The following is a 112,694-nucleotide window of genomic DNA, read 5'->3' on the forward strand; positions in this document are numbered from 1 at the left end:
AAGGGTTGTGGGAGAGTAGGACACCGCCGGACTAACATTGATAAAGGGGCCGAGGGCCTGGTCGAGAACCGAGAGTTCTCCCAGGCCCTCGGCCCTTTTCTCATACCCACACATCGCGTTTAGTCCTCTGGATGCGTGTCGTGTACCCACACGCATCCAGAGGACTAAACGGCCCGCATGCATTCAGAGGACTAAACGCGGGGGTTGGTGAAGGCCGGGAGGGTCTCGCCGAGTGGGCCGCGGATGACGGCGGTCGCCATGGCGTCGTACGGCGTTTCGGAGCCATTGCAGATCACCACATCGGCCCCGGCTCGCGAGGCGACACTGACCAGTGAAGCGGCCGGCTGCACGCTCAGCGAGGATCCGGCGACCAGCAGGAGATCGCTGTCGGAGACGGCGGCCCGAGCGGCCCGGAGCAGGTTCTGGTCCAGGTGCTGACCGAAAGAGACGGTGGCCGACTTCAGGATGCCGCCGCACACCGCACAGGGTGGATCGGTCTCGCCGGCGCGGACGCGCTCCAGCGTCGACCGCATGTCCCGTTGGTCGTCACAGGACAGGCAGACGGACTCGAACATCGTCCCGTGCAGTTCCAGCACCCGCTCCGGCGCGGAGCCCGCCTTCTGGTGCAGCCGGTCGATGTTCTGGGTGATGATGTGCGTCAGCTTCCCGGACTCCTCCAGGCGCACGAGAGCGTGGTGCGCGGCATTCGGCTTCGCGTCCCAGCCGGGATGCACCAGCCGGGCCTGCCAAGTCCGCTCCCGGACCTCACGGCTGCCTCGATACGCCTGGAGGTTCGACATCTGCTCCGCGGCCGGATCGCGGGTCCACAGACCCTGCGGGCCGCGGAAATCGGGGATCCCCGAATCGGTGGAGATCCCGGCGCCGGTCAGTGCGACGATCCGGCCGGCGCCGGTCACGAGCGAACGGGCCTTGCCCAGTTCGACATCGGGGTCGGTGGTCACCGTCCCATGATGACCGCTACTTGACCGCGCTGCCCGCCTGCCAGTCCGCCCACGACTTCGACCAGTCGCCGTAGAGGTCCCAGACCGGCAGCTGCGGGCCACCGGAGTTGGTCACCTCGACGACGTCGCCGAGCCCCAGGTTCTGGTAGAACCACTGCGCGTTGGCGGCGTTGAGGTTGATGCAGCCGTGCGACACGTTCGCGCTGCCCTGGGAGCCCACGCTGTTCGGGTTCTCGTGGACGAACTCGCCGTCGTTGGAGATCCGGAGCGACCACTTCTCGTTCGACTTGTAGTACCCCGGCTGACCCTGGCAGACGCCGTAGGTGCACGAGTCCATCGTGTAATTCTCGTGTTTGTCCGAAATGACGTGCGCGCCCAAATGTGTCGGCGTGGCGTCCTTGCCCATGGAAATGGGCATCGATTTCACCATCTGGCCGTTGTGGAAGATCTGCATCTGCTCGGTGTTTCCGTCGGCCTTCGCGACCCAGGAATCGTGCACCTTGTACGTTTCGGTGCGGTCGGTCGCGCCGTAGACGCCATTGCCGAAATCGACGCCGTAGATCATCGCCGACACCTTGAGCGTCGTCCCCGCCTGCCAGTACGTCTTGGGTCGGTAATGGACGTTCTTGTCGTCGATCCAGTACCAGGAGCCCTCCTGCTTCGGCGTGGACTCCACCGACAGCTTCTTCTCCACCTCGGCCTTGTTCTTCACCGGCTGGCCGAAGGCGAACACGATCGGCTGCCCGACGCCGACACCGCCGGAAGCGACCGCCGAGGGCGCCGGGATCAGGTTCGGGTTCGCCTGCTGCTTCGGGCTCAGGGTGGAGACCCTGCTCTGCTGCTCGACAGGCTTTCCGTTGGTGCCCTGGGCATGCGCCACGATCTTGTAGGTGCTGCCGTAGCCGAGCGGCTCGGTGGTCTTCCAGCTGAGGCCGTCGCTCGCCAGCTCGCCCTTAACCTGGTTGCCCTTGTCGGCGTTGCTGACCGTGACATCGGTCAGCTTGCCGTGCTCGGCCTTGACCACGACCGGCGTCGCCGGGTTGACGTTCGTCCCACCCGCCGGGTCGATGGTCACCGAAACCGGGGTTTCGTCCGATCCGGCGCTCGGGCCGGATGAATTCGAAGTCCCGGTGTCGCCGGAGGACGAGCACGCCGAGATCATCAGTATCGCGGCGAGCATTCCGGCCGTCGAAAGTAATGTTTTCTTGGGGAACATATCGGTCTCTTTTTACGTCGCGCGATCAGCGGAAGGTTCTCTTTCAAAACTACGCGACGAAGAAGACGTGATCGATGCCGGTCGGTTGCTCGTCACGCCACGACAAGACCCGGTGCGCCGTAAAGTCCCGGGCCATTGACACTCAATTCGCCCAAATAGGTCTTCGCGGCATCGTAGGCTTCGGCGGTCAGCGTCGTGGTGTGGCTGAAGTCCAGCGGGCTGACCCGCACCGGCTTCGGGCCCGGCACATAGACCACGGGCACCTCCGCCGCGGCGATCGGCGCTTCCAGCACGGCCTGGTTCCGCATGCTGATCATCGCGGTGAACATCATCACCTCGGCGAAGGTCTGCGGCGTTCCGGGCATCTTGCCGGGGAAGGCGCAGTCGAGGACGACGAGCGACTTCGCGCCCATCGCGAGGGCCTGGCGCATCGGCACGTTGGCGACCAGGCCGCCGTCGTAGAGCATCCGCTCCCCGAACGGCACCGGCGGATAGATCCCCGGAATCGCACAGCTGGCCAGCAAAGGCGCCAGAACGGGCCCTGAGCGGATCAGCAGGGGCTCGGCGGTGTCGACGTCCGTCGCGACGACACCCAGCGGCAGCGCGAGATCCTCGAACCGCACGCCTTCGCCGATGTGCTCGTCGACGATGGCGGCCAGGCCGGTGTTGGGGAACAGGTTGGTCTTGCTGTGCCGCAGGGTCCGTACCTGGCTGAGCACGCCGCCGGGGAACGCCTCGTGCCGCGTCATCCGCGACCAGATCCGGTCCAGCCGGTCACCCGATTCACCCCCGAGGGCGAGGACGGCGGCGTTCAGTGAACCCACCGAGGTGCCGACGACGAGGTCGGGCCTGATCCCGGTTTCCGTGAGAGCACGCAGCATCCCGACCTGCATGGCGCCGAGGCTGCCGCCACCGCCGAGGACGAAACCGATCGGCTGGGGCAGGTTCAGGGCGGCCATGCCCGGAATCTAGTCGTCCGCGCCGATCTTCGCCGGAGTGCCTTCTTCGGCTGTGACGGCGAGCGCTTTCTTCTTCTTGTAGCGCAGCAGAAAGAACACGGCGACGCCGACGAGCACGCCGACGATGACCAGGCCGCCGGTGTTGAGCGCGCCTTCGACCTTCTTCGCGGCCTCACCGAGGGCGGCGCCGATGCCGATGTGGATGGCCGACCAGCAGGCCGCGCCCGCCGCGGCGGCGGGCAGGAACTTGCGGAACGGCAGACCCGAGGTCCCGGACGCGGCCGGGGTCAGCGTGCGGATCACCGGGAGGAACCGCGCGAAGAACACCGCCCACGCGCCGCGCCGTTCGAGCACCCCCGTCGCCTTGTCCCAGGCGTCGAGGCCGTACTTGCGGATCAGTTTCGTTTCGCGCAGGCGCGGGCCGAAGCGTTTGCCGATCGCGTAGCCGAGCGAGTCGCCCAGCGCGGCGCAGACCGTCACGACCGCCCACAGGGTGAGGAATCGGGAGACCGACGTCGCCGTCGTGGCCGCGACCAACAGCCCTGATTCGCCGGGCGCGATGAAACCGAGCCCGATGGTGCATTCGGCGAACACCAGTCCGCCGGTCGCCGCGACCAGTCCCGGTTCCGGGAGTCCCTGCAGCCAATTGAGAAGATCCGTTACCAACGCCACCAGGTCACTTTACTGATTCGTGACCTGGTGGGTGGCGATGTCGAGGACAGGGTGACCGGAGTCACCGGGCCAGCAGCGAGCTGGCCTCCTGCGCGGCGGTCCCTTCGGCGGCGAGGTGCGCAAGGTTCTCCGACAGCGGTTCGCCGCGGCGGGCCTTAGTCTGCGCGAAGAGCCGCCCGGCGCGGTAGGACGACCGGACCAGCGGCCCGGCCATGACGCCGGCGAAGCCCATGGCCTCGGCCGCGTTCGAGTGCTCGACGAACTCTTCGGGCTTGACCCAGCGGTCCACCGGATGGTGCCTCGGCGAGGGGCGCAGGTACTGGGTGATCGTGAGGATCTCGCAGCCCGCGTCGACGAGGTCCCGCATCGCGGGCGCGACCTCGTCGGGGGTTTCGCCCATGCCGAGGATGAGGTTCGACTTGGTCACCAGACCGGCTTCGCGGGCCTTCGTGATGACCTCCAGCGATCGCGCGTACCGGAAGCCGGGGCGGATCCGCTTGAAGATCCGCGGCACCGTCTCCACGTTGTGCGCGAGCACCTCGGGGCGGGAGCCGAAGACTTCGGCGAGCTGGTCGGGGTCGGCGTTGAAGTCCGGGATCAGCAGCTCGACACCGGTGCCCGGGTTCAGCGCGTGGATCTGGCGGACGGTCTCCGCGTACAACCACGCGCCACCGTCTTCGAGGTCGTCACGCGCGACGCCGGTGACCGTCGAGTAGCGCAGGCCCATCGCCTGGACGCTTTCGGCGACCTTGCGCGGCTCGGTGCGGTCCAGCTCGGCGGGTTTGCCGGTGTCGATCTGGCAGAAGTCGCAGCGCCGGGTGCACTGGTCGCCACCGATCAGGAAGGTGGCCTCACGGTCTTCCCAGCATTCGTAGATGTTGGGACAGCCGGCTTCTTCACAGACGGTGTGGAGGCCTTCGCGGCGCACCAGGCCTTTGAGTTCGGTGAACTCCGGTCCCATCCGGGCGCGCGTCTTGATCCACGACGGCTTCTTTTCGATGGGAGTCTGGGAATTCCGGACCTCGAGCCGCAACAGCTTGCGGCCATCTGGGGCAGCACTCACACCGTCACCCTACGCCCGCCGGAGTAGTGGTCGCCGCTCACGCGGGGTCGGGGGTGACGCCCGTCAACTTGGTGGTCACGTCCCACAACGCGGCGCCGAGCGATTCACTCTTCGCGGGGGTCAGCGGCCGTACCTTGACCGGGGTGCCGCGAAGCCCGCCGAGCCCGCGGGGACCGATGTAGTCGCCGCCCTCGACCTCGGGGGACGTCGCCGCGAACAGTTGCGGCAGCGTGCCCTGGCGGGCGTTCTGCGCGATGAAGATCTCGCCGATCCGGTTGCCCCCGGCGACGAGCGCGCGGACCACCGGATTGCGGTAGGAACGGGCCATCCCCGAACCGAGTCCGGTCCACGTGTAGCCGGGGTGCGCCGCCACGCTGACGACGTCCTCGCCCGCGGCGCGCAGCCTGCGGTCGAGTTCGAGCGCGAACACCTGATTGGCGAGTTTCGACTGGCCGTAGGCCGAACCCGGGTTGTACATCCGGCGCTCGAAGTTCGGGTCCGCGACGTCGATACGCGCGCCCGTCGCCGCGACGCTCGACAAGGTCACGACGCGCGCCTTCGAGCCGCCGCGTAGCGACGGCATCAGCAGCCAGGTCAGCACCGCGTGCCCGAGATGGTTCGTGCCGAACTGGGTCTCGAAGCCGTCCTTGGTGTGGCCGCGCGGCGTCGCCATCACACCCGCGTTGTTGACCAGGACGTCGAGCTTGCCGCCCGACAGCTCCTGGACCTTCTTCACGGCTTCGCGCACCGAGTCGAGGTCTGCGAGATCCAGCCGGACGAGCTCGGGTGCTTCCCCGGCTGCGGCCGCGCGCACCTGCTCCAGCGCCGTGGCCCCGCGCTCGGGTGACCGGCAGCCGAGCAGCACGCGGGCCCCCTTGCCCGCGAGCACCTCGGACATGCGCAGTCCCAGCCCCGAGTTCGCGCCGGTGACGAACACGGTCCGGCCGGTCTGATCCGGGATGTCGGCCTCGGTCCAGCGTGCGTGAGCAGCCATGCCGGTCACCTAACTACATCGTCGGCGGTGCCGCCACGGCAGGTCAGGCGCTCGGCGCGAGCAACCGGAGCAGGTGACCCATGGGGCTGCGGCGGCGGGCGGGCTTCGCGTGCCTTCCGTGCCGGAGCAGGGTGGCGAACGCGCTGCCGACCTGGGTGATCTCCTCGGCCGGTTCGCCGCCGTCGGCCAGTCCCGCCGTCAGCGCGAGGGTGCGCAGTTCGGCTTCGTGCGACGGGATCAGCGCCGGGCACCGTTCGAGGGCCGCGTCGAGCACGGCGCGGAGCGTCTCGTATTCGGCGGTGGCGCTGTTCCAGGCACGGGTGACGGCTTCGACGCGGTCGAGCGCGAGGTCCTGGTCGGCGTAGTCCGGATCGGTCATCTCGGCGCGGAGGCGACCGGCGAACACCTGGTTCCACTTGTACCGGAGCGCGAGCAGAAGCTCGTCTTCGGTCGCGAAGTACTTGGTGGCGCCAGGGATGTCTTCGAGTGAAATCGCGTCGGACGGGTGGTGACCCGCCTGGCGCAGTGCGGCTTCGAGGATGTCGCGCCGCTGGTAGAAGTCGTTCCAGCTCATGATGTGGGCTCCCCTCCGTGACCCGGTTCATACCGCAGGTTTGCGGCATACTCCCGGTACGGACCTGACAGCAGTCAACATACCATGGGTATGGAGCGGGACCGGCGGCGTAAAGTTGTGAAGGTGGCGACAATGAGGTCAAGGCGGCTGGACTATTCCGAGTCCACCCGGTCGGCACTCGTCGAGAGTGCCGTGGAGCTGTTCACCAAACGCGGATACGCCGGCACGTCTCTCGACGAGATCGCCAAGCGGGCCAGGGTGACGAAAGGCGCGCTGTACCACCACTTCAGTGGCAAGCAGGCGCTGTTCGAGGCTGCCTTCGACACGGTCGAGAGCCAGGTGTTCGACAGGCTCGAAAAGATCATGAACGGACCGGACTCGCCCTGGGAACGAGCGCTCGCCGGGCTGCGCGGTTTCCTGCAGAGCTGTCTCGACCCGGCGTACCAGCGCATCGCGATCCACGAGGCGCCGGTGGTGATGGGCTGGGAGCGCTGGCGCGAGGCCGAGGAGCGATGCAGTTTCGGCCTGGTCCGGACCGGGATCCAGTCGCTCATCGAGGTCGGCGAGGTCGACGACGTCCCGGTCGACGTCACCGCGCGGCTGCTGTTCGGCGCGCTGTCGAGCGCCGCCATCGAAATCGCGAGCTCGCCGGAACCGAAGAAGGTCAGCGCCCAGGTCGAAGAGGTCCTGGTGCGGCTGCTCGTCGGTTTCCGCCGTGTCCCGCCCGCCGAGCACGGGAAAGCGAGCTGAGCACTCCGTCTATAGGGTGACGGCGTGGACCTCAGGATCTTTACCGAGCCCCAGCAGGGGGCCAGCTACGAAGACCTGCTCCGGGTGGCCAAGGCCACCGAGGACGCGGGTTACGACGCCTTCTTCCGCAGCGATCACTACCTGAAGATGGGGTCGGCGACCGGGCTCCCGGGGCCGACCGACGCGTGGATCACCCTCGCGGGTCTCGCCCGTGAGACCCGCCGGGTGCGGCTGGGCACGCTCGTCACGGCCGCCACCTTCCGGCACCCGTCGGTGCTCGCGATCTCGGTCGCGCAGGTGGACCAGATGTCCGGCGGCCGCGTCGAACTCGGCCTCGGTTCGGGCTGGTACGACGACGAGCACACCGCCTACGGTCTCGACCTGCCGCCGCTCAAGGAGCGCTTCGACCGCTACGCCGAGCAGCTCGCGGTGGTCACCGGGCTGTGGGAGACGCCGGAAGGGGAGACGTTCTCCTTCGACGGCGAGCACTACAAGCTCGACGGCTCGCCCGGCCTGCCCAAGCCGGCGCAGCGGCCCCGGCCGCCGGTGATCATCGGCGGTGGCGGCAAGAAGCGCACCCCGGCGCTCGCCGCCCGCTACGCGGACGAGTTCAACCTGCCGTTCGCTTCCCCGGAGGCCGCCGCCGAGCAGTTCGGCCGCGTCGACGACGCCGCGCGCGAGATCGGGCGCGACCCCAAGGAGATCATCCGCTCGGCCGCGCTCGTCGTAGCCGTGGGCCGCGACGAGGCCGAGGTCGCGAAGCGCGCCGGTGTCCTCGGGCGCGAGGTGAGCGAGCTGCGGGAGAACGGCCTGGCGGGAACGCCGTCGGAGGTCGTCGAGAAGATCGGGCAGTGGCGGGAGAAGACCGGGATCACCCGCCTCTACCTGCAGCTGCTGGACCTCTCGGATCTGGACCAGATCGAACTGATCGCCTCCGAGATCGCGCCTCAGCTGGACTGAGGCTTTCGCGCGTGAAGGCCCCCTTCCCTCTGCTCAGCCGAGGGAAGGGGCCCTTCACGCGCTTCGGGTCACTGGATTTCGACGCCGATGTCCAGGATCTTCGCCGGCCAGGAGATGGTCAGGTGGGACTCCGCCCCGTTGGCGGCCCATTCGCCGACGGCGTTGCCGCAGACCGGGCTGCAGTTGTACGCGGTCACCCGGTACGGGTGGGTGCCGTACGCGGTGCAGCTCGCCCAGGCGTACTTCGCCCCGTCGTGGCCGCCGGTGCAGCCGGGCGGCGGCGTGGCCGACGCCGCCGCGGGCAGGCTCACCGAAGCGGCGACCGCGATACCGACCGCCGCGAGAACGCGCGAAAACTTGCGCATGACTTCCTCCCAGTACGACCACCGGCGTTTCCGGCGGCCGTACCGGTGATCTTCGCAGATCTCAGTTCTGCAGGGCGAAAGTCACGCCAGGAGCGGCAGGTGCCTCGGGACGCGGCAGCCAGCGCTCGCCGCTCACCGGAAGGTCGCCTTCCAGCGCCGCGAGCACGGCGTCACGCGCCATCGGCAGGACCGACGCCACGGTGACCTCGCGGTCGAGCTCGTAGGACAGCGACGTCACGCCCGCGTCCCGGATGCCGCACGGGACGATCTTGTCGAAGGCGCCGAGGTCGGGGTTGCAGTTCAGTTCGAAGCCGTGCATGGTCACGCCGCGCTGCACGCGGATGCCGATCGCGGCGATCTTCCGTTCCACGCCGCGGTCGTCGGCGGGGATCCAGACGCCGCTGCGGCCCTCGACCCGGCCGGTGTGCACGCCGAGCTGGTCGCAGACGGTGATCAGGGCCTCTTCGAGACGCCGCACGTAGTGCACGACGTCGATCGGGTCGGCGAGTTTGACGATCGGGTAACCGACCAGCTGGCCGGGACCGTGCCAGGTGATCTTCCCGCCGCGGTCGACGTCGAGCACCGGGGTGCCGTCGGTCGGCCTGTCCTCGGCTTCGGTGCGCTTGCCCGCGGTGTACACCGACGGGTGCTCCAGCAGGAGCATGGTGTCGGGGCCTTCGCCGTCGGCACAGGCTGTCACGTGGCGGCGCTGGAGTTCCCAGGCTTCGGTGTAGTCGATCGTCCCGATCTCACGGACGTCGACGGGCTCGGTGGCGGCACGGCATGACGTGGTCGAAGAGCTCACCTGAGCGACACTACGCCGGGTCTTCCGGCCGGGGCAGCAGCCCCAGCGCGGTCGCCGAAATCAGGCCCACACCACCCACCGCGAGTACGGATCCCGCGGTGTCGGTCAGCCAGTGCACACCCAGCACGATGCGGCAGAGCGCGCCCACGAGCGTCGCCGCGACGGCGATCGTGATCGTGAGACGCGTCAGGTGCGGACGTGTCCAAGCACACAGCAGTACCACGACGAAACCGGTGCAGGCGACTGCGACGACGTGCCCGCTCGGGTAGCTCGGATCGGGGAATACGCGGGGGCGGTCCCGGTAGAACAGCGGTTTGGCGATCAGGCTGGTCAGGCGGCACAGCACCAGGACGACGGCCAGTTTGACGCACAACGCGGTCAGCTCCCGGCGGCGCAGCGCGATCAGCACCAGCACCGCGCCCAGCGCGAACGGCAGGACCGGGCCGAGCACGTTCGTGACCAGGTCGGCCACCTGGCCGAGGGGCCGGGTGTACTGCCCGCGGAACGTGTCGGCGAGGGCGACGTCGACCGGGGGCGGCCGCCGGTCGACGGACAGCCCGAGGACGACGAAGCCGATCAGCAGAAGGGCTCCGGCGAGGACGTACAGACCGCGCCGCGCGGTCATGTCGCGGCGGCCAGCGCGTCTTCCAGGGTCGGGTGGCGGAACTCGTACCCCGCTTCCTCCAGCGCCTTGGGCATGGCGCGCTGCCCGAACAGCGCCATCTCCTCGGCCGCCTGTCCGAGCGCGATCTTCATGGCGAATCCGGGGACCTGCCAGAACGCCGGCCGGTGCACGGCGTGGCCCAAGGCCTTGGTGAAGGCCGCGTTCGTGGCCGGCTGCGGCCCGGAGAGGTTCACCGCGCCGGACAGCGACTCGTTCTCCAGCGCGAAGACGATCGCGCCGACCTCGTCGTCGAGCGAGATCCACGGCATGTACTGCTTGCCGTCGCCGAGTTTCCCGCCGAGTCCCAGGCGGAACAGCGGCCGCAGGACGTCGAGGAGGCCGCCCTTGCGCGCGAGCACCAGCCCGGTGCGGATGCGCACGACCCGGGCGCCCGCGGTCGCCGCGGTCTCGGTGGCGCCTTCCCAGGCGGTGCAGAGCCCGGCGAGGAAACCGCGCCCCACCGGGCTCGATTCGTCCACAACGGACGGTCCGGGGTCGCCGTAGTAGCCGACGGCGGAAGCGTTGACCAGCACGGGGATCCGGTGTTCGGCGACGGCTTCCGCGAGCACCTCCGTCGGTTCGACCCGGCTGTCGAGCAGAACCTGTTTGCGAGCCGCGCTCCAGCGTCCGGGCAGCAGCGGCGCGCCCGCGAGGTTCACCACGGCGTCGACGCCGTCGAGCGCGCCGTCCGCGATCTCCCCGGCGGGAGGATCCCAGCGGCGCTCGTCGCCGCTTCGCTCCTCCCGGCGTACCAGGCGGACCACTTCGTGTCCGGAGCCGCGCAACCGCTTCGTCAGGGAGGTGCCGATCAGTCCGCTCGCGCCCGCGATCAGAACTCGCATGAACCGATCGTGTCCTATCCGCGATCCGGCCGCACGCTCAGGTTCTTGAGTTGCCCGGCGACGTCGGACGCGGCGGTGAGCAGCACCAGCACCGGGATCGTCGCGGCAGGCCGGAGCCGGTAGCTGCCGCGCTTGTCCTGCTCGACGATCCCGGCGCCGGTCAGCGCCTTGAGGTGGTGGTACAGCTGGCCGGGCGACCCGAGGTCGGCGGCCTCCTGCAAGGCGGGCGCGGTCTGCGCACCCTTCTCGGCCAGTGTCCGCACGAGCGCCACCCGCGCTGTGCTGGACAGGGCCGCGAGCACCTCGACCCGAGGCCCGTCCGCGCACGCCAGAATCGGACCGGGCGTGACGTTGATCGCCCAGCTCAGTTCGAGCGGGTCGGTCAGCTCACCGTGGTAGCCGACCAGCCCGCCGGGGCTCGCCGCGGACTCGGGCTGCTGCTGACCGTGCTGACTTTCGAGCGCGGCGACCCGGGCTTCGAGGGCGGCGATCCGGTCGGCGAGCTCAGCGTCCATACCGGCTATCTATACCTTCGCCTCAGCAGAGCGCTCGTTCCAGGGCGGTGAACCGCGCCGGGTCGGAGAGCGCCGCGAGGACGACGTCGATCAGCGGTAGCTCGTTCTGGATGTCCTGATCGGTCACGCCGTGGAGCAGGACGGCCGCCGTGCCCGAACGGCCGCCCGGCCACCGCACGGAAAGCCCCATGGTGAGCGTGCGCGGCAGCGCCCCGTCCTTGATGAGCACTTCGCTCGCGCCGGGCGGGACGCGGCCGGAAAGCGGGCGCGCGAGGATCTCACGGGCCTGCGGGTAGAGACCCCTGGCGATGTTGCGGTGGAGCGAGAACAGCTCCGACGCGGTACCTCTGGCGTGGCCCTTGACCCACGGCCACTGCGCGTCCGGCGTCCCCGGCATCTCCGGGATGCGCTTGAACGCTTCGGCGCGGAACGCGGGATCGGCCACGAACCGCCGGGCCACCGTGTCGCCCATCGCCCGCCGGACCGCGGCCGGGCTGCCGGGCGGGGGCGCGTACTCCGGCAGCATCAGCATCAGGACCTCGCCGCCCAGCGAACGGGTGTCCGGCCTCGCCCAGCCGCCGCGTGCCGCCGCACGATGAAGGGCGTCATCGCCGAGGCGGGTGCGGAGGTAGTCCGTGGCCGCGTTGTCGCTGAAGAAGATCATCGCTTCGGGGAGCCTCGCCAGCGGGACGCGTTGCTCGGGATCCTTGGCGATGCCGTAGTCGTCGCAGGGGACACCCAGCCATTCGAGCGCGTGGAAATGCGCGCGGCCGTCGGAGACGAACGGGTGGTGGGCGTCCCAGTCGCCGACCCGGACCTCTTCCTGCGGATCGAGCCTGCCCTCGGCGACGGCCACGGCGTACGCGCTGAGGTGCACGACCTTGACCGAGGACGCCAGCAGGCGCCGGGTGCCGGCGTTGCGGGCGGCACGACGGCCCGCGCCGTCGTCGATCACGATGGAGACGTCGCCCCGATGTGCGGCGATCCAGTCGAGCCAGCCCTGTTGGGTCGATGTGTCCGTTGTCGCGGCGGTCGCGATTCCCGGCAGGAACAGCGCGGCCGATCCGGCGGCGGCGCCCGCCAGCAGATGGCGTCTGGTCGGCATGGTCGATACCCCTCCCTCTTGTTTTCCGTAATTCCGGAATACTAGATTTCGGGGAGGCTGTCAAACTCCGCGTTTAGTCCTCTGGATGCGGTAGTTCGTGGTGCCAACTACCGCATCAAGAGGACGAAACGCGGGGAGGGAGAAAGGCGAAGGCCCCCGCCCCGCCGAAGCGGGACGAGGGCCTTCACCGGACTACCGGAGGATCAGAGACCGAGCTCGTCCTCGAAGTTGCCCTCTTCCAGACGCTGCTTGATCGTCGTGACGAAGCGGCCCGCGTCGGCCCCGTCCACCAGGCGGTGGTCGTAGGTCAGCGGCAGGAACGCCATCGACCGGACGGCGATCGTGTCGTTGCCGTCGGCGTCCGCGATCACGACCGGACGCTTCACGACCGCGCCGGTGCCGAGCATGCCGGACTGCGGCTGCACGATGATCGGCGTGTCGAACAGGGCGCCGTTGGAGCCGATGTTCGTGATCGTGAAGGTGCCGCCCGAAAGCTCGTCCGGCTTGATCTGGCCCGAACGCGCGCGGCCCGCCAGGTCGGCGATGCGGTGCGCGAGACCGGCGAGGCTCAGCTCACCCGCGTCGTGGATGACCACCGACAGCAGACCCTTTTCGGTGTCCACCGCGATCCCCAGGTGCACCGCACCGTGGTAGGTGATCTCCTTCGTGTCCTCGTTGTAGGACGCGTTGACGTTCGGGTGCTGCTTGAGCGCCTCGACGGTGGCCTTCGCGAAGAACGGCAGGAACGTCAGGTTGACGCCCTCGCGCTCCTTGAAGGCCGCCTTCGCCCGCTGGCGGAGCTTGGCGATCTTCGTGACGTCCACCTCGTGGACCTGCGTGAGCTGCGCGGAAAGCTGCAGCGACTCGCGGGTCTTCGTGGCGGTGATCTGACGGATCCGGCTGGCCTTCTGCACGGTGCCGCGCAGGGCCGCGAGCTCCGGCGAAACCGCGGCCTTGCGCGGAGCCGACGGGGCGGCGGCCGGGGCGGCGGCAGCGGGCTGCGCGGCGGGAGCCGGGGCGGCCTTCTGCTTGGCCTCGGCGGCCGCGAGCACGTCCTGCTTGCGGATACGGCCACCGACACCGCTGCCGGTCAGCGACGACAGGTCGATGCCGTGCTCCGAAGCGAGCTTGCGGACCAGCGGCGTGACGTACGGCGCGTTGTCCGAGCCGTTGTCGGTGCTCGCCGCGGTGGGCTTCGGCGCTTCGGCCTTGGGAGCCGGGGCGGCCTGAGGAGCCGGGGCGGGCTTCGGCGCGGGAGCCGCTTCGACCTTGGGCTCGGGCTTCGGTTCCGGCTTGGGCTCCGGCTTCGGCTCGGGCTTGGGTTCCGGCTTCGGCTCGGCCTTGGGGGCCGGGGCGGAACCGGCGGCACCGATCACCGCGAGCACTCCGCCGACCTCGACGGTCTCGTCCTCACCGGCGCGGATCTCCAGCACGGTGCCGGCGACCGGGGACGGGACCTCGGTGTCGACCTTGTCCGTGGAGATCTCGAGCAGCGGCTCGTCGACCTCGACGCTCTCGCCGACCTGCTTGAGCCACCGGGTGACGGTGCCCTCGGTGACGCTCTCGCCCAGCTCGGGCAGCTTCACCTCGGTGCCTTCGCCACCCGAAGCCGGCGCGGTGTCCGGCTGGGACGGCGCGGCGGCCTCCTCCTGCGCGGGCTCGGGCTCGGGCTCCGGCTCGGGCTGCGCCTCTTCGGCGGCGGGCGCGGCGGAACCGGAGGACTCCGGCACGCCACCGGTCCCGTCGTCGATGACGGCGAGCTCGCCGCCGACCTCGACGGTCTCGTCTTCCTGGGCGCTGATCTTCACGACCTTGCCGGCGACCGGGGACGGGACCTCGGTGTCGACCTTGTCCGTGGAGATCTCGAGCAACGGCTCGTCGACCTCGACGGTGTCGCCCTCCTGCTTCAACCACCGGGTGACGGTGCCCTCGGTGACGCTCTCACCGAGCTCCGGCAACGTGACGGAGTAGGCCATCGTTCGCTGACTCCCTTGATATGTCTTGCTTGGTCTGGTTCTTCGACGGTGAGACGTCAGCTGTGGACGTGCAGCGGCTTGCCCGCCAGGGCGAGGAACGCTTCACCGAGGGCCTCGGTCTGGGTGGGGTGCGCGTGGATGAGCGGGGCCACGTCCTCGGGGAACGCCTCCCAGCTGTAGATCAGCTGCGCTTCGCCGATCAGCTCGCCGACGCGGTCGCCCACCATGTGCACGCCCACGACCGGCCCTTCCGGAGCCTTGATCAGCTTGACCCCACCGGAGGTCTTGAGGATCTGGCTCTTGCCGTTGCCGCCGAGGTCGTAGGTGAAGGTGGTGACGTCGGAGCCGTACTTCTCCTTCGCCTGCGACTCGGTCAGGCCGACCGAAGCGACCTCGGGGTGCGAGTAGGTGACGCGCGGGATGCCGCTCTCGTCGATCACGCGCGGCTCCTGGCCCGCGATCTCCTCCGCGACGAAGATGCCCTGCTGGAACCCGCGGTGCGCGAGCTGCAGACCCGGGACGATGTCGCCGACGGCGTAGACGTTCGGCAGGTTGGTGCGCAGGCGGTCGTCGGTGAGCACGAAGCCGCGCTCCATCTTGACGCCTGCCTCCTCGTACCCGTGCCCGGCCGAGTTCGGGCCGCGGCCCACGGCGACCAGCAGCAGGTCGGCTTCGAGCGTCTCGCCGGACTCCAGCGACACGCTGACGCCGTTGTCGTCCTGCTTGGCGCCGGTGAACCGGACGCCGGTCTTGAAGGCGATCTTGCGACGGCGGAAAGCGCGCTCGAGCTGCTTGGACGCGTACTCGTCCTCGTTCGGGACCAGGCGGGGCAGCGCCTCCACGATGGTGACGTCGACGCCGAAGGACGCCCAGACGGACGCGAATTCGACACCGATGACACCACCGCCGAGGACGATGGCCTTCTTGGGGATGTAGTCCAGCGAAAGCGCCTGCTCGCTCGCGATGATGCGGCCGCCCAGCTCCAGGCCGGGAAGCGTCTTCGAGTACGAGCCGGTGGCGAGGATGACGTTCTTGCCGGTGTAGCGGGTGCCGTCGACCTCGACGGTCGTACCGCCGACGAACGTCCCGGTGCCCTCGACGAGGTTCACCTTGTGCGCCTTGGCCAGGCCCTGGAGGCCCTTGTACAGGCGCGAGATGATCCCGTCCTTGTACTTGTTGACCCCGGCGATGTCGATGCCTTCCAGCACGGCCTTGACACCGAAGGTCTCGGCGTCGCGGGTCTCGTCGGCGACCTCCGCCGCGTGCAGGAGGGCCTTGGTCGGGATGCAGCCTCGGTGGAGGCACGTCCCGCCAAGCTTGTCCTTTTCGATCAGGGTGACGGAAAGGCCCAGCTCGGCCGCGCGGAACGCGGCGGCGTAGCCGCCCGATCCGCCACCCAGGATCACAAGGTCGGCGGAGGTGTCGGTCACTTCAATAACTCCTCGGCAAGCGGTAGGGGTGGAGCTCTGGCGCCGCCTCGCGCGGTATACGCGCGCGCGGACACTTGCCATCTTGTCACTACGCGTGGAGAGCCTGCGACCTAGGCCGCGTCGTGTGACCCACGGGACACGGTCCACCCGGGTCGCCACGCTGAGCACACGCCCGCGTCGGGATAATGGACATCGGACGCGAATGGGAAGTGAGGTGGTCGGAGTGGGTCTGTTCGACTCGCTGCGCCGGCGCTCTAAAGGCGGGCAGAAGCCCGGTACGCTGCGAAAAGCCTCTTCAAACGACTTCAAGCATCTCGAGGAGTGGGCCGCTTCACGGACCGGTGTCGAGGCCTACGTGGAGCCGAAGACCAACGTCACGGAGACCACGGTCGTCCTCATCGCCCATGACGGTGAGTGGACCCGGCGCCGGATCGAGAGCCTGGACGCGGCGCAGCAGTTCGGTCACAAACGGTCGATCCCCGTGTACGAGGTGGCGCGGGTCGGCTACCCGAAGCGGATGCGGGAGTACACCGAGCGGAAGAAGCGCGGCGAAGCCTGACGCTCAGTGCGGTACGCCCCGAGCGCCACGTTCGAGACGGTGAGCGTCTCAGGCGTGGCGCTCGGGACACGCTCACCGGCCCCGGCGGATTTCACGCGGATTGGGCCAAAAGGAGCAGGTGCCGCTCCAGCAGCGCGCGGAACGTCGGATGGACGGTCGTGCCGAGCGCGGGGTCGATCTCGACCGCCCGCCACTGCTCGTCGGCGGCCGTCAGCAGCACGACGGCCGGGTCCGAGATCACGACGACACCGCCTTCCGCGCGGAGTTCCGCCGTTCCGAGCAACCGGGGGAAGACGACGTCGGCGGGCAGGCCGTCGCAGGTCTGGAGGAACTCGCGGTAATCGCCGGGCAGCCGGAGCCCGAGCCGCGCCTCGGCCGCGCCGATGGTGCGGGGTGACGCCGCCGGGGGCGCGGTGCCGCCGGCGCGGAGCCGGAGGATGCCCTCGACCATCTCGCGCCAGGAGCCGGTGTCGGGCGGGTAGCGCTCGTACAGCGCCGCGACCAGCGCCCCGGCGCACGGTCCGGCCCAGTCGCCGAGCCCCAGCGGGTCCGCGCCGCCGGCGAGCCTCGGCGCGAGCCGCCTCGACGCGGCGAGCACGGCGACGTCCGGGCGGTTCTGTCGCGACGCGATCTCGGCCCAGGCGTCCAGATCGCCTCGCGCGACGGCCTCGCGCAGCCGATCCGGCCGCGACGGCCCGAACTGCGAGACGGCCTCGCCGATCGGGGAGCCGGCGAGCAGGCCGTCGAGGTCGGACACCCGGCGGGCGAGGTACTCGTCGTGGGCGCGTTCCTCGGCGTCGAGATCGAGCGGGATCATCGCCGCGGCCCACTCCGGGTGCGTCCCGCGCGCTTCGAAGAGCATCGCCCACGCGCGGGCCTGCACGGCGCCGGGGACCAGTGCCGTGACGGGACGTTCGGTGAGCGCGTGCCAATGCGTGACCAGCCTGTCGGCTTCCGCCAGGTCGCCGGACGCGGCGAACAGCAGCGCCGCGTGCCCGATCCGGTCGTCGAGCGTCGCCTCGTCGCCGCTGAGCACGTCCTTGATCGCGTCTTCGAGATACGCGTCCCTGTCCACGACACCGACCTTGCCATAAAGCACGTGAAGGCCCCCTTCCCGCGGCTCAGCCGAGGGAAGGGGGCCTTCACGCGCGATGAGGATCAGCCGTTGGCGGCGATGTCCGCGAGGACCGCGGCGATCGTGCGGACCGGCACGCCGGTGCCGCCCTTGCCGGTGTAGCCCCACGGCCCGGCGGTGTTGAACGACGGGCCCGCGATGTCGATGTGCGCCCAGGGCAGGCCCTCGGTGACGAACTCGCGCAGGAAGATGCCCGCGGCGAGCATGCCGCCCCAGCGGTGCCCGGTCACGTTCGCGAGGTCGGCCAGCCGCGAGTCGAGGTCGGCGCGCAGCTCCTCCGGCAGCGGCATGGCCCAGCCGCCCTCACCGGTCGCCTGCGCGATCGACGCGATGCGGTCGCGGAACTCGTCCGAGCCCATGACGCCAGCGGTGCGGTTGCCGAGCGCGACGACCTGCGCGCCGGTCAGGGTCGAGGTCTCGATCAGGTAGTCGGGGTTCTCCTCGCCCGCGCGCACGATCGCGTCGGCCAGCACGAGACGGCCTTCGGCGTCGGTGTTGAGGACCTCGACGGTCTTGCCGCCGTACATGCTGAGCACGTCGCCCGGCCGGTACGAGGTGGCCGAGGGCAGGTTCTCCGCCAGCGGGATGTGCGCGACGACCTCGAGCGGGTACTTCAGCTTCGCGGCCAGCACCACGGAGGCGAGCACGGCGGCCGCGCCCGACATGTCCGAGGTCATGTGGTCCATGTTCGCGGCGGGCTTGATCGAGATGCCGCCCGAGTCGAAGGTGATGCCCTTGCCGACCAGCGCGACCTTCTTCGACGCCTTCGCCGGCTTGTAGGCGACGCGCAGCAGGCGCGGCTGCCGCGACGAACCGCCGCCGACGCCGAGGATGCCGCCGAAGCCCTTGCGCTTCAGGGCCTTCTCGTCGAGGACCTCGAAGTCGAGGCCGCTCGCCTCGGCCAGCGTCTTCGCGCGGTCGGCGAAGGAGGCCGGGAACAGGTCGTTCGGCGGGGTGTTGATCAGGTCGCGGGCGATGATGACCGACTCCGCGATGAAGGTGGCGGCCTTCAGGGTCGCCTTGTGGTCCTTCGCGGTGCCCTCTTCGGGGCTCACGAAGTCGACCTTGGCGACCGGGCCGTCGCCCTTCTCCGAGCGGTACTCGGTGAAGGTGTAGGTGCCGAGCGCGGTGCCCTCGACGGCGGCCTGCAGGTCGATCGCCGACAGCGTGACGAACGCGCGGTCGATTCCGCTCAGCGCCCGGGCGGCGGCACCGGCGCCCCGGCGGACCTGTTCGGCGGTGACGCCGTCCGCGCCGGCCTTGCCGAGGCCGACGGCCAGCACGACCCCGGCGGACAGCTTGCCCAGCGTCGGTACCTTGACGACCTCGTCGGCCTTGCCGGAAGCGCCGAGGGTGCCGAGGACCTCGGCGAGCTTGCCGTCGAAGGCGGCGTCGGCGACGGAGGAGCCGGCGGCGAGCGCCAGGCCGTCCTCACCCTGCAGGGTTCCGATGACGACGACGTCGGCGCGCGTCTTGGCCAGCGCCGCTTCGGCGTTCTCGGTCAGGGCAAGCTTCGGCACGGTCACTTCTGGCTCCTCGCGCGTTCGCGGTGGTACCGGGCGGCCGCCCGGTTGGATCGTGAGCCATGCTAATGACAGCGGGACCTGGGGGAACAGCGGGGCCGACCGGGTCACTCGGTGTACAGGAAGGGAGACGGCGTGCGGCTGGCGGGCGGTCTGCTCATCGCACTGGCGGTGGGCACCTCCGGAGCGGACTACTGGGTACTTCTCGCCGCCGTGGTCGCGGTCTTGGCCGCCGTCGCGGCGGAGGCACTGCTGCCGCCGGTGGGGGACACCCGGCCCGAGCGGATCGCGGGCGCCGTTTCACGGCTGGGTCTCGTCCTGGTCTTCGCGACGACGTTCGGGCAGTACCTCTTCCCCGCCGCACCGGGAGCCGCCGCCGCGGTGTTCGCCGTGGTGGCGGCCGTCGCCGACCTGGCCGGTGTCCGGCTCGGCGACTACGCCGCCCGCTGGGTCACCGGTCTGCTGCTGGTCGCGGCCGCGTCCCTGATCGCGATCTGCGTCGGCATCCCGCCCTTGGCGCAGTTCATCGCGCCGGATCCGCCGTCCGTGCCGGGCCTCGGTCTCGCCGTGCTGGTGCTGCTGCCGTTCCTGCTGCCCCGGCGTCCCGGCGCGGGCCGCGCGGCCGCGGTGGGCGTGGTGGCCGTGGCGATCATCGCCGTCGCGCTCTACCAGCTGGGACCGATCCGGCTGGGGCTTTCGGCGACGTCGTTCCGCGAGCTGCTCGCCGCGGCCGACGCGGTCTCGCTGCTCCCGGTGCTGACCGTGGTGGTCGCCGTGGCGACCGTGCCCGTGGCGGTGGACGCCTTCACCGACGGCCGGGAACGGCTTTCCCCGGAACGTCCGAAGGCGACACTCGCTTGTGGACTGATCGTGGCCGTCGCCGCCGCCTTCGCTGGGCCGGTCGTGGCCCTCGGGCTCGCGGGAGTGGGAACGCTCGCCGAACTGGTTCTGCGGGTCCGCGCCCGTCGGTACCGTTCGAGGAGTGACCGTTCAAGGCGTGCATGATCCTCTCTGGGCCCCCGGCGACACGGTCGTCGAGCGGTTCCTGCGACCGGACGGCTCGATCGGCCAGCATCACCCGCTGCGGGTCATCGCCGACGACGGCACCGTGCTGCTCGGCTGGCTCCCCGCGGACACCCCGATCATCGGCAGCAGGCTCGCCGACGGGCGCCTCTTCCGCGAGGCGCCGCTTCAGGAGCGGTTCCGGGTGCCGCGGGTGCGCGTGGCCGATTTCTGGCGCGACACCTCGACACTGCGCCGGATCGCCGACGACGAATGGTCGTCGGTCTGGTGGTTCTTCGACGCCGATGGCCGCTTCCTGAACTGGTACGTCAACCTCGAGGTCCCGCTCGGGCGCACGCCGTCGGGGCCCGACCGGATCGACGGCATCCTCGACGTCGCCGTCGAGCCCGGCGGACGCTGGCAGTGGAAGGACGAGGACGAGGCCGAGGAGGCCGTCCTGGCGGGCCGCATCACCGCCGGTCAGCTGGAGCGGTTGCGCGCGGAGGGCGAGCGGATCGGGGCGCTCGCGGCGGCGGAACGGTTCCCCTTCGACGGCACGTGGACCGACTTCCGGCCGGACCCGGACTGGCCGGCGCCCGGTCTCCCCGGCGGGTTGCTCTAGCCCGCGACGAGGAACAGCAGCAGCGCGAGCGCGACGTTGATCACCGCGAGGATGACCACCGATTTGGTGGACAGCTCGCGCGGGAACACCTTGCCCTGGACGTGGCGCCACCAGAAGATGCCGAAGATGCCGCCGACCAGGCCGAGGAACGCGCCGAAGCCGCTGCTCAGCAGGGCCCAGCCGTCCATCATGAGCAGGCCGGTGCCGAAGGTCAGCAGCACCGCCGTCACGAAGGTCTTCACGTCGGCCCCCGCGCCGGGGGTGGCGGGCTGGGCCGGGCGGGCGGGCTGCATCTGGTTGTACGTCACGCCGCCATCCTAGGGGCGCGAGGCCTCGCGTGTTCGTCGCAACGGACAGTTCGACGGTGGTAAAGATATGCGGACGTCCGACTAACGTGGGTCCGACCAAGCGTTATCGTCTAAGCATGACGACCTCGACGCAGTTCAGCCACCTCCCGCACCCGAGCCCCGCGAGCCCGGAACGCGTCGCGGACGTATTGGCCGCACCCGGTTTCGGGCTGCACTTCACCGATCACATGGTGACCGTGAAGTGGAGCGCCGAGCAGGGCTGGCACGACGCGACCGTCGGGCCGTACGCGCCCTTGACGCTCGACCCGGCCACTTCCGTGCTGCACTACGGCCAGGCGATCTTCGAAGGCCTCAAAGCCTACCGCCAGCCCGACGGCACGATCGCGGCGTTCCGGCCCGACGCGAACGCGATCCGGTTCCGCAATTCGGCCGAGCGCCTCGCCATGCCGCAGCTGCCGGTCGAGGTCTTCCTCGACTCGATCCGCGAGCTCCTCGCGGTCGACAGCCGCTGGGTCCCGACGAAGCCGGGCGAGTCGCTGTACCTGCGGCCGTTCATGATCTCCACCGAAGCCGGGCTCGGCGTCAACCGGCCCGCGAACGAGTACCTCTACGCGCTGATCGGCTCGCCCGCCGGCTCGTACTTCGCCGGCGGCGTGAAGCCGGTGAGCGTGTGGCTCTCGACCGAGTACGTGCGCGCGGTCCCCGGTGGCACCGGCGAGGCGAAGTGCGCCGGCAACTACGCGGCGTCGTTCGTCGCGCAGGCGCAGGCCGTGGAGAAGGGCTGCGACCAGGTCGTGTGGCTCGACGCGGTCGAGCGGCGCTGGATCGAGGAGATGGGCGGGATGAACCTGTTCTTCGTCTTCGGTTCCGGTGACGAGGCCCGCGTCGTGACCCCGGAGCTGACCGGCTCGCTGCTGCCGGGCGTGACCCGCAAGTCACTGCTGGAGCTGGCGAAGTCGTTCGGGCACCAGGTCGAGGAGCGGCGCATCTCCACCGACGAGTGGGAGAAGGCGGCGGCTTCGGGTGAGCTGACCGAGGTGTTCGCCTGCGGGACCGCGGCGGTCATCACGCCGGTCGGGCACGTGAAGCACGCGGGCGGCGAGTTCTCCGTCGCCGGCGGGCAGCCGGGCGAGCTGACGATGAAGCTGCGCGGCGCGCTGACCGGGATCCAGGAGGGCACCCGGCCCGCTCCGGAAGGCTGGATGTACCCGCTGAGCTGAGGTTCGCGGGTGCAATGAAAGGCCCCTTCATCGCAAAATTTGCGATGAAGGGGCCTTTCATTGCACGCCGGAGCGCAGTGGGTCAGGAAGCGGGGGCCTCGATCAGCGGCCCGCTCACCCCGGCCTGCTCGTGCGTCGCCATCTCCGCGAGCACCCGCGTCGCCATGAACACCAGCGGCAGCGCGGCGACCGCGCCCGTACCCTCGCCGAGGCGCACGTCCAGGTCCAGGATCGGCTCCAGGTCGAGGTGCTCCAGCGCCAGCGCGTGCGCGGGTTCACCGCCGCGCTGACCCGCCGTCCACCACTTCCGCGCGCCCGGGACGAGTTCTTCGGCGACCAGCGCGGCCGCGGCGGCGACCAGGCCGTCGAGGATGACCGGCGTCTTCCGAAGCGAGGCCTGCGCGAGGAAACCCGCCATGGCGGCGATGTCGGCGCCGGCGGAGGTCCGCAGCAGCGCGACCGGGTCGGCCAGCACGGTCCTCGCCCGTCGCAGCGCGTCCCGGACCGCCGAGGCCTTGCGCATCCAGGCGTTGTCGTCGATCCCGGAACCACGGCCGACGACCGCCACCGGCTCGCTGCCGGTCAGCGCCGCGACCAGCACCGAGGCCGGGGTGCTGTTCCCGATCCCGAGGTCGCCCGCGATGAGCAGGTCGGCTCCGCCGTCGACCTCGGCGTCGGCGATCGTCCTGCCCGCGCGGACGGCGGCACGGGCCTCGTCGTCGGTCAGCGCGTCCTCGACGTCGATCGAGCCGGATCCGCGCCGCACCTTGAACTCGCCGATCGACCGCGTGGCGGGGGCGTCGCTGTCGACGGCCATGTCGACCACCCGGACGCTCGCGCCCGCCGAGGCCGCCAGCACGTTGATGGCCGCGCCTCCGGTCAGCATGCTGCCGACGAGTTGCGCGGTGACCTCGCCCGGATAGGCCGAGACGCCCTTCACGGCGACGCCGTGGTCTCCGGCGAACACCACGACCCGGGGCCGCGTGAACGGACGCGGCGGCGACTGGCCCTGGCACGCCGCGACCCAGACGCCCAGCTCCTCGAGCCTGCCCAGCGAGCCCGCCGGTTTGATCAGTTTCGAGTGCAGCGCGATCGCCGCCGAGCGCGCGTGTTCATCAGGCTGCTCGACTTCGGCGAACTCGAGGTTTTCGTCGTCCAACGCCCTGCCCCTTCGGATCGCTTCGGTGGCCGGGCCCAACCTACCCACCCGCCTGTGCCAGAGTTGCCTGTGGCTCAGACGAAGGCCGCCGGGGTGGTGCTCGCGAGCGGAGCGGGCACCCGGGTCGGCGCGAAGCTCAACAAGGTCTACCTGCCGGTGGCGGGCAAACGGGTCGTCTCGTGGTCGCTCGACGCCTTCGCCCGGGTGCCCGGAATCGACGTGCTCGTGCTGGTCATCCGGCCGCAGGACACCGAACTCGCGCGCGAGGTGCTCGCCGCGCATCCGGGCGAGGTCGAACTCGTCCACGGCGGCGCGACGCGGCAGGGTTCGGAGCTGAACGCCTTGCGCCACTTGACTTCCCGCATCGACAGCGGCGAGATCGACGCGGTGCTGCTGCACGACGCGGCCCGCCCGCTCGTCACCCCGGACCTGATCGCGGACGTCCTCGCCGACACACGGCGGTACGGGGGAGCGGTGCCCGGCGTCGCGGCCGACGACATCGTGCGCGTCGACGGCGACAGCGTTTCCGGCGCGCTGCCCGGCGCCATCCGGGTGCAGACCCCGCAGGGTTTCCGTGCCGCCCCGTTGCTGGCGGCCTACGAAACGGCGGAGCGCGAGGGTTTCGTCGGCACTGACACGTCTTCCTGCATGGAAAGGTTCTCCGCGCTGCCGGTGCGGTGGGTTCCAGGCAGCGCGGAGAACCTCAAGATCACCTACCCGCACGACCTCGTTGTCGCCGAGCAGGTGATCGGCCGAGGTTAGGGATCTCCCTGTCCGGCCTTGGCTCCGTCAGCGGGAAGGATCGTGACCGGCTGGCGTGCCTCCATGGGGATCACGCAGTCCGGATGTGGTTGCAGCAACTGGATCGGTGCGGCGGCGTCGCCGGGCGGCGGGATCGTGAGCACCGCGCGCAGGGTCCAGTCGGCCGTCGAGTGGTACTGCCACGAGACGAGCGCCGGGTGGAAGACGTCCGTGTCGGGGAGGGTGGTGACCCGGAAGGCGCTCGCCCGTTCCTCGCCGCGCAGGATGAGGACGTCGGCGCAGGTGTCCCATTGGAAGACCGCGGCGCAGACCTCCGGCTCCTCGCGGGGGCCGAAGATGTAGACGACCCACCGGCGTCTTCGAAGCTCTTCGAGCAGTTCGTCGATGCTCAGATGGTTCATCGAGCCCCCCAACGGGTTTCGGGAACTCTGCGGAGAGTAACAGGTGTACTAGAGCACCGTCCAGAATGTGTACTAGTACGTAATAATGGGGTGTGAGCAGGATCCTTGGTGCTCGCCCATTGGTGTGCTAGAACGCTTGTGCGCACCGCGCGACCTTGTGAGGAGTCACCTTGCCCGCCGTCGACCGACCCGAACCGCCGTATCTCCAGATCGCGGGAAACATTCGCGACGACATCGTTTCGGGCAGGCTGAAGGAAGGTGACGCGGTCCCGTCCGCGCGGGAGATCGCCAGGAACTGGAACGTCGCGATGGCGACGGCGATGAAGGTGCTCTCCACGCTCCGGGCGGAAGGTCTGGTCCGCGCGGTCCGCGGGATCGGGACAGTGGTGCAGACCAGGGCACTGCACCGCTCAGCGCACGATCGGACGATCTCGATCGCGCGAACAGGCAAGGTCTATCCGCCGGGCCACTACGCGAAAATCCGCCAGGCCGGGCTCGTCCCGGCCCCGGAGCGGGTGGCGGGCGCCCTCGGTATCGACCAGGGCGCTCCGGCGATCCGGCGGCGGCGGACCACGTACGCCGGTCAGGACGTGCCGGTGTCGACGTCCGTTTCGTGGTTCGACGGCGCTGTCGCGGCGAAGGCGCCGTTGCTGTTCGAGCCGGTGCGGATCGTCGAAGGCACGGTCAAATACGTTGCGGACCGGACAGGCCGGGTTCTGACGTCGACTCATTCTCAGCACGCCGCGGGGCTGGCGGGTGCTGAGGAGGCGAAGGAACTCGGTGTGGCCGAAGGTTCGGCGATTTTGTTGAGCCGTAACAGGTTCTTGTCCGCAGAGGGAGACGTACTCGAGTACGGCGAATCGGCGGCATTGCCGGACCACTGGATTTTCTACGAATACAACATCGAGGACGGGGCATGAAGCACATTCACGCGGGTAAGGTCCGGGACCTTTACGAAATCGACGGCGACATTCTGCTCGTCGCGTCGGATCGCGTTTCGGTCTACGACGTCTCGCTGCCGACCCCGATCCCGGACAAGGGTGCGCTGCTGAACCAGCTTTCCGCCTGGTGGTTCGAAAAGATGGCCGACGTGGTGCCGAACCACGTCATTTCCACGACCGACGTCCCGGCGGAATTCGCCGGCCGCGCCACGCGCTGCAAGCCGCTGAAGATGATCCAGGTCGAATGCATCGCGCGCGGCTACCTCACCGGTCTCGGCATGCGCGAATACCGGCGCGACGGCAAGGTCTCGGGCGTCGAACTGCCCGCCGGTCTCGTCGAGGCCGACAAGCTGCCCGAGCCGATCTTCACGCCCACCACGAAGATCTCCGACACCGGCCACGACGAGTTCATGACCTTCGCCGACGTCGTGAACGAGATCGGCCAGGAGACCGCGGACCGCATCCGCGATCTGACGCTGGAGGTCTACACCAAGGGCGCGGAGCACGCGGCGAAGAACGGCATCATCATCGCCGACACCAAGATCGAATTCGGTTTCGACGCCGACGGCGTGCTGACGCTGGGGGACGAGGTCCTCACGTCGGACTCGTCGCGGTTCTGGCCCGCCGACGAGTACGAGCCGGGCCGGACGCAGCACGCGTTCGACAAGCAGTTCGTCCGCGACTGGTCCACGACCACCGGCTGGGACAAGACGCCACCCGGCCCCGCCATCCCGGACGAGATCGTCGAAGCGACCCGCAAGCGCTACACCGAGGTCTACGAACGGATCACCGGGAAGACCTGGGTATCCGGCGGTGGCCATGCCTGAACAGCAGGTCTACGACCCGTACCGGCTGATAGACGACGTCGAGGGCCTGCTGATCCAGCGGGGCCACCGGCCGGAGCGGCTCGACGGCCGGACCGGTGACCGGGTCGCCGGTGCGAGCAGGTTGTTGCGGGGCCTGGGAATCGACCCGTTGCGGGCCCCCGGTGACGCCCTCGATCTCGACGGTCAGATCGCGTACCAGTCACGGGTACACGGGGACTGACGCAAGGCGAACGTCGCGTTTAGTCGACTAATTGCGGGAAAAGCGTCCGCAATTAGTCGGCTAAATGCGTTCAGGGGGATCAGGGCGAGCGGGTCAGCGTCGGGTCGGTCTCGGTGACGCCGTCGAGGGCCTCGTCGATGGCGGCGAGCAGATCCGCGTCCAGCTTCACGCCGGCCGCCTTCACGTTCTCGTGCACCTGCTCCGGCCGCGAAGCGCCGATGATCGCCGAGGCGACGTTCGGGTTCTGCAGCACCCACGCCACGGCGAGCTGGGCCATCGTCAGGCCGGCCTTGTCCGCGAGCGGCTGAAGCCGCTGGACACGCTCGAGGACGTCGTCGTTGAGGAAGCGGGCGACCATGTTGGCGCCGCCCTTCTCGTCCGTCGCGCGGGAGCCCTCGGGCAGCGGCTGACCGGGCTTGTACTTGCCGGTGAGTACGCCCTGCGCGATCGGCGACCAGACGATCTGGCTGAGCCCCTCACGTTCGGACGCCGGGACGACCTGCGCCTCGATGACCCGCCACAGCGCGTTGTACTGCGGCTGGTTCGAGATCAGGGGCACCTTCAGCTCGCGCGCGATCGCGGCACCCTGGGTGATCTGCTCGGCGGTCCACTCGGAGACGCCGACGTAGAGCACCTTGCCCTGCCGGACGAGATCGGCGAAGGCGAGGAACGTCTCTTCGAGCGGGACGGTCCGGTCGAAGCGGTGCGCCTGGTAGAGGTCGACGTAGTCGGTGCCGAGCCGCTTCAGCGAAGCGTGCGCCGACTCCATGATGTGCTTGCGGCCGAGCCCCTGGTCGTTGGGGCCCTTGGGGCCGGTCGGCCAGTAGACCTTGGTGAAGATCTCCAGGCTTTCGCGGCGCAGGCCCTTCAGGCCGCGGCCGAGCACCGATTCGGCGGCCGTGTTCGCGTAGACATCAGCGGTGTCGAACGTGGTGATGCCGACGTCGAGCGCCGCCTTGATGCAGGCCTGGGCCTGGTCCTCTTCCACCTGGGACCCGTGGGTGAGCCAGTTGCCGTACGAGATTTCACTGACATTGAGGCCGCTGCGGCCTAGGCGTCGAAACTCCATGAGCCGAACTCTACCCCAGGCCGTTAGCCACGCTAACGACCCGGGTTTCGCCTGCTCAGGCTATGTGGCCACTCAGATCTTGTCGCCGGGGCTGACCCGCGGCTTGGGGACGCGCAGCTTGCGGATCTGGCTTGCGCGGATGAAGGAATACCAGCCGACAGAGGTGCCCTTGATCGCCTCGTTCGGGAACTTCAGGCGGACCATCTTCGCGATCCGGCGCCCGCTGAGCACGCCCTCGACGATCATGCCGAGCAGCATCACGGTGCACAGCAGCGTCGCGTACCGCTGCACCTCCGGGTACGGCAGGATCAGCGCGACGAACACCAGGATCGCCAGCGGCATGAACAGACCGAGCAGGTTGCGCCGCGAGTCGACCAGGTCGCGGATGTAGGCCTTGACCGGGCCGCGGTCACGGGGGAGCAGGTACTTGTCCTCGCCCGCCATCATCCGCTCGCGGCGTTCCTTGGCGGCGTTGCGCTGCTTCGCCTTGTACTCCGGGTCCGACTTCGCGGACTTGCGCAGTTCCTTGTTGCGCTTCATCGCCTCGCGCATGGTGGTCGGCGGGGGCGCCACCGGGCCGCGGCGCTTGGCCTCGGCCTCACGCCGCTTGGGCGTGGCCTTGCCCTTGCCGGGCGTATACGCCTTGGCCTGGACCTCGACGGCCTCGCTGTCGGGCGTCTCGGTGTCCGTCGTGGCGGAGTCTGTGGTGCTACGGCGCAGGAACCTCACCTCACCAGGGTAGTTGCAGCCGTCACGGTGCCACGCACCAGGCCGAGCGATATGTCACCATGGAGGGGAACAGATCGGGACTCCGACGTGTTGGACCATGTGCAAGACGAGTACCCGCAGCGAGTTCGACCAGAGGGAGAACCATGACGACCGCTGAGCAGGCAGCCGCAGCTCAGGCCGAAACCGCCGAGGAGACGCACGGCGTCACCTTGACCGACGCCGCCGCCGTCAAGGCGAAGGCCCTGCTCGAGCAGGAGGGCCGTGACGACATGCACCTGCGCATCGCCGTCCAGCCCGGTGGGTGCGCGGGCCTGCGCTACCAGCTGTTCTTCGACGAGCGCACGCTCGACGGTGACCTGTTCCGTGACTTCGACGGGCTCCGTGTGGCCGTCGACCGGATGAGCGCGCCGTACGTGTCGAGCGCCGTTATCGACTTCGTCGACTCGATCGAGAAGCAGGGCTTCACGATCGACAACCCCAACGCGACCGGCAGCTGCGCCTGCGGCGACAGCTTCCACTGAACCGCGTCGAGGCAGGAAGAAGGGCCGCGAACCTCACCCAGGTCGCGGCCCTTCTTCATGCCTGTGGCTCTAGCACCCTGCGGATCAGACGTAGGCGTCCAGATCGGCGACCTGGGCGAGACACCGCTCGTCCACGGTCCAGGGCGGAGCGATCTGCCGGGGCAGCGGCAGGTTCTCGGCCTGGAGGGACGACGGGATGCCGGCACAGTCGGCGATGAGTTCGCCGATCGATTCCGGCTCTAGGTGATACGCGGAAGTGGTCACGAACGACAAGTTAATGACTCATGTTCGAGTAGGACACCACTACCAACCGGTAGTGTTGATGGCCGTGCCTGAAGCAACCCGTATGGGGCATGACCTGCGGGTAACTTAGCCGTCCTCGTCTCCGCGAGGCCGACCGATCAAGGAGAACCGGTGGCAGACAGCGCCAGGATCGCAGTATCCGGCAGTATCGCAACCGACCATCTCATGCATTTCCCGGGCAGGTTCGCCGAGCAGCTCATCGCCGAGCAGCTGCACCGCGTGTCCCTGAGCTTCCTGGCCGACGACCTGGTCGTCCGGCGGGGCGGGATCGGCGCGAACATCGCCTTCGGCCTCGGCGTACTCGGAAAGCGCCCGATCCTGATCGGCGCGGTGGGCGCCGACTTCGCCGACTATCGCTCGTGGCTCGAGCGGCACGGCGTCGACACCGCCGGCGTGCTGGTCTCGGAGATCGCGCACACCGCCCGCTTCGTCTGCACCACCGACGAGGACCTCTGCCAGATCGCCACCTTCTACGCCGGCGCGATGGCCGAATCCCGCAACATCGAACTCGAGCCGGTCGCCGCGCACGCCGGTGAGCTGTCGCTCGTGCTGATCAGCCCGGACGACCCCGAGGGCATGGTCCGGCACGCCGAGGAGTGCCGCCAGCGCGGCTACACCTTCGCCGTCGACCCCTCGCAGCAGCTGGCCCGGATGGACGGCGAGCAGGTGCGCGCCTTCGTCGACGGCGCGAAGTACCTGTTCAGCAACGACTACGAATGGGAACTGCTGCTCCAGAAGACCGGCTGGAGCGAGGCCGACGTCCTCGACCGCGTCGGCATGCGGATCACCACGCTCGGGGAGAAGGGCGTCGAGATCATCGGCAAGGACGGCCTCGCGCTGCAGATCGGCGCCGTCCCGGAACGCGGCAAGGTCGACCCGACCGGCGTCGGCGACGGCTTCCGCGCCGGGTTCATCGCCGGCCTCGACGGCGGGCTCAGCCTGGAGCGCTCGGCGCAGCTGGGCTCGCTGATCGCCGTGCTGGTGCTGGAGACCGTGGGCACGCAGGAGTGGGCTTTCGACCGCACGGACGTTCTGGGCCGCCTGAAGGAGGCCTTCGGGCCGGAGTCGGCCGAGGAGATCGCCTCGATCCTGCCGGTCTGAGGCTGATCCAAAGCGCGTGAAGGCCCCCTTCCCTCGGCTGAGCCGAGGGAAGGGGGCCTTCACGCGTGTCCGGTGAGGATCCCGGCGATCTCGGCGGGGCGCGACATGTGCGGGCAGTGCCCGGCGTCGATTTCGAGCGCGGTGACGCCGAGCCGGTCCCGGGCGGCCTGGCGCATCCACTCCGGTTTCAGCGTGCGGTCGCGCGTGGGGACGATCACCGTCGACGGGATCTCCGGCGCGGGCCCGGCGCGGTGTGCCGCGAGGACCGCGGGACTGAACAGCCGCAGGCTGTCCAGCGCCAGATGTTCGGTCTCGGGATCGCAGTCGTGGAAGAGGAACTCCGACGCCTTCGCGGGATCCGCGGTCGGGTCCACGCCGATCCACTCGGGGGCGAACAGCTCCACGACCTCGTCGCGCAGGCTCCGGCCACCGGAGAAGTCGGGAATGTAGGCGGCGACCCACGTCATCGCCCGCGCGTCGAGCGCCTCGGCGATCGCGGGGAGCAGGACCCCGGTCCCGGAATGGGCCACCACGACCGGCCGCTCGCCGTCGTACTGGTCCCGCGCGTGCTGCGCGTAGCCCTCGACAGGCAGGTCCGCCGGGGTCAGCAGGTCCACCGCGATCGCGCGGTGCCCGGCGGCCCTGAGCAACTTGGCCACGCGGTCCCAGCCTGCCGGGCTCTGCGTCGTGCCGTGCACGAGGACGAAGTCCATCGCTCCATGCTGGCCTCCACCGGGTGAACGGTGAAGGCCAGCGTGTCGAGTCGTGACTAGGCCGTGTCCGGCGAGTCAGTTCGCGGTCTCCGCGCCCAGGCGGCCCCTGACGGCACGGCCGGTCCGGTCGAGTACAACCCGCGGTACGAGTCCGAACCGGCCGCACCGTCAGGAACCACCTGGATCACGGAGCCCATCGAACCGACTCGCCGGACACGACCTAGAGCTTCACCGGGTAGACGGGTTCCGGGATCTCGGGCTTGATGCGGTTCTCGACGAAGATCCCGTGCCACAGCATGAACACCAGCAGCGCCCACAGCTGGCGGCTGCGGTCGAGCTGCCCGGCCTTGTGCTCGTCGAGCAGCGCCAGGACGGCCTTCTTGTCGAGCAGCGCGTCGGTCTGCGAGTCCGAGATGATGCCCTTTGCCCAGTCGTACATCTCGTTGCGCAGCCAGAGCCGGATCGGCACCGGGAAGCCGAGCTTGCGTCGGTTCAGCACGTGCCCCGGGATGATCTTCGCCAGTGCCTGGCGCAGCGCGTACTTCGTGGTGCCGTGCGCGAGCTTCTGGTCGAGCGGGATGGTCGAGGCGACCTTGAACACCTCGGCGTCGAGGAACGGCACGCGCAGTTCCAGCGAGTTCGCCATGGTCACCTTGTCGGCCTTGACCAGGATGTCGCCGCGCAGCCAGGTGTAGAGGTCGACGTGCTGCATCCGCGCGACCGGGTCCCAGTCCTCGGAGATCTTGTACCAGGGAGCGGTGACGTCCTTGAAGCCGATGCCTTCCTCGTACGTGCGCAGCACCTTGCGGAGCTGGTCGTCGCGGAAGTTGCGGGCGTTGCCGTAGTAGCGGTCCTCCAGCGGCAGCGCCCCGCGCCGCAGCAGGTCCTTGCCGCGGGTGCCTTCGGGGATCTTCGTGGAGACCTTGCCGATGATCTTCCGCATCCCGCCGGGGATCTTCTCGAACGGCGCGAGCGAGATCGGCTCGTTGTAGATCGTGTAGCCGCAGAAGAGCTCGTCGGCGCCTTCGCCGGACAGCACCGCCTTGACGTGCTTACGCGCTTCGCGGGCGATGAACCACAGCGGCACGAGCGCCGGGTCGGCCACCGGGTCGTCGAGGTACCAGACGATGAGCGGCAGCGCTTCCATCATCTCGTCCGCCGAAACCGTGCGGACCACGTGCTTCACGCCGATCGCGGCGGCCGATTCGGCGGCGACGTCGACCTCGGAGTAGCCCTCGCGCTCGAATCCGGTGGTGAACGCGATCAGGTTCGGGTTGTGCTCCTTGGCCAGCGTCGCGGTCGCGGTGGAGTCGATGCCGCCGGAGAGGAACGCGCCGACCGTGACGTCGGGGTCGGAGATCATGTGCTTGCCGACCGAGTCGCGCATCACATCGGCGATGCGCTCGTACAGCTCGTCGGCCTCGGCCTGGCTGTTGACCGGCTTCGCGGTGAACTGCGGGTGGAAGTAGCGGGTGAACTCGACGTCACCACCGGGGACCACGCGGAACGACGTGCCGGACTCGACGCGGCGGACGCCGGTGTGCATCGACTCGGGCTCCGGCACGTACTGGAGCACCAGGTAGTGCTGGAGAGCCGTCTTGTCCAGCTCGTCCTCGACCCCGAGCACGCCGGAGAGCTCCAGCAGGCTCTTCTTCTCGCTGGAGAAGGCGACCTTGCCGGGGCCGGCCGAGTAGAACAGCGGCTTGATGCCGAACGGGTCGCGCGCGCCGAAGACGACCTTCTCCTGGGAGTCCCAGATCATGAAGGCGAACATGCCGCGCAGCTTCTTCACCGCGTCGTCGCCGAGGTAGTGGTACGCCGCGACGATCGCCTCGCCGTCACCCTCTGTGGCGAATTTCGCACCGTGCTCGGCGGCCAGTTCGTCGCGCAGCTCTTTGTAGTTGTAGATCTCGCCGTTGAAGTTCAGCGTGTAGCGCTCCGGCGCCTCCGGCGGACCCCAGATCAGCGGCTGGTGGGCGTGGTCGACGTCGATGAAGGCCAGCCGGTTGAAGCCGTAGACCACCTCGGCGTCGGCCCAGGTGTCGTGCTCGTCGGGGCCGCGGTGCCGCTGGCAGCGCATGGCCGCGTCGACGGCGTCACGGGCGCTCGCCGCGTCGGCTTCGGTCGAACAGATCAGTCCAAGCAGGCCGCACACGTCTAGTTCACACACCTCTTGTTGGCCGAGCGGGGGAGAAGGGCCCAGTATGCCGGTGGGTGTGTACACCCGGATGTGGTGGGGGATACGCGTGTTGTGGTTACCCCTTAGTCAGCGCGGCGCCGTAACTCGGCTAGGCTCCGCCCTGTCACAAAGATCGGTCGAGGAGGCTCTGGGTGAAAGGGCAAGGCGCAGTGGGAAATCCAGAGCGCATCCCGGTTAAGCGGGCTGGTCGTATCGCAGCGCTCGCCGCGCTGGTGATGCTGACCGCGACGGGCTGTTCCGGGGACGAGATCCTCCGCTTCGGCTGGCCGGTCGGGGTGACCCCGCAGGCGCACGACATGCGCACCCTGTGGACGTGGACGGTCGTCGCCGCGCTGGTCGTCGGTGTCATCGTCTGGGCGCTGATCTTCTGGACCGCGATCTTCCACCGCAAGAAGAAGACCGCCGACGGCGCGGAAGAGGAACTGCCCCGTCAGTTCCAGTACAACATCCCGCTGGAGATCTTCACGGTCGTCGTCCCGACGATCATGGTCTGCGTGCTGTTCTTCTTCACCGCGACCACCGAGAACCGCGTGCTCGCCGAGACGGACAACCCGGACGTCACGGTCGACATCGTCGCGTTCCAGTGGAACTGGGAGTTCAAGTACAAGAGCGACTCCAAGAACCACGACGACCCCGAGATCACCACGGTCGGCAGCTCGACCGAGATCCCGCTGCTCGTCCTGCCGACGAACAAGACGATCCAGTACAACCTGCGGTCGGCGGACGTCATCCACTCGTTCTGGGTGCCGGAGTTCCACTTCAAGCGGGACGTCATGCCGGACCCGGAGAAGAACAACCAGGACTTCACCTTCCAGAACTCGATCGACAAGGAAGGTTCGTTCGTCGGCCGCTGCGCCGAACTGTGCGGCACCTACCACTCGGGGATGAACTTCGAGGTCAGGGCCCTGTCGCCGGACAAGTACGCGCAGTACATCCAGCTCCGCGGGACGGTGAACCCGAAGAGCGGCAAGCCCAACACGGCTTCCGAGGCGCTGACGGCGATGAACTGCGGCGAACTGTGCTCGCCCTACGCTGTCACCACCACCCCGTTCAACACCGACCGCACCGCGCGGGTCGCGTCCAACTGACCCGGCTGTTCGAGCCCGAAACAGGAGTGAGGCAACGTCCATGAAGGTCGAAGGACGGATTTTCTTCCTCGTCGCGGTCTTCTCCGTCGTCGTGGCGGGTATCTACGCGTACATGACCGGAACGATGACCCGGGACGGCGTCGAGCCGGTCGGTGTGGTGGCCCTGATCCTCACCGGTGGCCTGGCCTTCCTGGCCGGGAGCTACCTGCAGTTCGTGGCGCGGCGCATCGAGCCGCGGCCGGAGGACCGGGAAGACGCCGAGATCAGCGACGGTGCCGGCGAGCTGGGCTTCTTCAGCCCGGGCAGCTACTGGCCGATCGGTCTCGCGGCGGCCGCCGCGCTGACCGGAGTCGCGCTCGCGTTCTTCCACGTCTGGCTGCTGATCATCGCGCTGGGCCTGGTCATCGTCGCCATCGGCGGGCTGGTGTTCGAGTACCACACCGGTCCGAACCACGAGTGACGTCCTGACGTCGAAAGCGGCGCCTTGGTCTTCGGACCGGGGCGCCGCTTTTCGCATTCAGAGGACTAAACGCGGGCGGGGCGGGCTTCGGGACGGGGTGCGGGCGCGCGTTTCGGGGCGAGGGCGGCCGCCAGGACGGCCAGCATCCCCACACCCTCCGGCCAGGTCGGCCGGTGCCCGTAGGCGAGGACGTCGACCACCACCGCGACCACCGGATAGACGTACGACAGCAGCGCCACCGTCGTGGTCGGCAGCTTTCCGATGCTCGCGTACATCAGGACGTACATCAGCGCGGTGTGCACCGTGCCCAGCAGGACCAGCCACAGCAGCCCTGAGGTGTCCGTGGGCAGCGGCGTGACGAGCAGCGCGGGGGCGAGCACGATCGTGCCGGTCACCAGCTGGACGGCCGCCAGGACGTGCGGGCGCAGGTGTTTGAGCTGCTTCGCGACGAACGAGGCGCCGGCGTAGAGCGCGGCCGCGCCGAGGGCGAGCGCGATCCCTTCCAGGCGCACGGGTTTGCCGTCGGCACCGTGCGCGGACAGGGAGATGAGCGTCACCCCGCCGAACGCGATCAGCGCCCGGATCAGCTGGCTCTTCGCCATCTTCTCGCCGAGGAACGCCGCCGCCAGACCGACCAGCATCAGCGGCTGCGTGTGGTAGACGACGGTGCTGACCGAGATCGACGACAGCGCGTATGAGGCGAACAGCAGGACCCAGTTCCCGACCAGGAACAGCCCGCCGAGGACGGCGAGCAGCAGGTCTCGGCGGGTGAGCGTCCACGGGCGGAGCCAGCCGCGAGCGGCGCTCCACACCAGGAGCAGCAGGCCACCGACCAGGCTCCTCGCGAACGCCAAGGCGGGCGCGTCGGCACCGCTTTCCAGGACGACGGCACCGATCGTGCCGGACAGCGCCATCGCGGCCGTCCACTGGAGCAGGGGGTTGTTCTTGTTCATGAGCACCACTTTCGCCCTCGTGCCCGCGCTCAACCAGTGTCAGAGATGACATCGACCGCAAAACTTGTGACACACTGCCCGGATGGATGTGAAGAAGGTCGCGGTGGTGCTCGCCGACCAGGTCTCGCCGTTCGAACTCGGCGTCGCATGCGAGGTCTTCGGCACCGATCGCAGCGCCGACGGCATCGAAGGCTGGGATTTCGCGGTCTGCTCGCCCGGCGGCGAGAACGTCCTGAGCTGGTCCGGTTTCGGGCTCGACGGGCTGGCGAGCCTGGACTTCGCGGCGTCCGCGGATTTGCTGATCGTCCCGACCTGCGCGCCGCGCAGCGCGAGCCCGCCGGAGCCGGTCCTTGAGGTCCTTCGCGACGCGGCGAGCCGGGGCGCCTGGGTCGCGGGCTTCTGCGCGGGCGTCTTCTCGCTCGGTTACGCGGGGCTGCTCGACGGGCGCAACTGCACCGTCCACTGGATCTACGAGCAGGAGTTCCGGTCGCGCTTCCCGACGGCGAAGGTCGACCCGAAGGCGTTGTACGTCGACGACGGCGGCGTCCTCACCAGCGCGGGGACCGTCGCCGCCGTCGATCTGTGCCTGCATCTGGTGCGCGAACTCCGCGGTGTCGCCGCGGCCACCACGCTGGCCAGGCGGATGGTCGCGGCGCCGCACCGGGTGGGCGGGCAGGCGCAGTTCGTGCAGGCGCCGGTCCCGGAGACCGCCGCGCCGGACGACACCGTGCTCGCCGAGGCGCTCGAATGGATCGAGCGACGGCTGGATCAGCCGTTCACCGTCGCGGAACTCGCCCGCCGCAGCGGATTGGGGGAGCGCACGTTCCTGCGGCGGTTCTCGGCGGCCACCGGGACGACCCCGCACCGGTGGCTCACCGAACGCCGTCTCGATCGCGCGCAGTCGTTGCTCGAAGAGGGCCGTCTGTCCATTGAGGACATCGCGGTCGCGTGCGGCTACGCCTCCGCCGCGGCGCTGCGGCACCAGTTCGGCAAACTGCGGGGAACGAGCCCCAGTGCCTATCGCAAGACGTTCTCCGTTGGCTAGAAAGACATTTCCTGGCCGACGGTGACCTGGACGTGGTCGGGGACCTCGTCGTGCCGGTCGCCGACGGAAAGCGTCCCGGTCGGCTCGAACAGCAACAGCGAAGCACCGTCCACTGAGGACGGTTTATGGAAGGTGCCGCGCGGGACGACGAACACCGAACCGCGCGGCAGCGTGACGACCCGTTCGCCCGCCTCCTCGCGCAACGCGATGTCCAGGCTGCCGTCGAGGACGAGGAAGAACTCGTCGGTGTTCTCGTGGACGTGCCAGACGTGCTCACCCGCGACCTTGGCGAGGCGGACGTCGTAGTCGTTGACGTGGGCGACGATCCGCGGGCTCCAGATCTCGTCGAATCCGGCCAGCGCGGTCTGCAGATCGATCGGTTTCTCGCTCATGCCCCGATCCTGGCCACTGGACCGGCGCGGCGGTGAGTGCTAGGAATCGCATATGTCGCAAGATTCCTCGCACAAGGTCGCCGTCCTGGTCGACGAGGGGTCCAACCCCTTCGAAATGGGCGTCGCGACCGAGCTCTTCGGCCTGCGGCGGCCGGAACTAGACCGGCCCTGGTACGGCTTCACGCTGTGCTCCACCGAGCCGTCCGTGCGCATGCACCTGGGGATGTTCACCCTCACCGGCGTCGCCGGGCTCGAAGCCGTGGAGGCCGCCGACACGGTCATCGTGCCCAACCGGCCCGATCCGGAGACCCCTGCTCGCGAGCCGGTGCTGGCGGCCATCCGCGCCGCGGCCGCGCGAGGCGCCCGGCTGGTGAGCTTCTGCACCGGCGCCTTCACCCTCGCGCAGGCGGGCGTCCTGGACGGACGGCGCGCGACGACACACTGGAAATGGGCCGAGCGGTTCCGGACGCTGTTCCCCGAAGTGCTGCTGGAGCCCGACGTGCTGTTCGTCGACGATGGCGACGTCCTGACCGCCGCGGGCAGCGCGGCCGCGCTCGACCTGGGGCTGCACCTGATCAGCCGCGACCACGGCGCCGAGATCGCCAACGCGGTGAGCAGGCGGCTGGTGTTCGCCGGGCACCGCGACGGTGGCCAGCGGCAGTTCGTCGAACGGCCGCTGCCGCCGGTGCCGGACACCTCACTGGCGCCGGTGCTCGAATGGGCGCGCGAACGGCTGGACCGGCCGCTCACCGTCGCCGACCTCGCCGCGCGGGCGGCGGCCAGCCAGGCGACGCTGCACCGGCGGTTCCGTGCCGAACTGGGGACGACGCCGCTGGCGTGGCTCACGACGGAACGGATCGCGCTGGCGTGCCGGCTGATCGAGCGCGGGGAGCAGCGGCTGGACCTGGTGGCGCGGGCTTCGGGTTTCGGCACCGCCGCGAATCTGCGGGCCCAGTTGCGGAGAGCTACGGGGCTGACGCCTACGGCTTACCGGGCGCGGTTCAGCACCGCTTCGTGACAGACGCATTTCGTCCTCTGGATGCGGTCCTTGCACACGCAACTACCGCATTCAGAGGACGAAACGCGCCATGGGGCAGGGCGTGGGTCAGGCGAAGGCGATCCACCGGGTCAGCAGGTCGGCCGCCGCGCCCGAGTCGACGGCCGAGGCCGCTCGCGCGAGCCCGGCCGCGAGGTCGTCTTCCAGTGACCCCGAGAACCCGGCGAAAGCCGCCAGCGCGGCCGCCGAGTTGAGCAGCACCGCGTCCCGCACCGGCCCGGTCTTCCCGTTCATCACCTGGCGGAACACCTCGGCGTTGTGCGCGGCGTCGCCGCCGCGCAGGTCGTCCGCGGTCGCCCTGGCGATGCCCAGCGACGAAGGGTCGAAGGTCCGCTCGGTGATCTCGCCGCCGGAGACCACCCACACCGAAGTGGTGGTCGTGGTGGTGATCTCGTCGAGCCCGTCGTCGCCGCGGACGAGCAGCACGGTCATGCCGCGCCGCGCGAACACCTCGCCGAGCACGCGCGTCTTGTCCTCGTACGCGCAGCCGATCAGGGAACTGCGCGGCTGCGCGGGGTTGGTGAGCGGGCCCAGCAGGTTGAACGTCGTCGGCACGCCGAGTTCACCGCGCGTCGGGCCGGCGTGGCGCAGGGCGGGGTGGAACTTCGGCGCGAAGCAGAAGCCGATGCCCAGTTCGTTCACGCTGCGCTGGACCGTCTCGGGTGGCAGGTCGATGGTGACGCCCAGTTCCTCCAGCACGTCGGCCGCGCCGGACTTCGACGACGCGCTCCGGTTGCCGTGCTTGGCCACCGGGGCGCCCGCCGCGGCCGTCACCACCGTGGCCATGGTGGAGATGTTGACCGAATTGGACCGGTCGCCGCCGGTACCGACGATGTCGACCGACGGCCTGTCGATCGTCACCCGTTTGGCGTGCGCCAGCATGGCGTCGGCCATCCCGGAGATCTCCGCCGGTGTCTCACCCTTCGCGCGCAACGCGACGGCGAATCCGGCGATCTGGGAGGGCGTCGCCGCCCCGCTCATGATCTGGTCCATCGCCCACGCGGTGTCCTCCTCGGACAGATCCGCGCGCGCGATGAGCTGGTTGAGCAGGGACGGCCAGGTCTTGGTGGCCACCGGTTCAGCCGTGCACGACTGGCACCCGCCGGGCGCGCAGCACGTCGGCGACCGTCTCGGCGGCGGTCAGCGGGTCGAGCGGGTGGACCAGCACCGCGTCGGCCTGCGACCAGGTCGCGAGCCAGCGGTCGTCCTTGCGCCGCACCGCGACCACGATGGGCGGGCAGTCCTCGATCTCGTTCTTCAGCTGACGGGTCAGCCCGATGCCGCCGGTCGGCTGCGCCTCGCCGTCGAGGATGGCCAGGTCCACGTTGCCCGCGTCCATCTCGACGAGCACCTCGGAGATGCCGGACGCCTCGGTGTAGTCCACCCGGCCGAGGTCGGCGGCGGGCCTGCGGCCGACGGCGTTGATGATCGCCTCGCGCACCTCCGCCTTGTGGCTGAACACCAGGATCCGCATCGCCTGCTCGCCCATGAGCGCGCCTCCGCCTCGTCTAGTCATGTCGACCCCGCGATGTTATCCGCCATGACCGACATCACGTGGACGCACCCGGCGGCTGGAGCGCGTCCCAGCCCACCGAATCCCCGCCGAGCCGCTGCGCGAGCCCCGCCATCCGCGACCGTTCCTGCGCGCAGTGCAGCGCGTCGAGGGTCTGGACGCGCAGGGCGTGCGCCAGCGTCAGTTCGCCGTCCGGCCCCTGTTCCCGCAGCTCCCAGCCGTCCTGGGCGAGGATCGAGGCCGCCTCGGCCACCTTTTCGGGCGGAAGTTTCAAGTGGTGACGCAGGATCGCCGGCGCTTCGGCGACCCAAGCGGGTGATCTCGCGAGCACCGAAGAATCCGCCTCGGCCGGGTCGAACGCCTCCGCGACGATCTCCACGCCGGGCGTGTCGATCGTCAGACCAGGGATCTTCGGCTTCTTGACCAGGTCACGAAGCCGATCTAGTAAACCCATGAGTAGCCCTGTTCCCACTTTCGTTCAGATGTGACCCGACACGCACGCGACTTGCCGTGGACCCACCCGGCGGGCCCCGTGCGTGAGAGGACATAATGCGACGCGTGACAACGGCAGCTCCCACCATCAGCCAGCGGGTCCACTCGCTGAACCGGCCGAACATGGTCAGTGTCGGCACCATCGTGTGGCTGTCCAGCGAACTGATGTTCTTCGCCGGACTGTTCGCCATGTTCTTCACCGTGAAGGCGCAGAACGCGACCGGCCAGTGGCCGCCGCCGCTGCACGGTGAGCCCTTCGAGTTGAACGTCGCCCTGGCGATCCCGTTCACGGTGATCCTCGTGGCGTCCTCGTTCACTTGCCAGTTCGGCGTGTTCGCCGCCGAAAAGGGTGACGTCTTCGGCTTGCGCCGCTGGTACATCATCACGTTGATCATGGGCGCGATCTTCGTCGGCGGCCAGGGTTACGAGTACCTCCACCTGATCGAAGAGGGGATGACGATCCCGTCCGGCCCGTTCGGCACGGTCTTCTTCCTCGCGACCGGGTTCCACGGCCTGCACGTCATCGGCGGGCTCATCGCGTTCGTGTACCTGCTCATCCGCACCAAGCTGAGCAAGTTCACCCCGGCCCAGGCCACCTCGGCGATCGTCGTGTCGTACTACTGGCACTTCGTCGACATCGTGTGGGTGGGTCTGTTCGCGGTGATCTACATCCTTCCGTGAACGAAGCCGCCACCACGACCTATCGGCCTGAACTGACAGCAAGGGTTGCCGCAAGATGACCTCCAGCAAGAACGACACGGAGCGCCGCTTCCGCAAGCGGTCGAAAGCACGCAGGCGGTTCGCCGGCGTGCTGGCGCTCGGGATCGCGCTCCTGAGCGTGGGCGGGCTGTACGCCGTTTTCGCGCCGGAGCCGCAGACCGCGCAGGCGCAGGGCGAGTCCGCCCTCCTGCGTGAGGGCGAGAAGCTCTACAACAACACGTGTATCGAATGTCACGGGCCGAAGCTCGAAGGCGTCACCGACCGTGGCCCGAGCCTCATCGGCATCGGCGACGCGGCCGTGTACTTCCAGACCTCGACCGGCCGCATGCCCGCGGTCCGCCAGGAAGCCCAGGCGCAGCGGAAGCCGCCGAAGCTGTCCGAGGCCGAGATCAACGCCCTGGGCGCCTACATCCAGGCCAACGGCGGCGGCGCGCAGCGCCCCACCGAGAAGGGTGACGCGCTGCGCGGCGAAGACGTCGCGCGCGGCAGCGAGCTCTTCCGCCTCAACTGCGCCTCCTGCCACGGCTTCACCGGCCGCGGCGGCGCGCTCTCGTCGGGCAAGTTCGCCCCGAACCTGGACCCGGCCACGGAAGAGCAGATCTACACCGCGATGCTCACCGGGCCGCAGAACATGCCCAAGTTCTCCGACCGGCAGCTGTCGCCGGAGGAGAAGAAGGACATCATCGCGTTCGTGAAGTCCGTGAGCCACGGGAACAACGCACCCGGCGGTAGCTCGCTCGGCGGTCTTGGCCCGGCCTCGGAGGGTGCGATCGCGTGGATCGTCGGGATCGCCGCGCTGATCGGCGTGACGTTGTGGATTGGATCGAAGGCATGAGCGCCGAAGGGCCGAAGCCGCCGACAGAGGCGGAATTGGCGGACATGGATCGCGACCAGCTCGTCAAGCTGGGTACCGCGCTCGACGGGGTCGAGATCGTGGAGTACCCGAAGCCGTGGCCGGTCGAGGGGACCCGGGCGGAGAAGCGCGCCGAGCGCTCGGTCGCCCTCTGGTTCGTGCTGGCCGCGCTGTCCGGCCTCGCGTTCGTGGTCCTCGTCGCGTGGCCGCACTGGTTCGAGTACAAGGAGCCGGGTACGACCGGCTACACCAAGTACACGCTGTACACGCCGCTGCTCGGGATCACCCTCGGGCTCGCGGTGCTCAGCCTCGGTATCGGGGTGATCCTCTACACCAAGAAGTTCATCCCGGCCGAGGTCGCGGTGCAGGAGCGCGGGGACGGCGGTTCCAAGGAGGTCGACAAGGCCACCATCGTCGCCCAGTTGGCTCACTCGGGCAACGACAGCACCATCGCGCGCCGCTCGATGATCAAGCGGTCCGCGGGTGCCGGCGCCGGTGTGCTCGGCCTCGCCGTCGCGGCGCTGCCGATCGCGTCCTTCATCAAGGACCCGTGGAAGGACACCGAGAACCGCGACTCGCTGTGGCACTCGGGCTGGAAGAAGAACTTCCCGGACGAAGAGGTCTTCCTGCGCCGCAACACCGGACGCCCGCACGAGATCTCCCTGGTCAGGGTCGAGGACCTCGACGCGGGCGCGATGGAAACGGTGTTCCCGTTCCGTGAGTCCGAGCGGGAGGACGAGCACGCGCTGTCGGCCGCCTTCAAGCGGGTCGACAACCCGGTCATGTTGATCCGCCTTCGCCCGACCGACGCCGCCAAGGTCGTCAAGCGGGCGAACCAGGAGGACTACAACTTCGGCGACTACTACGCGTACACGAAGATCTGCAGCCACGTGGGCTGCCCGACCTCCCTGTACGAGCAGCGGACCAACCGCATCCTCTGCCCCTGTCACCAGTCGCAGTTCGACGCGCTCCACTACGCCAAGCCGATTTTCGGTCCGGCCACGCGGCCACTGGCCCAATTGCCGATTACAGTGAACAAGGACGGCTACCTGGTCGCGCGCGGAGACTTCAACGAGGCCGTCGGACCGGCCTTTTGGGAGCGTAAGTCATGAGTTCACTCACCACCCCGACCAAGGGGACGAACCCGGCCGAGAAGGCCGTGGGCGCTGGTGCGAAGTGGGCCGACGACCGGTATCACCTGGCCAAGGGCATGCGGCACCAGATCAACAAGGTGTTCCCGACGCACTGGTCGTTCCTGCTCGGCGAGATCGCGCTCTACAGCTTCATCATCCTGCTGCTGTCGGGTGTGTACCTCACGCTGTTCTTCGACCCCTCCATGGAGGAGGTCGTCTACAACGGCAGCTTCACCGGCCTGCAGGGCGTCGAGATGTCGCGGGCCTTCGCGACCACGCTGGACATCTCGTTCGACGTCCGCGGCGGTCTGTTCGTCCGCCAGCTGCACCACTGGGCCGCGCTGATCTTCGTGGCTTCGATGATGGTGCACATGTTCCGGATCTTCTTCACCGGTGCGTTCCGGCGCCCGCGTGAGGCGAACTGGGTCATCGGTGCGCTGCTGCTGGTCCTGGGCATGTTCGAAGGCTTCTTCGGCTACTCGCTCCCGGACGACCTGCTCTCCGGTACCGGTATCCGCGCGACCCTGTCGGGCATCGTGCTCTCGGTGCCGGTCATGGGCACCTGGATCCACTGGGCGCTGTTCGGCGGGGAGTTCCCCGGCAACGAGATCATCCCGCGCCTGTACACGATCCACATCCTGCTGCTGCCGGGCATCATGCTCGGCCTGGTCGCCGCGCACCTCGCGCTGGTCTGGTACCAGAAGCACACGCAGTTCCCGGGCGTGCGCCGCAAGGAGACCAACGTCGTCGGCGTCCGCATCATGCCGGTCTTCGCGCTCAAGGGCGGTGCGTTCTTCGCGCTGGTCACCGGCGTCATCGCGCTGATGTCGGGTCTCTTCCAGATCAACCCGATCTGGAACATCGGCCCGTACAACGCGGCGCAGGTCTCGGCCGGTTCACAGCCTGACTGGTACATGGCCTGGGCCGACGGCATGCTGCGGATCTGGCCCGCATGGGAGCTCTACCTCGGGAACTACACGGTCCCGGCGGTGTTCTTCCCCGGCGCGGTCGGGATGCCGCTGCTGATCGGGTTGCTGGTGATGTATCCCTGGATCGAGCGAAAGCTGTCCAAGGACACCGCGCACCACAACCTGCTGCAGCGTCCGCGCGACGTCCCGGTCCGGACCTCGCTCGGCATCATGGCCCTGACGTTCTTCGCGGTCATCATGCTGTCGGGCTTCAACGACATCATCGCGTTCGCCTTCGACATCTCGCTGAACGCGACGACGTGGGCTGGCCGGATCGGTGTGCTGCTGCTGCCGCCGATCGCGTACTACATCACCTACCGGATCTGCCTCGGTCTCCAGCGGGCCGACCGCGAGGTGCTGGAGCACGGTGTCGAAACCGGCATCATCAAGCGCCTGCCGCACGGTGAGTTCATCGAGATCCACCAGCCGCTCGGCCCGGTGGACGACCACGGTCACCCGCTCCCGCTCGAGTACCAGGGCGCGTCGGTGCCGAAGAAGATGAACAAGCTCGGTTCGGCCGGTCACGCCGTCGCGGGTTCGACCTGGTCGCCGGACCCGGTCGAGGAGACCATCGCGCTGGAGCGCGCCCGGGCCAATGGGCACGGCTCCAACGGGCACGGCAACGGCAAGGTCGACGACATCGGCGGTGAGCCTTCGCAGGAGCGCAAGGAGATCACCTCCGGGCACTAGCTCGACGGAAGTACATGAAGGCCCCCTTCCCTGCGCCTGGCGCAGGGAAGGGGGCCTTCACACGTTGAAGCGTCAGCCGGTGACCTTGAGCTCCAGGGGACGCATGTTGTCGTCGCTCGGGACGATGGTCAGGCCCGCGGCGGTGAGGACGGCGGTGAGCGCCGTCCTCATCGCCGCGTGGACCGCGATCTGCTGCCGTACCTGGGGACTCTCCTTTTCACCGGCCACCAGGAGCCGGAAGGCCTCATCACGCCAAGGCCTTGCCACCACCCAGTCGACCCAGACCCCGCAGGCGCCCTCGAAGACGTCCACCTCGATCACGGCACCTCCGGCGTCCCGGTGATCGTCCGGATCGGGCTCGACGATCACCGGGAACCCCGCCGCCCGCAACACGGCTTCGGTCCGGTCGCCCAGAGCGAACAGCCGTTCCTGTTCGGCGGGGTGGACGCGGCGGAGCGAAGTCATCCGCCTGCTCCGCTACCCACCAAGACGCGCTGTTCCGCTTCGGTGGCCGTCGCCGAACCGGCGAAGAGGCCGCGCCTCTTGTAGGACTTCTTGATCATGTCGATCAGGCTCCCCTTGTAGATCTTGTCGATCTCGGGATCACCGGTCCACGGTACCGAGAAGGACGTTTTGAGGTCGGGTGCCATCTTGCTGACCCAATCCCGTTTGCAGTCGGGGCACGGTTCGCGTTCGCTGTAGAGGCCCTTGATGTTCTTGGGATCGAAACCCTGCTCGATGACCTGCTCGACGATGTGCTGCTCGGAGTGGCGGCCGGCGTCGTTGCTGTTGCCCGCCACGTAGCCGTCGGGGAGCTTCCCGTTCGGGTCCTTGTATCCGGGGAGATAGGCGACGGCGACGTTCCGGCTCGTTCCGTAGCCGTTTCCGATCCGGTAATCGAGCGCGATGCTCGGCAACGTTCCCCCGTTGTCACCGTGATCCACGAGCCCGCAGGTGAAATCGGGGATGTCCGAGGTCTTCGCGGTGGCCGGTACCTGGCTGATCCGGTTGCACCATTTGCGGATGGCGTTGAAGAGCGGTTTGACCTTGTCCGCGACCTTGCGGAAGATCGCGGACTTGTTCAAGAACTTGGAAATGTTCTGGATGATCTTCACGACCGCCGAAGCCACCTTGGGCAGCTTCAGGAAGACGACGACGATCGACGCGACGTTGACGACGGTCCAGATGCAGGCCTCGATGTTGCCTTCGCCGAAACACCGCTCCGCGTCACGCCAGCCGATCACTTCGAGCAGGACTTCGGCCCCGATCTCCACCAGGAACGACGTCACACTGCCGCCGTTCTTGGACTGCTCGGCGGCCTGGCGGTACTCGTCCAGCAGCATCCGGCCGAATTCGGTCGCCGAGAGCATGGCGACTTCTTCTTGGGTCAGATCGGGCAGCCCGGCACCCGTCTCCTCCGCCGCGCGGCGTCTCGCCTCCTCTTCCTCCTTGCGTTGCTGCTCTTCCGCGCGGTCGGCGGCTTGCTGGGCTTCGGTCGCGCTTTGCCGTGCCCGTTCCGCGGCGGCGGCCGCGTTGCGCGCGTGTTCTTCGGCCCGGTCGGCCGCCCCCCTGGCTTCCGCCGCCGAGGCTTCGGCCGCGGTCGCCGCGTCCCTGGCGAGTTGAGCGTCCCGTTCGGCACGCGACGCCGAGTCCCGCGCCGCCTGTGCCTCGCGTTCCGCCGCCGCGGCGTTCCGGCCGGCGATGGCGGCGTCGGCGTTGGCCTCGTTGGCCGCGGCTCGCGCGGTCTGCGCGTCCGCACGGGCGGCCGCGTCCGACGCGTTCGCCCGTTCGCCCGCGGCACGAGCCAGCGCGCCTTCGGCCGCGGCCGCGGCTGCCGCTTCCTGCGCTTCGGCCGCCGAGTTCGCCGCCGCGGCGGCTGATGCCGCTGCCCGCGCCGCCGCTTCGAACGCGGGTTTCACCTCTTTCTGCGCCCGAGCAGCGGCTTCGGCGGCCCGATCCGCCGCCAGCGTCGCTTCGGTGGCCCGGTCGCGGGCCGCTTGCGCCTGCTCGGCTCCGACCGCCCTGGCCTGGTTGGCGACCAGGATGACGAAGTCGGCGTCGAGGTCCGAACCCGCGTACGGCGCGACGACGATGATCGCCCGGTTGGCCGGATCGGTGATCGCGCTCGACGACGCCCGCGCGGCGGTGGACGCCCGCAGGGCGATATCCGCTTGCGTGGCCGCGGAGACCGACTCATTGAAGGCCGCGTCGGCCTCGGCGCGGGTACGCTCCGCCGCCATCAGCGAACGCATCGCCTCGCCGGCCGCTTGTTCCGCGAGCTGGACCGCGTTCCGTGCCGCCTCGGCCGCCTTGGTCTCCTCGGCGGTCGCCTCGGCCGCCTTCACGTTGGCCTGGGTGGCGTGGTGATGGGTCTCCGCCGCCGAGGCCTCGGCCCGGTTGGCCGCGTGGTTGGCCGCGGAGGCCGCGGCACGGGCTTCCTGAGCCGCGGCGCGGGCCCGTGCCGCCGCTCGGGTCGCCTCGCCCGCCGCTTGCCTCGCGACCACGGCGGCGCCGGTCGCCCGGTTGGCGGCGTCGCGGGCCGCGGTGGCCGCGGCGGTCGCGTTGTTGGCCTCGTTCCGCGCCGCGGCGGCGGCGTTCTTCGCGTCGGTCTCCGCCGAGGTGCCCCGTGCGGCGGCTTCGGCCGCGTTCAGCGCTTCCGCCTTCGCCTGCGCGGTCTGCTTCAGCCGTTCCGCGGTGAAGGCGGCGTCGCGGGCGGTTTTCGCCTTCCCTTCTTCGCTCACCGCCCGCTGTTCGGCTTCCCCGGCGAGCCGTTCCTGTTCCTGCGCGCGGAGGTTGGAGTCGTTGGCGATGCCGGCTTGGCGCTGGGCTTCGCCGCGGTGACGACGTGCTTCCGCGGCCGCTTGGTCGGCACGCTGACGGGCGGCGGCCGCGTTGGCCCGCTCGGCTTCGGCGACCCTGCGGGCGCTCTTCGCCCTGTCCCGCTGCCGTTCCGCCTCCTCGCGATGTGCGCGGGTGCGTTCGGCCGAGGCCCTGGCGGCGTTGGCTGCGGCTTCGGCCGCTTCGCGAGCCTGCTTGGCCCGGACGGCCGCGTCCTTGGCCGCCACCGCCTGCACTCGTGCCGCTTCCGCCACCTGTGCGGCAGCGGTCGCGTGCTCTTCGGCGTGCAGACCCCATTGGCGAGCCTGCTCAGCGTGTTTCTCGGCGCGTTCCTGGGCGTTGCGTGCCTGGTCGGTGGCTTCGGTGGCGTCGATCGCGTGCTGTGCGGTCTCCGAGGCGTGGACCGCCGCCTGCCCGGCCGCGCTCATGCCCCTCGCCATGTCGGCCCACTGAGTGCCGTAGGGGAGTCCGACGGCGACCAGTTCGGCGGCCTGGACGCCGGCCTGCTCGGCAGCGCGCACGGCATCGGCCGCGGCGTCGCGGGCGTTGCCGACCTGACGGGCGGCCTCGGCCTTGACCAAGGTGAAGGAGTCGGGCGGGTGGTTGCCCGCCGCGTCGTTCGCGTCCAGGATCTGCTTGGCCTTGCGGGCTTCGTTCCCCGCGAGCACCATCGCGTTCGCGATCCGCTGGAGCGCGCGCAGCGCATCCCCGTGCGCCACCATCAGGTTCCGCCGCGCGGTCATCGCCCGCACGGCCCGTTTGGCGAGGTCGCTCAGCTGCTCGGCGGCCCGTGCCGCGGCTTCCTGATCACGGATCTGCTTTTCCCGCTCTTCGGCGTCACGTTTCGCCGCGGCGAGGTAGCCGGTGTTCAGGAACTCCGCGATCGCCGCGTCACCCGCGTCGAGCGCGGCCTGTGCCGCCGTCTTCACGTGGTGCCCGGCGACGCCGAGCAGTGCCGTGACCCTGGCGCGCAGCTGCTCGGCACGCGCCTGGCCGCCCGCCGCGACCTGTGCGTCGCGCTCCCTCGCGATCTCCTTGCCGTAGGCGAGGAACTGCTCGCGGTCGATGTCTCCGCCCGCGAGGACTCGTTGGACCTCGGCGTTGAAGATCGGCCCGCCGGTACCCGCCATCGCCTGGATGGTGACCCGGTTCTGGCGCGCGGTCTCGGCTTCCCGCGCCGCGGCCCTCGCCTTGGCGGCGTCGAGGCCGGTTTCGAGGAATTCGTGCAATGCGGCTTCGGTGCCCGCGTCGAGCGCCGCGCGCGCGGCCTCACGTACTTCGGGCTCCTCGGCCAGCTCGGCGTGATCGGCGATGATCTGCCGGACGACGGGACTGCCCACCAGGGCGGGTACGCCCGATCGGCCGTCCCAGTTGCGGTACGGGTCTTCCGGCATGGGACGGGCCGGGGACGTCGGCGGTGGTGTGGTCGGTGGTGGATCGTCGGCCGCGACCGCGGGCGCCGGGTGAATCAGCCCGGCGAGTACCGCGGTCGCCAAGAAGACAAGAAACGTTCTCAGCAGGTATCTCGTTCTCGACATCAGAACCCCCAGAAATCGGTGCCTGCCGGTCGACCCGGCAGGCACCACCGGCTTGTCAGTTGTAATATTCTTTCGCGCCTTCGGCGGCGGTGTGTTCGATCCTTCCGTACTGGAAGTAGCTCACGCGTTTACCGGGTACGCCGGGGAAATCCATTTCGTCGGAAGTGGGATAGCCGAGCCTGCTTCGTTCGTATTGCAGTGTCGCCCACCGATCGAAAATGGCTCCGTAGATCAGCTTCGGACCGATGTTCGGGTGGTACCAGATGCCTCTGGGGCCGGCGAAAAGGTTCCGCATGCCCTTCCCGTCGGGCAGGTATCCCGTGTCCCCGCTGGGGATGAATCCCGGAATGTTCCGGCCGCCGGATTCGAGGTACTTGTTGAGCAGCGGGTCCAATATCCGGACCACGCCGTGCTGGGCCGACCAGAAGGCGCCGCCTTTTTGGAAGCGCTTGTACCGGATGCCGTTCAAGATGTTTTCCGGCTGGGTCTGCGGACCGAGGCCGTTCCAGCCCCACCAGTCCTCGTTGAGCCAGCGCTCGTCGATCTTCGTGGTGATCGAGGGGTTGGGGCCCACGGGAATCCAGCTGATGTCGGCGGCGAAGTTGCCGTCGGTGTCGAAGTTGTTCTCCTTGCTCAGGCCGTTGGCCGCCCAGAGCTCGCCCCAGTACTGCCGCAGGTAGCGGCCCGGATGCGCCTTCGCCTCCAGTGTCACGTTGGTCGGATTGCCGTCCCTGCCCGCCTTGGCGCACCAGGTGGCGTTGAGTTTGTAGACGTCGGTGCCGTCGTTGCCCGCCAGCTGGACCCGCAGGTTCGGCGCGATGCGCAGGTAGCTGCCGACCCGGGTGGCCGATTCGAGCGAGAAGCAGTTCGCGTCGGCGAGCCCGGGGACGATCTTCCAGGTGGCGTCGCCCAAGGGCGCGGTGACGACATTCGACGGCTGGGTTCCCGGGGTGGCCCAGGCATCGCCGCCGGCACTGCGGACGTGCCAGCCCCGCCGTCCGGCGGTGACTCCGGCGAACGCCTGTTCCAGCACGGTGTACTGGCCCCTGGCGAGGAAGTCCTTGACCTGGTCCCAGGTCCCGTTCGCGGCGACGTCGCCAGCCGCCGCGGCGAGCCGGGGACGGAGCCTGCTCGCGTCGGCCTTGGCCTTGATGTCGCGGACCTTCTGCCGGTCGGCCTCCTCCCGTTCCCGCAAAATCCTGGCGTCGTCCCTGGCACGGGCCTCGGCGACCCCGGTCCTGATGTAGCGGTCCCAGTCGGCCGCCACCCCGGCGAGGGCGACGGTGGCCGCGTCCTTGATCTCGCGGTGCGCGGGGTCGGCGAGCTCCGGGGTCTTCAGCAGCTCGCGGATGAAGTCGTCGTCGGCGAGGTCGAGCCAGGTCGCGACGGCGATGACGGGAACCTTGTCGCAGGCGTCCTTCTTCGCCATCCTGGCGGCTTCCCTGCGGGCGGCCTCCTGGTTCTCCTGGTTCAACCGGTCGAGGTAGTCGAGCTGGTCCTGGTGATTCAGCGCCCGGATCTTGTTCTCGATGAAGTCCTTCCACACCGCCGCGTCACCGCCGAACGCGTCGAAGGCGCCCTGCTTGAGTTTCGGCTGTTCCGGCCTCGCCTTCTGGTACACCTTGTAGATGAACATCTGATCGTTGTCGTTGAGCATGACGTCGTCGAAGCCGACGATGTCGGCGTCGATCAGGATCTCCCGGCGCAGCTGGACGGTGCGGTCCCAGGCCTCCTGGCGACGCTGCCGTTCGACGCGGTCGCGGGCGGCGAAATCGAAGACGCCGGTGCGGATGAACGCCGTGGCGTCGGGGGCGGCGTTGTTGTCGAGCATGACCTTGTAGACGCGGTAGGCCTCGGCCTTGGTGACCGGGAAGTTCGTCGCGTTGATCTTGTCGTAGACCTTGAAGACGAAATTCATGTCGGTGGCTTCGCGCCATTCCTTGGTGGCCTCGCCGACTTCGATCTCGAAAACCGCCCGCACCTTTTCGGTTTCGGTCGCGCTCGGCAGTTCGGCCGCGGCGGCGTCCGGGCTTTCGCGGGGAACCGGTGCCTCGGGGGCGGACGGGGCGGGCGCCTCGACGGTCGGGCTCGACGGTGCCGGGGGAGCGGCGTACCCGGTGGCCGGGGTGAACAGGCCGCACAGCACGGTCACGGCGGTCAGGACGGCGATACTTCCGGCTGGTCGTCTGCCGACGATCAGTGATCTTCGCATTTCGCATACCTTTGTTCGGGCGAAAGAGGCCAGCCGGAGGCCTGGGAGCGTTTCCCGGGCCCCCGGCTGGAGCAGGACGAAATCGATCAGTTGACGGTCATGAACACGAGGATTTCGTAAGTGCTGGAGTTCCAGGTCATGTAGCCGTGCTCGAAATTGCTTTGCCGTCCGATGGGGATGGTGAACTCGTCACTGGTCGGGAAACCGAGCCTGCCGTTTTCGGCGCCGAGCGAATTCCACCGGTCGCGAATGGAGCCCATCACGAATTTGGCTCCGGTCGACGGCGTCCAGTAGATCGCCATGTTGTGGCCGTGGAAGTTGATCATCGACCGGTTGGTCCCGTTGACCTGGTTGGTACTCGGCAGCAGCCATTTGTGCCCGCCGAGGCTCAGGTACCGGGTGAGGATCTCGCCGGTGATGAACTTCGCGCCGGTCTCCGGGCCCCAGTACAGGCGGCCGTTGGTGAATTCGCGGAACCGGACACCGGCGTCGTAGGTTTCCGCCGCCTTCGGATTACCGGCGAGCCCGCGCAGGCCGTCGTTGTTGAACCAGTCCAGCATCAGCGGCGTCGACACCTCCGGATTCGGTGCGACCACCCGCCAGTGCGAGTCCTCGACGAAGAGCCGGTCCGTGTCGAACCAGTTCCCGCCACCCTGCTGGGCGATCCAGAGCTGCGCGTCGATATGCCGCATGATCCGGCCGGGGTGCGCCTTCGACTCCAGCTGGACCTCGCCGCCGTTGCGCCGCGGGCACCAGGTGGCGTCCTTCTTGAACTGGTCGGTGCCGTCGTTGCCGTGCAGTTTGACCCGCAGATCCTGCTGCCGCAGGTAGTTCCCGGCGCGGTCGGTGGACTCCAGGGAGTAGCACAGCGGATCGGCGAGCCCGCTCGCCACCTTCCAGGTCGCGTACGGCAACGGCTTGGTTCCGTCGGTGCCGGGGTTCCCGGTGGTGATCCACGCGTCGCCCCCGCCGGTGTGGACGTGCCAGCCCCGGACGCCGGGGGTGTAGGTCCCGAACGACTGGGTCAGCACCTCGTACTGGCCCGTGCGCAGGAACGTGATCACCGCGTCGCGGTTGCCCGCCAGCGCCACGTTGGCGGCCGCGACCAGCCGCGGCCGGAGCCCGCTGTTCTCCGCGCGGACCTTGAGCTGCCGGACGGCGTCCCGGTTGGCCTGGTCTTCCTGTGCTTCACGGCGGGCCTTGTCCCGTCCGGCAGCCGCCTTGAGCCCGGTGTCGATGAACGCCTTCCACACCGCCGGGTCCGTGCTGCGGGAGGCGCGCTCCGCCGCGTCCTTGACCTCGATGTTCGCCGGGTTGGCCAGTTCGGGCAGCCGCAGCAGCTCACGGACGAAGACGTCGTCCTCGGCGTCCAGCCAGACGTTCTGGAAGGGGGCCGGGATCTCGGCGACGGCGGTGCGCCGCTTGATGTCACGCTCTTCCCGGGCCGCCTTCTCGGCGTTCTCCTGCCGGAGGCGTTCCAGGTGTTCGATGATGTCCTGCTCGGCGAGGTCGAGGATGGTGACCTCGATGAAGGTCTTCCAAACGGCGGCGTCGCCCTTGTACGCGGTCATCGCACCGCTCTGGACCTTGGAGCCGCTCTTGGCCCGGCTGGCGACCTGGAAGACGAAGTTCCGGTCGGTGAGGTCGAGCAGCACGGGGTCCAGCGGGATGATGCGGGCGTTCTCCAGTGCTTTCATCCGCGCGCCGATCCGGTCCCGCCGTTCGATGTCGCGGAGGATCTTCTCGTCGTGATCGCGCTGGACGAATTCGTGGATACCGGTCCGGATGAACGCCGAAGCGTCGGCGACGGTGAGACCGTAGATCCGTGACGCTTCCGCCTTGGTGCGGGGGAAGGCATCGATGCTGATCTTCTCGTAGACCTTGAAGACGAAGTTCTTGTCGGACAGCCTCAGCCAATCGTCGGTCGCCTCACCGACCTCGATGGCCTCGACGGCCAGCACCTTGTCCCGCTGTGACGCCGGGGGAACCGTGGTCGACCCGATATCGGGTTCCGCGGTGGGCACGGCGGGCGGCACACCCTGGCCGGGTGGCGTTTCGGCCGCACCCGCCGGTGCGCCCACCAGCCCCGTGAACACGGCGGCGACGGCGGCCACCGCTATGCCACGGCTGAGCCATGGCCTTGACATGGACGTTCTTCGCATACCCCAGTCACCTATTCTCGAGAGGAAGCCGCCGCGGGAAACCGGACGGCGGAATGATCAGCTCGGGTTCTTGATCCGCTGCTCGCCTTCGAGGGCTTTCCGCAGCAACGACTCCCAGTACTCGACGTTCTCGCCGGAGAGGGACCGGTTGTCCGTCCAGTCGCCTTCCACCGTCCTCGCGGGGTCGATGATCGCTTTCCAGTTGGGGTTCTGGGCGGCCTGCTGCGCGGCGAGCAGGATGGCGTGCCAGGTCTCCGCCTGCTGCTGGGCGAAGTCCCTCGCTTCTTCCCATTTCGACCGCACCGGCGAAACCTCGGTGCCGACCTTGCGCCAGGCGGCCGCGGCCCGGTCGCGGGCCTCCTTGCCGGCTTCGCCTTCGATTTCCCGCGCGGCCTTTTCGGCGGCTTCGGCGTCGACTATCAGCTGGGCGATCGTCAGCTGCCACTGGCGGTTCTCGCGCAGCATCCCTTCACGGAAGGTCTCGATGTCCAGCCGCGCGCCCTGCGCCCAGCCCCAGGCGAAGAAATCGGTCAGGTCGTCGTCGGTCGATCCCTCGCGGACCGCATAGGCCGCGGCGAATCTCACCTGGGTACCCGGATCCCGCTCGGCGAGCATCCGCACGTATCGACGGTCCTCCTCGACGAGGGCGCGTTTCTGCTCGCCGAGGTCGGCGCGGAACTTCTGATCACGCGCCTTCGCGGCTTCGTAACCGCCACCGTGGCAGAACTGTTCCCGTTTGGACGCGGTCGCCGTCAAGTGGTGGTTCGCCGCGTCGTAGACCTCCGGCGAGTAGGCACGGAGGTGGGTCTCCAGCAGCCGCCGGAGGAATCGCTTGTTGCCTTCGTCGCGGTTGAGCGCCTGCTGTGTCGCGTATTCGAGCCCGCCGCCGGGATAGCGGAGGAACTCGATGGACGCCGCCTCCGGGTCTTCGCTGAGCAGAGCGATCCACGCGTCCGTCTTCACCGTGCTGTGGACGCTGTACTTGGCGTAGCTCAGGACTTCCCAGCGGGCGATCTCGCCGGGTGTCATCGCCGCGGCCGTGGCGTGTACTCCGGTTTCGGCGGCGAGCCCCGCCGGAACGGCGATCGTCCCGGAGAACAACGCCGCGGCGCAAAGCGCGCAGGACAAAATACGCTTGTACACTCCAAGCCCCCAGTCAGCTTCGGTGCAGGGTGAATTAACGGGGACCCTTCCCGGACGGTGCCGGAAAGGGCGTCGGTGGCAACGGCATCCGGAATCGAGACCGGAGCCGGCGATGAATTCGAAGTTCTTCGAATCCTTGTCGGGAAAACGCCAGCGCTTTCCCGGTGACTGTTTCAGTCACCGGGAAAGGGTTCGGGTTTCGTCAGTGGCCGCGTTTCCGGCGGCTTCGATGACGGATCGGCGAGCCGCTCCCGCCGACGGGCGGCGTGGCGGCTCGCGTGGAGTGAATGTCGCGGCGATCGCCGCGATCCCATGACGGATCGATCATAGGTACATACCCCGGAATCCCCAGTATCGGAATTCCCCCAGTGAAATTCCGATTCTGATCCCACCTAACCGCGACTGGCCGGTTCGCGCAAGATGCATCCCGCCGGTGAAAAAGTCACCGGCGGAGCGGGATTCGCGTTGCCGTCACGCGCCTTCGACGCCGATGTCGAACGCGGACTCGCTGTCGGCCTTCGAGTACGAGCGGAACGCGATGTGCGTGACCGTGCTCAGCACGCCGGGGACCTTGCCGATCTTCGCCGGGATCAGATCCGCGAGGTCTTCGTGGGCCGCGACGCGGACCGAAGCGATCAGATCGACGTCGCCCGCGCAGGAGTAGACCTCGCGGACACCCTCGATGTCCGCGATCGCCTGTGCCGCCTCGGGGATGGCATCGGCTTCGACCTGGATCAGCACGATCGCGGTGATCACTACAGCGCCTCCTGTGTTCGTTGTCGCGCGCTGACGGAAACGCGCCGAAGGAGCGCAGCCAGCGGTCCGGCTAACTTGACCAGGCAGGCGCCCCTGCATCGCGTTCCCGTGGGCCTTCGGCCCAAAAGAGGCGCGCGAGGTGAAGTCTCCGTCGGGCGCGGAGCGCCCTTGGGGAGACCGCGTATGGTCCCGCCAAGCGAAGATCCTATCCCGCCACCCTCTCCAGCGCCGTCGCGCTCGCCGCCAGGTCGAGCCATTCCTGCCAGCCGCCGGCGGCGGCCGGTTCCGCCCACGGGTGCGTGGTGCGCACGAGCCGGACCCCCGGCCGGGTGAGCCAGCGCAGCAGGATGCGGACCTCTTCGGAGATCGCGCCGAAGAGCGGGCCGGGCCCCGGGAGCACCGTCTCCGCCGAGGCCACCAGCATCTCGACCACCGGCATCGGCGGAACCCCGCGCCGCGCGACGCCCGCCGACGCGAGCCTGCCGTGCCGGATCACCGCCAGTTCCCAGCCGCCGTTGCCGTCCGGCCCGGCGGCGATCAGCTCCGGGATGCCCGCGAGCGCGGACAGCCGGTGCGCCCGGCCGACCGCGCGGATCAGCCCGGCCAGCTGGTCGCGGTGCTGGGCGGCCTGCTCGTAATGCTCGGCCGCGGAGAGCCGGGCCAGCTGATCGGCGGCGGCCCGCAACGGCCGCCCGTCCGTCCCGGCGATGAGACCGGACACCGCCAGCACGCCGGGCCGATACGCCTCGACCGTCTGCTGACCGGCGCACGGCGCTCCGCAACGGCCGAGCTCGGCGAGAACACAGGGCTTGCCGTTCGGCGAGGTGGCCGAGATGCGCTGGGTGCACGTCCGCAGGCCCGAGGCGCCGGCGAGGGTGTCCGCGGCCGACCGGGCGTCGGTCTGGCTGCGAAAAGGCCCCAGCATCCCGTCTCGCGGCATGCGGACCACCGACAGGCGTGGGAAGGCCTCCTCGGTCAGCGCGACCCACCAGGCGTGCCGCGGGTTCTTGGAACGGCGGTTGTACATCGGACGGTGGGCGGCGATCAGCCGCAGTTCCCTGATCGCCGCCTCCAGCGAGTGGGCGCATTCGACCGCGTCGACCCGTTCGGCGAGCGCGACCATCTCCCGGATCCGCCCGCGGCTCTCGGAGCCGGTGAAGTACTGCCGGACCCGGCGGCGCAGGTCGGACGACGTCCCGACGTAAAGGACCTCGTCGCTCGGGCCGCGGAAGAGGTAGACGCCGGGCCGCGAGGGCAGGTGTTCGGCCAGCGAACGTTTGCGGCGCTGGGCCGGGGTGACCTCGGGCAGGTAGTCCAGCAGCTCTTCGAGGGTGTGGACGCCGAGGTTGCCTACCCGTTCGAGCAGCGCGTGGAGGACGTCCACGGTGGCGCGCGCGTCCGCGAGCGCGCGGTGGTTGGGCGTCGTGCGCGCGCCGAACAACGCGGCCAGCGCGGACAGGCGATAGCTGGGCGTCTCGTCGCGGGAGATGACCCGGCGGGCGAGCCGGACCGTGCAGACCACGGCCGTCTTGGGCCAGTGGTAGCCGTGGCCCTCGCAGGCCGCGCGCATGAAACCGGTGTCGAAGGCGGCGTTGTGCGCCACGAGCACGGCACCGGAGATGAACTCGAGGAACGACGGCAGCACGCGCTCGATCCGGGGAGCGTCGTAGACCATCGCGCCGGTGATGCCGGTGAGCTCGACGATCTGCGGCGGGATCGGCATCCCCGGGTTGACGAAGGTGGCGAACTCCCCGACGATCTCGCCGGCGCGGATCTTGACCGCGCCGATCTCGGTGATCCCGTCCGGGCCGGGTTTCGTCCCGGTGGTCTCCAGGTCGAACACGACGAAAGTGATGTCCCGCAAAGGGGTTCCCAGCTCGTCGAAGGCGAGTTGCGCCGCGCCGGGCCGCCGTCCGGTGTCCATGATCGGGCACAGTAGGGGTGGGTACCGACAATCCCGGGATGCGCACACGCCGTCCCATTGAGCGCGGCCCGGGGCCATGGGGCCTACGCTGGAGCGATGCAACCGCAGCCCGCAGTGCCCGAATTGCCCGAGGACGCCACCGGCGGCCCCTCGGGTGTCGTGGCGTCGGCGGGTGAGGCGGAGACGTCCGAAGAGGTACCGGCCGAGGGCTGGACCGCCCTGCCGGAGACCGTGCGGGAGCGGATCGCCGAGCTCGCGGCCGCCGCCGTCGGCAAGCTGCCGGTTGCCGACGTGCCGAGGCAGTTGCGCCCGGTCGCGAAGTTCGCCCCGGCGAAACGCGCGAAACTCGGCGGGACGGCGTTGCTCACCGCGCTGGGGGAGTCGTCGCAGTTCCGGGTCGCCGTCACCGAATGGCTGCGCGACCACCGCAAAGACGCCCTGGACCCGAACGCCCCCGACTCCGTCGCCGCCGCGGCCGCCGCCGTGCTGCTGGGCGAGGCGGGCGCGGCCGGCCGGGTCCGGCTGGTGGCGAAGAACGCCGAGGAGACGGCGTTGCGTGCCGAACGCGACGCGGCCCTGGCCCGCAACCAGCGCCTCGAGACCGAACTGGCCCAGGTGCGCGAAGAACTGCGCGAGGCCAAGGAGATCGCCGGCGGCGCGCGAGGGGAACGCGACGCCGAAGTCGACAAATTGCTGAAGCGCCTGCGGGAGCAGGGTGTCCAGCTGCGTCAGGCCAAGGACGCGGTCGCGGAGGCGCACGCGCAGCTGGAAAGCGGAGGAGCCGAGCGCGCCGAGGAGATCAAGGCGCTGAAGGCCCAATTGGACCGTGAGAAGCAGCGTGTGGCGACAGAGCGGGTGCGGGCGGAGAAGGCCGTCACGGACGCCGAAATCGCCCGTCAGTCGGCGCGTGAGGCCCGTCAGGCGGACGAGGTCCGGCTCGGGCTGTTGCTGGACACCATCGAAGGCGCCGTCGGCGGGCTGCGCCGGGAGCTTTCGGTGAGCGCGCGCGGCCAGCGTCCGGCGGACATGGTCCGCGGCGCGACGTCGGGTCTGGGGGCGGGCGGCAAGATCCAGGACGTCACCGCGCTCGACAGGCATCTCGCGCTGCCCAATGTGCACCTGATCGTCGACGGCTACAACGTCACGAAGACCGGGTACCCGGAAATGGCGTTGTCCGATCAGCGCGACCGGCTGATCCACCAGCTTTCCGCGCTCGCCGCGCGGACCTCGGCCGAGGTGACCGTGGTGTTCGACGGCGCCGGCGTGCTGTCCGTGCCCGCGGCGGTACCGCGCGGGGTGCGGGTGCTGTTCTCCGAACGCGGCGTGCTCGCGGACGACGTCATCCGGTCCCTGGTCGCGGCGGAGCCGCCGGGGCGGCCGATGGTGGTCGCGAGCACGGACCGGGCGGTGGCGGATTCGGTGCGGCGCAAGGGCGCGCATCCGGTGCCTTCGGCGGTTCTGGTGTCGCGGCTCAGCCGCGTTTAGCGGTACGGAAGCTCAGGTGACCGGGGAGGGCCGGAATGCGTTGTGAAAGCCACTTTCGCAACCTTCAACGTTGCGAAAGTGGCTTTCACAACGTCACCGTCCCGTCAGAACGCACCTGACCGGTGCACTTGCTCGCCTGAGGTACATGAAGGCCCCCTTCCTTGCGCCAGGCGCAAGGAAGGGGGCCTTCATGTACTCGGGAACGAGCCCTGGCCACTCACGAGGCCGAAACTGTCGGTGGTCGCTCTTAATGTGCTCCTCACCACTGAAAGTGAGGAGCCCGAGATGGACGACAAGGCCATCGCCGATATAGCGGACATAGAGACGCTCGTCATCGACTGCGACCGGTGCGCTGTCCGCGGTGACGCATGTCATGACTGTGTCGTCAGTGTTCTCCTCGGCGCGCCACTCGCGCTCGAATGGGACTCCGACGAGCGGAAGGCGGTCGACGCGCTCGCCGAGGCCGGGATGGTCCCGCGCCTCCGGATGGTCGAGATCGTCGGTCAGGAGCGCCGGAGGTCGGCCTGAGACACGCCGCGACCGGGACATTCGACGAGTGGTCGATCCGATCAGGTGAACGGTAGGTAGTCGAGATCAGCCCCAGGATGTAACGCCCGTCACAACTTTCCGCTCATGCTGGTCCGAAGGTGTTTCGGCGCATCACTGAGAGTTTTTGCGGTGGGCATGGTGGACGCGGTGCCCATGGTTTCGTAACCTGTCCGAGATCTCGTGGCCGGAAGTCGTCGCCAGACGGCGACACGGGATCGCCACCGAAGCAGCTTTGTCGGGGAGCTGCACCGGAACCAGCCACGCGCCAAACCTGTTGCGATAGCACTCGGCCAGGCGCGAGGCGGGAACGCGGGGAACCGCGCGGGCCTCACGGTCGGCGACGCGGCTCCGCGGAAGAGGGCCCCCGACCTCTTCGTCCCGGGTTTCGAGTCGGTGGCCGACAGCAAAGGAGACACGCGCGGCCGTGCAGTCGCATCCAGTCAAGCGCGTGGTGTCAGGAGCTTTGGCCGCGGCCGCGGTGATCACCGCAGTAACGGTCGCCCAGCCTGCTGCCACTGCAGCCCCAGCCCCCGCCCCCCAGCAGCCCCCCGCCGGCTCGGACGCCCTCGCCAAGTACCGCGACCTCGCGGCGCAGGCGGAGAAGGCGAACGAAGACCTCCTCAAGGCGAAGGACGACCTCGCCGCGAAGCAGGGCGAGCTCGACAAGGCCACCGCTGACGCCGCCGCCGCCAAGGACCTCGGCGTCAAGGCGGCCGGTGACGAGAAGACGTTCCAGGCCGAGGTGAACAAGTTCGCCGGCGCCTCCTTCACCAGCGGTGTGCAGCTGAACAAGCTGTCCTCGCTGCTGTCGGGCGCGTCGACCCAGGACTTCCTGGAGCGCTCCTCGGCGCTCGAGGTCCTCGCCGCGAACAAGAACACCGCCCTGAACAACCTGAGCGGCGCCGTCGCCCAGTCCGCGGCCGCCGCCAAGCAGGCCGCGGACGCCCAGGGCGTGGCCACCGCCGCCCGTGACACCGCCGCCAAGCTGACGACGGACATCGAGGCGCGCAAGAAGACGCTGGACGACCAGCTCAAGGAGATCCAGCGGGCCAGCGGCAACCTGAGTGCCGCGGACCGGAACGCCCAGAAGGACAAGGGCGGCGCGTTCCCCAACCTGCCCGCCCCGGGTCCCGCGGCCGCCGCGGCCCTCTCGGCCGCGAAGAGCAAGCTCGGCAGCCCCTACGACTGGGGTGCGACCGGTCCGTCCAGCTTCGACTGCTCCGGTCTGATGCTGTGGGCGTACAAGCAGGCGGGGCTCACCCTGCCGCGGTCGAGCCGTCAGCAGTCGACCTTCGGCGCCCCGGTGCAGAGGTCGCAGCTCCAGCCGGGCGACCTGGTGTTCTACAACTCACCGGTCTCGCACGTGGGCATGTACGTCGGCAACGGCATGATGGTGCACGCGCCGACCACCGGTGACGTCGTCAAGGTGTCGCCGCTGCAGAACAACTACGTCGGCGCCCGTCGCCCGACGGCCTGACGAACAGACGAAAAGGGGCGGTGCCGCGCAAGCGGTGCCGCCCCTTTCGCGTCTCCGGGGCCAAGTAGCCTGCAGGGGTGCTGAGGACCCTGCTGGTGACCAACGACTTCCCGCCCCGGCCGGGCGGCATCCAGAACTACCTGAACTCGCTGGCCACCCGCCTGCCCGCGGACGACCTCGTCGTCTACGCCCCGTCCTGGGAGTCGAGCACCGGCTCGCACGGCGAGTTCGACGCCGCCGCCCCGTTCGAGGTCGTGCGCCATCCGACGTCCCTGATGCTGCCGACACCGGACGTGCTCAAGCGGGCGAAGGAGATCATGCGGGCCCGCGACTGCGAGGCCGTCTGGTTCGGTGCCGCCGCGCCGCTGGCGTTGCTGGGGCATCCGCTGCGGTCGGCGGGCGCCCGCCGGGTGCTGGCGTCGACGCACGGCCACGAGGTCGGCTGGTCGATGCTCCCGGGTTCCCGGCAGGCGTTGCGGCGGATCGGCGACACCGTCGACGTGATCACCTACGTCAGCAAGTACACGCGTTCCCGGTTTTCGGCGGCTTTCGGCCCGATGGCGGGGCTGGAGATGCTGCCGTGCGGCGTCGACACCGAGCTCTACCGGCCGGACGACGCCGCTGGCAAGGAGATCCGCGACCGGCACGGTCTCGGCGACCGGCCGACGATCGTCTGCGTTTCGCGGCTGGTGCCGCGCAAGGGCCAGGACATGCTCATCAAGATCCTGCCCGAACTCCGTGAGCGGATCCCGGACGTGGCGCTGCTGATCGTCGGCGGCGGCCCGTACCGCAAGACGCTCACCGGGCTCGTCGGGGCGCTGGGGGTCGAAGACAGCGTCGTCATCACCGGATCGGTGCCGTGGAAGGAGTTGCCCGCGCACTACAACGCGGGCGACGTCTTCGCGATGCCGGCGCGGACGCGCGGTAAGGGCCTCGACGTCGAGGGATTGGGCATCGTGTACCTGGAAGCCTCGGCGACCGGGCTGCCGGTCGTCGCCGGGAATTCCGGCGGGGCGCCGGAAACGGTGCTGGACGAGGTCACCGGGCACGTCGTCGACGGCCGTGACGAACAGCAGCTGAGGGACACCCTGGCCGCGTTGCTGGCCGATCCGGTACGGGCGCGGCGCATGGGGGCCGCCGGCCGCGAATGGGTCGGCGAGAACTGGCGCTGGGACACCATGGCGGGCAGGCTTTCCGGCCTGCTCGACGGCGACCCGGTCGCGGCCGTGCGCTGACGCGTCAGGGTTCGTAGCGCGCCGGGTGCTTCGGGTCGTCGACGCGGATGACCACGTCGGACAACGCCGAGGGGTCGACTTCCTGTTCGTAGCGCTCGTAAGCGGGGAGCGCCCAGGCGTCGGGCACCCGCCGTTCGAGCGCGGCGGGTGAGAGCCACAGGTGCACGCTCAGGTCGAAGGCGAGCCCCGCGCCGAACAGGAATTCGCCGTCCAGCAGGACGACGCCGCCTTCGGGCAGTTCGACGCGTTCGGCCCGGGTGGCGCGATCGCGCACCGGATCCCACAGCGACGGCAGGACCAGGCCGCTGCCGTCTTCGGCGAGCGGATCGAGCACTTCGCGGCGCAGGGCGCCGAGGTCGAGCCAGTCGGTGTAGCGCGAGTCCGGGTCCTCTTTGCCGCGTTCGAAGCGCAGTGAGGCGGGGCGGAGGAAGTCGTTCGCCGAGATCCGCAGCGTCGCGTGACCGGCGACCCGCAAGGGATCGACCAGGGCGTCGGCGAGTTCTGTGGTTTCGGTCGCACCGGCCGCGCCGTCGACCGCGACCGCGATCCGGCGGCGGCCCGTGATCGCCGTGATGCGGTCGGTCAGTTCGGAGACCAGCAGAGCGGGAGAAATCGGACGGTAGCGCACAGGAAGAGATCCTCCACCCGGACCGGTGACTGTCGCACGGTACACCCGGTGGGATGATGGCCCGCGTGACCAAAGCAACGGCCAAAACAGCCGGAAGTGGTTGGCAGGTAGGCGTTTCCCAGACGGTGCCGTACAGCGGCGCGCAGGTGTGGGACTTCCTGGTCGGACGCGAGGGCGTGGGGATCTGGCTCGGCCCGGGCGCCGAACTCGGCACCGAGCTGGGCGCGCCGTACGAGACGGCCAACGGGACGACCGGCGAGATCCGCGATCGTTCCGAAGGCGGCAAGCTCCGGCTGACCTGGCGGCCGAAGGACTGGGACCACGACTCGACCCTGCAGATCACGGTGAGCGGCACCGAGCAGAAGACCACGCTCCGGTTCCACCAGGAATGGCTCGCGGGCGCCGACGAGCGCGAGGAACAGCGGGCATACTGGACCGAAGTGACCGAGCGAGTGGTGGCCGCGCTGGCCGAACGCTGACCGGAGCGCTGGGGAGGCGTACCGATGGGGGCAGCAGAACAACTCACGGCCCTGGCCGAGGATCTCGTCCAGGAACCGCACCGGGTCTCCGCGCTGCTGCGGGAAAGCGGCCGGGTCCAGAAGGTGCGCATGCCGCGCGGCCTGGCGGTCTGGATCGTCACCGGCCACGCCGAGGCCCGTGCCCTGCTCTCGGATCCCCGCCTGGGCAAGGACACCGGCGAGGTCCGGCGTCTCTTCGAACGCGACGGCTTCGAATCCGCCGGTGACGGCGCCGTCCGCGCGCTGACCGGGCATATGCTCAACTCGGATCCGCCGGACCACACGCGGCTGCGCAAACTGGTCAACCAGGCCTTCACCTCGCGCACCGTTTCCCGGCTGCGGCCGAGGATCGAGCAGATCGCCGCGGAACTGCTGGACGGCATCGGCGACGCCGAGCGCGCCGACCTGCTTCCCGCTTTCGCCGTCCCGTTGCCGATCAGGGTCATCTGCGAACTGCTCGGCGTCCACGCGGGCGACCAGCCGTCGTTCGCGAAGTGGTCGAACACGATGCTCGCCTGGTCGACGCCGGAGGAACTCCGCGCCGCGGCGCGGAAGATGCACGCGTACCTCGTCGACCTCATCGAGGAAAAGCGCGCCGAGCCCGCCGACGACCTGCTTTCCGGGCTGATCCACGCCAGCGACGAGGGCGACTCGCTTTCCGGGGAAGAACTGCTGTCGATGGCGTTCCTGCTGCTCGTGGCGGGGTTCGAGACGACGGTCAACTTGATCGCGAACAGCGTCTTCGCGCTGCTGCGGGAGCCGGAACAGCGGGCCGCGCTCAGGGCCGATCCCGCCCTGCTGCCCGGAGCGGTCGAGGAGTTCCTGCGTTACGACGGCGCGATCCACCTGGCGACCATCCGGTTCACCAGGGAAGCCGTCCAGGTCGGCGACGTCGAGATCCCGGCGGACGAGTTCGTGCTCGTCTCCCTGGTCGGCGCGAACCGGGACGCCGAACGCTTCGAAGACCCGGACCGGCTGGACGTCACGCGACCGGCGACCGGGCATCTCGCGTTCGGGCACGGGATCCACTACTGCGTCGGCGCCCCGCTGGCCAGGCTGGAGGCCGAGATCGCGTTGCGCGCCTTGCTGGAGCGATTCCCCGGCCTGAGCCTGGACGCCGATCCGGAATCCTTGCGGTGGCGGGAAAGCACCCTCGTCCACGGCCTCGAAACTCTCCCTGTGCGCCTGCGCTGAGCGAGGCGTGTCGTAGGGTCGCCGGATGGACGCCGCCGAACTCCTCGCGCTCGACGCGGAACACGTCTGGCACCCGTACGGGCCGATGCCGAGTCCGATCGACTCCTTGCTGGTCCGCGAGGCGAGCGGGGTCCGGCTCACCCTCGACGACGGCCGGGAGCTGGTCGACGGCATGTCGTCCTGGTGGGCGGCGATCCACGGCTACCGGAACCCGGTGCTGGACGCGGCGCTGGCCGAGCAGGCGGGCCGGATGAGTCACGTGATGTTCGGCGGGCTCACCCACGAACCGGCCATCAGGCTGGCGAAGACGCTGGTCGACCTCGCCCCGGACGGCCTGCGGCACGTGTTCCTGTGCGACTCCGGATCGGTGTCGGTCGAGGTCGCCGTCAAGATGTGCCTGCAGTACTGGCAGTCGGTGGGGCGCAAGGAGAAGCGGCGCCTGATGACCTGGCGCGGCGGCTACCACGGTGACACGTTCACGCCGATGAGCGTCTGCGACCCCGAGGGCGGGATGCACTCGCTGTGGCGCGGGATCCTGCCGGACCAGCTGTTCCTGCCCAAGCCGCCCGGCGGGTTCGACGACGAGCCGGACCAGGACTACCTCGACCTGCTCGCGACCGAGATCGAGCGGCACGCGGGCGAACTCGCCGCGATCATCGTCGAGCCGGTCGTGCAAGGCGCGGGCGGTATGCGGTTCCACCCGCCCGCGTACCTGCGCGTGCTGCGCGAGATCACCGAGGCCAACGGCGTCCTGCTCATCTTCGACGAGATCGCCACCGGGTTCGGCCGCACCGGCCGGATGTTCGCCGCCGAGCACGCCGGGGTCACCCCGGACGTCCTGTGCCTTGGCAAGGCCTTGACCGGCGGTTACCTGACGATGGCGGCGGCGTTGTGCACCCCGGAGATCGCCGACGGGATCTCGCGCGGCGAACTGCCGGTGCTGGCGCACGGCCCGACGTTCATGGCCAACCCGCTGTCTTCGGCCGTCGCCAACGCCTCGCTGGGGATCCTGGCCGAAGGCGGCTGGAAGTCCGACGTCCCGCGGATCGAAGCCGCGCTGAAGGCCGGTCTGGAACCGGCTCGCGAGCTGCCTTCGGTCGCCGACGTGCGGGTGCTCGGTGCCATCGGCGTGGTGGAACTGGACCACCCGGTGGACATGGCCGTCGCGACCGAGGTGCTCACCGCGAACGGTGTCTGGCTGCGCCCGTTCCGGAACCTGATCTACACGATGCCGCCCTACATCTCCGGCGCGGAAGACCTCGCGACGATCACCTCGGCCGTGGTCGCGGCCGCGCAAAAAGCTTGAAAAGGGCCGAATTCAACCGAAAGAGTGTGACGGCGGCCACAGCAATCCGCAAAGGCCACGCTGGGTACAGAGCGTGGTCGCAGGGTGATCGTGGTCAAGCGAACGGGCGAGTCCGATCGGGACCATTCTCGGGTATTTTGTCGCGAAAAGGCGTTATGCCCTAGTTCTTCGCCGCACAAGCAAACCTGAGAAACCTTTGCGTAGCGGACTTTTGCGCGCCGATCGGGTTTCCTGCCCCCATGATCGACATCGTTGGTGACGAGCACGACACCGGGCCCCCGGGCCGCCGCAACCCCGCATCGACCCTCCTGAAGAACCTTCGCCACGACGTCCCGGCTTCGGTCGTCGTCTTCCTCGTGGCGGTCCCGCTCTCGCTCGGCGTCGCACACGCCGCCGGAGCCCCTTTGCTCGCCGGACTCATCTCCGCCGTGGTCGGCGGACTCGTAGCGAGCTTCTTCGGCGCTTCCGCCCTCCAGGTCAGTGGCCCTTCCGCCGCCCTGACCATCGTCATCGCCGAGACCATCGCGAACTTCGGCTGGGCCGCCACCTGCGCGATCACCGCCGCGGCGGGCGTGGTCCAGATCCTCTTCGGGCTCAGCCGCGTCGCACGGGCCACGCTGGCGATCTCGCCTGCCATCGTGCACGGCCTGCTCGCCGGGATCGGCCTGATCCTCGTCCTCGGCCAGCTGCACGTCGTGCTCGGCGGGGTGGCGCAGAGCTCCACGATCGCGAACATTCTCGCGCTGCCGGGCCGGATCGTCGGTCACCACGACCAGGCCGCGCTCATCGGCGTGGTCACCGTAGGTGTCCTCCTGGCGTGGACCCGGATGCCGCGTTCGGTGCGCCGCGTCCCCGGTCCGCTCGCCGCCGTCGCGCTGGCGACCGGTCTTTCCGTCGCGGCCGGCATGGACCTGCCGCGCGTCGACCTCCCGAACGGCTTGCCGGGACTGGGTTTCGTCCCCGAGGCGCCGTCCGGCTCCTGGGTGGCGATCATCGCCGCCGTCCTCTCCATCGCGCTCATCGCCAGCCTGGAGAGCCTGCTTTCCGCCGTCGCCATCGACAAACTGCGCGACGGGCCGCGCACCGACCTCAACCGCGAACTGATCGGCCAGGGCCTGGCGAACGTCGCCGCCGGATCACTCGGCGGGTTCCCGGTCACCGGCGTCGTCGTGCGCACCATGACCAACTTCGAAGCGGGCGCCCGCACCCGGATGTCGGCGATCCTGCACAGCGTCTGGATCCTCGGCTGCTGCCTGTTCCTGGCGGGCGCGCTGCGGCAGATCCCGCTCGCCGCGCTCGCCGGTCTCCTCGTCTACGTCGGCGCCAAACTCGTCAACGTCGCCAATCTGCGCGAAGTCCGCCGCCACGGCGACCTGCCGGTCTACCTCGCGACCCTGCTCGGCGCGGTCGCCGTCAACCTGCTCACCGGTGTCGCCGCGGGGATCGCGGTGGCGCTCGCGCTGATGCTGCGCCGGATGTTGTTCTCCGGGATCCATATCGAACAGGACGGTTCGCGGACCCGTGTCGTCATCGAAGGCGCGCTCACTTTCCTTTCCGTACCAAGGCTCACGACCGTCCTGGCCGAAGTCCCCGCGCGTTCGGAAGTGACGCTGGAGCTCTTCGTCGACTACCTCGACCACGCCGCTTTCGACTGCCTGCGCGGCTGGCAGCGCGCGTACGAACGCACTGGGGGAGTCGTGATCGTCGACGAGGTCGGGCACCCGTGGTTCGAACGTGGCAAAGCCGGTGTGCCGACCGTGCGCCGCGGCGTCGCGTCGCGCGTGGTGCCGCGCTGGCTCGCGCCGTGGTCGGAATGGCAGGCCGAACACCTCGAACTGCCGGGCCAGCGTGGCGGCAGCGTCCCGTTGTGCCGTGGCGCCTCGGAATTCCAGCGCCGGACCGCGCCGCTGCTGCGGACCACCTGGGACGGGTTGGCGAACGGCCAGCAGCCGCACACCTTGTTCGTCACCTGTGGCGACGCGCGGATCGTGCCGAACCTGATCACCACCAGCGGGCCGGGGGACCTGTTCACCGTGCGGAACATCGGAAACCTCGTCCCGCACGCCGGTGCCGCCGCGGATTTCTCGGTGGGGGCGGCGATCGAGTACGCAGTCGGTCTGCTGCGCGTGCGGGAAGTGGTGGTGTGCGGGCATTCCGGCTGCGGGGCGATGAAGGCCTTGCTCGGCGACGCGCCCGCCGGGCTCGCGCACCTCGGCGGCTGGCTGCGTCACGGTGAGGAGACCTTGCGGCGCAGGGAAAGCGAAGCGCCGTTGCTGCTCGACGGTGCCCGTCCCGACCACGAGGCCGATCGGCTCGCCCTGCACAACGTGGTGCGGCAACTGGAAAACCTGCGTTCGTACCCGGTGGTCGAGGCCGCGCTGGCCCGGGGCGAACTCCGGCTGACGGGGATGTACTTCGACGTCGGGAAGGCGAACGTGTACCTGCTCGACGCGGCGCGCCGGTCGTTCACTTCGGCCGCTTCACCGGTGAAGTCCTGAGTCTTTGCGGGGTCTCACCAGTTGGGACCCCGCAAAGCCTTTCGCAACACCGACGACATCTCCAGGCAACAAAACGGCCCGAAAGTGGCCTACGCCACCCTTCTGAAGGACGATATTCACTCGATCAGGTGGTGCATAGCGGACAAATCACCAGTTTCCTGGTGATCATGAAGTCCCAACGACTCGCCGTGCTCCGTCACGACCTGCCCGCATCCTTGGTGGTGTTCCTCGTCGCCGTCCCGCTTTCACTCGGGATCGCGCTCGCGTCAGGGGCGCCGATCGTCGCGGGGCTGATCGCGGCCGTCGTGGGAGGTGTGGTCGCCGGTGCCCTCGGCGGCTCCGCGCTTCAGGTCAGTGGCCCGGCCGCCGGCCTGACGGTGATCATGGCGGAAACGATCGCCACCTTCGGCTGGAAGACGACCTGCGCGATCACCGTCGCCGCGGGCGCGCTCCAGATCCTGCTCGGGCTGAGCCGCATCGCCCGCGCGGCGCTCGCGATCTCTCCCGCCATCGTCCACGGCATGCTCGCCGGTATCGGCGTCACGATCGTCCTCGGCCAGCTCCACGTCGTGCTGGGCGGAACGGCGCAGAGCTCCGCGCTCAAGAACATCGCCGAACTGCCCGCGCAGATCGTCGGCCACCACGACACCGCCGCGCTGATCGGCGTGCTCACCATCGGCATCCTGCTGCTGTGGCCGCGGCTGCCGAAGTCCGTCCGCAAGGTACCCGGCCCGCTGGCCGCGATCGCCCTGGTCACCGTGCTGTCCGTCGTGGCCGGGATGACCCTGCCGCGCGTCAACCTGCCCGGCGACCTGCTCAACATCCGCTTCGCCCCCGAATTCCCGGACACCGGCTGGGGCGCGTTCGCCCTCGCGGTCATCACCATCGCCCTGATCGCCAGCGTGGAAAGCCTGCTGTCGGCCGTCGCGGTCGACAAGATGCACACCGGGCCGCGGTCGAACCTCGACCGCGAGCTGATCGGGCAGGGCGCCGCGAACATGACCTCCGGCGCGCTGGGCGGCCTCCCGGTCACCGGCGTGATCGTCCGCAGCTCGACCAACGTCGCCGCCGGCGCCCGCACCCGCGCTTCGGCGATCCTGCACGGGGTCTGGATCCTGGTGTTCGTCGCCGCGTTCGCCGGGCTGATCCAGAACATCCCGCTCGCCGCGCTGGCCGGTCTGCTCGTCCATGTCGGCGCGAAACTGGTGAACCCCGGCCACATCAAGCAGGTCCTCAAACACGGTGACCTGGGGCTGTACCTGGTGACGCTCGCCGGTGTCGTCGTCTTCGACCTGCTCACCGGCGTCCTGCTCGGCATCGGGCTTTCGGTGCTGCTGATGCTGCGGCGCACCGTGTGGTCCGGGATCCACGCCGAACGCGACGGCGACGAATGGCGCGTCGTCGTCGAAGGTGTCCTGACGTTCCTTTCGGTGCCGAGGCTCAGCAGAGTGCTCGCGACCGTGCCCAGCGGCGCGAAGGTGACCTTGGAGCTGGTCGTCGACTACCTCGACCACGCCGCCTTCGAGAGCCTTTCGAACTGGCAGCAGGGACACGAACGCGCCGGCGGCGAGGTGATCGTCGACGAGGTCGGGCATCCGTGGTTCGCCAACGGCAAGTCCGGCGATCCCACCCTGTCCAGGACGGCCGCCGCGCGTTCGGTGCCGCGGTTCCTCGCGCCGTGGTCCGACTGGCAGGCCAAGGACGTCGAACTGCCCGGTCAGCGCGGCGGGCCGACGCTGCGCGGGGCGACCGAGTTCCAGCGGCGCACGGCCGCGCTCATGCAGCCCGCGCTCAGCAAGCTGGCCGGCGGACAGTCGCCGCACACCCTGTTCATCACCTGCGGTGACGCGCGGATCGTGCCGAACATGATCACCACGAGCGGTCCCGGCGACCTGTTCACCGTCCGCAACATCGGGAACCTGGTGCCCGCCCGCCGGGCCGACCCGTCGATGGGCGCCACCGTCGAGTTCGCCGTCGGCGTGCTGAAGGTGCGCGAGATCGTGGTCTGCGGGCATTCCGGCTGCGGCGCGATGCAGGCGCTGGCGACCGGCGCTCCCGACGGCGCGCCGATGCTGTCCTCCTGGCTGAAGCACGCCGAGCCGAGCGCCAAGCGCAAGGCCTCGGTGACCCTCGACGGCGAACGCCCGGACACGGAGACCGACCGGCTGGCGCTGCAGAACGTGCTGCAGCAGCTGGAGCACCTGCGGCACTACCCGCTGATCGCCGAGGCGGAGGCACGCGGCGAGCTCCACCTGACCGGGATGTACTTCGACGTCGGGGCGGCGCAGGTCTACCTGTCGGACGAGGGGAGCCCGTCGTTCACGCCGGTCGGCGCCGTCACCACTTCCGGGGGCTAACGGACGCCGTTCAGCGGGACTCGATCCGGACCGACTACGGTACTTGTACGTGAGCATGCTGGTCATGACCGGCACCGGTACGGGTGTCGGCAAGACGATCACCACCGCCGCCATCGCCGCGCTGGCCGCCGGGCAGGGCCAACGCGTCGCCGTGCTGAAACCGGCGCAGACCGGGGTCGGGCCGGACGAGCCGGGTGATCTCGCCGACGTCCTCCGCCTCGCGGGCCCGGTCACCACTCGTGAGCTGCGGCGATACCCGGATCCGCTGTCGCCGGAGGCGGCGGCCAGGCTTTCGGGCCTGCCGACGCTGCCGCCGAGCGAGATCGCCGCGGCCGCGAGCGACCTGGACGGCGAGCACGACCTCACGCTGATCGAGGGCGCGGGCGGCCTGCTGGTCCGGTTCGACGCCGACGGCGCCTCGCTCGCCGACGTCGCCTGGTCGCTCGGCGCGCTGGTGATCATCGTGGCCGAGGCCGGGCTGGGCACGCTCAACGCGACCGCCCTGACCGCCGAGGTCGCGACGAAACGCGGGCTCACCGTGGCCGGGGTCATCATCGGCTCGTGGCCGGAGGACCCGGACCTGGCGTCGGTGTCGAACCTGCAGGACCTGCCGGTCGCCGCCGGTGCGCCGCTGCTGGGCGTGCTGCCCGCCGGTCTCGGGGACGCCGAGCCTGAGGAGTTCGCCGCCAAGGCCAGGGCGGGTCTCTCGCCGTGGTTCGGCGGCGAGTTCGACCCGGAGTGCTTCGTCGGCCGGGCGTCGGCCCAGAAGTGATCTGCGTCGCTGTGGCCGAGGCGCCCGGTCGTGCACGATGATGTGCCTTCGCTCTACCGCCCCACCCCGAACAGGAGCCGCCTCGTGACCACAGCCCCGGAGACCGTCGACATCCTCGCCGTGGCGCGTGACCAGGTCCTCGAGCGTGGTGTCGGGCTCAGCGAAGAGCAGCTCGTCGAGGTCCTGCGGCTCGACGACGACCGCCTGACCGATCTGCTGGCGCTGGCCCACGAGGTCCGGATGCGCTGGTGCGGGCCCGAGGTCGAGGTCGAGGGCATCATCAGCCTCAAGACCGGCGGCTGCCCCGAGGACTGCCATTTCTGCTCGCAGTCCGGCCGGTTCCCGACGCCGGTGCGGTCGGCGTGGCTGGACATCCCCGGCCTGGTCAAGGCCGCTCGACAGACCGCCGAGACCGGCGCGACCGAGTTCTGCATCGTCGCCGCCGTCCGCGGCCCCGACAAGCGGCTGCTCTCGCAGGTCCGCGAGGGGATCAAGGCCATCCGCGAGGACGGCAACGACATCCAGATCGCCTGCTCGCTCGGCATGCTCACCCAGGAGCAGGTCGACGAACTCGTCGAGATGGGCGTGCACCGCTACAACCACAACTTGGAGACCGCGCGTTCGCACTTCGCGAACGTCGTCACCACGCACACGTGGGAAGAGCGCTGGGAGACCCTGCGGATGATCCGCGAGGCGGGCATGGAGGTCTGCTGCGGCGGCATCATCGGCATGGGGGAGAGCGTCGAACAGCGCGCCGAGTTCGCCGCGCAGCTGGCCGAGCTGAACCCGGACGAGTGCACGATGAACTTCCTCATCCCGCAGCCGGGGACGCCGTACGAGGGCTACGAGATCGTCGAGGGCAAGGACGCGCTGCGCACCGTGGCCGCGTTCCGGCTGGCGATGCCCCGTCCGCTGCTCCGCTTCTCCGGCGGCCGTGAGCTGACCTTCGGTGACCTGGGCACCAAGCAGGGCATGCTCGGCGGCATCAACGCGATCATCGTCGGCAACTACCTGACCAACCTCGGCCGCCCGGCCACCGCGGACCTGGAGATGCTCGACGAGCTGAAGATGCCGGTGAAGGCGATCAGTGACGTCCTCTGACCGACCGGCGTTCTGCGTCCACTGTGGACAGACGTCCGACGGTGGCGCGGAGCATCCCGCCTGCCACAACCCGAGAACGGCACTCGAACCGCCGCGCTACTGCACCTTCTGCGCGCGGCGGATGGTCGTCCAGATCACCCCGGTCGGCTGGACGGCCCGGTGCAGCCGTCACGGTGAACTCGCTGGCTGACTCCCGCATTTCGTCCTCTGGATGCGGTACATGCGTGTGCAAGTACCGCATCCAGAGGACGAAACGCGAGAGATGCGTGCCGGGTTGCGTGCGCTGGGGGCGTCATTGGTTACGCTCTGCACAAGCAGCGTGAGGGAGGAGTCCGGGTTTGGGCGAGACGACGGGCAGACCGGCACACCTGTCTTCGAGCGTGCCCGACCCCTGGTCGGTGCCCGTGCTGCCGAAGCCGCGCCGCCCGCACCCCAAGGTCGTCGTCAAGGCCGATCTGCTTCCGGCGGTGAGCGTCCTGTCCACGGCGGGGCTGCTCGGCTTCCCGCTGGCCTGGCTGTGGTCGCGGCTCGCGCCGCCGCAGCGCATGCGGGTGATCAACGACCGCGGCGGCCTCGCACCGCTGGAACTCGAGAGCTGGCACCGCTTCGACGACCTCGCCATCTACGGCTTCCTCGCGCTCGGCGCCGGATTACTGATCGGCATCGTGACGTGGCTGCTGCGGGAACGCCGCGGCCCGGTCGTGCTGATCGCCGCGACCGGCGGCGCGGCCCTCGCGGGCTGGCTGGGCACGACGATGGGCGTCTCGTTCGCCAACGGCCGCTACGAGATCGCCTCGGCGCCCGCTGTCGGAGACATCATCGCGAAGGCTCCGCAGATCGAATCGCCTTGGATCTTCCTGGCCGCTCCGCTGATGACCACGCTGGCCTACACGCTGCTGACCGCGTGGAGCGGACGAGAAGACCTGGGGCGCCGCCTCGGCTGACGAATTTCCTCTAGGGTGGGCGGCAACTTCTCTAGGGGGCTTTCTTGACCGACGACATCGAGGTTTCCCGGCACAACGCCGTCCGCTTCCCGGGCATCAGCCCGCGCGCCTACGAGCACCCCGTGGACCGCGGCGCGCTCGCCACGCTGCGCGCGGTTCCCGGATTCGCGCAGGTCGTGAAGGCGGTTTCAGGCTTCTACGCCGAACGTGGCGAGCGGCTCATGGCGCTCGCGTCCGCGATCCGGGTCGGCCCGAAGCAGTATCCCGAGCTGGACAAGCTGCGCCACGAATGCGCCGAGACGCTCGACCTCGACCGCGTGCCGAACCTGTTCGTCGCCCGCAGCCCTGAGGTCAACGCGCAGACGATCGGGATGGACGAGCCGTTCATCGTGCTCAACACCGCGGCCGTCGAGGCGATGGACCTCGCGTCGCTGCGGTTCGTGATCGGGCACGAGATGGGGCACGTGCTGTCCGGGCACGCGGTGTACCGCACGATCATGATCCGGCTGATCGGCCTGCAGATGTCGATGTCGTGGACGCCGGTGAGCGCGATCGGCATCCGCGTCGTCATCGCCGCGCTGCGCGAGTGGTACCGCAAGGCCGAGCTGTCCTGCGACCGCGCCGGGCTGCTGTGCTCGCAGGACCCGACGGCTGCGCTGCGGTCGCAGATCCTGGTCGCGGGCGGGATCGACCCGTCGAAGATCGACATCCCGGCGTTCCTGCAGCAGGCGTCGGAATACGAGTCGGTCGAGGACATCCGCGACAGCTATCTGAAACTGCGCTACGTCGAGACGATGTCGCATCCGCTGGCCGTCGTGCGCGCCGCGCAGCTGCAGAAGTGGGCCGCTTCGGAGGAGTACCGGACCATCCTGGCCGGCGAGTACCCGCGCCGCGACGCGGACGCGCCGTCGTCCACCTGGAGCGACGACCTGAAGTCGGCCGCGAAGTCGTACAAGGACTCCTGGAACAGCTCGACCGACCCGCTGACGAAGGTGTTCAGCGACGTCGGCGAGGCGGTGTCCGGGGCGGCGGGCAAGGTGTGGAGCAAGTTCGGCGGGGGCAACGGTTCGGACGGCGAGAGCGGTCCGGAGTCCGGTAAGTAGGTCTCACGCGCGCTATGAAAGGCCCCTTCATTGCAAAATTTGCAATGAAGGGGCCTTTCATAGCGCTTGAGGGGGGTCAGTTCAGGTTCGAGGGGCGGGTGAACTCGCCGAGTTCCCCCGGCGGCATCGGCACGGCGCCGAGGGTGCTGAGGAACCCGGCCTCCCGCGTCAGCAGCCGGCACGCGATCCGCAGCCGCCGCAGCGGGTTGGTCTCCTCCAGCAGGCGCTGCCGGTCCTCCAGCGGCAGCAGGCAGTCCGCGGTGAGCCGGTACGCGAGCGCCGCGATGTCGCCGTCTTCGGGCGGGGTGGTCCAGTCCTCGGCGTTCCAGGCGGACTCGCAGTAGCGCCGGTGCGCGGCCTTCGCGACTTCGGCGAGCCTGGCCACGGTGTCGCCGTGCACCGAGGCGACCCGGTCGTCGGGCACCCACTCGACCGAGCCGATCAGGTACGGCGCGGAAACGCGGTCGATCTCGAGCAGCCGGAAGCGGCGCCGCGCGGTGGTGACGACGTCGAATCTGCCGTCCGGCAGTCTTTTCGCCTCACGCAGCACCGTGCTGCAGCCGACCTCGTGGACGTGCTCGGGCCCGCGCACCTCCCTGACCATCGCCGAACGCAGTGCGACGACGCCGAACTCGCGGTCCGGGACGACGTCGCCGACGAGGTCGGCCATCAGCTGCCGGTACCGCGGCTCGAAGATGTGCAACGGGAGATGTGTTCCGGGCAGAAGCACGGTCTGTAGCGGGAACAACGGCAAGATCGCCTTCCCGGAGGACTCATCGCTCGGCTCGGTCACCCGTTCAAGGTACGGGGACCGCGAGGACTTCGCAGGACGGTCACTTCCCGGCGGGCGGGCGGAACACCGCGAACGGGTCGGTGATCTGCATCCCCTTGCCCGCGAAGGAGAAGAGCGCCGCCGGGCGTCCGCCGCTGCGCCCGGGAGGGGCGGTGTGGCCGGTGGGGAGGAGCAGCCCGCGCCGGGACAGCACACGCTGCAGGTTCGTCGCGGACACCCGGTAACCGAGCGCAGCCGAGTACAGCCCCCGTAACGCCGAAACGGTGAACTCTTCCGGGGCGAGCGCGAACCCGAGATTCGAGTAGCAGAGCTTCGAACGGAGCCTGTCCCGCGCGCGCAGCACGATGGACTCGTGATCGAACGCCGTCCTCGGCAGCTCGGAAACGTCATGCCACTCGGTGTCTTCCGGGATCTCGGGGTCCACATCGGACGGTACGAGACCGAGGAACGCCGTCGCGACCACGCGCGGGCCCGGCACCCGGTCCGGCGCGCTGAACACCGCCAGCTGCTCCACATGCTTCAGCTGGCGTACGTCGACCTTCTCCGCGAGCTGCCGCCGAATGGACGCCTCGACGTCTTCGTCCGGGCGAAGCCTGCCGCCCGGAAGGGACCAGCGGCCCAGATGGGGATCGAGCGCGCGCCGCCACAGCAGGACCCGGAGTGTGTCCGAGCGCACTTGCAGGACCGCTCCCAAAACCTCGTGGGCGAGGGGGGTCTGGGTGTTAAGATGACTTCGCACGGTTTTCGATTGTAAGGCGAAAACCGACAGTGGACAAATCGGTCCGGAGGGCCAGAACGATGACGATCACGTTTGAGAACGAACTGACTCCCTACGGTGGCGTCGTCGCCGACGCGGCTTGGGCGGAGGAGGTGCGGAGCCTCGCTCGCAAGCGTGACGCCGTCCTGCTCGCGCACAACTACCAGGTTCCCGAGATCCAGGACATCGCCGATTTCACCGGCGACTCCCTCGCGCTGAGCCGGATCGCGGCGAGCAGTGACGCGTCGACCATCGTCTTCTGTGGCGTGCACTTCATGGCCGAGACGGCGAAGATCCTGGCGCCGGAGAAGACGGTCCTGATCCCGGACGCGCGGGCCGGTTGTTCGCTCGCGGACTCGATCACCGGCGCCGAACTGCGCGCCTGGAAGGCCGAGCACCCCGGCGCCGTCGTCGTGTCGTACGTGAACACCACGGCCGAGGTCAAGGCGGAGACCGACATCTGCTGCACCTCGTCGAACGCCGTCGACGTGGTCGCCTCCATCCCCGCTGACCAGGAGGTTCTGTTCCTGCCGGACCAGTTCCTCGGCGCGCACGTCAAGCGCGTGACCGGCCGGGAGAACATGCACATCTGGGCGGGCGAGTGCCACGTGCACGCCGGGATCAACGGTGCCGAACTGGCCGAGCGGGCCTCGGAGAACCCGGACGCGGATCTGTTCATCCACCCGGAATGCGGCTGCGCGACGTCGGCCCTGTACCTCGCCGGAGAGGGTGCCGTCGCCCCCGAGCGGGTCAAGATCCTCTCGACCGGCGACATGGTCCACGCCGCCCGCGACACCAAGGCGAAGTCGGTGCTCGTGGCCACCGAGATCGGGATGATCCACCAGTTGCGCAAGGCCGCGCCGGAGATCGACTTCCGCGCGGTGAACGACCGGGCGTCCTGCCGGTACATGAAGATGATCACGCCGGCCGCCCTGCTGCGGTCGCTGCGTGAGGGTGCGGACGAGGTCCACGTCGACGTCGAGACCGCCGCCCGGGCCCGCGCTTCGGTGCAGCGCATGATCGAGATCGGACAGCCTGGCGGCGGGGAATGACCGGCCCGGTTACCGCCCTCCAGTCGAAAACCCTTCCCGTTTGGGAGGCCGCCGCCGATCTCGTGGTGATCGGCAGCGGGGTGGCCGGGCTCACCGCGGCGCTGCGCGCCCGCGAACTCGGTCTGCACGTCCTGGTGGTCACCAAGGCGGCGGTCTCCGACGGGAACACCCGGTGGGCCCAGGGCGGGATCGCGGTCGTGCTGGAGGGTGAGCACGAGCCGGGCGATTCGGTCGGCAAGCACGCCGAGGACACCCTCACCGCCGGTGCCGGACTCTGTGACGAGGACGCCGTCCGCGCGATCATCGCGGGCGGCCCGGCCGCGGTGGCCAGGCTGCGGGCCGAGGGTGCCCGCTTCGACCCGGCGGCCGGGGGACGGCCCGAGCTCGCCCGCACGCGGGAAGGCGGGCACAGCGCGTTCCGCGTCATCCACGCCGGCGGGGACGCGACCGGCGCGGAGGTCGAGCGGGCGCTGGTCGCGAAGGCGGGCGGCCGCCGGATCCCGGTGCTGGAGCACCACATCGCCGTCGACGCGATCCGCACGCCCTCGGGCGAGGTCGTCGGCGTGACCGTCCTGGACCACAACGGGGTTCCCGGCGCCGTCCGGGCGCCCGCGGTGCTGCTGGCCAGCGGCGGACTGGGACAGCTCTACCACGCGACGTCGAATCCGGAGATCGCCACCGGGGACGGGCTCGCGCTCGCGTTGCGCGCGGGGGCGCAGGTCGCGGACGTCGAATTCGTCCAGTTCCACCCGACGGTTCTGTTCACGCCCGGCGCGCGCGGCCGTCTCCCGCTGGTCACCGAGGCGGTGCGCGGCGAGGGCGCGACCCTGCACGACGCGACGGGCGCTTCGGTCATGCGCGGGGTGCACCCGCTCGGTGACCTCGCGCCCCGTGACGTCGTTTCGGCGGCCATCACGCGCCGGATGGCGCAGGCGCCCGGCGGCGTCGACGATCACGTTCTCCTCGACGCCACAGGGATCTCCGGATTCTCGAAGCGGTTCCCGACCGTGCACGCGGCGTGCGCCGCGATCGGGCTCGACCCGGCGAAGGAGCCGATCCCGGTCACGCCCGCGGCGCATTTCTCCTGCGGCGGCGTGGTGACCACTGTGGACGGACGATCCAGCGTCCGCGGGCTCTACGCGGCGGGCGAGGTCGCGAGGACCGGTCTGCACGGCGCGAATCGCTTGGCCTCCAACAGTTTGCTCGAAGGCCTGGTCGTCGGGCAGCGGGTGGCCGAGGCGGTCGCCGCGGACCTCGCCACCGGGCGGCTCGGCGACCCGCGCCGGGGCGTGCTCGCGCACCGGGCGACCGTCCCGGTGGCCGACCGTGACGCGATGCAGCGGGCGATGAGCCGGTACGCCGCGATCGGCCGGGACGCGGAAGGTCTGTCGGTCGTCGGCTCCGTACTGGATCTTTCGATGGTCGAGAGTCCTTTGCGGACACCTCGGATCGTCGAGGACGCGGCGCTCACGCTCGTGGCGGAGGCGCTGGTCGCGGCGGCCGCGCGCCGGACGGAATCCCGCGGCTGCCACGTGCGGACCGATTTCCCCGAACGTGACGACAACGCCTGGCAACGCGGCCAGCTCATCCGGCTCAGCCCGTCGGGGCAGCCGGTGCTGGCCGATCCGATCGCTTTGGAGGGTGTGGCATGAGCGAATTCTCCCCGTGGGTCACCAAGGCGCTGGCCGGGCACGGTCTCGACGTCGCCGACGTGCGGCGCGTCGTCACCACCGCCTTGGCCGAGGACCTGCGCTACGGGCCCGACGCGACGACGAACGCCACCGTGCCCGAGGCCGCCGAGGCGCTGGCCGAGCTCACGCCGAGGACGGCCGGTGTGGTCGCCGGGATCCCGGTGGCGCTCGCGGTGTTCGACGTCGTGCTCGGTTCGGGCCTGGAGGTCCTGGCTACCCGTGACGACGGTGACCGGCTGACCGCCGGCGAGCCCGCGCTGGTCGTCCGCGGCCCGGTGCGCGGCCTGCTCACCGCCGAACGCACCGCGCTGAACCTGCTGTGCCACCTGTCCGGCATCGCCACCGCGACCGCCGCGTGGGTGGCCGCCGTGGAGGGAACCGGTTGCCGGGTCAGGGATTCCCGCAAGACCCTGCCCGGATTGCGGTTGCTGGAGAAGTACGCCGTCCGCGCGGGCGGCGGGGTGAACCACCGGCTCGGGCTCGGTGACGCGGTGCTGATCAAGGACAACCACGTGATCGCCGCGGGTTCTGTGACCGCCGCGCTCGCCGCCGCGCGCGAGCACGCGCCCGAACTGCACTGCGAGGTCGAGGTCGACGACCTGGCGCAGCTGGAGGAGGCGCTCGCCGCCGGTGCCGACGAGGTGCTGCTGGACAACTTCACGCCCGACGAGTGCGCGAAGGCCGTCGACAGGCGCGACGAGGTTTCGCCGAAGACCCGCCTGGAATCCTCGGGCGGATTGCGGCTGGACGCCGCGCGGGCGTACGCGGAGTCCGGTGTGGACTTCCTGGCCGTCGGGGCACTCACCCATTCCTCACCCGCACTCGACCTCGGGATGGACCTGCGCTAGCTTCCGGCACTAGAATTTCCTTGTGTGACAAGGGAATTCTGGAGGAATGGTGGGTTTTGCCGGTAAAAGTGCCGTCGCGGGAGGCGCTGCCTTCGTAGCACTGCTCGGCACCCCCGTCCCGTCGGCGGCGGTCGCCGAGCAGTGCGCGAACCCGACCGGCACCTACACCGCGGCCGTCCCGTGGGGGCAGCGGCTGATCGATCCCGTCCGGATCTGGCCGCTGTCTCGCGGCACCGGCCAGGTGGTCGCGGTGATCGGCACCGGGGTTGACGGGAGCAACGGCCAATTCGCGCGCGGCCAGCTCGTCGGCGGCCAGGGCACCGAGTCCGACGACTGCGACGGCAGGGGCACGATCGCCGCCGGGATCGTCGGCGCGCAACCGGATGCGTCCACGACGTTCGTCGGGATCGCGCCCGGCGCCAAGATCCTGCCGATCCGCTACACGCAGACGAACGGTGGCGGCGATCCCGGGCAGCTCGCGTCCGCCATCGAGACCGCGCTGAACCGCGGCGCGGGGATCGTCCTGATCGCCGTCCCGGCCGCATCCGACAGTCCCGCGCTCGGCGGCGCCGTCTCGCGCGCCAGGGAGAAAGGCGCGCTGATCGTCTCTCCCGCCGCGGGGACGCAGCAGGGCCAGACGTCGTACCCGACCGCGACCCCAGGCGTGCTCGCGGTGGGTTCGACCAACCAGGCGGGCGAAGCGGTGCAGACGGAAGCCGGTTCCTACGTGGGGATTTCCGCGCCCGGCGCCGAACTGGTCAGCACCTCCGCGGGGGCGGGCGGGACCGTGGCGCACCGCTGGCCGGTGAGCGACCCGAGCCTGGCCGCCGCGCACGTGGCGGGTGTCGCCGCGCTCGTGCGCGCCTATCACCCCGAGCTGACCCCGGAACAGGTCGTCGCCAGGCTGACGCTGACCGCGCACCGCGGTCCGAGCGGCGGGCACGATCCCCGGCGGGGCTGGGGCGCGCTCGACGCCTACGCCGCCGTTTCCGCCGCGATCCCGGCCGGCACACCCGGCCCGGGAGGACCGCCGAGCGTCGGCCCGGACACCTACGTCGTCCCCGCCGCGGCACCCGCCCGCGCGGGAACCGACAAGGTCTCCGGTGTGCTCGCGATCGTCGGGGTGGCCACCGCGATCGCGGCGGGAGTGGTGGTGGCCGCGGTCCGGCGGGGCAAGCGCCGGGGCTGGCGGCCTTCGCGATTTCGCGCCTCGTGAGCGGCAGCGGCGTACTGGGGGACACCACTGCCGCTCACGAGGTCTTTTTGCGACCCCCTGGGTTCTTGAGGTTCCTAGGGGACGGATACGCAGGCCGTCGAGCCCACGATGGCCACGCCGTCGCCGGCGCGGGAGACATGCACGTTGAAGTCGGCGCCGTCACGGCTGAACTGCGCGATCAGCTCACGCGGGTTGCTGCGGTCGCGCGCTCGCCAGCCCTGACCTTCCAGCATCGGCAGGACGACGTCGACGAGTTTGCGGACCGCGTCGGACGCGTCGTCCACGCGGAGGCCGTACTGCCAGCAGAGCAGCCGGCCCGGCTGGGTCGGGTCGCAGTCCAGTTCGCCCTCGACAGTGCGTTCCGCGGTGGTGCCGAAGGTGCCCGCGACACCGTCGATGACCGCCGTCAGGTCTTCGGCCAGCGGGTCGAGTTCGGTGTTTCTCGTGATCATGACCAACCCTCGATGTCTGTCGGTGAACCCGCGACCGCGATCGACGTCGCCACGGCGCTAGTTGGCTTGGTAAGTCGCGGCCGGCGTTCAAGGGCGCCGTGGCACCGCGATAGCGGGGCCTTCGGCCAGGGCGGGTTCACGCGTTCGGTCACCGCTCGCAGCCCTCCTCTGCTCCGCCACCCGTCCATCACAAGCCTCGTCCCACGCCTTCGACGACCATCTCGCCCACGGAGCCGCTCGTGAAGCCCTCGTTCGTGAGCGGTCCGCCCGTGGTCACACCGTAGATGTTGTTCCACGAATCCGAACCGGGTTTGAGCACGCCGCTGTGGGAATCGAAGCCCCACTGCAGGTCGCCGTTCGCGTCACGGCCGGTTTCCAGTTCGACGACGCCGGGGAAGCGGTCGGGGTCCGCTCCGTGCCCGGCGCCGAGCCATTCGAAGAGGCCCGCGTTGCCCTGCGCGACCACGATCGGGTCGAAGGGGGCCGTCATGGAGTAGCGCTGCACACCGGCCTGGCTCGCCGGGAGATCGCTCGGGCTCCAGATCCCGTGTCCCATGCCCGCGGACTCGACGTGCAGCACCCGGTCGGCCTTCAGCCCGAGCTGCTCCGCGAGCCCCACGGTCGCGCCGCCGTAACTGTGCCCGACGGCGGTGACCACGGTGTCCGGCCCGGCGTGACTGTCGATCTGCCCGCGCAGTTCGTCGCCGAAGGCCTTGAGATCGGGCGCCATCGTCTGCGCGTAATGCGCGGCCGGTCCCTCGGTGACGACGTTCTGGGGGAAGACCCCGTCGGCCCAGACCACCATCGCGGTCCGCCCGGTGGCGTCCGCGGCGACCAGGCTCTTGCCGAGGTCGGCGTAGCTCTGGAAGTTCTGGAACGAGGTGTTGACGCCGGGGACGAAGAGGCCGACGTTGCGGGTGCCCGGCTCGATCCGGCCGACCAGCTCGGCGATGCGCCCGTTTCCGGACGGATCGAACCGCAGGATCTGCCGGTCGTTGGCGAGGATGTCCTCGTACAGCGCGATCCTGGTGCGCGCGTTCGCGATGTCGTCGGCTTTCCCGCCGTTCGCCAGGAGGTTCGCGAGCCGCTCGCGTTCGGAGGTCAGCGCGTCGGAGACCTTCGTGCGGTTCTCGGCGATCGCGGTGGCCCACTGCCCGGTGTCGGCCGCACCGCCGACGCCCGCCGGATTCCCGGCCTTGGGCAACGGGTTCTCCGGCATCAGCGCCCGGTACGACGCGGCGACCTGGACGTCGGCGCGCCGGTAGCCACCCGCCGCCGACGTCAGACCCTGGTGGATCACCGTCGCCTTGGTGATCTGGCCGTCGAGTTTGCCCGCGACGTCCTTGATCGTCTTGGTATAGGTGGCCGAAGCCGCGCTGGACGCCGAAACCTGGCCGAACGCGGTGGCGGGGACGTTCTCACCCGCCAGCGCGGTCTGCGCCGTCTTGAGCACGCCGGCACGCTGTTCGAGTTCCGCCGCCGCCGCTTCGAGCCTGGCGGGGGCGACTCGGTAACCGCCCGCACTGGATGCCATCACCGAGCCGCCTCTCCGAATTCAGGGGAATCAGTACTGTTCGGGTTCTTCGCCGAGCACGGCCGGAGCGACCGGGGAGGACTGACCCCAGACGTTCTCGGTCTCCACGAGCCACGGCGGGATCCGTCGTCCGGAACCCATGTCGCCGCCCGCGCCCATACCCATCGGCATCATGGGCATCATCGGCATCGCGCCCTTGGCCGCCGCCGCGCCCGCGGCACCGGCGGCCCCGCCCGCGAGCCCGCTCATGGCGCTGCCCGAGCCGCCGTCGCCCGCCAGACCGGAGAACGCGGCGGGCGCGTCGCCAGGCCCGGAGACCCCGCCACCGCCGATGGCGCCGCCGTCCAGCGAGGGCGCGCCGCCCCCGCCGATCGGGATGCCGCCACCCGCACCACCCGCGGTCGCGCCTGCCGCACCGGCGCCTCCGCCGACGGGCTCACCGTTCTTGTCCTTGCCCTCGTTCGGGTTCTTGCCGTTGGCCCACCCGGGAACGCGCGGCATGATCGAACCGAACCGGCCGAACGCGGCGGCCGAGGCCGCGGCGAGACCGGCGGTGAACATGTCGCCGAACAACGGGTTCGATTTCGGGACCTGGCCCGGCTGCCCGGTGGTGGGCGGGGTCGAGCCGTCCGACGGCAGCGGATGCGTGTTGTCCCCCGGCAGCACGCCGACACCGGGCGTTCCGCCGATGTTGTTGCCGACGGAGCCGCCGCCCGGGGCCGAGCCGCCCCCGGTGACCGGCGGCGGGGCGACGGCGTTCGGCGAGGCCGGAATGGACTCCTCCGCCGAGGTGTAGTCACCCGCGAGCTGGGTCATCACCACGATCGCCTTGCTGTGCGCCGCGTTGGCCGCGCCCGCGGCCTGCTGCTGCGCCTCGACGTTCGCGATGGCCTGCTGCCGTTGCTGGGCGGCGTTCATGATCGTCGCCGGGGACGAGTCCGGGGGCAGCAGAGGCGGGTTGACCGCCAGCGCGACGTCGGCCGGGGAGACGTCCGGCACCGCGACCGGCGGCGGCATCTCCTTCTTGGCCTTCACCAGCGCGTCCGCCGCGTCCTCGAGGAGATGGTTCATCGCGTGCGCGGTCTGGGCGACCTTGCGGATTCCGCCGACCAGGTCGGTGATCATCGTGTGGTACTTGTCGGCGGCACCGCCGGTCCAGCTGCCGGAGAAGTCCTTCAGCTCCCCGGTCAGGTTCTCGGCCTGTTCGAACAGCCCCGAGCCGGTGGACTGCCACTTGTGGGCCGCGTGCCGGGCCGTGTTGGGGTCGCCCGCCTGCAGCATCGCGTAAAGCTGCTGGTGCGAGTAGGCGGCGAAGTTCGTGTGCGCGGTGTCGGTCATCCCTTGTTCCCCCCGCCGTTCGAGCCGCTGTTACCACCCAGCACGCCGCCGAGGACGTTGAGCAGCGGATCGAGCAGCCCGGTCTGCTGGCTGGAGTGGTTCATGTCGCCGGCGACCGAGTCATCGGCCGCGGCGTAGCCGTCCGCGACGGTCGTGGTGACGTCCTGCGCGAAGGTGATCGCGCCCTTGACCTGGTCCAGCAGCCCCTGCATCTCGGCGACGGCCGCCTGGTGCGCCTTGTTGAGGGAACCCGCCTCCCCGAACTCGCCGAACAGCAACGGTTGCTCGCTCAGGGTCAGCAGGAAGTCGTTCGGCTTGGACATCGCATGGATCTGGGTCTCCAGTTCCCGCACGAAGTCCTTCAGTGATTCCAGATGGACGTAGTACGACTGGTCTTGCATTGATCCCGGCTCTCTCGTGATCGGCCATGCCAACAAAGGACGACGACGCGCAAAGCCGGCCGGCCGGTGCCGAGGGGGGTGAAAGCACCGGCCGGCCGACGGATGGGGATCAGCCGGCGAACAGGCCCTGGTTACGGTTCTCCAGGCTGTGCTGGAGATCGTGGGCGTCGCCGACCTTGCCACCGAACTGCGCGATGATCGCCACGATGTCCGCGGTGGCCTGGCGCAGGCGGGTTTCAGACGCACGGGCGGCCTCACCGGCGGAGCTGCCGGAGGCGTACCAGGTCTGAGTGATCGGCTGCAGGTTCGTGTGCAGCTGTTCGAGCTGAGAAGTGAGCGCCTTGGCCTTGGCGGCCAGCGAGGCCGAGCTGTGCTGCAGCGCGGCGAAGTTGATTTCGACGACGTCAGCCATGATTGGTGGTCCTCTCGCGGATCAGGGGTTCAGCCGGTGGATCACGGTCTGGTCGACGGTGCCGCTGACCCCGGTCAGGCTTTCCCGGACCTGCTCGTCACCCGAGTTGTAGTTCCGGTTGCTTTCGTGCACGAGACGCGACATGGTGTTGAGCTCGTTCACGGCGATGGTCATCTTCTCCTGCAGACGGCGCTGCAGGTCCCAGAACGCGACCGCCTGGTCACCCTTGTAGTTGTGCAGGGTCTGGGTCAGCTCGCTCTCCAAGCTGGCCATCGTGGTCTTGGCGTTCGACGCGGTTTCCTCGAACCCCTGGACGGCGCGCGCCATCGCAGCTGCGTCTGCCTGATATCCCGTACCGGTCATTGATGGGCCACCTCCTCTCATCTCGCTGGAAATCCCGGTGAGCACCAGGGGACGCCCTGTCTGCTCTTGTGAAGGACACGCTAGAAAACAGGGGAGTGTGGTCAAACGGCACAACTGCCGGTTGCGGTGACGGCACTATTACCCACAGGTCGGCGGTAGGGCCTTCCCCACCTTCGATCCGGGGGAGAACTCCAGTGTTCGATGTGGAGCTCCCCGGCACCCTCGATTCCATGGTGGACAAGGGATCCAGGACAGTACTGCATCGCCCGCTGATGATCTTGGCGGCGGCGATGGCGGTGCTCGGGGTGATCGCGCTCGGCGGCCTCGTTCTCGACGATCGCAGCCTCGTCAACGCGCCCATTTGGCTCAAACCGCTCAAGTTCACGATTTCCGTGGGTCTCTACGCGGTGACACTGGCCTGGCTGATCGGGCAGCTGACCCGGGGCAAGCGGCTCGGGTGGTGGCTCGGGACGGTGTTCGCGGTCGGCCTCGGCATGGACATGGCGCTGCTGTTCTGGCAGATCGCCGTCCGCGGCCGGACACTCCACTTCAACCAGGAGACCCCGGCCGACCAGTGGATCAACAACATGGTCGCGAACGGTGCCTTCCTCGGCTGGGGAGCGACGGCGGCCATCGCGGTTCTCCTGTTGTTCCAGCGTCTTCCCGACCGGGCGATGAACTCCGCGTTACGTGCGGGTGCCGCGTTGTCGGTCGCCGGCATCGGGATCGCGCTGCTGATGTTCGGGCCGAACGAACAGCAGATGGCCCAGTTCCGCTCCGGCGAACGGCCGTCGATCGTCGGGGCGCACGCCGTCGGTGTACCCGACGGTGGCCCGGGGCTGCCGGTGCTGGGCTGGAGCACCGTGGGCGGGGACATGCGGATCCCGCACTTCTTCGGGATCCACGCGATCCAGGTGCTGCCACTGGTCGCTTTCGGGCTGCTGAAGCTCGCCCGACGGTATCCGGTGCTCGAATCGGACTTCGTGCGGCGGAACCTGGTCCGGACCGCATCGGCCGGTTTCGCGGGGTTGCTGGCGCTGCTCACCTGGCAGGCTCAGCGGGGACAGTCCATCGTGCATCCCGACTTCTGGACGCTGGTCGCGGGTGCCGGGATCATCGTCGTGGTGGCCGCCGGTTCGATGCTTTCCCTCCGGGCGCCGAGGCCGATGCACCAGCTGACGTGATCTTCACCGTATCTCCACGAGATCCACTCGGGACTTTCTGCCGCATCGGATAACTTTCGGTCCGATGAAGGGGGTAAGCGTGAATGGAACGCGGACTTATCGGCGGTTTTCGGGCAGACGCGCGGGTGTGGTGCTCACCGCCGCGGCGGTGCTGATCGGTGGGGTGGCGTGTTCGTCGTCGCCTGACGCGCCTGGCTCGTCCGGTGCGTCCGGCGACGACAAGGCGGCCGCACCCGAGAAGTTCGGCCCGGCGGGATACCGCGGGCTGACCCTGGGGATGGCCAAGGACGCCGCGCTGGCGGGCGGCAAGCTGGCTCCGGCGCCGACGTCCAATTTGGATGGTTGTGCTGACTTCTCCTACGTCGGCGGTCCGGCTCCCGACCCGGCGCGGATGAAGGCGGAAGCCGATGCCGAGGCCAAGGCGAAGGACCTGAACAAGAAGGCCGACGAACTCGAGGCGGACCCGGAGCCGAAGCCGGGCGCGTCCGCGGAGGAAAGCGCGAGGTCGGCGGAGAAGTCCGCCAAGGACACGCGACTGTTCGCCGACGCCGCTCTCGCGTCCGCCGAGCTGGCGGGCAAGCGGGAAGAGCGTGACAAGGCTTTCGTGGCCGCTGGTGGGGCCTCGTTCGGTAAGGAGGGACTGCGTGAACTCGCCGCTCCTTCGGACGCGAAGACCGCCGAGGGGATCGGCGCCGGTTCATCACTCGCGGAACTGAAGGCGGCCTACGACGCCAAGGGGATGAAGGCCGGCGACAACGGCCGGTTTCAGGTGCCTGTAGACGGGAAACCGGACTGGATCTACGAGTTCACCGTCAACGGGGAGAAGGTCGGTTCGGTGTCGATGATCAACCCGAAGTCGAAGTGTTCTTGAGCCAGAAGCGTTTCTGATTCAAGAGTTCGGGGGAAGGTGGGAAAGGGGCCGTTCGGTTTCGAACGGCCCCTTTCCCTTCGCGGTCGGACTCCGCGGTCAGACTCCCGCGGTGGTGCGGATCCAGCTGCGGCTCGCCGCGACGCTGGCGTAGTTCTGGGTGCCCTGCGGGTTCGTGCCGGAGTTGCTGCCGGTCGAGCAGACGCCGACCTGGACGCCGCCCGAGAGCTGCGGGCCGCCCGAGTCGCCGTGCCATGCCGAACCGTTGACGCCGACGCTGGCGATGGCCTGGCCGCCGTAGGCGTCGCTGCTGGTCCCGGTGATGCGGACGTTGGCCGTCTTCAGGACGCTCGACGGCGGGTTGCTGCCCTGCGTGCGACCCCAGCCGTAGATCTGGTTGGTGGTGCCGTTGGCCGGGTTCGCGGTGCCGAGCTTCATGTACGTGGTGCTGACCGCTGTCTTGAGATGCAGCAGCGCGATGTCCCCGCTGGGAGCCGCCTTCTGCTGGTCGACCTCGGCATTCGTGCCCTGCTGGAGGTTGACGTTCCCGACCTTCACGTGCATGCCGGGGGCGTTGAGGCAGTGCTTCGCGGTGAGGACCCACTGCGGCGCGATGATGGTGCCGGAGCAGTTGAAGCCGCCGTACGCGGTCGCGTCGTTCCAGTAGATCTGGGCGCCCCACGGCGCGGAACTCACGGTGCCGCCGCCGATGATGTCCTGGCCCGCGTTCGCGGCAGGGGTAGCGGCAACGGTCAGCGCCGCGGCGGCGCCGGCCACCGCTGCGACGATCTTGGACATACGCATGAATACGCCCTTCGGCCTGCGTCGGGGAGTTCGTTTCGACTTGAAACGGTTTCACCAAGTTATGCGGCGGTAAGGGTTTTTGTAACCTACCGAAGTCGGTAAGCGGTGCGAGGAAAGTATTGGGCCGTCCGGGTGGGATAGTCGGGTGTGGACATCGATGACCGATTGGCTGACGTCAGGTCCCGGCCCTCCATGTACGGGATCGCGACGCTTCGGGACGCTTGTGTGTTTTTGTGCGGGTTCGACGCTGCTTCGGAGAACCGTGTTCTGCGCGGCTTTCAGGAATGGGTGGATCCGGGTCCTTTGGTGTGGACTTCCGTTGTATCCGGTTTGCTGGAAAGGCGTGATTCATCGTTCCCCGGTCTCGGTGACGGGGAACAGGTGGCCGCGCTTTTCGATCTGGTGGCGGAGTTCCGGGCGGAGCGAGGTGATCCTCTGCCTGGACCACCGGGGCCTCGGCGTGCTCGTGTGGCGACTCAGGTGATCGTCTTGAACGGTGGGTCCAGTTCGGGCAAGTCCGGGATCGCCCGGTGTCTGCAAACGGTGTTGCCGGAACCTTGGCTCACCTTCGGCGTCGACACCTTGATCGACGCCATGCCCGCCGCGGTGGACGAGGGGATCGACTTCGCGGCGGATGGTGAGGTCAGCGTCGGATCCGGTTTCCAGCGGCTCGAAAACGCGTGGATGACCGGTGTCGCGACGATGGTGCGGGCGGGTGCCCGGGTCATCATCGACGACGCGTTCCTCGGTGGCGCCGCGTCACAACAGCGCTGGCGCGCCGCGTTGGACGGCGCTGGGCTGGACAGGAACGCGGTGCTGTGGGTCGGGGTTTGGTGCGACGGCGCCGTTGCCGCGGGGCGGGAGATGGCGCGTGGGGATCGGGTCGTCGGGATGGCTGAGGCGCAGGCCGAGATCGTTCATCGGGGTGTGGTTTACGACTTCGAGGTGGACACGGGGGTGAACGAGGCTCTGGCCTGTGCCCGGGAGATCGCCGCACGGATCGAGTGACGTTCCACTGTGTTCAGGGTCGGCGGGTTCAGGCCGCCCGCTCGTCTTCATCCGGTGCGGTCCGGGGTTCGTGGAGCGGTTCGGGTGCCGTCTTGTAGGTGTGCCCGCTCGGAGTGGTGATGATCATTCCGCCGTTGCCGGTGGGCTCGGCCGACCAGCCGGGTTCTTCCTTGAGCAGGTTGTGGATCTTGCAGTATCCGTGCCCGTTGTGGTGATCGGTCTTACCGTCGCGGGCCCTGGCGGTGATGTGGTCGATCTCGGAGAACTCGGCGGGACGGTGGCAGCCGGGATGGGTGCATTCCCGGTCCCGGGCTTTGATCAGCCGGGCGAGTGAGGCGGGGAAGCGATAGGTCTCCGGACCCGCTTCGAGCAGCTGCCCGGTGGCGGGGTCGGTGATCAATCGCGACCACGTCGAGGTGGGCTCGGCCGCGATCTCGCGGACGAGCCAGTCCGGGATGGGCCCGTAGCCGGCGAGGAACGCGGGGTCCTTGCGGGCGCCGGTCAGAGTCAACAGGTCCACGTAGACGTGGATGTGCGGACGTGGCTTGCCGCGGCCGCTCTCGGCGAGCAGACGTTCGGCGAACACGTCGGCGCGGTGCTGCTCGAGCGTGCGGGACTTGTCCGCTTTCCGTCGTGTCTGTGCCGCGCGGCTCATCGAGGCGTAGATCGAGCCCGCGACCTCGGCGGGAAGATGGCCGGAGAGCGTGGACATGGTCTCGTCCTCGTGCTTCAGCGATACACGCCGCAGGGCGCGTTTCTTCGCCGCTCGCTCCCGGTAACCGTCGGGATCGAATTTCTGCACCGCGTAGTTCACCGACCCGCGGATCGCCGCGGGGTCGCGTTCGGCCAGACGTTTGGCCATGAACTCGTCCACCTGCGCGGCGACCTCGTCCGACACGTCCCTGGTCAGCTGCGTGACCTTCGACGCCTTGAACAAGTCGATCTCGCCTTTGTCCAGTGCTGCCAACGTGTTCGGCAACCGGGACACCAAGGCGCAGGAGATCTCCAGCAGCAGGCACGCGCGATTGCGAGAGACCGAGAAGCGCAAGGCGACTTCCTCGGTCATCGATCTTCGCGAACCGCCCACCGCGGCGAACTCGGCCAACGCTCGTACCTGGCGACCCTGCGAGCCTCGAAGTGAAACTTCTTCGGCGAACGCGGAGTCCAGAAAACGAGCGGCTTTCAGATTAGGAGCAAGAGTTTGGGTCATGTCCATGATGGTAGTCGAACGTGAGTTCGATCACCACAGAATTCGTGATCGGATTTACGCGGAGAGTGAACGGGCATCTGAGAACAGTGGCCGCGGGCGATCTCGGCGAGCCGGCAGAAGGAGGGAACCAGGCTCGAAGTCGCATCTTTCGCGGGAAAACCCTGGCCCGTCAGGTGTTTTCGAGGCATGGTGGCTGAATTTCCTTTCGGTGGGACATTTTGCGTGGACTCCTACGCTCGGCTCAGGCGAATCCGGTGCGCTTTCGGGGAAACAGAGGGAATTCCCTGAACTCATGGAGGCGGTCCGGACGGCTCGCCCGAACCCGTGGGTGAAGATCTGACCGCAGTGATCGGCTGATCACCCGGGACGTGCCGCCGTCACTCGGGTGGGCGAGCCGCTCGCCCGTAGACCTGGATGGCCCTGTTACGGGCGCCGGAATCCTTGTAGCGTCGTGGCGGCATCGTGAGGTCGCGTGACGACCTGGCCCCAGTTGGAGCGGGACCTCAGACAGGTCAACGAGATTCGAGGAGAGCGCTCCTGTCAGCGGGCACGAAATGACCTCCCCCGAGGTCACTCGGTTTCCCGCGTTCTGACGAGTGCGGACGACCTGACGACGTCGGGCGTGGGCTATCCCTGATTGGCGACTTCCAGTGTCAGCCACAGAAAGAGAAGCACGCATCGCAGAGGCCACCGCCGATCTGGCGAACCGTGCCGCTGATTTCGATGCCCTGGACCTGCTTCACGATCTGACTCACCACGCGAACGGTCTCTTGCGGGTGCAAGGCGCCGGTACCACCGTGATCGACGATCGGGGCCAGGTGCGCTATGCCACCGCGTCCGACGAACGGTGCCGGGGACTGGAGGAAGCCCAGGTCGAGCTCGGCGAAGGGCCCTGCCTGGAGATCACCCGCACCAACGCGGTCCTGCCGCCGACCGGGTTCGGGGACGGCAGCCCGGGCGCCGAACGCTGGCCTCGGTTCGCCGATTACGCCCGCGAGGCGGGTGTGGTCGCCATCGCGGCCGTGCCGTTGCGCACGGTCGAGACCACTGTGGGCGCGCTGAACCTGGTGAACACCGGGCAGCCGGTGATACCCGTGACGGATCTGCGCATCGCCCAGGCCTTCACGGAGGCGGCCATGGGATGTTTCGCCTACCACCACCGTGTGAACGGCCTCGAACAGGTCGTCAGCCAGCTCGAAGGGGCGCTGCACAGCCGGGTCGCGATCGAACAGGCCAAGGGGGTGCTGTCCGAACGTTTCCACATCCCGCTGGACGAGGCGTTCGCGCGCCTGCGCGGGCACGCCCGCAGCCGGAGCCTGAAACTCAGGGCCCTGGCGACCGACGTCGCCCACGGACGCGGTCCCTCCGAGCTGAACCGTCAACGCTGACGGGACGCCCCTCAATCCTCCACTGGCTTGGTCCAAGCGACCTGGACCAGTCCGGTCCCGTGCCGCCGTGACACCAGTACACCCCGCCCAGCGGGCTGGGGCCCCGGCTTGACGTCTCCGAGCAGCGCACCCTCGTCCCGCGACCCGGACATCACGAGACCGGGTGAACCCAGCTCGCGAATCCGTTGCAGCACGGGTTCGAACAGCGAACGGCCCGCGCCGCCACTCCCGCGCGCGACAATGAGGTGAAGTCCGATGTCCCGGGCCTGTGGCAAGAATTCCAACAGCGGCAGCAGCGGATTCCGGCCGACGGTCGCGACCATTTCGTAGTCGTCGACGAGCACGAACAGATCCGGCCCCCGCCACCACGACCGGTTCCGCAATTGCTCGGGCGTGACGTCCGAGCCGGGAAGCCGGTTCCGCATCGCCTGCTGGCATTGCTCGATCAGTCCGGTCAACGCGGTTTCGGAACCCGCGTAGCCGAGCAGATGCGACTCCGGCACCGCGCCCAGCATTCCGCGCCGGTAGTCGGCGACCACGATCGCCGCTTCCTCCGGCGAGTACTTCGCGGTGATGCCTTGCGCGATCGCGCGCAGGAGCGAACTCTTGCCGGATTCCACGTCGCCGAAGGCCACGAAATGCGGTTCGGTGGCGAAATCGAGGTACACCGGCCGCAGATTCGACTCCGCGATGCCGAGCGTGACCTGCTTGCGCGGCCCGGCTTCCAGCGAGTCCAGCGGCACCTCCGCAGGGAGCAGCCGCACGGCGGGCGCGGGACTTCCCTTCCAGGCGGCGGAGATCCGCCTGTTCAGGTCGAGGCCGCCGGCGCCGACCGTGTCCGGCCGCTGGTCCGAATCGATGCGCGGGAGCGCCGCGAGGAAGTGCAGCTTGTCCGCGGTCAGCCCGCGTCCCGGCCGGTCCGCCGGGACGTTCTGCGCGATCTTGCGGTCGATCAGCGAGTCCGCCGGCTCACCGAGCCGCAGTTCGAACTTGGTGCCGATGGCGTCGCGCAGCGGCGCCCGCATGCCCATCCACTGGTTGATCGAGACGACGACGTGGATGCCGAAACCGAGCCCGCGCGAGGCCAGGCTGGTGATCTGTTCCTCCAGCTGTTCGTATTCCTGGCGGATCGTGGTCCAGTTGTCCACGAACAGGAAGACGTCGCCGAATTCACGGCCTTCCGTGCTCTCGCGGAACTCCGAACGCCGCTGGCGGAACGTCGTGATCGACTCGATCCCGTTGGCGGAGAAGAACTCCTCACGCTGTTCGAGCAGGGTGGTCAGTTCCGCCACCACGCGGCGGCAACGCTGGGCGTCGCGCCGGGTCGCGTAGCCGGACACGTGGGGCAGCCCGGCGATCGGCGCCAGCGCGCCACCGCCCATGTCCAGTACGAACAGCTGGACCTCTGCCGGGGTGTGGGTGAGCGCGAGCATCGCGGCGATGTCGCGCATCAGTGTGCTCTTGCCGCTCTGCGGCGCGCCGACGATCAGCGCGTGCCCGGCGGCACCGGAGAAATCGGCCCACAGCATGTCGCGCCGCTGTTCGAAGGGCTTGTCGACCAGGGCGACGGGGATCATCAGCTTGCCGTTGCCGCCCCAGCCCAGCGGGCACAGCCCGCGTTCGGGATCTTCGCCGAGCGGCGGCAGCAGCTGGTCCAGGGTGGGCGGTTCGGCCAGCGGCGGCAGCCAGATCTGGTGCGCTTCCGGGCCTTTGCCTTCGATCCGCGAGATCATCGCGCCGATGATCGTCTCGCCGGTGCCCTTTTCGACCGGTTCCTCCGCCTCGACGGTCACCGGGATCTCCACCGGTGCCAGCGTGAAGGGCATCAGCCCGAGACTCTGCCCGTCCTTGCGCACGATCTTGCTTCGCGGCGGCAGTTCCCCCGAGACGTACGCGGCCTTGAGCCGGATCAGGGTGTCGTTGTCGGACTTCAGGTACGCCGAGCCCGGCACGGGCGGAAGCTGGTAGGCGTCCGCGACGCCGAGCACCGCGCGGCTCTCCGACGCGGAGAACGTCCGCAGGCCGATCCGGTACGACAGGTGCGAGTCCAGCCCGCGCAGCCGTCCCTCCTCCAGTCGCTGCGACGCCAGCAGCAGGTGGATCCCGAGACTCCGCCCCAGCCGTCCGATCGCGACGAACAGGTCGATGAACTCCGGTCGCGAGGACAGCAGCTCGCTGAATTCGTCGATGATCACCAGCAACGACGGCAACGGCCGCAGGTTGACGCCGGATTCCCTGGCCTTTTCGTAGTCCCGCACCGACGCGTAGTTCCCGGCCGCGTGCAGAAGCTCCTGACGCCGCAACAGTTCGCCGTTCAGCGCGTCCGCCATGCGGTCGACCAGCGCGAGATCGTCGGACAGGTTGGTGATGACGGCGCAGGTGTGCGGCAGTCCGGTCATGCCCGCGAACGTCGCGCCACCCTTGAAGTCGATCAGCGCGAGATTGAGCTTCTCCGAGGAATGCGTGACAGCGAGCGCGGTGACCAGCGTCCGCAGCAGTTCGCTCTTGCCGGACCCGGTCGCGCCGATGACCAGGCCGTGCGGGCCCATCCCGCCTTCCGCCGACTCCTTGAGGTCGAGATCGACCGGCCTGCCCTCGGGGTTGATGCCCAGCGGGATCCGCAGCCGGTCCCGCGCCGAACGCGGCGCCCAGGTGACCGCCGTGTCGGTGTCGCGCGGATCGCCGATGCCGAGCAGCCCGGCCAGCCCGAACGTCGCCGACATCGGCGCCTCGGTGACCACGGCCGCTCCTTGGAACAGCGGCGTCAGCATCCGGGCCAGCGCCTCGGCGGCCCCGCGGTCGAGGGTGTCCGGCATGCCGAGGAACCCGAGCCGCTGCTCGGTCCCGTCGCCGACGACCATCCCGAGCTGCTCCGGGCTCATGTGCAGGCTCAGCAGCCGTTCGGACGACACCGACCGAGGCTGCTCGGTGCCGATCTCCACCACCGTGACGCCGAGCCTGCCCTCTTCGGCGACGAGCCGCGTGTCGGCGAGGGTGTGCCCGCCGTCCACGATCACGACGACATGCGGCAGGTCCAGCCGGGAGTCCGGCCGCCGGGTGAACGCGGGCCGGTCGCCGAGATCGGGACCGAGGAGGTCGGCGAGCTTCCCGGCGTCGGCGTCGACGAGCCGTCGCGGACCGGCGGCGTCCGCGGCGGTGGAGGCGACGTGCGGCAGCCACTTCGCCCATTCCCAGTCGTGCAGCCGGTCGTCCTTGACGCAGAGCGCGATCCGCAGGTCGCCGGGTGAATGGAAGGTCGCGAGCTGGGTCAGCAGCGCCCGCGCGGTCCCGAGCGTGTCCGGACGGCGGCCGGACAGGCTGACCTGCGCGAACGACCGCAGCGAGACCGCGACCGGGAGCCCGTCGACCGTCGAGTAGGTCCGGATGAAGTGCTTCAGGTTCGTCGAGCACACCGGGTCGAGGTCTTCCAGCGGCACGGTTTGCGGTGCCTTCAACGGTGTCGCGAGCCGCTGCGGCCCCGTCCCGACGCGGACCTGCGCGAACTGCGAGTCGGACCGGCGGCGGTCCCACAGCTTCCCTGTCTCGATGTACGCCCACAGATCCGCCGGATCGGGCTGCAACGCCGACATGGCCGCGCGCTGGTTGTCCGCGATTTCGCGGACCTGGCCGCGCAAACCGGTGAGATACCGCTGGTAGTCCCGGCGTTCCTCGTTGATCTGCGCCTTCTTCGCCGCGCCACCGCGACCGAGCGACATCACGACCATGCCCGCCATCGCGGTGAGGAACAACGCGCCGAAGATGTACGTCATCACCCCGCCGTCGCGTCCGATGTAGACGAACGACATGGCGCCCATGCCCAGCATCATCGGCATGAACATCAGCAGCTGCATGGCTCCACCGGAGGAGCCCTTCGGCAGCATCGGCGGGGACTGCAGGACGATTTCACCGGGCTGCTCGCCCAGGGCCGGCAGGCGGTCGCGAGTGGCGCTCATCAGGGTCTTTCTGGCCGCTTGTGGGTAATCCTGCCGATCATTCTGGCCACTCGTGCCGCCCTTGCGGTGGGTACTTTTGCCGTCCGCTCACGTCTGGTGGCGAACTTACGCTGCTGGTCAACGCAGACGTGGGGGAACGAGAAAAGGAGAGCCATGGTCGGCACGGGCGAGTACCGGGCGGAGCCCGAGGCCATGCGCTCGGCGGTCGGGAACCTGGGCGGCATCATCATGCAGGGCATCAACGTCGTCGGCGACCTCGAACGCACCGTCCTCCAGCCGATGTCGTTCGCCACCTTCGGCAGCGCGGTGGCGGCGGCCAACACGGCCATGCAGAGCCAGCAGGTGGTCGCGGTCCGCACGCTCCTTCAGCTGCTGCAGCAGATCAACGGCTTCATCAAGAGCAGCGCCGACGCCTACCAGGCCGCCGACGAGGCGGTCGCGGGCGGGTACGGCGGCCGCCCGGGTGGCGGCGGCGCCGGGTCGACGTCGTCGATCTGGGGGAACTCGCACGCCTCCGAACTGGCGACGCTGGCCATCAACGACAGCGCCGGCGGCAACGGCGAACCGTCGTCGGTCGGCAACGTGCTGCGCTATCTGGGGGACGCGCGGCTGGGGCAGCTCGGCGACCACCCGATCACCGACACCCGGTTCCACGGCGTCTCGGACTTCAACGACTGGCTGGCCGGTGACGCCGACAACCAGGCGCGAGTCGGGGTCATCGAGGTCTACGCCGGTACGGCGCGCAATTTCGGCGACGTGCCCGGCGGGGTGCACAGCGGTGACGTCGTCGTGGTCGAACCGCTCCTGTTCTCCGACAGCAAGCCGATCATCGCCATCGCCGGAGAGGGCGGGCTGCTCTACAACCACGGAATCGTCGAAGCGGACATCAACGGCCTGGCGAAGGTCAGCGTCTACCGCCCGGCTTCCGTCTGACTTCCGGCCTGAGGAGCGACATGCTGACTTACCCCAATTCCAGCGCGATGGACGCGACCGCGGGCTCGGGCGGGCCGATCACCATCCTGCCGCAGATCCTCACCGGTCAGCCGGAGCAGATCGCGAAGCACGTGCTCGAGGTGCTCAAGAAGGCCAACGAGTTCCTCACCATGTACAACGAGGTGACGAAGGCCGCCGAGCAGCTGAAGAAGATCTGGTCCGGTGGGGCGTCGGACTCGGCGCTGAAGAAGATCACCGACTCCCTGAACTCGCTCACCAAGATCATCCAGGTCGTGCAGAAGGGCGCCGAGCTGCTCGGCATCGCCGGGACGCTGATCAAGACCGCGCAGACCGCGTACAAATCGGTGGTCGCGGCGGTGAACCCGACGGTCGCGGGCCTGATGTCGAATCCGTGGACCTACGGTGCCGCCGTCGCGCTTTCCACCGCCACCAGCGCTTCGCTGCGCGCGTTCATCACCGCGATCGGCGCGCTGCTGAAGGCGCTCGGCGTGGTCGACCTCGCCAACCAGATCACCCAGATCGCCACCATCATCGGCGAGGTCCAGAAACTGTTCGGGCACAACGACGCCGGCGACAACGGCGCGGCGGGCAACTCGGCGGTCTCGGGCACCCCGGTCACCAATCCGCAGGCGCCGGGTTCGGTCGCCAGCGGCTCCGGCCAGGCCGCGATCGGCGGTTCCGGCGGGGGCGCGGGTGGTGGTGCGGGAGGCGCTTCCGGTGGCGGGACGACGCCGGGCGAGACTCCGCCGTTCACCCAGTACCGCCCGCCCGCGCTGGGCGGCAACGGATCCCAGGGGAACTGGCCGGGTGGCGCCGACGCCTGGATCCCGGTGGACAGACCCTCCGGCGGGGGCTCGGGTTCCGGCGGCTCGCTCCCGGGCGCGGGTGCGGGCAACGGGAACACGGTCACCATCACCACCGACCTGAGCACCGGCAAGTCCACCGTGCAGGCGCCGGGCGGGCAGGACATCGATATCGACATCGACATGAACTACGGCGGCAAGCACTTCGAGCAGCACATTGACATCGACGCAGGCGCGGATTCACCGGCGAAGGGCAGGTAAACCGTGTCGGGGAGCGGTGTGGTCGACGCGTCGGGCGTCGTCAGCTCGATCCTGTCGAACTATCGGCGGCTCGTGGTCGAGTACCAGCGGCGCGTCACCGGTGATCCTTCGGCGCTGAACGCGGCCGGTCAGCGGTGCGGCGACCGGGCGTCGACGGTCTCGGGCCGGGCGGACGAGATCGGCAAGGCGGCGAAGGCGCTCAACGCCTCCTGGGAGGGCGACGCCTACACCGCGTTCGCCACGTCCGCGGCGAAACTGAGCCAGGAACTCACCGAGCTCGGCACGAAGCTGAGCGATCAGTCGAACCGGCTGCGCGCGGGCGCGCAAGCCTTGCAGGGCGCGAAGTCCTGTGTGGACTCGATCCTCGCCCAGTTCGACCAGTACGCCGCTCAGCTCACCAGCCAGGCGCGGACGGCGAACGCGAACGCGGTCAACGCCTTCATCTCCGCCGCCCGCCAGCTCGGTGAGCGGGCCGCGCAGGCGGCGCAGGAGATCGCCGACGAGCTGAGCGAGGAACTCGCGCGGCTGTTCCCGCCGGAGGGCACGGGCCGGATCGAGCACGAACTCGGCAAATGGGGCCGCGGCCCGTTGTACTGGCTCAACGGCGAGGCGCTCGACGGCCGCAAACGCCCGCGCTCGCATCCTTCCTGGTTCGGCAATTCCGGCTGGAAGAAGCTCACCTGGGACGGTCTCGAAGGCACGCGTGCCCCGCGCGCCGGCGACACGCCGTTCGGCAGGCCGAAGCCGGAAGGCCTGCGCGACAAGGCCTGGAACAGCACCGAGATCACGTATGCCAAGTGGAAGCAGGAGCAGGACGGCTTCACCCCGGGGTGGGACGCCAAGGTCTCCTCGCAGGGCTGGGATCTCAAGGCGTCCGGTCACGCCGAATTGGCCGCCTTCAAGGAAGAACTCGAAGGCAAGAAGGAATGGGGCGTCGCTTCGGGCAGCGCCAAGGGGACCGCGTTCGTCGGCGGCGAGGTGAACGGCTCGTTCCAGGCGGGCGCGCACGGTGTCGGCGTGCACGCCAACGCCTTCGTCGGAGGTAAGGTCGAAGGCGAGCTCGCGGCGGACGTGGCCGGGGTGGGCGTCGGCGCGAGCGGCACCCTCCAATACGGACTCGGCGCGCAGCTCGACGGCCAGGCGGTTTACGACGCCGGGCACATCAAGGTCAACTTCAAGGCGGGCGTCGCCCTCGGTCTCGGTGCCGGGATCGGCGCGAAGATCGACATCGACCTGCCGAAGATCGCGGACACCGTCGGCGAGTACGGCGGCGCGGCCGTCGACGCGGTGAGCGGCGCGGCCGGCCAGGCGGCGGACGCCGTCGGCGAGGCGTGGGACGACGCGGTCTCCTACGTGGGCACGTGGTGACGGGAATGAGTGCTATGGCGACGCAGGACCGGGTTTCCCTCCCGCTCGGATTCGACATCCCCGACGGCTGGGTCCCGGTCGAGCCGTCGTCCGTCGGCGCCGAGGGCGCCGTCTTCGTGGCCGTTCACCCCGGAACGGACTCGGAGTTCACCCCGAACATCACCCTGAGCGTCGGGCAGCGGCCCGATAAAGCAGAGATCACCGACATCGCCGACGAGGCGGTCGAACGCCTCGGCCGGTCGATGGCCGCGCTCGAAGTGGTGCGGCGCAAGGTGATCGGCACCGGGATCGCGCCGGGGGTGACGCAGGTGCTGCGCATCCGCACCGGCGAGGGGCAGGACCTCGTCCAGACGCAGGTGCAGCTGACCGTGCCGGGGGCGAGCCCGGCCGAGCGGCTGATCCTCGAGATCGCCTGCACCGCAACGCCCGAGGCGGCCCGCGGCCTCGGCGACGACTTCCGGCGGTTCGTGGGCAGTGTCCACGTCCGGCGGGATTTCACCGCAGATGAAGGAGAAGATTCGTGACCACCGACCCCTACGCCATGCCGGACATGGACGAGTTGCTGGACCAGGTCCGCAGGCAGACCGAAGAGGTGCAGCGCATCCAGCGTTCGGTCGAGGCGATGGAGGTCAAGGCGCACTCGCGGCAGAACGAGGTCACCGTCGTGCTGCGCGGTGACGGCCGGTTCACCTCGATCGACATCGACCCGCGCGCGTTGCGCCAGTACGACGCGCGCAACATCTCGGAGATCGTGCTGGAGGCGGTCAACAACGGGCTGCAGAAACTGGCCGAGGCCAGCAGCGCGAAGTTCGCCCCGGTCATCGAGTCCGCCAAGTCGATCGAAGCATGACGGCCGCGATCGCGGGCTCCACCCGGCGCGTCACGGTGGTGACACCGAGGGCGCGCGTCGACGTGGCGCTGCCGCAGCAGAGCACGTTCGCCGAACTCGTCCCGCAGCTCGTGCGGCTCGCGGGCGCTTCGGGGCAGGCGTCGGCCGAGCATCCCGGATGGGTGCTGTCCCGGCTCGGCGGCGCACCGCTCGCGCTCGGGCTCACGGTCGCCGCGGCACAGGTACGCGACGGCGAAGTCCTCCATCTGACCCCGCGGGAACGCCCGCGGGGTCCCTTGCTGTTCGACGACGTCGTCGACTCGATCGCCAGCGTCGCCGAGACGGGCACCGGCCGATGGGGCCCGTCGGTGGCGCGCAAGGCGGGCATCGTCGCGTCCGTGGTGCTGCTGCTCGCCGGTGGCCTGCTGGTGCAGGCGGCGGCGTCCGGCAGTGTGCTGGCGCCGATCGGGACCGGGCTGCTCGCGCTGGTCCTGGTGCTGGGCGGCGGCGCGCTGAGCCGTGCTTACGGTGACGCGGAGGCCGGTGCCGCCGGCGCGCTCGCCGGTGTTGGCGCGGCGCTGCTGGCCGGGATGTCGATCCTGTCGCCGCATCCGTTGTTCTCTCTGTCGGCCGGGCCGCTGGCCGCCGGGCTCGCCGTGGTGACCGTGTACGGCGTGATCGCGGCCGTTTCGGTGGCGGACCGGCTGCCGTGGTTCGTCGCGGTGACGGTGTCGGCCGGACTCGGCGCGATCACCACCGCCATCGTCCTGCTGGCCGACGTCCGCGCCGGCTCGGCGGCCGCCGTGGTCGCGGTGGTGGCGACGGGGCTGGCCGCGGTGGCGCCGATGATGGCGCTGCGGCTCGGCAGGCTGCCGCTGCCGCGGGTGCCCGACGACATGGACGCGTTCCGCGCCGACGAGAATCCTTCGCTCGGCGAGGACATGGTCGGCGGCACGACCTACGCGCAGGCGTTGCTGACCGGGCTGCTCGTCGCGCTCGGACTCACCGTCGTTTCGGCTTCGGTGGTCCTGGCGTCTTCCGGCGGGGCTTGGGAAGCGGGTTTGTGCGCGCTGCTGGGGCTGGCGCTGATGTTGCGTTCGCGCGCGTTCGCCGGCCGCTCGCAGCGGCTCGTGCTCATCGGTTTCGGTGCGGCCGCCTTGGCATCGGCCGGTTTCTGGCTCGCCGCGGGTGGTCCGCGTTCATTCGTCTTCGCCGCGGGCTGCGCGGTCGTCGTCGCCGCCGGTGTCTGTCTCACTTACGCGACCCGGGTCGCGAAGGGACGTCGTTCCCCTTACTGGGCAAGGACTCTCGACATCGTCGAGTTCCTGGTGCTGCTCTCGCTGATCCCGTTCGTCGGCATGATCGCCGGTGTCTACGAGGCCGTCCGGGGCTGACCCCCTTCACGCGTTTCGTCCTCTGAATGCGGTAGTTGCCCTACGCAACGACCGCATTCAGAGGACGAAACGCGTTTTACGTCCGTGGAGGATTCCTGCCCTACCCTCAGCGAGGAAAGGAATCCTCCACGGACCGTCCCCTCAGTTCTCCAGCGCCAGCGGCAGGGTCCGGCGGACCGCCGACGCGTGCCGTCCGTGCAGCGGGGTGACCGCGATCCCGGCGGGCCGTGCCGTCTCCGCCCCCGGCCGTCCGCCGACCCGGATGGTCACCTCGGACTTTTCCCGTCCGCCAGGCGATCGGTGAAGCGTGTACGAAGTCGCGGTGAACGCCGAGCCGGGGACGTGAAGATCCAGTGTCCGCGCGAGATCCCGCTCCGACCGGGGCCGGTAGCAGACCTGCGACGCGCCGCCCCAGTCCCAGGAACGCCAGCCCTCCACCGGCGCGTCCTGGCCGCTGCCGAGCGCGACGCGTAGTTCTTCGGCCACTTCACCGGCTTCGAGCACGGTGCTCTCGAACCCGGCCTCGGCCAGGGCGCCCATCAGGGACAGTGCCGCGCAGGCGGTGCTCCGCAACGCGCCGAGTTCACCTCCGCCGCGGGCGAGCGCCGCGATCGGCGCGTCCTCGGGCCGGTACCGGACGGTGAGCCACCGGACCCGGAGCAGCGACTGTCCATTCGGGACCGTCCAGGTCAGCAGTTGCGCGCTGGACAAAGGGATCCCGGTGCTCGCGTACGCCTGGCGCAGGATCCCGGCCAGAGTGTCCGGTCCGGGCTGCATGGCACCCGGGGTGAGCCGCACGATGGCGCTCCAGCCGTCGCCGACCTCGGCGACGCCGAAGCGGTTGCCCGCGCGGTCGACGTGCTGGCGCACCCGGACGGGACCGGCGAGCCGGTGCAGCGGATCGGGGACTTCGTTCTTGTCGCGGCGCTTCAGCCGGTAACCGGCCCAGGTGAGCAGCCAGCCCGCGGGATGCCGTCCGGCGAACCGGACCGACGTCGTCAGCACAAGGACACCGCCCGCGGCGGCGATGCTGATCTGAGCGGCCTGGGGGATCCCGTCGACGGTGAAGGCCAGCAGGATCGCGATCCCGGCGATCTCCCAGAGCGCCGCCTGCAACGGGCGGATCGGCAGCAGCCAGGGCAAGGGCGCCGCGCCCGCGACGCCGTGGGCGGGCGCCTGTTCCGGGGCCGGGCGGGGTGTCCCCACCGCCGGGGCTTCAACCGACAAGGAATTCCCCTCCTCCGTGCACGCGCCCGACGGTAGCCGCGCCCCACGCGGGGGAGGGGCGTAAAAATTACCCTCACCGTCGGCCGGGGCCGGAATCTAACGTGAGCACCCTCGAATCGGGGTGGGCACGAACGGCGGGGGACGGGAGCGTGTGGACGCAGCGGGACCAGATCCAGGCCTACCAATTCCTCCGCAGGAGACTGGTTTCGGCACTCGTCTCGGCTGACGCCAACCATCCGGTGGCCCCGAGCCGCAGGCTGGTCATCGGAACCCTGTGCGGCCTCGGCGTCGCGCTGCTGATCACCGCGGTGTTCGGCGTGATCGGCCTGCTGAACCCCTCCGGCGGCAAGGACTGGCTGGCGGGCGGCAAGGTGATCGTCGAGGAAGGCACCGGCGCGCGCTACATCCTCGGCCAGGACGGTGCGCTGCATCCCGTGCTCAACTACGCCTCCGCGCGGCTGATGGCGGGCGGCAACGGCGAGGCCACTGTGACCGTCCCTTCGGACAAGCTCGCGAAGGCCCCGCGCGGTTCGCAGATCGGCATCCCCGGCGCCCCCGACTCGCTGCCCGCGGCGGCCGCGCTGGTGAACACCCCGTGGACGAGTTGCTCGCGGACGACCCAGGACGCGCCCGCGTCGGCCGAACCGGAGACGACGGTGCTCCTCGGCGCGCCCGCCGCCGGGATCGACCTGCCGAGGGATCAGGCCGTCGTGGTCCGCGTTCCCGAGGGCGAGCGGTATCTCGTGACGGCGGGACGCCGCTACAAGCTCACCTCGGAAGCCGCGACCGCGCTGCAGTTCGACACCTACCCGGCGATCGCGGTGTCCTCGCGGTGGATCGGCACCGTCGCCGCCGGACGTGATCTGGCCTACCGCGCGGTCGAAGACGCCGGACGGCCGGGCCCGAAGGTCGGCGGCGTCGCGACGAAGGTCGGTTCGGTGCTCGGCGTCGTGGACGCGATGGCGTCGCCCAACGACGCGACGTCGTACTACCTCGTCCACGCCGAGGGGCTCGAACCGATCGGCCAGACCGAGGCGAGCCTGCTGATCAACACACCGCAGAACGCGGACGCCTACACCGGTGTCCCGGCCCCCGTCGCGGTGCGCGCGGCCGGCGTCGCGGCGGTGGCGAAGGTCGGCACGGCGAGGGCAGGCGGGGCCGATCCCGCCGAGTATCCGGACCGGATCCCGCGAAAAGCGCCCGTTACCGGACAGTCCGTGACGCTATGCGCGCAGGGTTCTCGAATCGTTATCTCCGCACAGGTCCCGTTGCCGCAAGGTGCGAAGGCGATCCCTGTGACGGCACGCACGGACGCGCTGGTCGCCGATGCTGTCTTCGTGCCTCCGTCGGGAGGCGCGGTGGTGGCGGAATCCGGTTCCGGCACGGTCTACATCGTGACCGACACGGGCCAGAAGTACCCGGTGGCGAGCAACGAGGCACTCGCCTCCCTCGGATACGGCCAAGCCGAACGGCAACCGGTTCCGAATGGATTGCTGGCACTGGTGCCGCGCGGAGCCGCGCTGGATCCGGGGCAGGCGGGCCGGGCGGTGTCCGCGGCAGGTGGGACGGGGTGAGCGGGAACGTGCAGATGACTGAAGACAGGCCGGAGACCGACCGGGTCGACGTCGCGGTGATCGAAGACCATCCGTTGTACCGGCACGCCGTGGTCCGGGTCCTCACCGAGGCCGAAGGGATCGAACTCGGCGCGGTGGTCGATTCGGTCGCCCGGTTCCACGTCCATCCGCAGCCGCCCGGCAGCGTGGTGCTGCTCGACCTCGGCCTGCCCGGGACCGCCGGGGCGGCGGCCGTGCTGCAGGTGTGCGAACTGGGGCATCACGTGCTCGTGGTGTCCGCGCAGGCGGAGTCCGAGCAGGTGCTCGGCGCGATCGCCGCCGGTGCCAAGGGATTCCTGTCCAAGGACGTCGACGTCGACGAGCTGCTGACCGCGATCAGGACGGTCGCGCAGGGCCGGGCCTACGTTTCCGCGGTGGTGGCCGGAATGATCATCAAGGACAACGCCGACCGCCCCGCGCCCGCTCCGGACGTCGCGCTCTCCGCGCGGGAGAAGCAGGTCCTCCGGCTGGTCGCGGCGGGCGAACGCGACGTCGACATCGCCCGCATCCTGGGCATCGGGGTCCGGACGGTCCGCGGTTATCTGGACCGGATCCGTGACAAACTCGGAGAGAGAAGGCGGGCCGGTCTGGTCCGCAAGGCCATCCAGCTCGGGCTCGCGTCTCCGCCGGAGGTGCCCGGCCCGTCTCGGCCGGTCGCGCCCCGCGACGACGCGGGCGGATTCGAAGGACGCCGGTGAACGCAGACGAGCAGCAGCCGAAACGCACCACACCGATCAACGTCGGGGTGATCGAAGATCATCCGCTGTACCGGGACGCCGTCGCGCGTGTCCTCACCGAAGCGCCCGACATCGAGCTGGGCGCCGTCGCCGATTCCGTCGCGCGGTTCGCCGTCCAGGAGCAGCCGCCGGGCAGTGTCGTCGTCCTCGACCTCAAGCTGCGCGGCGTCCAGGACGCCGCCGCGGTGCTCGAAGTCGGGCAGATGGGGCACAAGGTGCTCGTGGTGTCCGCGCACGCCGAACAGCCCGAAGTGCTGGGCGCCATGCAGGCCGGCGCGAAAGGCTTCCTCTCCAAGGACGTCGACGGCGACGAACTCCTGCGCGCCATCCGCACCATCGCCGAGGACAACGCGTACGTGTCGCCGACGCTGGCCGGGATGATCATCCAGGACAGCGAAGATCGTCACGCCGGACCCAAGATCGTGCTGTCCGAACGGGAGAAGCAGGTGCTGCGGCTGGTCGCGGCCGGTGAACGGGACGTCGACGTGGCGGAGATCCTGAACATCAGCGTGCGGACCGTACGGTCCTACCTCGACCGGATCCGGGACAAGACCGGGGAACGGCGCCGGGCCGGGTTCGTGCGGGTGGCGATCCGCGAGGGCCTGCTGCGCTAGGGATCCACGCATTTCGTCCTCTGAATGCGGTACTTGCCCCGCGCAAATGCGCTAGAACCGGGGCCCCGAGAAGTTCACCCGCAGCGTGTAGACCGAACTGGACGCGGTGATGAACAGGTCGTTCCCTCGCGGCCCGCCGAAGGTCAGGTTCGAACAGACCTCCGGCACGCGCAGCTTCCCGATGTGCGTGCCGTCGGGAGCGAAGCAGTGCAGGCCGTCGTGCGCCGCGGCCCAGATCCGCCCGGCCGCGTCCAGGCGCAGCCCGTCGAAACCACCGGCGTCACTGGTCGCGAAGACCTCGCCGCCGGAAAGCCGCCCGTCGTTCACCGAGAAAACCCTGATGTGGCTGGGATCCTGCCGCGTGTCCGCGATGTAGAGCAGCGACTCGTCCAGTGAGAACGCGAGCCCGTTCGGGCGCGTGAAATCGTCCGCGACGATCCGCACGGAACCGTCCACCGGGTCGACGCGGTAGACATGGCAGGCTCCGATTTCGCTCTCCGCCTGATGTCCCTCGTAGTCGCTGTCGATCCCGTAGCTGGGGTCGGTGAACCAGAGCGCGCCGTCCGAGCTCTCCACGACGTCGTTGGGGCTGTTGAACTTCTTGCCCTGATAGGTCTCCGCGAGCACGGTGGTCGTGCCGTCGTGCTCGGTGCGGGTCACCCGGCGGCCGCCCTGTTCGCAGCTGACGAGCCTGCCCCGCCGATCGACGGTGTGCCCGTTGTGGAATCCGGCGGGCTCGCGGAACACGCCGACCGCGCCCGTGGTCTCGTCCCACCGCAGGACACGGTCGTTCGGGATGTCGCTGAACACCAGATACCGGCCGGCGGGGAAGTAGGCGGGCCCCTCGGTCCACCGGCAGCCGGTGTGCAGGCGCCGCATCCACTCGTCCCCGTTGACGCGGGCGAACCGCTCGTCGAGAACCTCGAAATGTGCCTTGACCATGTCCATGAAGATCCCCAGGTCTCTGAATGATGTACTGCAATCATCATGAACCGGCGAACTTGATATGGTCAACCTGTGGATGACATAGATCGCATGCTGCTCGGTGAGTTGCAGCAGGACGCGACCCAGGCGTACGCCGCGCTCGGCAAGGCGGTCGGGTTGTCCGCGGGCGCCGCGCACGAACGGGTCCGCAAACTGCGCGAACAGGGCGCCATCCGGCGCACGACCGTCGACGTCGACCCGGCGGCGGTCGGCCGGGGTGTGATGGCGTTCGTGCTGGTCGAGGCCGGTTCGTGGATGGGCGATTCGCCGACGAAGGCCGCGCTGGAGGCGTTGCCGGAGGTCGTGGAGGCGCACATCATCGCGGGCCCGGCCTCGCTCCTGGTGAAGGTGCGCACGCCGACCACCGAGGAATTGCAGGCGTCGCTACGCAGGCTGTACGCCATCGAAGGCGTCACAGGGACGCAGACGATCGTGGTGCTCGAATCCTTCTTCGAACGCCCCGTGGACGTCAGAGGCGGCGGTTCGCCAGAGCGCCCGTCGCCGCCCGAGCCTGCCCGCTGACCGCCGGATCCACGTCGACGACCACCAGTTCCGGCCCGGCGCCCAGCTGAGTGTGGACGCGGCCGAAGCCGTCGGACACCGTCGAGTAGCCGATCCCGGTCGGAGCCTTCGGGTTCACCGGGGTCGACGTCGTGGCCGGATCGGCCTGCCCGCAGCCGAGGACCCAGCAGCCGGAGTCGAGCGCGCGGGCGCGCACCAGCACCTCCCACTGCTCGCGTTTGCCCTCGCCCGCGCCCCAGGACGTCGGCACGAGCACGATGTCCGCGCCGTCGTCGGCGAGCTTCCGGAACAGTTCGGGGAAGCGGATGTCGTAACAGGTCGCGACACCGAACGTGACCCCGTCGACCTCGAAGGTGACGGGTGCCGTCCCCGGCGCGACCGTGTCGGACTCGGCGAACCCGAACGCGTCGTACAGATGGATCTTGTCGTAGCCGAGGTGATGTCCGGCGCCGGTGACGAGCACCGTGTTGCTCACGCGCCCGTCGGGTGACGGCGTGAACATGCCCGCGACGACCACGACGCCGTGCTCTTCGGCGATGGACGCCACGGTGGACGCCCACGGCCCGTCCAGAGGTTGCGCGAGGGGCTTCAGCGAGACCCCGAAACGGACCATCGTCGCCTCGGGGAAGACCACGATCCGCGCGCCTTCGGCCGCGGCGGCCGCCACGCCTTCGCGAATCAGCTTCAGGTTCGTTTCGGGATCCTCGGCCGTCGTGAGCTGGCACAACCCGATTCGCGGCACGGAGGCCTCCCTCATCGTGGGATCGCTGGTCACCACCCCAGTGTGCCTGCTCGGGGCGATCGGGCCACCTCGTACCCTTGACCCATGCTGAACCGTACCGACCTGCGTGGACAGGTCCCGTCCGTTGCCGAACTCAGGAGCACGCTCCCGCGTGCCGAGTACGACGTGGACGCGGCGCTGCATCACGTACGGCCGGTGGTCGAGGCGGTCCGCGATCGCGGCGTCGAGGCGGTTCTCGAGTACACCGAGAAGTTCGACAAGGTCCGTCCCGCCGGTGTCCGGGTGGCCGCCGCGGAGCTCACGAGCGCGCTCGCGAACCTGGACCCGGCCGTCCGCGAGGCGCTGGAGGAATCCATCGCCCGCGCCCGCAAGGTCCACGGTGAACAGCGCCGTCAGGACGTCACGACCGAGGTCGTCGACGGCGGCACCGTCACCGAGCGCTGGATCCCGGTCGAGCGCGTCGGGCTGTATGCGCCGGGCGGGCTCGCGGTGTACCCCTCGACCGTGGTGATGAACGTCGTCCCGGCGCAGATCGCCGGTGTCGGCACGCTCGTGCTGTGCTCGCCGCCGCAGGCCGCGTTCGGCGGGCTCCCGCACCCGACGATCCTGGCCGCCGCCGAACTGCTCGGTGTCGACGAGGTGTGGGCCGTCGGAGGCGCGCAGGCCGTCGCGCTGCTCGCGTACGGCGGCACCGACACCGACGGCGCGACGCTGGAGCCGGTCGATGTCGTCACCGGGCCGGGCAACATCTATCTCACCGCGGCCAAGCGGCTGCTGCGCGGCATCATCGGCATCGACTCCGAGGCCGGCCCGACCGAGATCGCGATCCTCGCCGACGAGACCGCCGACCCGGTGCACGTCGCCGCCGACCTGATCAGCCAGGCCGAGCACGACCCGCTCGCCGCGAGCGTGCTGGTCACCACGTCCGAGGAACTCGCGGACGCGGTCGACAAGGAGCTCACCGGCCGCGTGGCCGCGACCAAGCACTCCGAGCGGGTGACGGAAGCCTTGAGCGGCAAGCAGTCCGGCATCATCCTGGTGTCCGGAGTGGACGACGGTATCCGCGTCGTGGACGCGTACGCGGCGGAGCACCTGGAGATCCAGACCGCGGACGCGCGCGCGGTGGCGGCCCGGGTGCGCAACGCGGGCGCGATCTTCGTCGGGGCGTACGCGCCGGTCTCGCTCGGCGACTACTGCGCCGGGTCGAACCACGTCCTGCCCACCGGCGGGTTCGCGCGGCACTCGTCCGGGCTTTCGGTGCAGAGCTTCCTCAAGGGCGTGCACGTCGTCGACTACAGCGAGGACGCGCTGCGCGAGATCGCCGGCCGCGTCGTCGCGCTGGCGAACGCCGAGGACCTGCCCGCGCACGGCGAGGCCATCACGGCGCGGTTCGAGGGGGAGCGGGCATGACCATCGGCGAGGAGATCACGCTCGACGCGCTCCCGCTGCGGGAGGACCTGCGGGGCAAGAGCCCGTACGGCGCGCCGCAGCTCGACGTGCCGATCCGGCTCAACACCAACGAAAACCCGTACCCGCCGCCGGACGCGCTGGTGGCCGACGTCGCCGAGGCCGTCCGCGCCGAAGCAGCGTCGCTGCACCGGTACCCGGATCGCGACGCCGTCGCGCTGCGCCAGGACCTCGCGGACTATCTCGCGGTGTCCACCGGCGTGCTGGTGTCGGAGTCGAACGTCTGGGCCGCCAACGGGTCCAACGAAATCCTGCAGCAGGTCCTGCAGGCCTTCGGCGGCCCCGGCCGGTCGGCGCTGGGCTTCGAACCGTCGTACTCGATGCACCCGATCATCTCGGCGGGCACCCGCACCGACTGGCTGCCGGTGCCGCGCCGCGATGATTTCAGCCTCGACACCGAGAAGGCCGCCGCGCTGGTGGGCGAACGCCGTCCGGACATCGTCTTCGTGACCAGCCCGAACAACCCGACCGGTGGCTCGATCCCGTTCGGTGAGCTGCGCGGTCTGCTCGAAGCCGCGCCGGGGATCGTGGTGGTCGACGAGGCGTACGCGGAGTTCTCGTCGCAGCCGAGCGCGGTCGAGCTGATCGAGGAGTACCCGGCGAAGCTGATCGTGTCGCGCACGATGAGCAAGGCGTTCGCCTTCGCAGGCGGGCGGCTCGGCTACCTGGCGGCCGCGCCCGCGATCGTCGACGCGCTGCAACTGGTGCGGCTGCCGTACCACCTCTCGAAGCTCACGCAGGCCGCCGCCCGGGCCGCGCTGCGGCACGCGGACGCCACCCTCGCCTCGGTCGCCAAACTGGCGGCCGAACGCGACAGGGTGGTGGAAGCGTTGCTGGGCTTGGGATTCACGCCGGTCCCGAGCGACGCGAACTTCGTCCTCTTCGGACGGTTCGCGGACGCGCCCGCGACCTGGAAGTCCTATTTGGACAACGGTGTGCTGATCAGGGACGTCGGCATCGAAGGGCATCTGCGGGTGACCATCGGGACGCCGGAAGAGAACGACGCCTTTCTCGAGGCCAGCAAGGAGGTGCCGCGATGAGTCGCGTCGGCAAGGTGGATCGCACCACGAAGGAATCGTCCATTTCGGTCCAACTCGACCTGGACGGCACGGGACAGGTGGAGATCGACACCGGTGTCCCGTTCTACGACCACATGCTCACCGCGTTCGGCGTGCACGGCTCGCTCGACCTCAAGGTGCAGGCGACCGGTGACGTGCACATCGACGCGCACCACACCGTCGAGGACACCGCGATCGTGCTCGGCCAGGCGCTGCGCCAGGCGCTCGGCGACAAGAGCGGCATCCGCCGTTTCGGCGACGCGTGGATCCCGATGGACGAGACCCTCGCGCACGCCGCGATCGACGTTTCCGGGCGCCCGTACTGCGTGCACCTCGGCGAGCCGGAGCAGTTCAACAGCTTCACCATCGGCGGGAACTACCCGTTCGTGCTGACGCGGCACGTGTTCGATTCGCTGTCGTTCCACGCGCAGATCGCGCTGCACGTGCGGGTGCTGCACGGCCGGGACCCGCACCACATCGCGGAGGCCGAGTACAAGGCCGTCGCGCGCGCTCTGCGGGCCGCCACCGAGCCGGACCCGCGCGCGGGCGGCATCCCGTCCACGAAGGGCGTCCTCTAAGCCCCGCGTTTCGTCCTCTGAATGCGGTCCTTGCGTGTGCAAGCACCGCGTTCAGAGGACGAATTGCGTGGTGCCGCACCCGGCGCGGTCACGCGGGTGTGGGTGTGGCAGCCTGACGGGCATGAGTAACACGACCATCGCCGTGCTGTTGTTCGCGCTCGGCGGCTTCCTGATCGGCGGCGTCTACGCGACCTGGAAGAGCGTCAAGTTCATGGCCATCGTGCTGGGGATCGGCGCGCTGCTGGCGATCGGCGGCGCCATCGCCTGGCTGGCCTGAGCCGCGCGGCACGGACCTGAAGTGCATGAAGGCCCCCTTCCTTGCGACAGGCGCAAGGAAGGGGGCCTTCATGTACTTGCCTACTTCGAGGAAGCGTCGACCAGCTCCCGCTCGTCAGGAGCGTCCAGCTGCTTCGCGAGCTTCTCGCCTTCGACGTCGACATCCGGCAGCACGCGGTCCAGCCACTTCGGCAGCCACCAGGCGCCGCGGCCGAGCAGCGACATCAGCGCGGGCACGATGGTCATCCGGATCACGAAGGCGTCCACCAGCACCCCGAAGGCCAGCGCGAACCCGATCGACTGGATCAGCGAGGACTCCGCGAGGACGAATCCGGCGAACACGCTGATCATGATCAGCGCGGCGGCGACCACGACACGGGAGCCGTGCCGGAAACCGGTGACCATCGCCTGCTGCGGGTCGGCGCCGTGGACGTATTCCTCCCGCATCCGCGTCACCAGGAACACCTGGTAGTCCATCGCGAGCCCGAACAGCACGCCGATCAGCAGGATCGGCAACATGCTCATGATCGGTCCGGTCGTCTTCACCCCGAGCAGATCGGTGAGCCAGCCCCACTGGAACACCGCCACCACGGCGCCGAACGTCGCGACCACGGAGCCGAGGAAGCCCAGCGTCGCCTTCAGCGGCACCACGACCGAGCGGAACACCAGCATCAGCAACAGGAACGCGAGCCCGACGATCAGCGCGAGGTAGGGCAGCATCGCGTCGGCGAGTTTCTCCGAGACGTCGATGTTGGCCGCGGTCTGTCCGGTCACCGCCAGCGACGCGCCGGTGGCCGAACCCAGTCCCGCGTTCAGGCCGCGGATGTCGCTGACGAGGTCCTCGGTCGCGGTGCTGCTCGGACCGCTCTTCGGGATGACGGTCAGCAGCGCCAGGTCGCCGCCCCGATTGGTCTTCGGCGGCGTGACGATCGGGCGCTCGGGGAGTCCGCTGATCCCCGCGGCCGCCTGCTGGAGCGCGGCCTGCCGGTCGGTGCTGCCGTTGAGGTCGACGACGATCACCAGCGGGCCGTTGGCGCCTTCTCCGAAGCTGCGCGCGACGGTGTCGTAGGCCTTGCGCTGGGTGGTGTCCGGCGCGGCGGTGCTGTCGTTCGGCAGGCCGAGCTGCATGCTCGCGGCCGGGATGGCGACGATCGCGAGCCCGGCGATCGCGGCGATCAGCACCGGGATCCGGTGGCGGGCCACGAAACGCGCCCAGCGCTCGCCGTGCGTCGTCGTGCTTTCCTTGCGGCGCAAGCGGATCTTGCCGCCGGCCAGTTTGCCGCCCGCGAATCCGAGGATGGCGGGCAGCAGGGTGAGCGCGATGACGACCGCGATGGCGACGGTGATCGCCGCGGCGATGCCCATCTCGCCGAGGAACGGGATGCCGACGACGGTCAGGCCCGCCAGCGCGATGATCACGGTCAGCCCCGCGAACACCACGGCTGATCCTGCCGTGCCGGTGGCTCGTCCGGCGGCTTCCTCCGGATCCCGGCCGATCGTCAGTTCGTGCCGATAGCGGGAGACGATGAAGAGCGCGTAGTCGATGCCGACGGCGAGGCCGATCATCAGCGCGAGCACCGGCGTGTTCGTGTTCAGTTCGAGGAATCCGGACGCCGTCGTGATGCCCGCCATGCCGACGCCGACGCCGATGAGCGCGGTCAGCAGGGGGATCCCGGCCGCGAGCAGCGAGCCGAACGTGATGATCAGGACGACGGCGGCGACGG

General features: G+C 69.5%; 110 protein-coding genes (1 of these 110 running past the window's edge). 57 read left to right on the forward strand and 53 right to left on the reverse strand.

Translation table 11 applies throughout. The features are described 5' to 3' along the window. Positions 1-191 precede the first annotated feature (191 nt). Positions 192-962: an SIR2 family NAD-dependent protein deacylase gene (locus tag IE302_RS27880; RefSeq protein ID WP_191257414.1), complete on the reverse strand. Its 771-nt coding sequence runs from the start codon at positions 960-962 to the stop codon at positions 192-194. A 16-nt stretch (positions 963-978) separates the two neighbouring features. After that, positions 979-2,142, reverse strand: coding sequence for a L,D-transpeptidase (locus IE302_RS27885; RefSeq protein WP_229908016.1), 1,164 nt, complete (start codon positions 2,140-2,142; stop codon positions 979-981). Here IE302_RS27885 and IE302_RS42835 point away from each other — a divergent pair. Continuing rightward, entirely contained in the window at positions 2,030-2,317 is a 288-nt protein-coding gene (locus IE302_RS42835; protein ID WP_229908019.1) for a hypothetical protein, read from the forward strand. The two genes, IE302_RS27885 and IE302_RS42835, sit on opposite strands and share 113 nt — an antisense overlap. Here the strand turns inward: IE302_RS42835 and IE302_RS27890 are convergent. The 5 genes from IE302_RS27890 to IE302_RS27910 all read right to left on the reverse strand — a co-directional run bounded on the left by IE302_RS27890 (position 2,271) and on the right by IE302_RS27910 (position 6,440). Next, complete coding sequence (locus IE302_RS27890) at positions 2,271-3,137, reverse strand: patatin-like phospholipase family protein (protein WP_191257416.1); 867 nt, start codon at positions 3,135-3,137, stop codon at positions 2,271-2,273. The two genes, IE302_RS42835 and IE302_RS27890, sit on opposite strands and share 47 nt — an antisense overlap. A gap of 9 nt (positions 3,138-3,146) precedes the next feature. After that, complete coding sequence (locus IE302_RS27895; protein ID WP_191257417.1) at positions 3,147-3,809, reverse strand: DedA family protein; 663 nt, start codon at positions 3,807-3,809, stop codon at positions 3,147-3,149. A 61-nt stretch (positions 3,810-3,870) separates the two neighbouring features. After that, the gene (gene lipA / locus IE302_RS27900) at positions 3,871-4,872 is read right to left on the reverse strand and encodes a lipoyl synthase (protein ID WP_191257418.1); all 1,002 of its coding nucleotides are present in this window, start codon (positions 4,870-4,872) and stop codon (positions 3,871-3,873) included. 37 nt (positions 4,873-4,909) lie between these two features. Then, a complete protein-coding gene (locus tag IE302_RS27905; RefSeq protein ID WP_191257419.1) occupies positions 4,910-5,866 on the reverse strand; it encodes an oxidoreductase in 957 nt (318 codons plus the stop codon). A gap of 43 nt (positions 5,867-5,909) precedes the next feature. Further along, the gene (locus tag IE302_RS27910) at positions 5,910-6,440 is read right to left on the reverse strand and encodes a TetR/AcrR family transcriptional regulator (protein ID WP_191257420.1); all 531 of its coding nucleotides are present in this window, start codon (positions 6,438-6,440) and stop codon (positions 5,910-5,912) included. A gap of 132 nt (positions 6,441-6,572) precedes the next feature. Between IE302_RS27910 and IE302_RS27915 the strand changes: the two genes are divergently transcribed. Then, the gene (locus IE302_RS27915) at positions 6,573-7,190 is read left to right on the forward strand and encodes a TetR/AcrR family transcriptional regulator (protein WP_093938700.1); all 618 of its coding nucleotides are present in this window, start codon (positions 6,573-6,575) and stop codon (positions 7,188-7,190) included. 24 nt (positions 7,191-7,214) lie between these two features. After that, positions 7,215-8,150, forward strand: coding sequence for an LLM class F420-dependent oxidoreductase (locus tag IE302_RS27920; protein ID WP_191257421.1), 936 nt, complete (start codon positions 7,215-7,217; stop codon positions 8,148-8,150). A 68-nt stretch (positions 8,151-8,218) separates the two neighbouring features. On the opposite strand, the gene IE302_RS27925 is transcribed toward IE302_RS27920, so the two are convergent. The 8 genes from IE302_RS27925 to lpdA form a co-directional block, all read right to left on the reverse strand. Continuing rightward, positions 8,219-8,515, reverse strand: a complete 297-nt coding sequence (locus tag IE302_RS27925; RefSeq protein ID WP_191257422.1) for a hypothetical protein — start codon at positions 8,513-8,515, stop codon at positions 8,219-8,221. Between the two features lie 61 nt (positions 8,516-8,576). Next, positions 8,577-9,320 (reverse strand): lipoyl(octanoyl) transferase LipB, encoded by a 744-nt coding sequence (lipB, locus tag IE302_RS27930; protein ID WP_191257423.1) that lies wholly within the window; start codon positions 9,318-9,320, stop codon positions 8,577-8,579. 10 nt (positions 9,321-9,330) lie between these two features. Continuing rightward, positions 9,331-9,945, reverse strand: coding sequence for a phosphatase PAP2 family protein (locus tag IE302_RS27935; protein WP_191257424.1), 615 nt, complete (start codon positions 9,943-9,945; stop codon positions 9,331-9,333). Beyond that, positions 9,942-10,826, reverse strand: coding sequence for a TIGR01777 family oxidoreductase (locus tag IE302_RS27940; protein ID WP_191257425.1), 885 nt, complete (start codon positions 10,824-10,826; stop codon positions 9,942-9,944). Before IE302_RS27940 ends, IE302_RS27935 begins: the two co-directional genes overlap by 4 nt. A gap of 14 nt (positions 10,827-10,840) precedes the next feature. Beyond that, the gene (locus tag IE302_RS27945) at positions 10,841-11,341 is read right to left on the reverse strand and encodes an ArsR/SmtB family transcription factor (protein ID WP_191257426.1); all 501 of its coding nucleotides are present in this window, start codon (positions 11,339-11,341) and stop codon (positions 10,841-10,843) included. A 22-nt stretch (positions 11,342-11,363) separates the two neighbouring features. Next, positions 11,364-12,446, reverse strand: coding sequence for a serine hydrolase (locus IE302_RS27950; RefSeq protein WP_191257427.1), 1,083 nt, complete (start codon positions 12,444-12,446; stop codon positions 11,364-11,366). 203 nt (positions 12,447-12,649) lie between these two features. Next, positions 12,650-14,422: a 2-oxoglutarate dehydrogenase, E2 component, dihydrolipoamide succinyltransferase gene (sucB, locus tag IE302_RS27955; protein WP_191257428.1), complete on the reverse strand. Its 1,773-nt coding sequence runs from the start codon at positions 14,420-14,422 to the stop codon at positions 12,650-12,652. 56 nt (positions 14,423-14,478) lie between these two features. After that, positions 14,479-15,852 carry a dihydrolipoyl dehydrogenase gene (gene lpdA / locus IE302_RS27960; protein ID WP_191257429.1) on the reverse strand — a complete coding sequence of 458 codons (1,374 nt, stop codon included), beginning with the start codon at positions 15,850-15,852 and terminating at the stop codon, positions 14,479-14,481. 214 nt (positions 15,853-16,066) lie between these two features. Here lpdA and IE302_RS27965 point away from each other — a divergent pair, with 214 nt between their 5' ends. After that, positions 16,067-16,411, forward strand: coding sequence for an oxidoreductase (locus IE302_RS27965; protein ID WP_191257430.1), 345 nt, complete (start codon positions 16,067-16,069; stop codon positions 16,409-16,411). A 91-nt stretch (positions 16,412-16,502) separates the two neighbouring features. Here IE302_RS27965 and IE302_RS27970 read toward each other — a convergent pair whose 3' ends face one another. Together IE302_RS27970 and IE302_RS27975 are read right to left on the reverse strand one after the other, a co-directional pair. Further along, positions 16,503-17,486, reverse strand: coding sequence for an SMI1/KNR4 family protein (locus IE302_RS27970; RefSeq protein WP_191257431.1), 984 nt, complete (start codon positions 17,484-17,486; stop codon positions 16,503-16,505). 83 nt (positions 17,487-17,569) lie between these two features. After that, the gene (locus IE302_RS27975; RefSeq protein ID WP_191257432.1) at positions 17,570-19,072 is read right to left on the reverse strand and encodes a leucyl aminopeptidase; all 1,503 of its coding nucleotides are present in this window, start codon (positions 19,070-19,072) and stop codon (positions 17,570-17,572) included. Positions 19,073-19,183: 111 nt separating this feature from the next. On the opposite strand from IE302_RS27975, the gene IE302_RS27980 reads away from it, so the two are divergent. Both IE302_RS27980 and IE302_RS27985 read left to right on the forward strand, forming a co-directional pair. Further along, positions 19,184-20,074: a hypothetical protein gene (locus tag IE302_RS27980; RefSeq protein WP_229907968.1), complete on the forward strand. Its 891-nt coding sequence runs from the start codon at positions 19,184-19,186 to the stop codon at positions 20,072-20,074. Further along, positions 20,067-20,693: a ribonuclease FAU-1 family protein gene (locus tag IE302_RS27985; protein ID WP_191257433.1), complete on the forward strand. Its 627-nt coding sequence runs from the start codon at positions 20,067-20,069 to the stop codon at positions 20,691-20,693. Before IE302_RS27980 ends, IE302_RS27985 begins: the two co-directional genes overlap by 8 nt. Here IE302_RS27985 and IE302_RS27990 read toward each other — a convergent pair. Next, the gene (locus IE302_RS27990; RefSeq protein ID WP_191257434.1) at positions 20,690-21,001 is read right to left on the reverse strand and encodes a hypothetical protein; all 312 of its coding nucleotides are present in this window, start codon (positions 20,999-21,001) and stop codon (positions 20,690-20,692) included. The genes IE302_RS27985 and IE302_RS27990 overlap by 4 nt on opposite strands. Positions 21,002-21,117: 116 nt before the next feature. On the opposite strand from IE302_RS27990, the gene IE302_RS27995 reads away from it, so the two are divergent. Beyond that, positions 21,118-22,221, forward strand: coding sequence for a branched-chain amino acid aminotransferase (locus tag IE302_RS27995; protein WP_191257435.1), 1,104 nt, complete (start codon positions 21,118-21,120; stop codon positions 22,219-22,221). A gap of 82 nt (positions 22,222-22,303) precedes the next feature. On the opposite strand, the gene cobT is transcribed toward IE302_RS27995, so the two are convergent. Beyond that, on the reverse strand, positions 22,304-23,380 hold the full coding sequence (gene cobT / locus IE302_RS28000; protein ID WP_191257436.1) for a nicotinate-nucleotide--dimethylbenzimidazole phosphoribosyltransferase: 1,077 nt from the start codon (positions 23,378-23,380) through the stop codon (positions 22,304-22,306). A 93-nt stretch (positions 23,381-23,473) separates the two neighbouring features. On the opposite strand from cobT, the gene IE302_RS28005 reads away from it, so the two are divergent. After that, entirely contained in the window at positions 23,474-24,142 is a 669-nt protein-coding gene (locus tag IE302_RS28005; RefSeq protein WP_191257785.1) for an IspD/TarI family cytidylyltransferase, read from the forward strand. Here the strand turns inward: IE302_RS28005 and IE302_RS28010 are convergent. Then, entirely contained in the window at positions 24,139-24,543 is a 405-nt protein-coding gene (locus IE302_RS28010) for a hypothetical protein (protein ID WP_191257437.1), read from the reverse strand. The two genes, IE302_RS28005 and IE302_RS28010, sit on opposite strands and share 4 nt — an antisense overlap. A gap of 170 nt (positions 24,544-24,713) precedes the next feature. Between IE302_RS28010 and IE302_RS28015 the strand changes: the two genes are divergently transcribed. The 3 genes from IE302_RS28015 to IE302_RS28025 are packed head-to-tail and all read left to right on the forward strand — an operon-like array spanning position 24,714 to position 26,531. Further along, positions 24,714-25,463, forward strand: coding sequence for a GntR family transcriptional regulator (locus IE302_RS28015; RefSeq protein ID WP_191257438.1), 750 nt, complete (start codon positions 24,714-24,716; stop codon positions 25,461-25,463). Then, entirely contained in the window at positions 25,460-26,311 is an 852-nt protein-coding gene (locus IE302_RS28020; protein WP_191257439.1) for a phosphoribosylaminoimidazolesuccinocarboxamide synthase, read from the forward strand. Before IE302_RS28015 ends, IE302_RS28020 begins: the two co-directional genes overlap by 4 nt. Further along, complete coding sequence (locus IE302_RS28025) at positions 26,304-26,531, forward strand: hypothetical protein (protein WP_039795309.1); 228 nt, start codon at positions 26,304-26,306, stop codon at positions 26,529-26,531. The genes IE302_RS28020 and IE302_RS28025 overlap by 8 nt, the downstream gene beginning before the upstream one ends. Positions 26,532-26,610: 79 nt before the next feature. Here IE302_RS28025 and IE302_RS28030 read toward each other — a convergent pair whose 3' ends face one another. Then, complete coding sequence (locus IE302_RS28030) at positions 26,611-27,600, reverse strand: aldo/keto reductase family protein (RefSeq protein ID WP_191257440.1); 990 nt, start codon at positions 27,598-27,600, stop codon at positions 26,611-26,613. Positions 27,601-27,672: 72 nt separating this feature from the next. Continuing rightward, complete coding sequence (locus tag IE302_RS28035; protein WP_191257441.1) at positions 27,673-28,329, reverse strand: DUF3043 domain-containing protein; 657 nt, start codon at positions 28,327-28,329, stop codon at positions 27,673-27,675. Between the two features lie 143 nt (positions 28,330-28,472). On the opposite strand from IE302_RS28035, the gene IE302_RS28040 reads away from it, so the two are divergent. After that, entirely contained in the window at positions 28,473-28,850 is a 378-nt protein-coding gene (locus tag IE302_RS28040) for a HesB/IscA family protein (RefSeq protein ID WP_005164197.1), read from the forward strand. 84 nt (positions 28,851-28,934) lie between these two features. Here IE302_RS28040 and IE302_RS28045 read toward each other — a convergent pair whose 3' ends face one another. After that, complete coding sequence (locus tag IE302_RS28045; RefSeq protein WP_101609500.1) at positions 28,935-29,123, reverse strand: hypothetical protein; 189 nt, start codon at positions 29,121-29,123, stop codon at positions 28,935-28,937. Between the two features lie 141 nt (positions 29,124-29,264). Here IE302_RS28045 and IE302_RS28050 point away from each other — a divergent pair, with 141 nt between their 5' ends. Next, entirely contained in the window at positions 29,265-30,254 is a 990-nt protein-coding gene (locus tag IE302_RS28050; protein WP_191257442.1) for a carbohydrate kinase family protein, read from the forward strand. Positions 30,255-30,313: 59 nt separating this feature from the next. On the opposite strand, the gene IE302_RS28055 is transcribed toward IE302_RS28050, so the two are convergent. Together IE302_RS28055 and asnB are read right to left on the reverse strand one after the other, a co-directional pair. Continuing rightward, positions 30,314-30,967, reverse strand: coding sequence for an alpha/beta fold hydrolase (locus IE302_RS28055; protein ID WP_191257443.1), 654 nt, complete (start codon positions 30,965-30,967; stop codon positions 30,314-30,316). Positions 30,968-31,187: 220 nt separating this feature from the next. Beyond that, positions 31,188-33,122 (reverse strand): asparagine synthase (glutamine-hydrolyzing), encoded by a 1,935-nt coding sequence (asnB, locus tag IE302_RS28060; RefSeq protein WP_191257444.1) that lies wholly within the window; start codon positions 33,120-33,122, stop codon positions 31,188-31,190. 194 nt (positions 33,123-33,316) lie between these two features. Between asnB and ctaC the strand changes: the two genes are divergently transcribed. Together ctaC and IE302_RS28070 are read left to right on the forward strand one after the other, a co-directional pair. Then, entirely contained in the window at positions 33,317-34,255 is a 939-nt protein-coding gene (ctaC, locus tag IE302_RS28065) for an aa3-type cytochrome oxidase subunit II (RefSeq protein WP_191257445.1), read from the forward strand. A 40-nt stretch (positions 34,256-34,295) separates the two neighbouring features. Continuing rightward, positions 34,296-34,715 (forward strand): cytochrome c oxidase subunit 4, encoded by a 420-nt coding sequence (locus tag IE302_RS28070; protein WP_007029867.1) that lies wholly within the window; start codon positions 34,296-34,298, stop codon positions 34,713-34,715. 65 nt (positions 34,716-34,780) lie between these two features. Here IE302_RS28070 and IE302_RS28075 read toward each other — a convergent pair whose 3' ends face one another. Continuing rightward, positions 34,781-35,668 (reverse strand): DMT family transporter, encoded by an 888-nt coding sequence (locus IE302_RS28075; RefSeq protein WP_191257446.1) that lies wholly within the window; start codon positions 35,666-35,668, stop codon positions 34,781-34,783. A gap of 82 nt (positions 35,669-35,750) precedes the next feature. Here IE302_RS28075 and IE302_RS28080 point away from each other — a divergent pair, with 82 nt between their 5' ends. Then, positions 35,751-36,713, forward strand: coding sequence for a GlxA family transcriptional regulator (locus IE302_RS28080; protein WP_191257447.1), 963 nt, complete (start codon positions 35,751-35,753; stop codon positions 36,711-36,713). Here IE302_RS28080 and IE302_RS28085 read toward each other — a convergent pair. Further along, positions 36,710-37,105: a cupin domain-containing protein gene (locus IE302_RS28085; RefSeq protein ID WP_191257448.1), complete on the reverse strand. Its 396-nt coding sequence runs from the start codon at positions 37,103-37,105 to the stop codon at positions 36,710-36,712. The two genes, IE302_RS28080 and IE302_RS28085, sit on opposite strands and share 4 nt — an antisense overlap. A 52-nt stretch (positions 37,106-37,157) precedes the next feature. Here IE302_RS28085 and IE302_RS28090 point away from each other — a divergent pair, with 52 nt between their 5' ends. Further along, positions 37,158-38,123, forward strand: a complete 966-nt coding sequence (locus IE302_RS28090) for a helix-turn-helix domain-containing protein (protein WP_191257449.1) — start codon at positions 37,158-37,160, stop codon at positions 38,121-38,123. A gap of 87 nt (positions 38,124-38,210) precedes the next feature. Here the strand turns inward: IE302_RS28090 and trpD are convergent, their stop codons facing one another. The 3 genes from trpD to IE302_RS28105 form a co-directional block, all read right to left on the reverse strand. Continuing rightward, on the reverse strand, positions 38,211-39,236 hold the full coding sequence (gene trpD, locus IE302_RS28095) for an anthranilate phosphoribosyltransferase (RefSeq protein ID WP_191257450.1): 1,026 nt from the start codon (positions 39,234-39,236) through the stop codon (positions 38,211-38,213). A gap of 4 nt (positions 39,237-39,240) precedes the next feature. Further along, on the reverse strand, positions 39,241-39,651 hold the full coding sequence (locus IE302_RS28100) for a hypothetical protein (RefSeq protein WP_093938733.1): 411 nt from the start codon (positions 39,649-39,651) through the stop codon (positions 39,241-39,243). Between the two features lie 61 nt (positions 39,652-39,712). Next, entirely contained in the window at positions 39,713-40,129 is a 417-nt protein-coding gene (locus IE302_RS28105) for a hypothetical protein (RefSeq protein WP_191257451.1), read from the reverse strand. Between the two features lie 95 nt (positions 40,130-40,224). Between IE302_RS28105 and ctaE the strand changes: the two genes are divergently transcribed. The 4 genes from ctaE to qcrB are packed head-to-tail and all read left to right on the forward strand — an operon-like array spanning position 40,225 to position 44,531. Further along, positions 40,225-40,848 carry an aa3-type cytochrome oxidase subunit III gene (ctaE, locus tag IE302_RS28110; RefSeq protein ID WP_081975967.1) on the forward strand — a complete coding sequence of 208 codons (624 nt, stop codon included), beginning with the start codon at positions 40,225-40,227 and terminating at the stop codon, positions 40,846-40,848. Between the two features lie 55 nt (positions 40,849-40,903). Beyond that, positions 40,904-41,722, forward strand: a complete 819-nt coding sequence (qcrC, locus tag IE302_RS28115) for a cytochrome bc1 complex diheme cytochrome c subunit (protein ID WP_191257452.1) — start codon at positions 40,904-40,906, stop codon at positions 41,720-41,722. Beyond that, the gene (gene qcrA, locus IE302_RS28120) at positions 41,719-42,852 is read left to right on the forward strand and encodes a cytochrome bc1 complex Rieske iron-sulfur subunit (protein ID WP_191257453.1); all 1,134 of its coding nucleotides are present in this window, start codon (positions 41,719-41,721) and stop codon (positions 42,850-42,852) included. Before qcrC ends, qcrA begins: the two co-directional genes overlap by 4 nt. Beyond that, entirely contained in the window at positions 42,849-44,531 is a 1,683-nt protein-coding gene (gene qcrB, locus IE302_RS28125; RefSeq protein WP_191257454.1) for a cytochrome bc1 complex cytochrome b subunit, read from the forward strand. Before qcrA ends, qcrB begins: the two co-directional genes overlap by 4 nt. 72 nt (positions 44,532-44,603) lie before the next feature. Here qcrB and IE302_RS28130 read toward each other — a convergent pair whose 3' ends face one another. The 7 genes from IE302_RS28130 to IE302_RS28160 all read right to left on the reverse strand — a co-directional run bounded on the left by IE302_RS28130 (position 44,604) and on the right by IE302_RS28160 (position 57,104). Next, on the reverse strand, positions 44,604-44,996 hold the full coding sequence (locus tag IE302_RS28130) for a hypothetical protein (RefSeq protein WP_191257455.1): 393 nt from the start codon (positions 44,994-44,996) through the stop codon (positions 44,604-44,606). Continuing rightward, positions 44,993-48,865, reverse strand: coding sequence for a nucleic acid/nucleotide deaminase domain-containing protein (locus tag IE302_RS28135; protein ID WP_191257456.1), 3,873 nt, complete (start codon positions 48,863-48,865; stop codon positions 44,993-44,995). Before IE302_RS28135 ends, IE302_RS28130 begins: the two co-directional genes overlap by 4 nt. 97 nt (positions 48,866-48,962) lie before the next feature. Further along, entirely contained in the window at positions 48,963-51,119 is a 2,157-nt protein-coding gene (locus IE302_RS28140) for an AbfB domain-containing protein (RefSeq protein ID WP_191257457.1), read from the reverse strand. A gap of 86 nt (positions 51,120-51,205) precedes the next feature. Beyond that, positions 51,206-53,266 (reverse strand): AbfB domain-containing protein, encoded by a 2,061-nt coding sequence (locus tag IE302_RS28145; RefSeq protein ID WP_191257458.1) that lies wholly within the window; start codon positions 53,264-53,266, stop codon positions 51,206-51,208. A 72-nt stretch (positions 53,267-53,338) separates the two neighbouring features. Further along, a complete protein-coding gene (locus IE302_RS28150; protein ID WP_191257459.1) occupies positions 53,339-54,424 on the reverse strand; it encodes a hypothetical protein in 1,086 nt (361 codons plus the stop codon). Positions 54,425-54,895: 471 nt separating this feature from the next. Then, the gene (locus IE302_RS28155) at positions 54,896-55,180 is read right to left on the reverse strand and encodes an Lrp/AsnC family transcriptional regulator (RefSeq protein ID WP_005154220.1); all 285 of its coding nucleotides are present in this window, start codon (positions 55,178-55,180) and stop codon (positions 54,896-54,898) included. A 205-nt stretch (positions 55,181-55,385) separates the two neighbouring features. Continuing rightward, positions 55,386-57,104, reverse strand: coding sequence for a DEDD exonuclease domain-containing protein (locus IE302_RS28160; protein ID WP_191257460.1), 1,719 nt, complete (start codon positions 57,102-57,104; stop codon positions 55,386-55,388). A 96-nt stretch (positions 57,105-57,200) separates the two neighbouring features. Between IE302_RS28160 and IE302_RS28165 the strand changes: the two genes are divergently transcribed. The 4 genes from IE302_RS28165 (at position 57,201) to IE302_RS28180 (ending at position 61,850) form a co-directional block, all read left to right on the forward strand. Continuing rightward, entirely contained in the window at positions 57,201-58,589 is a 1,389-nt protein-coding gene (locus IE302_RS28165; protein WP_191257461.1) for an NYN domain-containing protein, read from the forward strand. A gap of 285 nt (positions 58,590-58,874) precedes the next feature. Then, entirely contained in the window at positions 58,875-59,117 is a 243-nt protein-coding gene (locus tag IE302_RS28170; RefSeq protein WP_191257462.1) for a hypothetical protein, read from the forward strand. 445 nt (positions 59,118-59,562) lie between these two features. Further along, on the forward strand, positions 59,563-60,615 hold the full coding sequence (locus tag IE302_RS28175) for a C40 family peptidase (RefSeq protein WP_191257463.1): 1,053 nt from the start codon (positions 59,563-59,565) through the stop codon (positions 60,613-60,615). 77 nt (positions 60,616-60,692) lie between these two features. Then, positions 60,693-61,850 (forward strand): glycosyltransferase family 4 protein, encoded by a 1,158-nt coding sequence (locus IE302_RS28180; protein WP_191257464.1) that lies wholly within the window; start codon positions 60,693-60,695, stop codon positions 61,848-61,850. Positions 61,851-61,854: 4 nt separating this feature from the next. Here IE302_RS28180 and IE302_RS28185 read toward each other — a convergent pair whose 3' ends face one another. After that, on the reverse strand, positions 61,855-62,478 hold the full coding sequence (locus tag IE302_RS28185; RefSeq protein ID WP_191257465.1) for a nucleoside/nucleotide kinase family protein: 624 nt from the start codon (positions 62,476-62,478) through the stop codon (positions 61,855-61,857). Between the two features lie 125 nt (positions 62,479-62,603). Here IE302_RS28185 and IE302_RS28190 point away from each other — a divergent pair, with 125 nt between their 5' ends. From IE302_RS28190 to IE302_RS28235, 10 genes are all read left to right on the forward strand, one after another. Continuing rightward, on the forward strand, positions 62,604-62,957 hold the full coding sequence (locus IE302_RS28190) for an SRPBCC domain-containing protein (RefSeq protein WP_191257786.1): 354 nt from the start codon (positions 62,604-62,606) through the stop codon (positions 62,955-62,957). 24 nt (positions 62,958-62,981) lie between these two features. After that, positions 62,982-64,190, forward strand: coding sequence for a cytochrome P450 family protein (locus IE302_RS28195; RefSeq protein ID WP_191257466.1), 1,209 nt, complete (start codon positions 62,982-62,984; stop codon positions 64,188-64,190). 25 nt (positions 64,191-64,215) lie between these two features. Next, a complete protein-coding gene (locus tag IE302_RS28200; RefSeq protein WP_191257467.1) occupies positions 64,216-65,496 on the forward strand; it encodes an adenosylmethionine--8-amino-7-oxononanoate transaminase in 1,281 nt (426 codons plus the stop codon). A gap of 239 nt (positions 65,497-65,735) precedes the next feature. Further along, entirely contained in the window at positions 65,736-67,994 is a 2,259-nt protein-coding gene (locus IE302_RS28205; RefSeq protein ID WP_191257468.1) for a bifunctional SulP family inorganic anion transporter/carbonic anhydrase, read from the forward strand. Between the two features lie 167 nt (positions 67,995-68,161). Beyond that, the gene (locus IE302_RS28210; protein WP_191257469.1) at positions 68,162-70,351 is read left to right on the forward strand and encodes a SulP family inorganic anion transporter; all 2,190 of its coding nucleotides are present in this window, start codon (positions 68,162-68,164) and stop codon (positions 70,349-70,351) included. A 55-nt stretch (positions 70,352-70,406) separates the two neighbouring features. Further along, positions 70,407-71,123: a dethiobiotin synthase gene (bioD, locus tag IE302_RS28215; RefSeq protein WP_005154259.1), complete on the forward strand. Its 717-nt coding sequence runs from the start codon at positions 70,407-70,409 to the stop codon at positions 71,121-71,123. Positions 71,124-71,207: 84 nt separating this feature from the next. Continuing rightward, the gene (gene bioB / locus IE302_RS28220) at positions 71,208-72,224 is read left to right on the forward strand and encodes a biotin synthase BioB (protein ID WP_191257470.1); all 1,017 of its coding nucleotides are present in this window, start codon (positions 71,208-71,210) and stop codon (positions 72,222-72,224) included. Continuing rightward, a complete protein-coding gene (gene bsaP / locus IE302_RS28225; RefSeq protein ID WP_191257471.1) occupies positions 72,211-72,414 on the forward strand; it encodes a biotin synthase auxiliary protein BsaP in 204 nt (67 codons plus the stop codon). The genes bioB and bsaP overlap by 14 nt, the downstream gene beginning before the upstream one ends. A gap of 148 nt (positions 72,415-72,562) precedes the next feature. Then, positions 72,563-73,168, forward strand: a complete 606-nt coding sequence (locus tag IE302_RS28230) for a DUF2567 domain-containing protein (RefSeq protein WP_191257472.1) — start codon at positions 72,563-72,565, stop codon at positions 73,166-73,168. Between the two features lie 44 nt (positions 73,169-73,212). Further along, positions 73,213-74,271 (forward strand): M48 family metallopeptidase, encoded by a 1,059-nt coding sequence (locus IE302_RS28235; RefSeq protein WP_191257473.1) that lies wholly within the window; start codon positions 73,213-73,215, stop codon positions 74,269-74,271. 76 nt (positions 74,272-74,347) lie between these two features. Here the strand turns inward: IE302_RS28235 and IE302_RS28240 are convergent, their stop codons facing one another. Both IE302_RS28240 and IE302_RS28245 read right to left on the reverse strand, forming a co-directional pair. Then, positions 74,348-75,064, reverse strand: a complete 717-nt coding sequence (locus IE302_RS28240) for an LON peptidase substrate-binding domain-containing protein (RefSeq protein ID WP_191257474.1) — start codon at positions 75,062-75,064, stop codon at positions 74,348-74,350. 40 nt (positions 75,065-75,104) lie between these two features. After that, positions 75,105-75,740 carry an NUDIX hydrolase gene (locus tag IE302_RS28245; RefSeq protein ID WP_191257475.1) on the reverse strand — a complete coding sequence of 212 codons (636 nt, stop codon included), beginning with the start codon at positions 75,738-75,740 and terminating at the stop codon, positions 75,105-75,107. A 122-nt stretch (positions 75,741-75,862) separates the two neighbouring features. Between IE302_RS28245 and nadA the strand changes: the two genes are divergently transcribed. From nadA to IE302_RS28265, 4 genes are read left to right on the forward strand one after another with little or no spacing between them, the layout of a single operon-like run. Further along, positions 75,863-76,873: a quinolinate synthase NadA gene (gene nadA, locus IE302_RS28250; protein ID WP_191257476.1), complete on the forward strand. Its 1,011-nt coding sequence runs from the start codon at positions 75,863-75,865 to the stop codon at positions 76,871-76,873. Next, positions 76,870-78,525, forward strand: coding sequence for an L-aspartate oxidase (locus IE302_RS28255; protein ID WP_191257477.1), 1,656 nt, complete (start codon positions 76,870-76,872; stop codon positions 78,523-78,525). Before nadA ends, IE302_RS28255 begins: the two co-directional genes overlap by 4 nt. Then, positions 78,522-79,412: a carboxylating nicotinate-nucleotide diphosphorylase gene (gene nadC / locus IE302_RS28260; RefSeq protein ID WP_191257478.1), complete on the forward strand. Its 891-nt coding sequence runs from the start codon at positions 78,522-78,524 to the stop codon at positions 79,410-79,412. The genes IE302_RS28255 and nadC overlap by 4 nt, the downstream gene beginning before the upstream one ends. Positions 79,413-79,458: 46 nt before the next feature. After that, on the forward strand, positions 79,459-80,628 hold the full coding sequence (locus IE302_RS28265) for a S8 family serine peptidase (protein WP_191257479.1): 1,170 nt from the start codon (positions 79,459-79,461) through the stop codon (positions 80,626-80,628). 74 nt (positions 80,629-80,702) lie between these two features. Here the strand turns inward: IE302_RS28265 and IE302_RS28270 are convergent, their stop codons facing one another. From IE302_RS28270 to IE302_RS28295, 6 genes are all read right to left on the reverse strand, one after another. Then, complete coding sequence (locus IE302_RS28270) at positions 80,703-81,080, reverse strand: hypothetical protein (protein ID WP_005154277.1); 378 nt, start codon at positions 81,078-81,080, stop codon at positions 80,703-80,705. A gap of 187 nt (positions 81,081-81,267) precedes the next feature. Then, positions 81,268-82,614 (reverse strand): alpha/beta hydrolase, encoded by a 1,347-nt coding sequence (locus tag IE302_RS28275; protein ID WP_191257787.1) that lies wholly within the window; start codon positions 82,612-82,614, stop codon positions 81,268-81,270. Positions 82,615-82,644: 30 nt separating this feature from the next. Continuing rightward, positions 82,645-83,952 carry a WXG100 family type VII secretion target gene (locus IE302_RS28280; protein ID WP_191257480.1) on the reverse strand — a complete coding sequence of 436 codons (1,308 nt, stop codon included), beginning with the start codon at positions 83,950-83,952 and terminating at the stop codon, positions 82,645-82,647. After that, positions 83,949-84,353, reverse strand: coding sequence for a hypothetical protein (locus IE302_RS28285; protein ID WP_038510253.1), 405 nt, complete (start codon positions 84,351-84,353; stop codon positions 83,949-83,951). The genes IE302_RS28280 and IE302_RS28285 overlap by 4 nt, the downstream gene beginning before the upstream one ends. 109 nt (positions 84,354-84,462) lie before the next feature. Continuing rightward, on the reverse strand, positions 84,463-84,765 hold the full coding sequence (locus IE302_RS28290; protein WP_005155348.1) for a hypothetical protein: 303 nt from the start codon (positions 84,763-84,765) through the stop codon (positions 84,463-84,465). A 21-nt stretch (positions 84,766-84,786) separates the two neighbouring features. Next, positions 84,787-85,128 (reverse strand): WXG100 family type VII secretion target, encoded by a 342-nt coding sequence (locus IE302_RS28295; RefSeq protein ID WP_073848466.1) that lies wholly within the window; start codon positions 85,126-85,128, stop codon positions 84,787-84,789. 230 nt (positions 85,129-85,358) lie between these two features. On the opposite strand from IE302_RS28295, the gene IE302_RS28300 reads away from it, so the two are divergent. Together IE302_RS28300 and IE302_RS28305 are read left to right on the forward strand one after the other, a co-directional pair. Further along, positions 85,359-86,312: a hypothetical protein gene (locus IE302_RS28300; protein ID WP_191257788.1), complete on the forward strand. Its 954-nt coding sequence runs from the start codon at positions 85,359-85,361 to the stop codon at positions 86,310-86,312. Between the two features lie 79 nt (positions 86,313-86,391). Beyond that, on the forward strand, positions 86,392-87,183 hold the full coding sequence (locus tag IE302_RS28305; protein WP_229907969.1) for a hypothetical protein: 792 nt from the start codon (positions 86,392-86,394) through the stop codon (positions 87,181-87,183). 96 nt (positions 87,184-87,279) lie between these two features. Here the strand turns inward: IE302_RS28305 and IE302_RS28310 are convergent, their stop codons facing one another. Further along, a complete protein-coding gene (locus tag IE302_RS28310; RefSeq protein ID WP_308436922.1) occupies positions 87,280-87,978 on the reverse strand; it encodes a S1 family peptidase in 699 nt (232 codons plus the stop codon). Positions 87,979-88,131: 153 nt separating this feature from the next. Here IE302_RS28310 and cpt point away from each other — a divergent pair, with 153 nt between their 5' ends. After that, a complete protein-coding gene (cpt, locus tag IE302_RS42840; RefSeq protein WP_229907970.1) occupies positions 88,132-88,992 on the forward strand; it encodes a chloramphenicol phosphotransferase CPT in 861 nt (286 codons plus the stop codon). A gap of 28 nt (positions 88,993-89,020) precedes the next feature. Here cpt and IE302_RS28320 read toward each other — a convergent pair whose 3' ends face one another. Further along, positions 89,021-90,058: an HNH endonuclease signature motif containing protein gene (locus IE302_RS28320; RefSeq protein WP_191257482.1), complete on the reverse strand. Its 1,038-nt coding sequence runs from the start codon at positions 90,056-90,058 to the stop codon at positions 89,021-89,023. 794 nt (positions 90,059-90,852) lie between these two features. On the opposite strand from IE302_RS28320, the gene IE302_RS28325 reads away from it, so the two are divergent. Continuing rightward, complete coding sequence (locus tag IE302_RS28325; protein ID WP_191257483.1) at positions 90,853-91,590, forward strand: ANTAR domain-containing protein; 738 nt, start codon at positions 90,853-90,855, stop codon at positions 91,588-91,590. An 11-nt stretch (positions 91,591-91,601) separates the two neighbouring features. Here the strand turns inward: IE302_RS28325 and eccCa are convergent, their stop codons facing one another. Continuing rightward, positions 91,602-95,543, reverse strand: a complete 3,942-nt coding sequence (gene eccCa, locus IE302_RS28330) for a type VII secretion protein EccCa (RefSeq protein ID WP_191257484.1) — start codon at positions 95,541-95,543, stop codon at positions 91,602-91,604. 153 nt (positions 95,544-95,696) lie between these two features. Between eccCa and IE302_RS28335 the strand changes: the two genes are divergently transcribed. From IE302_RS28335 to eccD, 6 genes are read left to right on the forward strand one after another with little or no spacing between them, the layout of a single operon-like run. Beyond that, on the forward strand, positions 95,697-96,476 hold the full coding sequence (locus IE302_RS28335) for a WXG100 family type VII secretion target (protein ID WP_191257485.1): 780 nt from the start codon (positions 95,697-95,699) through the stop codon (positions 96,474-96,476). A gap of 20 nt (positions 96,477-96,496) precedes the next feature. Then, on the forward strand, positions 96,497-97,561 hold the full coding sequence (locus IE302_RS28340) for a hypothetical protein (RefSeq protein ID WP_191257486.1): 1,065 nt from the start codon (positions 96,497-96,499) through the stop codon (positions 97,559-97,561). An 18-nt stretch (positions 97,562-97,579) separates the two neighbouring features. Further along, complete coding sequence (locus IE302_RS28345; protein ID WP_191257487.1) at positions 97,580-98,929, forward strand: WXG100 family type VII secretion target; 1,350 nt, start codon at positions 97,580-97,582, stop codon at positions 98,927-98,929. Between the two features lie 14 nt (positions 98,930-98,943). Next, positions 98,944-99,453, forward strand: a complete 510-nt coding sequence (locus IE302_RS28350; protein WP_191257791.1) for a hypothetical protein — start codon at positions 98,944-98,946, stop codon at positions 99,451-99,453. Continuing rightward, positions 99,450-99,779: a YbaB/EbfC family nucleoid-associated protein gene (locus tag IE302_RS28355; protein ID WP_191257488.1), complete on the forward strand. Its 330-nt coding sequence runs from the start codon at positions 99,450-99,452 to the stop codon at positions 99,777-99,779. The genes IE302_RS28350 and IE302_RS28355 overlap by 4 nt, the downstream gene beginning before the upstream one ends. After that, positions 99,776-101,152 (forward strand): type VII secretion integral membrane protein EccD, encoded by a 1,377-nt coding sequence (eccD, locus tag IE302_RS28360; protein WP_191257489.1) that lies wholly within the window; start codon positions 99,776-99,778, stop codon positions 101,150-101,152. The genes IE302_RS28355 and eccD overlap by 4 nt, the downstream gene beginning before the upstream one ends. Positions 101,153-101,293: 141 nt before the next feature. On the opposite strand, the gene IE302_RS28365 is transcribed toward eccD, so the two are convergent. Then, a complete protein-coding gene (locus IE302_RS28365; protein ID WP_229907972.1) occupies positions 101,294-102,379 on the reverse strand; it encodes a type VII secretion protein EccE in 1,086 nt (361 codons plus the stop codon). A 101-nt stretch (positions 102,380-102,480) separates the two neighbouring features. On the opposite strand from IE302_RS28365, the gene eccB reads away from it, so the two are divergent. From eccB to IE302_RS28380, 3 genes are read left to right on the forward strand one after another with little or no spacing between them, the layout of a single operon-like run. Further along, positions 102,481-103,953, forward strand: coding sequence for a type VII secretion protein EccB (eccB, locus tag IE302_RS28370; RefSeq protein ID WP_229907973.1), 1,473 nt, complete (start codon positions 102,481-102,483; stop codon positions 103,951-103,953). Between the two features lie 14 nt (positions 103,954-103,967). Continuing rightward, on the forward strand, positions 103,968-104,690 hold the full coding sequence (locus IE302_RS28375; RefSeq protein WP_229907974.1) for a response regulator transcription factor: 723 nt from the start codon (positions 103,968-103,970) through the stop codon (positions 104,688-104,690). Further along, positions 104,687-105,343: a response regulator gene (locus IE302_RS28380; RefSeq protein WP_191257491.1), complete on the forward strand. Its 657-nt coding sequence runs from the start codon at positions 104,687-104,689 to the stop codon at positions 105,341-105,343. Before IE302_RS28375 ends, IE302_RS28380 begins: the two co-directional genes overlap by 4 nt. Positions 105,344-105,394: 51 nt before the next feature. Here the strand turns inward: IE302_RS28380 and IE302_RS28385 are convergent, their stop codons facing one another. Then, a complete protein-coding gene (locus tag IE302_RS28385; RefSeq protein WP_191257492.1) occupies positions 105,395-106,291 on the reverse strand; it encodes an SMP-30/gluconolactonase/LRE family protein in 897 nt (298 codons plus the stop codon). A gap of 69 nt (positions 106,292-106,360) precedes the next feature. Between IE302_RS28385 and IE302_RS28390 the strand changes: the two genes are divergently transcribed. Next, the gene (locus IE302_RS28390) at positions 106,361-106,849 is read left to right on the forward strand and encodes an Lrp/AsnC family transcriptional regulator (protein ID WP_229907975.1); all 489 of its coding nucleotides are present in this window, start codon (positions 106,361-106,363) and stop codon (positions 106,847-106,849) included. Here the strand turns inward: IE302_RS28390 and IE302_RS28395 are convergent. Continuing rightward, a complete protein-coding gene (locus tag IE302_RS28395) occupies positions 106,797-107,591 on the reverse strand; it encodes a carbon-nitrogen hydrolase family protein (protein ID WP_191257493.1) in 795 nt (264 codons plus the stop codon). The genes IE302_RS28390 and IE302_RS28395 overlap by 53 nt on opposite strands. An 84-nt stretch (positions 107,592-107,675) precedes the next feature. Here IE302_RS28395 and hisD point away from each other — a divergent pair, with 84 nt between their 5' ends. From hisD to IE302_RS28415, 4 genes are all read left to right on the forward strand, one after another. Beyond that, the gene (gene hisD, locus IE302_RS28400) at positions 107,676-109,001 is read left to right on the forward strand and encodes a histidinol dehydrogenase (protein WP_191257494.1); all 1,326 of its coding nucleotides are present in this window, start codon (positions 107,676-107,678) and stop codon (positions 108,999-109,001) included. Next, positions 108,998-110,098, forward strand: a complete 1,101-nt coding sequence (locus tag IE302_RS28405) for a histidinol-phosphate transaminase (protein WP_191257495.1) — start codon at positions 108,998-109,000, stop codon at positions 110,096-110,098. The genes hisD and IE302_RS28405 overlap by 4 nt, the downstream gene beginning before the upstream one ends. Next, the gene (gene hisB / locus IE302_RS28410; RefSeq protein ID WP_007029930.1) at positions 110,095-110,694 is read left to right on the forward strand and encodes an imidazoleglycerol-phosphate dehydratase HisB; all 600 of its coding nucleotides are present in this window, start codon (positions 110,095-110,097) and stop codon (positions 110,692-110,694) included. Before IE302_RS28405 ends, hisB begins: the two co-directional genes overlap by 4 nt. Before the next feature lie 121 nt (positions 110,695-110,815). Then, positions 110,816-110,971 carry a CG2302 family histidine operon protein gene (locus tag IE302_RS28415; RefSeq protein ID WP_191257496.1) on the forward strand — a complete coding sequence of 52 codons (156 nt, stop codon included), beginning with the start codon at positions 110,816-110,818 and terminating at the stop codon, positions 110,969-110,971. An 80-nt stretch (positions 110,972-111,051) separates the two neighbouring features. Here IE302_RS28415 and IE302_RS28420 read toward each other — a convergent pair whose 3' ends face one another. Beyond that, positions 111,052-112,694: the 3' portion of an MMPL family transporter gene (locus IE302_RS28420; RefSeq protein WP_191257497.1), read on the reverse strand. The gene runs 541 nt beyond the window's last position; the window shows 1,643 of its 2,184 coding nt (coding positions 542-2,184); its start codon lies beyond the right edge, outside the window; it ends in the stop codon at positions 111,052-111,054.

Origin of the sequence: Amycolatopsis oliviviridis, assembly GCF_014654365.1 — a bacterium.
In the GTDB taxonomy this organism is placed as follows: domain Bacteria; phylum Actinomycetota; class Actinomycetes; order Mycobacteriales; family Pseudonocardiaceae; genus Amycolatopsis; species Amycolatopsis oliviviridis.

What these genes read in the sequence shown, in the direction of transcription:
- IE302_RS42835 (WP_229908019.1), top strand. Translation starts at nt 2,030, where the DNA reads ATGGTCACCGAAACCGGGGTTTCGTCCGATCCGGCGCTCGGGCCGGAT.
- IE302_RS27885 (WP_229908016.1), bottom strand. Translation starts at nt 2,142, where the DNA reads ATGCTCGCCGCGATACTGATGATCTCGGCGTGCTCGTCCTCCGGCGAC.
- IE302_RS27890 (WP_191257416.1), bottom strand. Translation starts at nt 3,137, where the DNA reads ATGGCCGCCCTGAACCTGCCCCAGCCGATCGGTTTCGTCCTCGGCGGT.
- IE302_RS27905 (WP_191257419.1), bottom strand. Translation starts at nt 5,866, where the DNA reads ATGGCTGCTCACGCACGCTGGACCGAGGCCGACATCCCGGATCAGACC.
- IE302_RS27910 (WP_191257420.1), bottom strand. Translation starts at nt 6,440, where the DNA reads ATGAGCTGGAACGACTTCTACCAGCGGCGCGACATCCTCGAAGCCGCA.
- IE302_RS27915 (WP_093938700.1), top strand. Translation starts at nt 6,573, where the DNA reads ATGAGGTCAAGGCGGCTGGACTATTCCGAGTCCACCCGGTCGGCACTC.
- IE302_RS27925 (WP_191257422.1), bottom strand. Translation starts at nt 8,515, where the DNA reads ATGCGCAAGTTTTCGCGCGTTCTCGCGGCGGTCGGTATCGCGGTCGCC.
- IE302_RS27935 (WP_191257424.1), bottom strand. Translation starts at nt 9,945, where the DNA reads ATGACCGCGCGGCGCGGTCTGTACGTCCTCGCCGGAGCCCTTCTGCTG.
- IE302_RS27940 (WP_191257425.1), bottom strand. Translation starts at nt 10,826, where the DNA reads ATGCGAGTTCTGATCGCGGGCGCGAGCGGACTGATCGGCACCTCCCTG.
- IE302_RS27945 (WP_191257426.1), bottom strand. Translation starts at nt 11,341, where the DNA reads ATGGACGCTGAGCTCGCCGACCGGATCGCCGCCCTCGAAGCCCGGGTC.
- IE302_RS27950 (WP_191257427.1), bottom strand. Translation starts at nt 12,446, where the DNA reads ATGCCGACCAGACGCCATCTGCTGGCGGGCGCCGCCGCCGGATCGGCC.
- sucB (WP_191257428.1), bottom strand. Translation starts at nt 14,422, where the DNA reads ATGGCCTACTCCGTCACGTTGCCGGAGCTCGGTGAGAGCGTCACCGAG.
- IE302_RS27995 (WP_191257435.1), top strand. Translation starts at nt 21,118, where the DNA reads ATGACGACCTCGACGCAGTTCAGCCACCTCCCGCACCCGAGCCCCGCG.
- IE302_RS28010 (WP_191257437.1), bottom strand. Translation starts at nt 24,543, where the DNA reads ATGAACCATCTGAGCATCGACGAACTGCTCGAAGAGCTTCGAAGACGC.
- IE302_RS28020 (WP_191257439.1), top strand. Translation starts at nt 25,460, where the DNA reads ATGAAGCACATTCACGCGGGTAAGGTCCGGGACCTTTACGAAATCGAC.
- IE302_RS28025 (WP_039795309.1), top strand. Translation starts at nt 26,304, where the DNA reads ATGCCTGAACAGCAGGTCTACGACCCGTACCGGCTGATAGACGACGTC.
- IE302_RS28030 (WP_191257440.1), bottom strand. Translation starts at nt 27,600, where the DNA reads ATGGAGTTTCGACGCCTAGGCCGCAGCGGCCTCAATGTCAGTGAAATC.
- IE302_RS28040 (WP_005164197.1), top strand. Translation starts at nt 28,473, where the DNA reads ATGACGACCGCTGAGCAGGCAGCCGCAGCTCAGGCCGAAACCGCCGAG.
- IE302_RS28055 (WP_191257443.1), bottom strand. Translation starts at nt 30,967, where the DNA reads ATGGACTTCGTCCTCGTGCACGGCACGACGCAGAGCCCGGCAGGCTGG.
- IE302_RS28070 (WP_007029867.1), top strand. Translation starts at nt 34,296, where the DNA reads ATGAAGGTCGAAGGACGGATTTTCTTCCTCGTCGCGGTCTTCTCCGTC.
- IE302_RS28075 (WP_191257446.1), bottom strand. Translation starts at nt 35,668, where the DNA reads ATGAACAAGAACAACCCCCTGCTCCAGTGGACGGCCGCGATGGCGCTG.
- IE302_RS28080 (WP_191257447.1), top strand. Translation starts at nt 35,751, where the DNA reads ATGGATGTGAAGAAGGTCGCGGTGGTGCTCGCCGACCAGGTCTCGCCG.
- IE302_RS28085 (WP_191257448.1), bottom strand. Translation starts at nt 37,105, where the DNA reads ATGAGCGAGAAACCGATCGATCTGCAGACCGCGCTGGCCGGATTCGAC.
- IE302_RS28090 (WP_191257449.1), top strand. Translation starts at nt 37,158, where the DNA reads ATGTCGCAAGATTCCTCGCACAAGGTCGCCGTCCTGGTCGACGAGGGG.
- IE302_RS28100 (WP_093938733.1), bottom strand. Translation starts at nt 39,651, where the DNA reads ATGGGCGAGCAGGCGATGCGGATCCTGGTGTTCAGCCACAAGGCGGAG.
- IE302_RS28105 (WP_191257451.1), bottom strand. Translation starts at nt 40,129, where the DNA reads ATGGGTTTACTAGATCGGCTTCGTGACCTGGTCAAGAAGCCGAAGATC.
- ctaE (WP_081975967.1), top strand. Translation starts at nt 40,225, where the DNA reads ATGCGACGCGTGACAACGGCAGCTCCCACCATCAGCCAGCGGGTCCAC.
- qcrC (WP_191257452.1), top strand. Translation starts at nt 40,904, where the DNA reads ATGACCTCCAGCAAGAACGACACGGAGCGCCGCTTCCGCAAGCGGTCG.
- qcrA (WP_191257453.1), top strand. Translation starts at nt 41,719, where the DNA reads ATGAGCGCCGAAGGGCCGAAGCCGCCGACAGAGGCGGAATTGGCGGAC.
- qcrB (WP_191257454.1), top strand. Translation starts at nt 42,849, where the DNA reads ATGAGTTCACTCACCACCCCGACCAAGGGGACGAACCCGGCCGAGAAG.
- IE302_RS28130 (WP_191257455.1), bottom strand. Translation starts at nt 44,996, where the DNA reads ATGACTTCGCTCCGCCGCGTCCACCCCGCCGAACAGGAACGGCTGTTC.
- IE302_RS28140 (WP_191257457.1), bottom strand. Translation starts at nt 51,119, where the DNA reads ATGCGAAGATCACTGATCGTCGGCAGACGACCAGCCGGAAGTATCGCC.
- IE302_RS28145 (WP_191257458.1), bottom strand. Translation starts at nt 53,266, where the DNA reads ATGTCAAGGCCATGGCTCAGCCGTGGCATAGCGGTGGCCGCCGTCGCC.
- IE302_RS28160 (WP_191257460.1), bottom strand. Translation starts at nt 57,104, where the DNA reads ATGGACACCGGACGGCGGCCCGGCGCGGCGCAACTCGCCTTCGACGAG.
- IE302_RS28165 (WP_191257461.1), top strand. Translation starts at nt 57,201, where the DNA reads ATGCAACCGCAGCCCGCAGTGCCCGAATTGCCCGAGGACGCCACCGGC.
- IE302_RS28170 (WP_191257462.1), top strand. Translation starts at nt 58,875, where the DNA reads ATGGACGACAAGGCCATCGCCGATATAGCGGACATAGAGACGCTCGTC.
- IE302_RS28195 (WP_191257466.1), top strand. Translation starts at nt 62,982, where the DNA reads ATGGGGGCAGCAGAACAACTCACGGCCCTGGCCGAGGATCTCGTCCAG.
- IE302_RS28200 (WP_191257467.1), top strand. Translation starts at nt 64,216, where the DNA reads ATGGACGCCGCCGAACTCCTCGCGCTCGACGCGGAACACGTCTGGCAC.
- IE302_RS28205 (WP_191257468.1), top strand. Translation starts at nt 65,736, where the DNA reads ATGATCGACATCGTTGGTGACGAGCACGACACCGGGCCCCCGGGCCGC.
- IE302_RS28210 (WP_191257469.1), top strand. Translation starts at nt 68,162, where the DNA reads ATGAAGTCCCAACGACTCGCCGTGCTCCGTCACGACCTGCCCGCATCC.
- bioD (WP_005154259.1), top strand. Translation starts at nt 70,407, where the DNA reads ATGCTGGTCATGACCGGCACCGGTACGGGTGTCGGCAAGACGATCACC.
- nadA (WP_191257476.1), top strand. Translation starts at nt 75,863, where the DNA reads ATGACGATCACGTTTGAGAACGAACTGACTCCCTACGGTGGCGTCGTC.
- IE302_RS28255 (WP_191257477.1), top strand. Translation starts at nt 76,870, where the DNA reads ATGACCGGCCCGGTTACCGCCCTCCAGTCGAAAACCCTTCCCGTTTGG.
- nadC (WP_191257478.1), top strand. Translation starts at nt 78,522, where the DNA reads ATGAGCGAATTCTCCCCGTGGGTCACCAAGGCGCTGGCCGGGCACGGT.
- IE302_RS28265 (WP_191257479.1), top strand. Translation starts at nt 79,459, where the DNA reads ATGGTGGGTTTTGCCGGTAAAAGTGCCGTCGCGGGAGGCGCTGCCTTC.
- IE302_RS28270 (WP_005154277.1), bottom strand. Translation starts at nt 81,080, where the DNA reads ATGATCACGAGAAACACCGAACTCGACCCGCTGGCCGAAGACCTGACG.
- IE302_RS28275 (WP_191257787.1), bottom strand. Translation starts at nt 82,614, where the DNA reads ATGGCATCCAGTGCGGGCGGTTACCGAGTCGCCCCCGCCAGGCTCGAA.
- IE302_RS28280 (WP_191257480.1), bottom strand. Translation starts at nt 83,952, where the DNA reads ATGACCGACACCGCGCACACGAACTTCGCCGCCTACTCGCACCAGCAG.
- IE302_RS28285 (WP_038510253.1), bottom strand. Translation starts at nt 84,353, where the DNA reads ATGCAAGACCAGTCGTACTACGTCCATCTGGAATCACTGAAGGACTTC.
- IE302_RS28290 (WP_005155348.1), bottom strand. Translation starts at nt 84,765, where the DNA reads ATGGCTGACGTCGTCGAAATCAACTTCGCCGCGCTGCAGCACAGCTCG.
- IE302_RS28295 (WP_073848466.1), bottom strand. Translation starts at nt 85,128, where the DNA reads ATGACCGGTACGGGATATCAGGCAGACGCAGCTGCGATGGCGCGCGCC.
- IE302_RS28300 (WP_191257788.1), top strand. Translation starts at nt 85,359, where the DNA reads ATGGTGGACAAGGGATCCAGGACAGTACTGCATCGCCCGCTGATGATC.
- IE302_RS28310 (WP_308436922.1), bottom strand. Translation starts at nt 87,978, where the DNA reads ATGTCCAAGATCGTCGCAGCGGTGGCCGGCGCCGCCGCGGCGCTGACC.
- IE302_RS28320 (WP_191257482.1), bottom strand. Translation starts at nt 90,058, where the DNA reads ATGACCGAGGAAGTCGCCTTGCGCTTCTCGGTCTCTCGCAATCGCGCG.
- eccCa (WP_191257484.1), bottom strand. Translation starts at nt 95,543, where the DNA reads ATGAGCGCCACTCGCGACCGCCTGCCGGCCCTGGGCGAGCAGCCCGGT.
- IE302_RS28335 (WP_191257485.1), top strand. Translation starts at nt 95,697, where the DNA reads ATGGTCGGCACGGGCGAGTACCGGGCGGAGCCCGAGGCCATGCGCTCG.
- IE302_RS28340 (WP_191257486.1), top strand. Translation starts at nt 96,497, where the DNA reads ATGCTGACTTACCCCAATTCCAGCGCGATGGACGCGACCGCGGGCTCG.
- IE302_RS28350 (WP_191257791.1), top strand. Translation starts at nt 98,944, where the DNA reads ATGGCGACGCAGGACCGGGTTTCCCTCCCGCTCGGATTCGACATCCCC.
- eccD (WP_191257489.1), top strand. Translation starts at nt 99,776, where the DNA reads ATGACGGCCGCGATCGCGGGCTCCACCCGGCGCGTCACGGTGGTGACA.
- IE302_RS28375 (WP_229907974.1), top strand. Translation starts at nt 103,968, where the DNA reads ATGACTGAAGACAGGCCGGAGACCGACCGGGTCGACGTCGCGGTGATC.
- IE302_RS28385 (WP_191257492.1), bottom strand. Translation starts at nt 106,291, where the DNA reads ATGGACATGGTCAAGGCACATTTCGAGGTTCTCGACGAGCGGTTCGCC.
- hisD (WP_191257494.1), top strand. Translation starts at nt 107,676, where the DNA reads ATGCTGAACCGTACCGACCTGCGTGGACAGGTCCCGTCCGTTGCCGAA.
- IE302_RS28405 (WP_191257495.1), top strand. Translation starts at nt 108,998, where the DNA reads ATGACCATCGGCGAGGAGATCACGCTCGACGCGCTCCCGCTGCGGGAG.
- hisB (WP_007029930.1), top strand. Translation starts at nt 110,095, where the DNA reads ATGAGTCGCGTCGGCAAGGTGGATCGCACCACGAAGGAATCGTCCATT.
- IE302_RS28415 (WP_191257496.1), top strand. Translation starts at nt 110,816, where the DNA reads ATGAGTAACACGACCATCGCCGTGCTGTTGTTCGCGCTCGGCGGCTTC.